Annotated in this window: 106 protein-coding genes, 5 tRNA genes and 1 riboswitch (2 of these 112 only partly in view); of the genes, 67 read left to right on the top strand and 44 right to left on the bottom strand. The window is 68.9% G+C overall.

What is annotated here, in order from left to right:
- On the bottom strand, window positions 1–2,060 hold the 5' portion of the coding sequence (locus tag WD026_RS03820) for an Orn/Lys/Arg decarboxylase N-terminal domain-containing protein (protein WP_425722319.1). Its footprint begins 238 nt before the window's first position; only the first 2,060 of its 2,298 coding nucleotides appear in the window; the start codon lies at window positions 2,058–2,060; the stop codon falls past the left edge of the window.
- Window positions 2,061–2,259: 199 nt separating this feature from the next.
- Here WD026_RS03820 and WD026_RS03815 point away from each other — a divergent pair, with 199 nt between their 5' ends.
- The 5 genes from WD026_RS03815 to WD026_RS03795 all read left to right on the top strand — a co-directional run bounded on the left by WD026_RS03815 (window position 2,260) and on the right by WD026_RS03795 (window position 4,820).
- Entirely contained in the window at window positions 2,260–2,685 is a 426-nt protein-coding gene (locus tag WD026_RS03815) for an NfeD family protein (protein WP_425722318.1), read from the top strand.
- Between the two features lie 33 nt (window positions 2,686–2,718).
- Entirely contained in the window at window positions 2,719–3,639 is a 921-nt protein-coding gene (locus tag WD026_RS03810; RefSeq protein WP_425722317.1) for an SPFH domain-containing protein, read from the top strand.
- A gap of 6 nt (window positions 3,640–3,645) precedes the next feature.
- Complete coding sequence (locus tag WD026_RS03805; RefSeq protein WP_425722316.1) at window positions 3,646–4,041, top strand: DUF2237 family protein; 396 nt, start codon at window positions 3,646–3,648, stop codon at window positions 4,039–4,041.
- Window positions 4,042–4,097: 56 nt separating this feature from the next.
- Window positions 4,098–4,187: transfer RNA gene (locus tag WD026_RS03800), tRNA-Ser, on the top strand.
- Between the two features lie 318 nt (window positions 4,188–4,505).
- A complete protein-coding gene (locus tag WD026_RS03795) occupies window positions 4,506–4,820 on the top strand; it encodes an RNA recognition motif domain-containing protein (RefSeq protein WP_425722315.1) in 315 nt (104 codons plus the stop codon).
- 91 nt (window positions 4,821–4,911) lie between these two features.
- Here WD026_RS03795 and WD026_RS03790 read toward each other — a convergent pair whose 3' ends face one another.
- From WD026_RS03790 to WD026_RS03780, 3 genes are all read right to left on the bottom strand, one after another.
- The gene (locus WD026_RS03790; protein WP_425722314.1) at window positions 4,912–6,099 is read right to left on the bottom strand and encodes a branched-chain amino acid ABC transporter substrate-binding protein; all 1,188 of its coding nucleotides are present in this window, start codon (window positions 6,097–6,099) and stop codon (window positions 4,912–4,914) included.
- A gap of 185 nt (window positions 6,100–6,284) precedes the next feature.
- Complete coding sequence (locus WD026_RS03785; RefSeq protein ID WP_425722313.1) at window positions 6,285–6,719, bottom strand: DNA polymerase III subunit chi; 435 nt, start codon at window positions 6,717–6,719, stop codon at window positions 6,285–6,287.
- A gap of 4 nt (window positions 6,720–6,723) precedes the next feature.
- Window positions 6,724–8,214, bottom strand: coding sequence for a leucyl aminopeptidase (locus WD026_RS03780; protein ID WP_425722312.1), 1,491 nt, complete (start codon window positions 8,212–8,214; stop codon window positions 6,724–6,726).
- 24 nt (window positions 8,215–8,238) lie between these two features.
- Between WD026_RS03780 and lptF the strand changes: the two genes are divergently transcribed.
- Genes lptF through WD026_RS03755 form a run of 5 tightly spaced genes read left to right on the top strand, consistent with a single transcriptional unit; the run spans window position 8,239 to window position 12,954 of the window.
- Window positions 8,239–9,339: an LPS export ABC transporter permease LptF gene (gene lptF / locus WD026_RS03775; protein WP_425722311.1), complete on the top strand. Its 1,101-nt coding sequence runs from the start codon at window positions 8,239–8,241 to the stop codon at window positions 9,337–9,339.
- Entirely contained in the window at window positions 9,336–10,454 is a 1,119-nt protein-coding gene (gene lptG / locus WD026_RS03770) for an LPS export ABC transporter permease LptG (RefSeq protein ID WP_425722310.1), read from the top strand. The genes lptF and lptG overlap by 4 nt, the downstream gene beginning before the upstream one ends.
- Window positions 10,455–10,458: 4 nt before the next feature.
- Complete coding sequence (locus WD026_RS03765) at window positions 10,459–10,824, top strand: sirohydrochlorin chelatase (protein ID WP_425722309.1); 366 nt, start codon at window positions 10,459–10,461, stop codon at window positions 10,822–10,824.
- Entirely contained in the window at window positions 10,821–11,765 is a 945-nt protein-coding gene (locus tag WD026_RS03760; protein ID WP_425722308.1) for a CysB family HTH-type transcriptional regulator, read from the top strand. Before WD026_RS03765 ends, WD026_RS03760 begins: the two co-directional genes overlap by 4 nt.
- Window position 11,766: 1 nt before the next feature.
- The gene (locus tag WD026_RS03755; protein ID WP_425722307.1) at window positions 11,767–12,954 is read left to right on the top strand and encodes a pyridoxal phosphate-dependent aminotransferase; all 1,188 of its coding nucleotides are present in this window, start codon (window positions 11,767–11,769) and stop codon (window positions 12,952–12,954) included.
- Here WD026_RS03755 and WD026_RS03750 read toward each other — a convergent pair whose 3' ends face one another.
- Complete coding sequence (locus WD026_RS03750; protein WP_425722306.1) at window positions 12,955–13,671, bottom strand: (2Fe-2S)-binding protein; 717 nt, start codon at window positions 13,669–13,671, stop codon at window positions 12,955–12,957.
- Window positions 13,672–13,910: 239 nt separating this feature from the next.
- Between WD026_RS03750 and WD026_RS03745 the strand changes: the two genes are divergently transcribed.
- Window positions 13,911–14,846, top strand: a complete 936-nt coding sequence (locus WD026_RS03745; protein ID WP_425722305.1) for a FecR domain-containing protein — start codon at window positions 13,911–13,913, stop codon at window positions 14,844–14,846.
- Here the strand turns inward: WD026_RS03745 and hrpA are convergent, their stop codons facing one another.
- Entirely contained in the window at window positions 14,847–18,728 is a 3,882-nt protein-coding gene (gene hrpA, locus WD026_RS03740) for an ATP-dependent RNA helicase HrpA (RefSeq protein ID WP_425722304.1), read from the bottom strand.
- A 58-nt stretch (window positions 18,729–18,786) separates the two neighbouring features.
- Here hrpA and argA point away from each other — a divergent pair, with 58 nt between their 5' ends.
- Window positions 18,787–20,127, top strand: coding sequence for an amino-acid N-acetyltransferase (argA, locus tag WD026_RS03735; RefSeq protein ID WP_425722303.1), 1,341 nt, complete (start codon window positions 18,787–18,789; stop codon window positions 20,125–20,127).
- Between the two features lie 17 nt (window positions 20,128–20,144).
- Here argA and WD026_RS03730 read toward each other — a convergent pair whose 3' ends face one another.
- On the bottom strand, window positions 20,145–20,654 hold the full coding sequence (locus WD026_RS03730; RefSeq protein ID WP_425722302.1) for a disulfide bond formation protein B: 510 nt from the start codon (window positions 20,652–20,654) through the stop codon (window positions 20,145–20,147).
- Window positions 20,654–21,424 (bottom strand): ferredoxin--NADP reductase, encoded by a 771-nt coding sequence (locus WD026_RS03725; RefSeq protein ID WP_425722301.1) that lies wholly within the window; start codon window positions 21,422–21,424, stop codon window positions 20,654–20,656. The genes WD026_RS03730 and WD026_RS03725 overlap by 1 nt, the downstream gene beginning before the upstream one ends.
- Window positions 21,425–21,626: 202 nt before the next feature.
- Between WD026_RS03725 and WD026_RS03720 the strand changes: the two genes are divergently transcribed.
- The 12 genes from WD026_RS03720 (at window position 21,627) to WD026_RS03665 (ending at window position 33,149) form a co-directional block, all read left to right on the top strand.
- Window positions 21,627–21,902 (top strand): oxidative damage protection protein, encoded by a 276-nt coding sequence (locus WD026_RS03720; RefSeq protein ID WP_425722300.1) that lies wholly within the window; start codon window positions 21,627–21,629, stop codon window positions 21,900–21,902.
- 10 nt (window positions 21,903–21,912) lie between these two features.
- Complete coding sequence (locus WD026_RS03715) at window positions 21,913–23,073, top strand: FAD-dependent oxidoreductase (protein ID WP_425722299.1); 1,161 nt, start codon at window positions 21,913–21,915, stop codon at window positions 23,071–23,073.
- A 78-nt stretch (window positions 23,074–23,151) separates the two neighbouring features.
- Window positions 23,152–23,943, top strand: a complete 792-nt coding sequence (locus WD026_RS03710) for a sulfite exporter TauE/SafE family protein (protein ID WP_425722298.1) — start codon at window positions 23,152–23,154, stop codon at window positions 23,941–23,943.
- 27 nt (window positions 23,944–23,970) lie between these two features.
- Window positions 23,971–25,758 (top strand): nitrite/sulfite reductase, encoded by a 1,788-nt coding sequence (locus WD026_RS03705; RefSeq protein WP_425722297.1) that lies wholly within the window; start codon window positions 23,971–23,973, stop codon window positions 25,756–25,758.
- A gap of 20 nt (window positions 25,759–25,778) precedes the next feature.
- Window positions 25,779–26,174 carry a DUF934 domain-containing protein gene (locus WD026_RS03700; protein ID WP_425722296.1) on the top strand — a complete coding sequence of 132 codons (396 nt, stop codon included), beginning with the start codon at window positions 25,779–25,781 and terminating at the stop codon, window positions 26,172–26,174.
- Window positions 26,175–26,186: 12 nt separating this feature from the next.
- Window positions 26,187–26,951, top strand: a complete 765-nt coding sequence (locus tag WD026_RS03695) for a phosphoadenylyl-sulfate reductase (protein WP_425722295.1) — start codon at window positions 26,187–26,189, stop codon at window positions 26,949–26,951.
- Window positions 26,948–27,904 (top strand): sulfate adenylyltransferase subunit CysD, encoded by a 957-nt coding sequence (gene cysD, locus WD026_RS03690; protein WP_425722294.1) that lies wholly within the window; start codon window positions 26,948–26,950, stop codon window positions 27,902–27,904. The genes WD026_RS03695 and cysD overlap by 4 nt, the downstream gene beginning before the upstream one ends.
- Entirely contained in the window at window positions 27,904–29,208 is a 1,305-nt protein-coding gene (locus tag WD026_RS03685; protein WP_425722293.1) for a sulfate adenylyltransferase subunit 1, read from the top strand. Before cysD ends, WD026_RS03685 begins: the two co-directional genes overlap by 1 nt.
- A 54-nt stretch (window positions 29,209–29,262) precedes the next feature.
- Window positions 29,263–29,592, top strand: coding sequence for a ferredoxin FdxA (fdxA, locus tag WD026_RS03680; RefSeq protein WP_086120956.1), 330 nt, complete (start codon window positions 29,263–29,265; stop codon window positions 29,590–29,592).
- Between the two features lie 5 nt (window positions 29,593–29,597).
- Window positions 29,598–30,641 carry an NAD(P)/FAD-dependent oxidoreductase gene (locus tag WD026_RS03675; RefSeq protein WP_425722292.1) on the top strand — a complete coding sequence of 348 codons (1,044 nt, stop codon included), beginning with the start codon at window positions 29,598–29,600 and terminating at the stop codon, window positions 30,639–30,641.
- Between the two features lie 32 nt (window positions 30,642–30,673).
- Window positions 30,674–30,774: riboswitch (TPP riboswitch) on the top strand.
- A gap of 75 nt (window positions 30,775–30,849) precedes the next feature.
- A complete protein-coding gene (locus WD026_RS03670) occupies window positions 30,850–33,018 on the top strand; it encodes a TonB-dependent siderophore receptor (protein ID WP_425722291.1) in 2,169 nt (722 codons plus the stop codon).
- A 55-nt stretch (window positions 33,019–33,073) separates the two neighbouring features.
- Window positions 33,074–33,149, top strand: a tRNA-Asn gene (locus WD026_RS03665).
- 70 nt (window positions 33,150–33,219) lie between these two features.
- Here WD026_RS03665 and WD026_RS03660 read toward each other — a convergent pair.
- From WD026_RS03660 to tolB, 7 genes are all read right to left on the bottom strand, one after another.
- A complete protein-coding gene (locus WD026_RS03660) occupies window positions 33,220–35,400 on the bottom strand; it encodes an ATP-binding protein (RefSeq protein WP_425722290.1) in 2,181 nt (726 codons plus the stop codon).
- 191 nt (window positions 35,401–35,591) lie between these two features.
- A tRNA-Lys gene (locus WD026_RS03655) sits at window positions 35,592–35,667 on the bottom strand.
- 84 nt (window positions 35,668–35,751) lie between these two features.
- Complete coding sequence (locus tag WD026_RS03650; RefSeq protein WP_425722289.1) at window positions 35,752–36,585, bottom strand: tRNA threonylcarbamoyladenosine dehydratase; 834 nt, start codon at window positions 36,583–36,585, stop codon at window positions 35,752–35,754.
- Window positions 36,582–37,694 carry a YeeE/YedE family protein gene (locus tag WD026_RS03645; protein WP_425722288.1) on the bottom strand — a complete coding sequence of 371 codons (1,113 nt, stop codon included), beginning with the start codon at window positions 37,692–37,694 and terminating at the stop codon, window positions 36,582–36,584. The genes WD026_RS03650 and WD026_RS03645 overlap by 4 nt, the downstream gene beginning before the upstream one ends.
- 50 nt (window positions 37,695–37,744) lie before the next feature.
- A complete protein-coding gene (ybgF, locus tag WD026_RS03640; protein WP_425722287.1) occupies window positions 37,745–38,524 on the bottom strand; it encodes a tol-pal system protein YbgF in 780 nt (259 codons plus the stop codon).
- A 1-nt stretch (window position 38,525) separates the two neighbouring features.
- Entirely contained in the window at window positions 38,526–39,086 is a 561-nt protein-coding gene (gene pal / locus WD026_RS03635) for a peptidoglycan-associated lipoprotein Pal (RefSeq protein ID WP_425722286.1), read from the bottom strand.
- 70 nt (window positions 39,087–39,156) lie between these two features.
- A complete protein-coding gene (tolB, locus tag WD026_RS03630) occupies window positions 39,157–40,437 on the bottom strand; it encodes a Tol-Pal system beta propeller repeat protein TolB (RefSeq protein ID WP_425722285.1) in 1,281 nt (426 codons plus the stop codon).
- A 222-nt stretch (window positions 40,438–40,659) separates the two neighbouring features.
- Between tolB and msbA the strand changes: the two genes are divergently transcribed.
- Entirely contained in the window at window positions 40,660–42,486 is a 1,827-nt protein-coding gene (msbA, locus tag WD026_RS03625) for a lipid A export permease/ATP-binding protein MsbA (protein ID WP_425722284.1), read from the top strand.
- A 9-nt stretch (window positions 42,487–42,495) separates the two neighbouring features.
- On the opposite strand, the gene rng is transcribed toward msbA, so the two are convergent.
- Genes rng through WD026_RS03580 form a run of 9 tightly spaced genes read right to left on the bottom strand, consistent with a single transcriptional unit; the run spans window position 42,496 to window position 50,126 of the window.
- On the bottom strand, window positions 42,496–44,022 hold the full coding sequence (rng, locus tag WD026_RS03620) for a ribonuclease G (RefSeq protein ID WP_425722283.1): 1,527 nt from the start codon (window positions 44,020–44,022) through the stop codon (window positions 42,496–42,498).
- A gap of 25 nt (window positions 44,023–44,047) precedes the next feature.
- Entirely contained in the window at window positions 44,048–44,674 is a 627-nt protein-coding gene (locus WD026_RS03615) for a Maf family protein (RefSeq protein ID WP_425722282.1), read from the bottom strand.
- Window positions 44,671–45,138 (bottom strand): 23S rRNA (pseudouridine(1915)-N(3))-methyltransferase RlmH, encoded by a 468-nt coding sequence (gene rlmH / locus WD026_RS03610; protein WP_425722281.1) that lies wholly within the window; start codon window positions 45,136–45,138, stop codon window positions 44,671–44,673. Before rlmH ends, WD026_RS03615 begins: the two co-directional genes overlap by 4 nt.
- Entirely contained in the window at window positions 45,135–45,902 is a 768-nt protein-coding gene (gene rsfS / locus WD026_RS03605) for a ribosome silencing factor (RefSeq protein ID WP_425722280.1), read from the bottom strand. The genes rlmH and rsfS overlap by 4 nt, the downstream gene beginning before the upstream one ends.
- Window positions 45,899–46,549: a nicotinate (nicotinamide) nucleotide adenylyltransferase gene (gene nadD, locus WD026_RS03600; RefSeq protein ID WP_425722279.1), complete on the bottom strand. Its 651-nt coding sequence runs from the start codon at window positions 46,547–46,549 to the stop codon at window positions 45,899–45,901. The genes rsfS and nadD overlap by 4 nt, the downstream gene beginning before the upstream one ends.
- Complete coding sequence (gene hemF, locus WD026_RS03595) at window positions 46,549–47,493, bottom strand: oxygen-dependent coproporphyrinogen oxidase (RefSeq protein WP_425722278.1); 945 nt, start codon at window positions 47,491–47,493, stop codon at window positions 46,549–46,551. The genes nadD and hemF overlap by 1 nt, the downstream gene beginning before the upstream one ends.
- A gap of 11 nt (window positions 47,494–47,504) precedes the next feature.
- The gene (locus WD026_RS03590; protein ID WP_425722277.1) at window positions 47,505–48,140 is read right to left on the bottom strand and encodes a 1-acyl-sn-glycerol-3-phosphate acyltransferase; all 636 of its coding nucleotides are present in this window, start codon (window positions 48,138–48,140) and stop codon (window positions 47,505–47,507) included.
- Window positions 48,130–49,404, bottom strand: a complete 1,275-nt coding sequence (gene purD, locus WD026_RS03585) for a phosphoribosylamine--glycine ligase (protein ID WP_425722276.1) — start codon at window positions 49,402–49,404, stop codon at window positions 48,130–48,132. Before purD ends, WD026_RS03590 begins: the two co-directional genes overlap by 11 nt.
- The gene (locus WD026_RS03580; RefSeq protein ID WP_425722275.1) at window positions 49,401–50,126 is read right to left on the bottom strand and encodes a YebC/PmpR family DNA-binding transcriptional regulator; all 726 of its coding nucleotides are present in this window, start codon (window positions 50,124–50,126) and stop codon (window positions 49,401–49,403) included. Before WD026_RS03580 ends, purD begins: the two co-directional genes overlap by 4 nt.
- 84 nt (window positions 50,127–50,210) lie before the next feature.
- On the opposite strand from WD026_RS03580, the gene WD026_RS03575 reads away from it, so the two are divergent.
- Window positions 50,211–51,746 carry a helicase HerA-like domain-containing protein gene (locus tag WD026_RS03575; protein ID WP_425722274.1) on the top strand — a complete coding sequence of 512 codons (1,536 nt, stop codon included), beginning with the start codon at window positions 50,211–50,213 and terminating at the stop codon, window positions 51,744–51,746.
- Window positions 51,743–52,228 (top strand): DUF1499 domain-containing protein, encoded by a 486-nt coding sequence (locus tag WD026_RS03570; protein WP_425722273.1) that lies wholly within the window; start codon window positions 51,743–51,745, stop codon window positions 52,226–52,228. The genes WD026_RS03575 and WD026_RS03570 overlap by 4 nt, the downstream gene beginning before the upstream one ends.
- Window positions 52,229–52,270: 42 nt before the next feature.
- Here the strand turns inward: WD026_RS03570 and clpA are convergent, their stop codons facing one another.
- From clpA to icd, 3 genes are all read right to left on the bottom strand, one after another.
- Entirely contained in the window at window positions 52,271–54,607 is a 2,337-nt protein-coding gene (gene clpA, locus WD026_RS03565) for an ATP-dependent Clp protease ATP-binding subunit ClpA (protein WP_425722272.1), read from the bottom strand.
- A gap of 78 nt (window positions 54,608–54,685) precedes the next feature.
- Complete coding sequence (clpS, locus tag WD026_RS03560) at window positions 54,686–55,042, bottom strand: ATP-dependent Clp protease adapter ClpS (RefSeq protein WP_086120923.1); 357 nt, start codon at window positions 55,040–55,042, stop codon at window positions 54,686–54,688.
- A 297-nt stretch (window positions 55,043–55,339) separates the two neighbouring features.
- Window positions 55,340–56,593 carry an NADP-dependent isocitrate dehydrogenase gene (gene icd / locus WD026_RS03555; protein ID WP_425722271.1) on the bottom strand — a complete coding sequence of 418 codons (1,254 nt, stop codon included), beginning with the start codon at window positions 56,591–56,593 and terminating at the stop codon, window positions 55,340–55,342.
- 173 nt (window positions 56,594–56,766) lie between these two features.
- Here icd and WD026_RS03550 point away from each other — a divergent pair, with 173 nt between their 5' ends.
- The gene (locus WD026_RS03550) at window positions 56,767–57,258 is read left to right on the top strand and encodes a DUF192 domain-containing protein (RefSeq protein ID WP_425722270.1); all 492 of its coding nucleotides are present in this window, start codon (window positions 56,767–56,769) and stop codon (window positions 57,256–57,258) included.
- Window positions 57,259–57,327: 69 nt separating this feature from the next.
- Here WD026_RS03550 and WD026_RS03545 read toward each other — a convergent pair whose 3' ends face one another.
- Complete coding sequence (locus WD026_RS03545) at window positions 57,328–57,909, bottom strand: superoxide dismutase (RefSeq protein ID WP_425722269.1); 582 nt, start codon at window positions 57,907–57,909, stop codon at window positions 57,328–57,330.
- Between the two features lie 93 nt (window positions 57,910–58,002).
- Window positions 58,003–59,226, bottom strand: coding sequence for an exodeoxyribonuclease VII large subunit (gene xseA / locus WD026_RS03540; protein ID WP_425723196.1), 1,224 nt, complete (start codon window positions 59,224–59,226; stop codon window positions 58,003–58,005).
- A 372-nt stretch (window positions 59,227–59,598) separates the two neighbouring features.
- On the opposite strand from xseA, the gene WD026_RS03535 reads away from it, so the two are divergent.
- From WD026_RS03535 to adk, 6 genes are all read left to right on the top strand, one after another.
- Window positions 59,599–60,240, top strand: coding sequence for a MotA/TolQ/ExbB proton channel family protein (locus WD026_RS03535; protein ID WP_425722268.1), 642 nt, complete (start codon window positions 59,599–59,601; stop codon window positions 60,238–60,240).
- A 1-nt stretch (window position 60,241) separates the two neighbouring features.
- Window positions 60,242–60,679 (top strand): ExbD/TolR family protein, encoded by a 438-nt coding sequence (locus WD026_RS03530; protein ID WP_425722267.1) that lies wholly within the window; start codon window positions 60,242–60,244, stop codon window positions 60,677–60,679.
- 52 nt (window positions 60,680–60,731) lie between these two features.
- A complete protein-coding gene (lpxK, locus tag WD026_RS03525) occupies window positions 60,732–61,757 on the top strand; it encodes a tetraacyldisaccharide 4'-kinase (protein ID WP_425723195.1) in 1,026 nt (341 codons plus the stop codon).
- Window positions 61,738–61,944 (top strand): Trm112 family protein, encoded by a 207-nt coding sequence (locus tag WD026_RS03520; protein ID WP_425722266.1) that lies wholly within the window; start codon window positions 61,738–61,740, stop codon window positions 61,942–61,944. The genes lpxK and WD026_RS03520 overlap by 20 nt, the downstream gene beginning before the upstream one ends.
- A 1-nt stretch (window position 61,945) precedes the next feature.
- Entirely contained in the window at window positions 61,946–62,728 is a 783-nt protein-coding gene (gene kdsB, locus WD026_RS03515) for a 3-deoxy-manno-octulosonate cytidylyltransferase (protein ID WP_425722265.1), read from the top strand.
- Between the two features lie 113 nt (window positions 62,729–62,841).
- Window positions 62,842–63,498 (top strand): adenylate kinase, encoded by a 657-nt coding sequence (gene adk / locus WD026_RS03510; protein WP_425722264.1) that lies wholly within the window; start codon window positions 62,842–62,844, stop codon window positions 63,496–63,498.
- 27 nt (window positions 63,499–63,525) lie between these two features.
- Here adk and WD026_RS03505 read toward each other — a convergent pair whose 3' ends face one another.
- Genes WD026_RS03505 through WD026_RS03495 form a run of 3 tightly spaced genes read right to left on the bottom strand, consistent with a single transcriptional unit; the run spans window position 63,526 to window position 65,417 of the window.
- Complete coding sequence (locus WD026_RS03505) at window positions 63,526–64,002, bottom strand: DUF6152 family protein (RefSeq protein ID WP_425722263.1); 477 nt, start codon at window positions 64,000–64,002, stop codon at window positions 63,526–63,528.
- Window positions 64,003–64,020: 18 nt separating this feature from the next.
- Entirely contained in the window at window positions 64,021–64,440 is a 420-nt protein-coding gene (locus WD026_RS03500; RefSeq protein WP_425722262.1) for a hypothetical protein, read from the bottom strand.
- Window positions 64,440–65,417 carry an asparaginase gene (locus tag WD026_RS03495; RefSeq protein WP_425722261.1) on the bottom strand — a complete coding sequence of 326 codons (978 nt, stop codon included), beginning with the start codon at window positions 65,415–65,417 and terminating at the stop codon, window positions 64,440–64,442. Before WD026_RS03495 ends, WD026_RS03500 begins: the two co-directional genes overlap by 1 nt.
- A gap of 62 nt (window positions 65,418–65,479) precedes the next feature.
- On the opposite strand from WD026_RS03495, the gene lexA reads away from it, so the two are divergent.
- The 3 genes from lexA to WD026_RS03480 all read left to right on the top strand — a co-directional run bounded on the left by lexA (window position 65,480) and on the right by WD026_RS03480 (window position 67,775).
- On the top strand, window positions 65,480–66,160 hold the full coding sequence (lexA, locus tag WD026_RS03490; protein WP_425722260.1) for a transcriptional repressor LexA: 681 nt from the start codon (window positions 65,480–65,482) through the stop codon (window positions 66,158–66,160).
- A gap of 231 nt (window positions 66,161–66,391) precedes the next feature.
- A complete protein-coding gene (locus tag WD026_RS03485) occupies window positions 66,392–66,718 on the top strand; it encodes a hypothetical protein (RefSeq protein ID WP_425722259.1) in 327 nt (108 codons plus the stop codon).
- Between the two features lie 49 nt (window positions 66,719–66,767).
- Complete coding sequence (locus WD026_RS03480; RefSeq protein ID WP_425722258.1) at window positions 66,768–67,775, top strand: D-2-hydroxyacid dehydrogenase family protein; 1,008 nt, start codon at window positions 66,768–66,770, stop codon at window positions 67,773–67,775.
- An 18-nt stretch (window positions 67,776–67,793) separates the two neighbouring features.
- Here WD026_RS03480 and WD026_RS03475 read toward each other — a convergent pair whose 3' ends face one another.
- The gene (locus WD026_RS03475; RefSeq protein WP_425722257.1) at window positions 67,794–69,818 is read right to left on the bottom strand and encodes a hypothetical protein; all 2,025 of its coding nucleotides are present in this window, start codon (window positions 69,816–69,818) and stop codon (window positions 67,794–67,796) included.
- Window positions 69,819–69,985: 167 nt separating this feature from the next.
- Here WD026_RS03475 and WD026_RS03470 point away from each other — a divergent pair, with 167 nt between their 5' ends.
- From WD026_RS03470 to WD026_RS03450, 5 genes are read left to right on the top strand one after another with little or no spacing between them, the layout of a single operon-like run.
- The gene (locus WD026_RS03470; protein ID WP_425722256.1) at window positions 69,986–71,506 is read left to right on the top strand and encodes a 3-hydroxyacyl-CoA dehydrogenase; all 1,521 of its coding nucleotides are present in this window, start codon (window positions 69,986–69,988) and stop codon (window positions 71,504–71,506) included.
- An 8-nt stretch (window positions 71,507–71,514) separates the two neighbouring features.
- The gene (locus tag WD026_RS03465; protein WP_425722255.1) at window positions 71,515–72,294 is read left to right on the top strand and encodes an oxepin-CoA hydrolase, alternative type; all 780 of its coding nucleotides are present in this window, start codon (window positions 71,515–71,517) and stop codon (window positions 72,292–72,294) included.
- Window positions 72,295–72,354: 60 nt separating this feature from the next.
- Complete coding sequence (locus WD026_RS03460) at window positions 72,355–73,074, top strand: Crp/Fnr family transcriptional regulator (protein WP_425722254.1); 720 nt, start codon at window positions 72,355–72,357, stop codon at window positions 73,072–73,074.
- A gap of 43 nt (window positions 73,075–73,117) precedes the next feature.
- The gene (locus WD026_RS03455; RefSeq protein WP_425722253.1) at window positions 73,118–74,203 is read left to right on the top strand and encodes a phosphotransferase family protein; all 1,086 of its coding nucleotides are present in this window, start codon (window positions 73,118–73,120) and stop codon (window positions 74,201–74,203) included.
- A gap of 52 nt (window positions 74,204–74,255) precedes the next feature.
- Window positions 74,256–75,515: an acyl-CoA dehydrogenase family protein gene (locus tag WD026_RS03450; protein WP_425722252.1), complete on the top strand. Its 1,260-nt coding sequence runs from the start codon at window positions 74,256–74,258 to the stop codon at window positions 75,513–75,515.
- Between the two features lies 1 nt (window position 75,516).
- Here WD026_RS03450 and WD026_RS03445 read toward each other — a convergent pair whose 3' ends face one another.
- Window positions 75,517–76,176 (bottom strand): hypothetical protein, encoded by a 660-nt coding sequence (locus WD026_RS03445; RefSeq protein ID WP_425722251.1) that lies wholly within the window; start codon window positions 76,174–76,176, stop codon window positions 75,517–75,519.
- Window positions 76,177–76,241: 65 nt separating this feature from the next.
- Between WD026_RS03445 and WD026_RS03440 the strand changes: the two genes are divergently transcribed.
- The 4 genes from WD026_RS03440 (at window position 76,242) to yjjJ (ending at window position 78,640) form a co-directional block, all read left to right on the top strand.
- A complete protein-coding gene (locus tag WD026_RS03440) occupies window positions 76,242–76,946 on the top strand; it encodes a glutathione binding-like protein (protein WP_425722250.1) in 705 nt (234 codons plus the stop codon).
- 48 nt (window positions 76,947–76,994) lie between these two features.
- Window positions 76,995–77,071: transfer RNA gene (locus tag WD026_RS03435), tRNA-Pro, on the top strand.
- A gap of 71 nt (window positions 77,072–77,142) precedes the next feature.
- A tRNA-Arg gene (locus WD026_RS03430) sits at window positions 77,143–77,219 on the top strand.
- An 80-nt stretch (window positions 77,220–77,299) separates the two neighbouring features.
- A complete protein-coding gene (yjjJ, locus tag WD026_RS03425) occupies window positions 77,300–78,640 on the top strand; it encodes a type II toxin-antitoxin system HipA family toxin YjjJ (protein ID WP_425722249.1) in 1,341 nt (446 codons plus the stop codon).
- A gap of 6 nt (window positions 78,641–78,646) precedes the next feature.
- On the opposite strand, the gene WD026_RS03420 is transcribed toward yjjJ, so the two are convergent.
- The 3 genes from WD026_RS03420 to WD026_RS03410 form a co-directional block, all read right to left on the bottom strand.
- Complete coding sequence (locus WD026_RS03420; protein ID WP_425722248.1) at window positions 78,647–79,660, bottom strand: catalase family peroxidase; 1,014 nt, start codon at window positions 79,658–79,660, stop codon at window positions 78,647–78,649.
- An 85-nt stretch (window positions 79,661–79,745) separates the two neighbouring features.
- The gene (locus tag WD026_RS03415) at window positions 79,746–80,198 is read right to left on the bottom strand and encodes a MarR family winged helix-turn-helix transcriptional regulator (RefSeq protein WP_425722247.1); all 453 of its coding nucleotides are present in this window, start codon (window positions 80,196–80,198) and stop codon (window positions 79,746–79,748) included.
- A gap of 73 nt (window positions 80,199–80,271) precedes the next feature.
- Window positions 80,272–81,441 carry a branched-chain amino acid ABC transporter substrate-binding protein gene (locus WD026_RS03410; RefSeq protein WP_425722246.1) on the bottom strand — a complete coding sequence of 390 codons (1,170 nt, stop codon included), beginning with the start codon at window positions 81,439–81,441 and terminating at the stop codon, window positions 80,272–80,274.
- 147 nt (window positions 81,442–81,588) lie between these two features.
- Between WD026_RS03410 and WD026_RS03405 the strand changes: the two genes are divergently transcribed.
- The 6 genes from WD026_RS03405 to WD026_RS03380 all read left to right on the top strand — a co-directional run bounded on the left by WD026_RS03405 (window position 81,589) and on the right by WD026_RS03380 (window position 86,769).
- Window positions 81,589–82,065 (top strand): flavodoxin domain-containing protein, encoded by a 477-nt coding sequence (locus WD026_RS03405; protein ID WP_425722245.1) that lies wholly within the window; start codon window positions 81,589–81,591, stop codon window positions 82,063–82,065.
- Between the two features lie 107 nt (window positions 82,066–82,172).
- The gene (locus tag WD026_RS03400; RefSeq protein WP_425722244.1) at window positions 82,173–83,360 is read left to right on the top strand and encodes an ABC transporter substrate-binding protein; all 1,188 of its coding nucleotides are present in this window, start codon (window positions 82,173–82,175) and stop codon (window positions 83,358–83,360) included.
- A gap of 76 nt (window positions 83,361–83,436) precedes the next feature.
- Window positions 83,437–84,300 carry a branched-chain amino acid ABC transporter permease gene (locus WD026_RS03395; RefSeq protein WP_425722243.1) on the top strand — a complete coding sequence of 288 codons (864 nt, stop codon included), beginning with the start codon at window positions 83,437–83,439 and terminating at the stop codon, window positions 84,298–84,300.
- Entirely contained in the window at window positions 84,297–85,277 is a 981-nt protein-coding gene (locus WD026_RS03390) for a branched-chain amino acid ABC transporter permease (RefSeq protein WP_425722242.1), read from the top strand. The genes WD026_RS03395 and WD026_RS03390 overlap by 4 nt, the downstream gene beginning before the upstream one ends.
- Window positions 85,274–86,062, top strand: coding sequence for an ABC transporter ATP-binding protein (locus tag WD026_RS03385; protein ID WP_425722241.1), 789 nt, complete (start codon window positions 85,274–85,276; stop codon window positions 86,060–86,062). Before WD026_RS03390 ends, WD026_RS03385 begins: the two co-directional genes overlap by 4 nt.
- Window positions 86,059–86,769, top strand: coding sequence for an ABC transporter ATP-binding protein (locus tag WD026_RS03380; protein WP_425722240.1), 711 nt, complete (start codon window positions 86,059–86,061; stop codon window positions 86,767–86,769). Before WD026_RS03385 ends, WD026_RS03380 begins: the two co-directional genes overlap by 4 nt.
- A 3-nt stretch (window positions 86,770–86,772) precedes the next feature.
- Here WD026_RS03380 and WD026_RS03375 read toward each other — a convergent pair whose 3' ends face one another.
- The gene (locus tag WD026_RS03375; protein WP_425722239.1) at window positions 86,773–87,561 is read right to left on the bottom strand and encodes an IclR family transcriptional regulator domain-containing protein; all 789 of its coding nucleotides are present in this window, start codon (window positions 87,559–87,561) and stop codon (window positions 86,773–86,775) included.
- Between the two features lie 135 nt (window positions 87,562–87,696).
- Here WD026_RS03375 and pobA point away from each other — a divergent pair, with 135 nt between their 5' ends.
- From pobA to WD026_RS03360, 3 genes are read left to right on the top strand one after another with little or no spacing between them, the layout of a single operon-like run.
- The gene (gene pobA, locus WD026_RS03370) at window positions 87,697–88,890 is read left to right on the top strand and encodes a 4-hydroxybenzoate 3-monooxygenase (protein ID WP_425722238.1); all 1,194 of its coding nucleotides are present in this window, start codon (window positions 87,697–87,699) and stop codon (window positions 88,888–88,890) included.
- A gap of 56 nt (window positions 88,891–88,946) precedes the next feature.
- Complete coding sequence (locus WD026_RS03365; protein WP_425722237.1) at window positions 88,947–89,831, top strand: CoA transferase; 885 nt, start codon at window positions 88,947–88,949, stop codon at window positions 89,829–89,831.
- An 18-nt stretch (window positions 89,832–89,849) separates the two neighbouring features.
- Window positions 89,850–90,527: a DUF1294 domain-containing protein gene (locus WD026_RS03360; RefSeq protein ID WP_425722236.1), complete on the top strand. Its 678-nt coding sequence runs from the start codon at window positions 89,850–89,852 to the stop codon at window positions 90,525–90,527.
- Between the two features lie 27 nt (window positions 90,528–90,554).
- Here the strand turns inward: WD026_RS03360 and WD026_RS03355 are convergent, their stop codons facing one another.
- The gene (locus tag WD026_RS03355) at window positions 90,555–92,900 is read right to left on the bottom strand and encodes a YgiQ family radical SAM protein (protein ID WP_425722235.1); all 2,346 of its coding nucleotides are present in this window, start codon (window positions 92,898–92,900) and stop codon (window positions 90,555–90,557) included.
- 193 nt (window positions 92,901–93,093) lie between these two features.
- Between WD026_RS03355 and WD026_RS03350 the strand changes: the two genes are divergently transcribed.
- From WD026_RS03350 to WD026_RS03330, 5 genes are all read left to right on the top strand, one after another.
- Window positions 93,094–93,669, top strand: coding sequence for a bactofilin family protein (locus WD026_RS03350; RefSeq protein WP_425722234.1), 576 nt, complete (start codon window positions 93,094–93,096; stop codon window positions 93,667–93,669).
- Window positions 93,670–93,732: 63 nt separating this feature from the next.
- The gene (locus WD026_RS03345; RefSeq protein WP_425722233.1) at window positions 93,733–95,436 is read left to right on the top strand and encodes an ExeA family protein; all 1,704 of its coding nucleotides are present in this window, start codon (window positions 93,733–93,735) and stop codon (window positions 95,434–95,436) included.
- A gap of 6 nt (window positions 95,437–95,442) precedes the next feature.
- Window positions 95,443–96,180: a general secretion pathway protein GspB gene (locus WD026_RS03340; protein ID WP_425722232.1), complete on the top strand. Its 738-nt coding sequence runs from the start codon at window positions 95,443–95,445 to the stop codon at window positions 96,178–96,180.
- A gap of 16 nt (window positions 96,181–96,196) precedes the next feature.
- Window positions 96,197–96,760: an ABC transporter ATP-binding protein gene (locus tag WD026_RS03335; protein ID WP_425722231.1), complete on the top strand. Its 564-nt coding sequence runs from the start codon at window positions 96,197–96,199 to the stop codon at window positions 96,758–96,760.
- Between the two features lie 113 nt (window positions 96,761–96,873).
- Complete coding sequence (locus WD026_RS03330; RefSeq protein ID WP_425722230.1) at window positions 96,874–97,884, top strand: catalase family peroxidase; 1,011 nt, start codon at window positions 96,874–96,876, stop codon at window positions 97,882–97,884.
- 21 nt (window positions 97,885–97,905) lie between these two features.
- Here WD026_RS03330 and WD026_RS03325 read toward each other — a convergent pair whose 3' ends face one another.
- Entirely contained in the window at window positions 97,906–99,069 is a 1,164-nt protein-coding gene (locus WD026_RS03325; protein WP_425722229.1) for an acyl-CoA dehydrogenase family protein, read from the bottom strand.
- Window positions 99,070–99,180: 111 nt separating this feature from the next.
- On the opposite strand from WD026_RS03325, the gene WD026_RS03320 reads away from it, so the two are divergent.
- The 7 genes from WD026_RS03320 to WD026_RS03290 all read left to right on the top strand — a co-directional run bounded on the left by WD026_RS03320 (window position 99,181) and on the right by WD026_RS03290 (window position 106,634).
- Window positions 99,181–100,386: an acetyl-CoA C-acetyltransferase gene (locus WD026_RS03320; protein WP_425722228.1), complete on the top strand. Its 1,206-nt coding sequence runs from the start codon at window positions 99,181–99,183 to the stop codon at window positions 100,384–100,386.
- A 10-nt stretch (window positions 100,387–100,396) separates the two neighbouring features.
- Window positions 100,397–102,538: a 3-hydroxyacyl-CoA dehydrogenase NAD-binding domain-containing protein gene (locus WD026_RS03315; RefSeq protein WP_425722227.1), complete on the top strand. Its 2,142-nt coding sequence runs from the start codon at window positions 100,397–100,399 to the stop codon at window positions 102,536–102,538.
- Between the two features lie 28 nt (window positions 102,539–102,566).
- Complete coding sequence (gene fabG / locus WD026_RS03310) at window positions 102,567–103,310, top strand: 3-oxoacyl-ACP reductase FabG (protein WP_425722226.1); 744 nt, start codon at window positions 102,567–102,569, stop codon at window positions 103,308–103,310.
- A 135-nt stretch (window positions 103,311–103,445) separates the two neighbouring features.
- A complete protein-coding gene (locus tag WD026_RS03305; protein WP_425722225.1) occupies window positions 103,446–105,071 on the top strand; it encodes a sensor histidine kinase in 1,626 nt (541 codons plus the stop codon).
- Window positions 105,068–105,460 (top strand): response regulator, encoded by a 393-nt coding sequence (locus WD026_RS03300; protein ID WP_425722224.1) that lies wholly within the window; start codon window positions 105,068–105,070, stop codon window positions 105,458–105,460. Before WD026_RS03305 ends, WD026_RS03300 begins: the two co-directional genes overlap by 4 nt.
- 38 nt (window positions 105,461–105,498) lie before the next feature.
- On the top strand, window positions 105,499–106,038 hold the full coding sequence (locus WD026_RS03295; protein ID WP_425722223.1) for a chromate transporter: 540 nt from the start codon (window positions 105,499–105,501) through the stop codon (window positions 106,036–106,038).
- Window positions 106,035–106,634 (top strand): chromate transporter, encoded by a 600-nt coding sequence (locus WD026_RS03290; RefSeq protein WP_425722222.1) that lies wholly within the window; start codon window positions 106,035–106,037, stop codon window positions 106,632–106,634. The genes WD026_RS03295 and WD026_RS03290 overlap by 4 nt, the downstream gene beginning before the upstream one ends.
- A 22-nt stretch (window positions 106,635–106,656) precedes the next feature.
- On the opposite strand, the gene WD026_RS03285 is transcribed toward WD026_RS03290, so the two are convergent.
- The 4 genes in view from WD026_RS03285 to WD026_RS03270 are tightly spaced (at most 20 nt apart) and all read right to left on the bottom strand, a layout consistent with a single transcriptional unit that may run on beyond the window.
- Window positions 106,657–106,995: a hypothetical protein gene (locus WD026_RS03285; RefSeq protein ID WP_425722221.1), complete on the bottom strand. Its 339-nt coding sequence runs from the start codon at window positions 106,993–106,995 to the stop codon at window positions 106,657–106,659.
- A 20-nt stretch (window positions 106,996–107,015) separates the two neighbouring features.
- Complete coding sequence (locus tag WD026_RS03280) at window positions 107,016–107,453, bottom strand: type IV pilin protein (protein WP_425722220.1); 438 nt, start codon at window positions 107,451–107,453, stop codon at window positions 107,016–107,018.
- A gap of 10 nt (window positions 107,454–107,463) precedes the next feature.
- Window positions 107,464–111,030 carry a pilus assembly protein gene (locus WD026_RS03275; protein ID WP_425722219.1) on the bottom strand — a complete coding sequence of 1,189 codons (3,567 nt, stop codon included), beginning with the start codon at window positions 111,028–111,030 and terminating at the stop codon, window positions 107,464–107,466.
- A gap of 15 nt (window positions 111,031–111,045) precedes the next feature.
- On the bottom strand, window positions 111,046–111,507 hold the 3' portion of the coding sequence (locus tag WD026_RS03270; RefSeq protein ID WP_425722218.1) for a pilus assembly PilX family protein. 27 nt of this gene lie beyond the right edge of the window; 462 of the gene's 489 nt are visible here — the last part of the coding sequence; its start codon lies beyond the right edge, outside the window; the stop codon is at window positions 111,046–111,048.

Below are 111,507 nucleotides of genomic sequence, written 5' to 3'. Positions count from 1 at the left end.
TCGATCGGCACCCGCTCGGTGGTGCGCTGGGCGATGTGGGCAAAGGCGTCCGACGGCTTCATGGCCGGCGTGAGGTCGCTCAGGTACATCTCGGTGGTCAGGCGGGCGATGTCGTAGCGGGCGTACATCTCGTGCACGTGCTGGCACAGGTCGCGCAGGCCCATCTGCTCGTAGCGCGGGTGCTTCTGGCAGAACTCCGGCAGGATGCGCCACATGGGCTGGTTCTTGGCGTAGTCGTCCTTGAACTGCTGCAGCGCCGTCAGCAGCGTGTTCCAGCGGCCCTTGGTGATGCCGATGGTGAACATGATGAAGAAGCTGTAGAGGCCGGTCTTCTCGACCACCACGCCGTGCTCGGCCAGGAACTTGGTGACGATGGAGGCCGGGATGCCGGTCTCGCCGAAGCTGCCGTCCAGCTTGAGGCCGGGGGTGACGATGGTGGCCTTGATGGGGTCGAGCATGTTGAAGCCCGGCGCCATGTCGCCAAAGCCATGCCAGTCCTTCTCGGTGTCGTGGCCGTCGTCGCTCTTCTGGCGGTTGAGCACCCAGTCGCGCGCTTCACCCACGCCCTCTTCGGCCAGGTGCTCGGGGCCCCAGACCTGGAACCACCAGTCGTCGGCACCGAACTCGTCCTCGATCTTGCGCATGGCGCGGCGGAAATCGAGCGCCTCCAGGATGCTTTCTTCCACCAGCGCACGGCCACCGGGCGGCTCCATCATGGCGGCGGCCACGTCGCAGCTGGCGATGATGGCGTACTGCGGGCTGGTGCTGGTGTGCATCAGGTACGCCTCGTTGAAGAGGTGGCGGTCCAGCTTGACGTTCTGCGAGTCCTGCACCAGCACATGGCTGGCCTGGCTGATGCCGGCCAGCAGCTTGTGGATGGACTGGGTGGAATACACCACCGACTCCTTCGGCCGCGCCCGCTTCTTGCCCATGGCGTGGAAGTTGCCGTAGAACGGGTGGAAGGCGGCGTGCGGCAGCCAGGCCTCGTCGAAGTGCAGGTTGGCCACATAGCCGTCGAGCATCTGCTTGATGGCTTCGGTGTTGTAGAGCACGCCGTCGTAGGTCGACTGGGTCAGCGTGAGCACCCGGGGCTTGACCGATGCCGCGTCCACGCCGGCGAGCAGCGGGTTGGCGCGGATCTTGGCCTGGATGGACTCGATCTCGAACTCGGCCTGGGGAATCGGGCCGATGATGCCGTAGTGGTTGCGCGTGGGCTTGAGAAAGACCGGAATCGCGCCGGTCATGATGATGGAGTGCAGGATGCTCTTGTGGCAGTTGCGGTCCACCACCACCACGTCGCCCGGCGCGACCGTGTGGTGCCACACCATCTTGTTGCTGGTGCTGGTGCCGTTGGTGACGAAGAAGCAGTGGTCGGCATTGAAGATGCGCGCGGCATTGCGCTCCGATGCCCCGATGGCACCGTTGTGGTCCAGCAGCTGGCCCAGTTCTTCCACCGCGTTGCACACGTCGGCGCGCAGCATGTTCTCGCCGAAGAACTGGTGGAACATCTGGCCCACCGGCGTCTTCAGGAAGGCCACGCCGCCCGAATGGCCCGGGCAGTGCCACGAATAGGAGCCGTCCTCGGCGTAGTCGAGCAGCGCCTTGAAGAACGGCGGCTGGATGCCTTCCAGGTAGCTCTTGGCCTCGCGGATGATGTGGCGGGCCACGAACTCCGGCGTGTCCTCGAACATGTGGATGAAGCCGTGCAGCTCGCGCAGGATGTCGTTGGGCAGGTGCCGGCTGGTCTTGGTCTCGCCGTAGATGTAGATCGGCACCTCGGCGTTCTTGCGCCGCACCTCGTCGATGAAGTTGCGCAGGTTCAGCACCGCCGGATCCAGCTCGGGGCCGGGGGTGAATTCCTCGTCGTCGATGGACAGGATGAAGGCGCTGGCCCGGCTCTGCTGCTGGGCGAACTGGCTCAGGTCGCCGTAGCTGGTCACACCCACCACCTCGAAGCCTTCGCTCTCGATGGCCTGGGCCAGCGCGCGGATGCCCAGACCCGAGCTGTTCTCGGAACGGAAGTCCTCGTCGATGATGACGATGGGGAAACGGAATTTCATCTCAAGCTCCAGCCAGTGGCGGCCACACCGCCCGACATGCAGACCCGAAGGCCGCAAAGAAAAGGCCCGACGACCTCACGCCGTCGGGCAAGGGCCGAAGTGTACGGAAATCGCGTGTCGCTCCGGCGGCGGATGCCGGCTTTTGTCGCAGAATCGACCACAGACCGGCCACAAGCTGCCGGCATGAAAGGCCTTGTTCATGGCGATGTCGACGATCTGGTGGCTGCTGGCCGGCGGTGCGGTGGCGCTGGAACTGTTCACCGGCACCTTCTACCTGCTCATGGTGGCCCTGGGCCTGGCGGCCGGCGCGCTGGCGGCGCACGGCGGGCTGAGCCTGACCGCGCAGCTGGTGGCCTCGGCCGTGGTGGGTGCGGGCGCCGTGGCCGTCTGGACTGCCGTGCGCCGCCGCAACGCCTCCAGCCTTCCGGCCAGTGCACAGCGCGATGTCAATCTGGACATCGGCGAAGTGGTGCAGGTGCAGGCCTGGGAAGCCGACGGCACGGCCCATGTGCAGTACCGGGGCGCCCGCTGGACCGCCGTTCCCCGCGCCGGGCTCACCCCCGAACCGGGGCCGCACCGCGTGACCGAACTGATCGGCAACCGGCTGGTGCTGGACAAGGCCTGACCTCCCTCTTCTTCATCCACACGGAAATCCCTCATGGAAATCGCGATCGCCCTCATCGTCATAGCGGCCATCTTCATCAAGAGCTCGATCAAGGTCGTGCCCCAGCAGAACGCCTGGGTGGTGGAGCGGCTGGGCAAGTACCACACCGCGCTGGCGCCGGGCCTGAACTTCATCGTGCCCTTCATCGACAAGGTGGCCTACCAGCACAGCCTCAAGGAGATCCCGCTGGATGTGCCGAGCCAGATCTGCATCACGCGCGACAACACCCAGCTGCAGGTGGACGGCATCCTGTACTTCCAGGTGACCGACCCCATGCGCGCCAGCTACGGCTCGTCCAACTACATCGTGGCGGTCACCCAGCTGGCCCAGACCTCGCTGCGTTCGGTCATCGGCAAGCTCGAACTCGACAAGACCTTCGAGGAGCGCGACATCATCAACGCCCAGGTGGTCCAGGCCATCGACGAAGCCGCGCTCAACTGGGGCGTGAAGGTGCTGCGCTACGAGATCAAGGACCTGACCCCGCCCAAGGAAATCCTGCATGCCATGCAGCAGCAGATCACGGCCGAGCGTGAGAAACGCGCCCTGATCGCCGCCTCCGAGGGCCGTCGCCAGGAACAGATCAACATCGCCACCGGCGAGCGCGAGGCCTTCATCGCGCGCTCCGAAGGCGAGAAGCAGGCCGCCATCAACAACGCACTGGGTGAGGCCGCCTCCATCACCGCCGTGGCCGACGCCACCGCGCAGGCCATCGAGCGCGTGGCCGCCGCCATCCGACAGCCTGGCGGTCAGGAAGCGGTGCAGCTCAAGGTGGCCGAGCGCGCCGTGGACGCCTATGCCAAGGTGGCCGCGGACGCCAACACCACACTCATCGTGCCCGGCAACATGACCGAGGTGTCCTCCCTCATCACATCGGCCATGAAGATGGTCAACGCCACCCAGGCCCCCTCTCGCTGACACACCATGGACCACGACGCGCTCAATGTGCTGGGCGACCCCCTGCAGGCCTGCTCCTTCGACCCGGTCACCGGCTTCTACCGCGATGGCTGCTGCCACACCGGGCCCGACGATGTGGGCACGCATGTGGTGTGCGCCCGCGTGACGGCGGAGTTCCTGGCCTTCTCGAAGGCGGTCGGCAACGACCTCAGCACACCGCGTCCCGAATGGCGCTTCCCGGGGCTCCAGCCGGGAGACCGCTGGTGCCTGTGCGTGCGGCGCTGGAAAGAGGCATTGACCGCCGGCGTGGCGCCTCCGGTCATCCTGGAAGCCACACACGCATCCACCCTGCAGTTCGTGGACCTGCCGACGCTGCAGCAACACGCCTGGCGAAAATCCACCGACGGCAGCGCGGCCACCTGAATCGCTGCGACGCCGGGAAAACCGGGCTTGCGCCCTGCTACAATCGCAGGCTTCGCGGAGAGGTGGATGAGCGGTTTAAGTCGCACGCCTGGAAAGCGTGTGTGGGCTAATCCCCACCGCGGGTTCGAATCCCGCCCTCTCCGCCACCCCACAACAGCCCCTGCCGTCGTGCGACCGCAGGGGCTTTTTGTTGGGCCGGTCCGGGCGAACCGGCGCTCGACGGTTGTGCCGGGCCTCAAACACTGTCACACTCCACCCCCTGTTGCGAACGCTTTCCTCAGCAACAGACAAGTTTGATCCGGGCAGCGGTTCCCCCAACACCGCACACCTCCACCGCACTGATCCGTTCAGGGTCCCCGCCGGTGGTCTGACTTCCTCCCCAGGCGAGCTTCTTTCGGCCATTCCACATGGCCGTCCACGGCACGCGCTACCCATTTCGCAGCGCACACTCTGAAAGGCTCAACATGAGCAGCAAACTTTACGTCGGCAACCTGTCCTACTCGGTTCGCGACGACGATCTCCAGCAGCAGTTCTCTTCCTTCGGCCAGGTGCAGTCCGCCAAGGTCATGATGGAGCGCGACACCGGTCGCTCCAAGGGTTTCGGCTTTGTCGAGATGTCCAGCCCGGCCGAAGCCGAAGCCGCCATCCAGGGCATGCACGGCAAGAACATGGGCGGCCGTGACCTGACGGTCAACATCGCTCGCCCGATGGAGCCCCGCGCCCCGCGCAGCGGCGGCTTCGGCGGTGGTTACGACGGCAACCGTCGCAACAGCTACTGAGCCACGGCGCTCCGGGGTCTTTCACACTCCAGCGCCCAAGAAAAAAGCCGCCCCTCGGGGCGGCTTTTTTGCGTGAGGACCGATCGGTTGATCAGCGGATCACGGCGATGGTGGTGCGGTTGCCGCCCTTGTAGGTCATCAGGGTCAGGGCGCCGTTCTTGATGTCGCCCTTCTCGTCAAACTCGATGTTGCCGGTCACGCCCTTGTAGTTCGTGGCCTTCAGAGCAGGCAGGTACACCTTGGGGTCGGCCGAGCCGGCGGTGACCATGGCGTTGGCCATGACCTTGACGGCGTCGTACACGTACGGGGCGTACACCTGGACATCGGCGTTGAACTTGGCCTTGAAGTCGGCGCGGAACTTGTCCATGCCGGCCTTCTGTTCGCCTTCGACACCACCGGCTTCGGCGCAGTAGACCTGCTCGTCGGCCATGCCGTCACCCGACAGCTTGGGCAGCTCGGAAGTGCAGATGCCGTCGCCGCCCATGAACTTGGCGTTGATGCCCAGCTGCTTCATCTGCTTGAGCATGGGGCCGGCCACGGCGTCCATGCCGCCGAAGAACACCACGTCGGGCTTCTTGGCCTTCAGGGTGGTCAGGATGGCGTTGAAGTCGGTGGCCTTGTCGTTGGTGAATTCACGACCCACGACCTTGCCGCCAGCGGCGATCACGCCCTTCTCGAACTCGTCGGCCACGCCTTGACCGTAAGCGGTGCGGTCGTCGATGACGGCCACGTTGGCTGCCTTGAGGGTCTGCACGGCGTACTTGCCCAGGGTGCCACCCAGGTGCACGTCGTCAGCCACGACGCGGAAGGCGCCCTGGTAGCCCTGGCGGGTGTACTTGGGGTTGGTGGCGGACGGGGATATCTGGGGGATGCCGGCGTCGTTGTAGATCTGCGAGGCCGGGATGGTGGTGCCGGAGTTCAGGTGACCGATCACGCCGGCGACCTTGGCGTCCACCAGCTTGGTGGCAGCGGCGGTGCCCTGCTTGGGATCGGCAGCGTCGTCTTCAGCCAGCAGCTCGAACTTGACCGGCTTGCCACCCAGGGTCAGGCCGGCGGCGTTCAGCTCTTCGATGGCCATGCGGGCGCCGTTCTCGTTGTCCTTGCCCAGGTGGGCGATGGCGCCACTGGTGGGACCAACGTGACCGATCTTGACGACCTGGGCTTCAGCTGCGGGGGCAGCAGCGGGAGCGGCGGCGGGCGCAGCGGCCTCTTCCTTCTTGCCACAAGCCGCAAGCGCCACAGCCGCGGCGATGACGGCCAGTTTGATGTTCAGTTGCATGGGGATTCCTCGAAAGGGATGAAGTTGAAACGCGGAGGGAACTTTTTTCTCCACCGCATAAAGATACCCCAAAAATCCCGCAGATTTCACGCTGCGAAGGCGCTGCGCGGCAGCCAAGGGTTTTCCTCATGCGTAATCGCAACACCGAATGCCGCATTAGCGGAACCGATGCTGCGGAGGAACCATCATGGGGCGGCGGATGCCAGATCGTGGCGCACCGGCTCGATGCCCTGCACCCGGTAGGTGCGCCAGCGTTCGCGCGCCGGCAACCGGTCCTCGTCGGCCTGGGTCACCACCTCGATCACCCGCTCGAACCGCTCCCAGCCCTCGGCCATGTCGGCGCACAGATTGACCAGCACCTGCCGGCCTTGCGGGTCGGGGGCACCGGTGGCCAGGTGGATGGGCGAGTGGCGCACGACGTCGGGCGCATCGCCCTCGCGGCTGTGGGGCAGAAAGTCGCCCGCCTGGCTGACCCACAGGGCCTGGTCGAGCGGGCCGAGGTCGTCTGCCGCCACCCGCACCCACAGGCGCGCGCCCTTGAGGTAGGCCTTGCGCAGCAGCCGGCAGGCATAGCCCACCCGGTCGGGCGCATTGAAATGAAAGGCAACCTCGGCCGGCATGGGATCAGGCGCGGGTCTTGCGCCGGGCCGGCTTGACGGCTGCCGGGGTCGCTGCCTGGTCCAGGATGAACTGCAGCAGCAGCGGCACCGGGCGACCGGTGGCCCCCTTGGCTGCCCCGCTCTTCCAGGCGGTGCCGGCAATGTCGAGGTGGGCCCAGGGCATGTCGCCCACGAACTTCTGCAGGAACTTGGCGGCGGTCACGGCGCCTGCCGCACGACCCGCCACGTTGCCCATGTCGGCGAAGCTGGACTTGAGGCCCTCGGCGTACTCGTCGTCCAGCGGCATGCGCCACGCCAGGTCGCCACAGACGTCGCCCGCCTTCTGCAGCGCGTCGGCCAGTTCGTCGCTGGCGCTGAACAGCCCGGTGCGCACGGCACCCAGCGCGATCACGCAGGCACCGGTGAGCGTGGCGATGTCGATCACCGCCCGGGGCTTGAAGCGGGCCGCGTACGTCAGGGCGTCGCACAGGATCAGGCGGCCTTCGGCATCGGTGTTGAGGATCTCGATGGTCTGGCCGCTCATGCTGCGCACCACGTCGCCGGGCTTGACCGCCAGGCCGTCGGGCATGTTCTCGCAGCTGGGGATGAGACCCACCACATTGATCGCCGGCTTGAGCTCGGCCAGCGCCGCAAAGGTGCCCAGCACGCTGGCGGCGCCACCCATGTCGAACTTCATCTCGTCCATCTCGGGCGCGGGCTTGATGGAGATGCCGCCGGTGTCGAAAGTGATGCCCTTGCCCACCAGCACCACGGGTGCGTCGCCCTTGGCGCCGCCGTTGTACTGCATGACGATGAAGCGCAACGGCTGTGCCGAACCCTGGGCCACGGCCATGAAGGCGCCCATGCCCAGCGCGGCCACCTGCTTGGGCCCGAGCACTTCGGTCTTGATGCCGCCCTGACGCCCCAGCGCCCTGGCCGCATCGGCCAGGTGGGTGGGCGTGGCATGGTTGCCGGGGCGGTTGGCCCATTCCTTGGCGAACTCCACACCGCTGACCAGGGCCTTGCCCACTTCGAAGCCGGCGCGCACGGCAGCGGCATCGGCCACCGCCACGGTCACCCGCTTGAGGGCACGGGGCTTGGCCGAGGGCTTGGTGGTGGTGTAGGTGTAGCTGGCATCGGCGCTGGCCTGCACCGCCATCCGCACCGCCATGGCGTCGTCGGGCAGACAGCTCAGCACCAGGGCCAGCTTCTCGACGCCCGCCTGCCGCAGGGCGGCCGTGCCGGCAGCCACCGCCTTGCGCACCGCGGCCGCCGACGCATCGCCCGCACGGACCAGCACCACACGGGCGGCCTTGACCCCCTCGACCTTGTAGCCCGCCACCATCTGGCCGACGCCGGACTCCATGTCGCCCAGGGCCAGGACGGCCAGGCGGGTCAGCGCATCGGGGCTCGCGGCCAGCGCCTTGGGCAGGTGGTCGGGCAGGAGCACCAGCAGCGCATCGACCGGCAGCTGCGCTGCCTGGGCCAGGGTGAGGGATTTGAGTTCGAAGTTCATAATCGTGTTTTCCTTGTCCGATCGATGTTATTTCATTCTTCCATCCGCAAAGAGCTGGCCCGCAGCTTCGGCGCGACCCTGGTGGTGCTCTTCACCATCGTGCTGACCATGCTGCTCATCCGCACGCTGGGTGCGGCCTCGCAGGGCAGCGTCAATCCGGAAGAGGTGATGCTGGTGCTGGGCTACACCGTCATCGGGCGCACCCCCACCATCCTCACGCTCGCGCTGTTCATTGCGGTGGTGTTCACGCTCTCGCGCATGTACCGCGACAGCGAGATGATCATCTGGTTCAGCAGCGGCCGCTCGCTCGGGGGATTTCTGGGGCCGGTCATGCGCTTTGCCTGGCCGGTGCTGCTGACCATCACGGTCATGGTGTTCTTCGTGTGGCCCTGGGCCAACCAGCAGACCGACGAGCTTCGCGCACGGTTCGAGCAGCGCGGCGACCTGGAGCGCATCGCTCCCGGCCAGTTCCAGGAATCGTCCAACGGCCGTCGGGTGTTCTTCATCGACAAGGACACGGCCGCCGGCACCGAGGGCCGCAACGTCTTCATCGCCAGCACCGAAAGCGACGGCAGCGAGTCCGTCACGTCGGCGCGCTCCGGCCGGATCGAGACCCTCCAGGACCGTCAGTACCTGGTGCTCAACAACGGGCAGCGGCTCGAGACCTCGCCCCAGGCCGCGCTCAAGGTCAGCGAGTTCGAGGAGTACGGCACCCAGGTGGGCAACGCCGCTCCGGGCCAGCGCGCGGTGCAGCCGCTCAAGGCCCGCAGCACCTGGCGGCTGATCACCGAGCCCGACCGGCTGAACCTGTCGGAGCTGGGCTGGCGCATCGGCATGGCGCTGACCGCCCTCAACTTCGTGCTGATTGCACTGGCCACCACGGCGGGCAACCCCCGGGCCGGCCGGGGCGGCAACCTGTTCTTCACCCTGTTCACCTTCGTGTTCTATTACAACCTGCTCAACATCGGCCAGAGCTGGGTGGCACAGGGGCTGGTGGGGCTGATTCCGTTCATGGTGCTGCTGCACGGCGGCGTGATGGCCCTGGCACTGGCCTGGCTGTACAAGCGCCACCACAACCTGAGCCTGCGTGGCTGGCTGGGTGGCCTGCGGAGGACCCCGGCATGAAGACCTTGCGGCGACTGATCTATGGCGAGGTGCTGCGGGCCGTGGCCTTCGTGCTGATCGCCTTCCTGGCGCTGTTCTCCTTCTTCGACCTGGTGGACGAGCTGCCCGCCATCGGGCGCGCCTCGCCCCTGGATGCGTCGCTGGTGTATGGCCTGCCGCACGCGCTGGGGTATGTGGGCCTGCTCATGCCCAGCCGCATCTACGAGCTCATGCCCATGGCGGTGCTCATCGGCACGGTGTTCGTGCTGGCCCGCATGGCGCAGCACTCCGAATACACCATCCTGCGCACCAGCGGCCTGGGACCCTGGAAGGCGCTGCGCACGCTGCTGGGCCTGGGGGTGGCGTTCGTGGCCTTCACCTTCGTCATGGGGGACTATGTGGCGCCCGTGGCCGACCGTGCCGGCCAGCTGCTCAAGGCCCGCTACCAGGGCAACATCAGCGTGGGCCAGACCGGCGCATGGCTCAAGGAACGCCAGCCCTACAGCAACTTCTCGGTCAACGTGGGTTCGATGTCGGCGCAAGGCGAGCTGCGCAACATCCGCATCTTCGAGTTCAACAACCAGGGCTTCCTGGTGTCCACGGTGCACGCCCGATCCGGCCAGATCGAAGGCGACGAGAGCTGGACGCTGCGCGAGGTGGAGCGGCGCGAGTTCGACGCGGCCGGGCTGGCATCGTCCCGCGTGACGCGCAGCGCGCTGGAGAGCTTCCGCTGGCCCAGCAGCCTGAACACCGAGATGGTGTCGGTGGCCCTGCTCAAGCCCGAGCGCATGCGCACGGCCGACCTGTTCGCCTACATCCGGCACCTGGAAGCCAACGGGCAGACCGCCCAGCGCTACGAGATCGAGTTCTGGCGCAAGGTGTTCTACCCCATGTCCTGCCTGGTGATGGTGGTGCTGGCGCTGCCGTTCGCCTACCTGCATTTCCGCTCCGGCAGCATCACGGCCTATGTGTTCGGCGGCGTGATGATCGGCATCAGCTTCTTCCTGCTCAACAACGTGTTCGGCTACATCGGCAACCTCAACCAGTGGCGACCCTGGCTGGCAGCCCTGTCGCCGGCCCTGATCTATTCGCTGGTCTCGCTGGGTGCGTTCGGCTGGCTGGTCCTTCGGAGGTAGTGCCATGCTCGGTGTGATCGTTTTCGCCCACGGTTCACGCGATCCGCTGTGGCGCCGGCCGGTGGAGTCGGTGGCGCAGCAGATCGCGCAGCGTGATGCGTCCGCTGCGGTGGCCTGCGCCTACCTGGAGCTGTGCGAACCCGACCTGCCCACCGCCGCCGCCGCGCTGGTGGCCCGGGGTGCGACCGACATCCGGGTGCTGCCGCTGTTCTTCGGCATGGGCAAGCACGCGAGGGAAGACCTGCCGGTGCTCATGACGGCGTTGCAGCAGGCCCATCCCGGCGTGTCCTTCCGGCAGCTGCCCACGGCGGGTGAAGACCCCCGACTGACCGCCCTGCTGGCCCAGCTGGCGCTGGAGACCACGGCATGAACCTGCACCAGTTCCGTTTCGTGCAGGAGGCGGTGCGCCGCAACCTCAACCTGACCGAGGCGGCCAAGGCGCTGCACACCTCGCAGCCCGGCGTGTCCAAGGCCATCATCGAGCTGGAAGACGAGCTGGGCATCGAGATCTTTGCCCGCCACGGCAAGCGCATCAAGCGCGTCACCGAGCCCGGCACCCAGGTGCTCAAGAGCATCGACATCATCCTGCGCGAGGTGAACAACCTCAAGCGCATCGGCGAGCAGTACTCGGCCCAGGACAGCGGCACGCTGTCGATCGCCACCACCCACACCCAGGCCCGTTATGTGCTGCCCGGGCCGGTGGCGGCGCTGCGCCAGTCGTACCCCAAGGTCGGCATCAGCCTGCACCAGGGCTCGCCCGACCAGGTGGCCCGCATGCTGATCGAGGAAGTGGCCGAGATCGGCATGGCCACCGAGTCGCTGGTGAACTACCCCGAACTGGTCACCCTGCCCTGCTACGAATGGCAGCACGTGCTGGTGCTGCCGTTCGACCACCCGCTGGTGGACCGCGAACGCATCAGCCTCGAAGATCTGGCCGCCCTGCCCCTGATCACCTACCACCCCAGCTTCACCGGCCGCACCCGCATCGACCAGGCCTTTGCGCTGCGCCACCTCAAGCCCAACGTGGTGCTCGAAGCCATCGACTCCGACGTGATCAAGACCTACGTCAAGCTCGGCATGGGCGTGGGCATCGTGGCCGAGATGGCCATGCAGGGCGAGAACCTCACGCCCGGCCTGGTGGCCCGCCCCGCCGGCCAGCTGTTCGGGCACAACCTGGCCCGGGTGGCCTTCAAGCGCGGCACCTACCTGCGGCACTTCGTGCTGCGCTTTGCCGAGCTGCTGAGCGACCGCCTGAGCCGCGACACCATCATGCGGGCCATGAACGGCACGCCGGACGACTACGAACTCTGACATGACCACGCTCGCCGTCACACCGCCGGTCACGCCGACTCTGCAGTCCCGCCTGCCCCAGGTGGGCACCACCATCTTCACCGTCATGTCGGCGCTCGCCGCGAAGCACGGCGCCGTCAACCTGGGACAGGGCTTCCCCGATTTCGACTGCGACCCGGCCCTGCCGGCCGCCGTGGCCACCGCCATGGCCCAGGGCCACAACCAGTACCCGCCCATGGCCGGGGTGCCGGCGCTGCGGCAGGCCCTGGCGGCCAAGATGCAGGCGCTCTACGGTCTGGCGGTGAATGCCGACACCGAGATCACCGTCACCGCCGGCGCCACCCAGGCCATCCTCACGGCCATCCTGGCGGTGGTGCACCCGGGCGACGAGGTCATCGTGCTGGAACCCTGTTACGACAGCTATGTGCCCAACATCGAGCTGGCCGGCGGCACGGTGGTGCGGGTGCCGCTGACCCCCGGCAGCTTCCGGCCCGACTTTGCGGCCATCGCTGCCGCCATCACGCCGCGCACCCGCGCCCTGCTGATCAACAGCCCGCACAACCCCAGCGGCATGTGCTGGACCGCGGCCGAGATGCAGCAGCTCGAGGCCCTGCTGGCCCCCACCGATGTGCTGCTCATCAGCGACGAGGTGTACGAACACATGGTGTTCGACGGCCAGCGGCACGAGAGCGCCGCCCGCTACCCCGGTCTGGCGGCGCGGGCCTTCATCGTCAGCAGCTTCGGCAAGACCTACCACGTGACCGGCTGGAAGGTGGGCACCGTGGTGGCCCCGGCGCCGCTCACGGCGGAGTTCCGCAAGGTGCACCAGTTCAATGTGTTCACCGTGAACACGCCGGTGCAGCACGCCCTGGCCGCCTACATGGCCGACCCCGCACCCTACCTGAACCTGCCGGCCTTCTACGGCGCCAAGCGCGACCGCTTCCGTGCCGGCCTGGCGCACACGCGGTTTCGCATGCTGCCCGGCGAAGGCACCTACTTCCAGTGCGTCGGCATCGAGGATCTGGCGGTGCCCGAACGCGACCTGCCCGATGGCGCGTTCTGCGAATGGCTCACCACCGAGGTGGGTGTCGCGGCCATCCCGCTGTCGGCCTTTTATGGCAACGGCTTTGACCAGCGCGTCATCCGCTTCTGCTTTGCCAAGCGCGACGACACGCTGGACGAAGCGCTCAAGCGCCTGGCGCGCCTCTGATCAGCAGCGCACCGGGTTGCGGCAGAACTGCTCCAGCTCGCGCACCATGGAGCGGTCGGCCACGGTGCGGCGCACGCCCGAGCCCATCTCCATGCTGAGCTTCATCTCGTACTTGCGGAAGAAGTCGTCGAACAGCTCGCCACCCAGCGTGCCGGTGGCGGTGAGCTGATCGGTCTTGGGGTCGTGCTCCAGCAGCACGGCGCACAGCGGCTGTTCGGCCGGGCCGGCCAGCACCTGGGCGCCGCGCGCCGGGTCGTACTGGCTGTGGTCGGCGCAGCAGTGGATCAGGTCGTTGCCCTTGCTCGGCGTCTGCGGGTTGGACACCCCGCCCTTGCGGAAGCTGATGAAACTCAGCTCCCGGGTCGGATAGACCAGCTTGTGCGCGCAGATGGCCGAAAACGCCACCAGGCTGCGCCGGGGGCCCACGCCGCCGGGCCAGTCGTAGGTCTGCTTGTCGCGGGTGGTCAGCTGCACCGGCTGGGCCGGCTTGCCCAGGTCCAGCAGGAAGACGGGCGTGGCCTCGAAAGGGTAATGGAACACGTAATTGACCTGCGCCTTGAGCGACGAGGCCTTGATGGGCCGGCCGGTGTCGTCGGTCAGCAGCACCCGGCCATACGAGCGGGCCCTGGCCTGAGCGGCCCAGGCACCGGTGGCCAGCGTGGCGGCCAAGGCGCCGGCCCCGATGGCACAACTCTCCACAAAATCCCTGCGATCCATTCCTGTGTCTCCTGTCTGCAGGCGCGCAGTTCACTCGATGGCTTGCCCGCTGTCAAACGGGCGGGAGTATGTCCCAGCAGGGCAACAGGGCAAGCCCCTCATGGGACATGCATCACGCATCGGGCCGCTGCGACGAGCGGCTGCATCTGCCACGCGCCCTACGGCGTAGAGAATTTGTGCCGATACAGCACCTGGCCCTGCACGACGGGGCCAGCCCTCCTCCCTGCACGACCGAGACGATGAAGACTTCCCGCTCCCTGCCCCTCCTGCCCTCCCGCCGCCAAGCGCTGGCCGCTGCCCTGCTGCTGGGTGCTGCTGCCGGGATGCCGACCACCGGCCGTGCCGCCACGCCGGTGGCCGCCGACACCGTGGTCGAGGCCGTTCAACTGCCCGCCTGGGTGGAGCGCAACGGCGACCGCCGCGCCGCCGAGCCGGGGCAACGCCTGCGGGCCGGGGACGTGGCCGTCACGGCCGCCGGCTCGCGCGCCGTGTTGCGCTTGTCCGACAACAGCCTGGTCAAGATGGGCGAAGCCACCGAACTGGCCTTGCAGAACCTGGAAGCCGGCCGCAAGGACGGTCAGGCCCAGATGGCGGGCAAGTTCCGGCTGGTCACCGGCGTGTTCCGCTACGCCACCGACTACCGCAGCAAGGCCCTGGGCGTGAACCGTGACGTGAGCCTGCAGACCGCCACGGCCACCGTGGGCGTGCGCGGCACCGACTTCTGGGCCATGAGCGACGCCGAGCACGACGCGGTCTGCGTGTTCGAAGGTGCCGTGGCGGTCATGCGCGACGGCCGCGACACCATCGCCCTGAACCAGCCCGGCGCGTTCTGGGTGGTGTTCACCGGCCAGCCCGAGAAGCCCGCCGGCCAGGCCACCCCGGCCCAGCTGAGCAAGTTCATTGCCCAGGGCGATCTGCAACCCGGCAGCGGTGTGCTGGTGCAGGGCGGATCGTGGCGCACCGTGGTGGCCACCTTCCCCCGACTGGCCGAAGCCGAGGCCCTGCGCATGCGCCTGCAGAAGGCGGGTTACCCGGCCTCGGTGGCCAACACCGTGCGCGGCCATGAAGTGCGGGTGCAGCAGGTGGCCACCCGCCAGGACGCCGAAGCCCTGCTGCGCAAGCTGCAGGCCGACCCCGCCCTGGGCGCTGCACAGGGCCGGGTGGAAGGCGCCTGATCAGGCGTTGAGCTGGGCCCAGGCCTTGTCGATGCGCTTGAGGCTCACCGGCTGAGGCGTGCGCAGCTCCTGCGCGAAAAAGCTCACCCGCAGCTCCTCCAGCAGCCAGCGCAGCTCCTGCAGCCGGGTGTCCTGCACACCCTTGCGCTCGGCCACCAGCCGCCAGAAGCGCTGTTCCTGCGGCCGAAGTTCGGCCAGGCGGGCGGCGTCGCGGGCCGGATCGGCCCGCAGCTTCTCCAGCCGCAGCTGCACCGCCTTGAGGTAACGCGGCAGGTGCTGCAGCTGGCCTGGGGGCGTCTGGATCAGGAAATTCCGCGGCATCAGCCGGGCGAGCTGCCGCTGGATGTCGACCGCCACGTCGGCCGGCGGCTTGCTGTCCTTGAGCTTGCGCTGGGCCGCCGCGAACTCGGTCAGGATGGCGCCTGCGCTGCGGGCCAGCTCGGCCGCGATCAGGTTCAGGCGCCCCCGGCCTTCGTCCACCCGGCGCTGGAAGCTGGCTTCGTCCACCGGCAGCGGGTCGGCCAGAAAGGCCCGGTCCAGTGCCAGCTCGATCAGCTGGGTGCGCAGCTCCTCCAGCGTGCCGCCACCACTGTCCTTGCCCACCTGCATGTAGGCCGCCGCCATGGCCTGCAGGCCGGGGATGTTCTTTTCCAGGTACTTCAGCGCGTCGCGGATCTGCAGGGCAAACAGGCGCCGCAGCCCGGCCCGGTGCCTGGCCTGGGCCACATCGGGCTCGTCGAACACCTCGATGCGCACCGCATCAACGTCGTCCACCAGTGCGGGGAATCCCACCAGCGTCTGCTGGCCCTGGCGGATTTCCATCAGCTCGGGCAGTTCGCCAAAGTCCCAGCGGGTGTGGCGCTGGCTGGCATCGGCCTTGGGGGTGGCCGGGGCGGGTGCCGGCACGCGGCGCGCCGATGCGGCGGTCGATTCCGCTTCGGGGGTGGGCGCGGGAACAGCCGCTGCCGGCCGCGCCACCTTGAGCGCCGCCAGGGCCTGGAAGGCACCCCGGGCCTGCGCGCCGAGTTCGGCCTTCAGCGCGGCCAGGCTGCGGCCCTGGCCCAGCTGGCGGCCATGTTCGTCCACCACCCGCAGGTGCATGAAGTGGTGCGGCGGCAGCATGTCGGCCTTGATGTCGGCGCGCTGGATGTCGAGCTGGGTGGCGGCCCGCACCTTCTTCAGCAGCGCGTCCATCAGGCTGCCGCTGCCGAACACCTCGGGCTCGCACAGCTCGGCCGCAAAACGTTCGGCCGTGGCCGGCAGCGGCACCAGGCGGGAGCGCGGCCGCTGGTGCAGGGTCTTGAGCAGCGCCAGCACCTTGTCCTTGAGCATGCCGGGCACCAGCCAGTCGCAGCGGTCCTCGCTGGCCTGGTTCAGGGCGAACAGGGGCAGCGCCACCGACAGGCCGTCGCGGGCGTCGCCCGGTTCGTGCAGGTAGCTGCAGGCGCAGTCCACGCCACCCAGGCGGATGGTGCGCGGAAAGGCCTGGGCCGTGATGCCGGCGGCCTCGTGCCGCATCAGCGCCTCGCGCGTGAGGTACAGCAGCTTGGGGTTCTCGCGCACCGCCTGGCCGTACCAGCGCTCCAGGCTGGCGCCGTTGCACACGTCGGCCGGGATCTGGGCGTCGTACCAGGCGAACACCACCTCGTCGTCCACCAGCACGTCCTGCCGGCGTGACTTGTGTTCCAGCTCGGCCACCTGCCGCACCAGCTTCTGGTTGGCGGCCAGGAAGGCCAGACGCGTGTCCCAGTCGCCCTGCACCAGGGCCTCGCGGATGAAGATCTCGCGCGCCCCGGCCGGATCGACCCGGCTGTAGTCCACCCGCCGCTGGCTGTAGACCACCAGGCCGTACAGCGTGGCCCGCTCCAGCGCCGAGACGCGCGCGGCCTTCTTCTCCCAGTGCGGGTCGAGCATCTGCTTCTTCAGCAGGTGCGCCCCCACCTGTTCCAGCCATTGCGGCTCGATGGCCGCGATGCCGCGGCCGAACAGGCGCGTGGTCTCCACCAGTTCGGCGCACACGATCCAGCGGCCCGGCTTCTTGCTCAGGTTGGCGCCGGGGTGGCGGTGGAACTTGATGCCGCGCGCGCCCAGGTACCAGTCCTCGGTGTCGTTCTTGCAGCCGATGTTGCCCAGCAGGCCCGAGAGCATGGACAGGTGCAGCGCCTCGTAGCCGGCCGGCGTGCTGTTGATGGGCCAGCGCTGCTCGGTCACCACCGTGAGCAGCTGGCTGTGGATGTCGCGCCACTCGCGCACCCGGCGCGGGTTGATGAAGTGTTCGCGCAGCAGGTTCTCGTACTGGCGGTGGCTGAGCTTGTGGTCGGTGCCATGGCCGCCCTTGCTGTCTTCCAGCCACTTCCACAGCCGCAGCGTGCCGCTGAACTCGCTTTTTTCGTCGTCGAAGCGGGCATGGGCCTGGTCGGCCTGGGCCTGCTTGTCCAGGGGGCGGTCGCGCACGTCCTGCACGCTCACGGCGGCGGCAATCACCAGCACCTCGGCCAGGGCGCCCCGGTCGCGCGCTTCCAGGATCATGCGGCCCACCCGCGGGTCCAGCGGCAGGCGGGCCAGGGCCTGCCCGGTGGCGGTGAGCTCGTTGGACTCGTCCACCGCGCCCAGCTCGGCCAGCAGCTGGTAACCGTCGGCAATGGCGCGGCGCTGCGGCGCGTCCACGAAGGCGAAGTCTTCCACCGCACCCAGGTGCAGCGACTTCATGCGCAGGATCACACCCGCCAGCGAGCTGCGCAGGATCTCGGGGTCGGTGAAGCGCGGGCGGCCATTGAAGTCGGCCTCGTCGTACAGGCGGATGCAGATGCCGTCGGCCACCCGGCCGCAGCGGCCCGCCCGCTGGTTGGCCGCCGCCTGGCTGATGGGCTCCACCAGCAGCTGCTCCACCTTCTGCCGGAAGCTGTAGCGCTTGACCCTTGCCGTGCCGGCATCGATCACATAGCGGATGCCCGGCACGGTGAGCGAGGTTTCGGCCACGTTGGTGGCCAGCACGATGCGGCGCTGCCCGTGCGGCTGGAAGATGCGGTCCTGCTCGGCCTGCGACAGCCGCGCGAACAGCGGCAGCACCTCGGCGTTGCGCAGCGCGGGCTGGTGCGCCAGGTGCTTGCGCAGGTGGTCGGCGGCCTCGCGGATCTCGCGCTCGCCGGGCAAAAAGACCAGGATGTCCCCGCCCACGCCGCCGCGCCAGAGTTCATCCACGCCGTCGGCGATGGCGGCGTTCAGGTCGTATTCGCGGCTTTCCTCGAACGGACGCCAGCGCACCTCCACCGGGTAGGTGCGGCCCGACACCATCAGCACCGGCGCCTTGCCGCGCGCCGAGGCAAAGTACTCGGCAAAACGGTCGGCGTCGATGGTGGCCGAGGTGACGATGACCTTCAGGTCGGGCCGGCGCGGCAGCAGCTGGCGCAGGTAGCCGAGCAGAAAGTCGATGTTGAGGCTGCGTTCGTGCGCCTCGTCGATGATCAGCGTGTCGTAGGCGCGCAGGTCGGGATCGGTCTGGGTCTCGGCCAGCAGGATGCCGTCGGTCATGAGCTTGACCGAGGCGTCCTTGGACAACCGGTCCTGGAAGCGCACCTTGTAGCCCACCACCTCGCCCAGCGGGGTCTTGAGCTCTTCGGCAATGCGCTTGGCCACGCTGGACGCCGCAATGCGGCGCGGCTGGGTGTGGCCGATGAGCTGACCGCGCTGGCCCGGCTTCGCATTCAGGCGCCCGCGCCCCATGGCCAGGGCGATCTTGGGCAGCTGGGTCGTCTTGCCCGAGCCGGTCTCGCCACACACGATGACCACCTGGTGGTCGCGGATGGCGGCCTCGATCTCGTGCCGGCGTGCGGACACGGGCAGGGCTTCGGGGAACTCGAGGTGCAGGGCGGGGGCGGTCAAGCGGGAACTTCGGTCAAAATCGGGCAACCCGACATTATCCCGCCGCCCTCCCCCGCCGATGTCCAACGTCTTCAATTTCACCTTCGTGCCGTGGTTCCGCTCGGTGGCGCCCTACATCCACAAGCACCGCAGCAACACGCTGGTGGTCGGCATCGCGGGTGAAGCCATCGCGGCGGGCAAGCTGCAGAACATCGCGCAGGACCTGGCCCTGATCCAGAGCATGGGCGTGAAGATCGTGCTGGTGCACGGTTTCCGCCCGCAGGTGAACGAACAGCTGCGCCTCAAGGGCCATGAGGCACGTTACTCGCACGGCATGCGCATCACCGACTCGGTGGCGCTGGACTGCGCCCAGGAAGCCGCCGGCCAGCTGCGCTACGAGATCGAGGCCGCCTTCAGCCAGGGCCTGCCCAACACCCCCATGGCCGGCGCCACGGTGCGGGTCATCTCGGGCAACTTCATCACGGCGCGCCCGGTGGGCCTGATCGACGGGGTGGACTTCATGCATTCCGGTCTGGTGCGCAAGGTGGACACCGACGGCATCCAGCGCACGCTGGACATGGGCGCCCTGGTGCTGCTCTCGCCCTTCGGTTTTTCCCCGACCGGCGAGGCCTTCAACCTGACCATGGAAGACGTGGCCACCTCGGTGGCCGTGGCCCTGCAGGCCGACAAGCTGATGTTCCTGACCGAGGTGCCCGGCGTGCGCGTGGACGCCAGCGACCCCGAGAGCGACATCGACACCGAACTGCCGCTGGCCGACGCCCGCCGCATGCTGGACGGCCTGCCCAAGGCCGAGCGCCCCACCGACACCGCCTTCTACCTGCAGCACTGCATCCGCGCCTGCGAAGGCGGCGTGGACCGCAGCCACATCCTGCCCTTTGCGGTGGACGGCGCGCTGCTGCTGGAGATCTACACCCACGACGGCATCGGCACCATGGTGGTGGACGAAAAGCTGGAGAGCGTGCGCGAGGCCACCATCGACGATGTCAGCGGCATCGTGGCCCTGATCGAGCCTTACGAAAACGACGGCACGCTGGTCAAGCGCGACCGCACCGAGATCGAACGCGACGCGGCCAACTACACCATCATCGAACACGACGGCGTGATCTTCGGCTGCGCCGCGCTCTACCCCTACCCGGAAGAGCGCACCGGCGAGATGGCGGCCCTCACGGTGTCGACCCAGGCCCAGAGCCAGGGGGATGGTGAACGGCTGCTCAAGCGCATCGAGGCGCGGGCCAAGGCCCAGGGGCTGCAGAGCATCTTCGTGCTCACCACCCGCACCATGCACTGGTTCCTCAAGCGGGGGTTCGTTCAGGTCAACGCCGACTGGCTGCCCGAGGCCCGCAAGCGCAAGTACAACTGGGACCGGCGCAGCCAGGTGCTGGTGAAGAAGCTGGGCTGATCAGGCCCGGGCGGGCATCAGCCGCGCGGGCGGCGCACCCAGAGCAGGGCTGCGGTGATGGTGAAGCCCACGAACACCAGGAACGACCAGTTGGCGATCGACAGGCCCAGGAAGGTCCAGTCGATGACCGAACAGTCGCCGCTGCCGCGGAAGATCATGGGCACGGCCCGCTTGAGCGGAAACGACTCGATCATTCCGTAGAAGTCGCGACCGCAGGTCAGCACCTCGGGCGGAAACCACTGCAGCCAGCTCTGGCGGGCGGCGGTGAAGGCGCCGAACACCGCAAAAGCGCCCGCGCCCAGCACCAGACCGTTGCGCAGGCCCGGACGGGCCACGAAGGCGCCGATGCCGGCCAGCACCGCCACCAGGATCATGGCGTAGCGCTGCACGATGCACATGGGGCACGGCTCCAGCCCTACCCCGTGCTGCAGGTACAGGCCGAAAGCCAGCATGGCCACGCAGGCCAGCGCCACCAGACCCAGCACCTTGCGGGGCTGTGCCTCGACGAAGTGCAGCAGCGCGCCCATCAGCTGACGAAGGCGCGTTCGATGACGAAGTCGCCCGGCGTGGTGGTGTTGCCTTCCTTGAAGCCGGACTTCTCGCACAGGGCCTTGAGGTCGCGCAGCATCTCGGGGCTGCCGCAGATCATCACGCGGTCTTCGGCCGGGTTGAGCAGGGGGATGCCCAGGTCCTTGGCGATCACGCCGTCGGCCAGCAGCTGCGGGATGCGGCCCTGGTGCATGAAGGGCTCGCGGGTGACGGTCGGGTAGTACAGCAGCTTCTGCTGGACCATCTCGCCCAGGAACTCGTCCTTGGGCAGCTCGGTGCTAAGCAGGTCGCGGTAGGCCAGCTCGTTCACCTGGCGCACGCCGTGCACCACGATGACCTGTTCGAAACGCTCGTAGGTTTCGGGGTCGCGCACGATGCTCAGGAACGGGGCCAGGCCGGTGCCGGTGCCCAGCAGGTACAGGCGCTTGCCGGGCAGCAGGTAGTCGATGAGCAGGGTGCCGGTGGGTTTGCGGCCCACGATGATGGTGTCGCCCACCTGGATGTGCTGCAGGCGCGAGGTCAGCGGGCCGTCCTGCACCTTGATGCTCAGGAACTCCAGGTGCTCGGCCCAGTTGGGGCTGACGATGCTGTAGGCCCGCAGCAGCGGCTTGCCGTCCACCTTCAGGCCGATCATGGTGAAGTGGCCGTTGGAGAAACGCAGCGAGGTGTCGCGGGTGGTGGTGAAGCTGAAGAGCCGGTCGGTCCAGTGGTGAACGCTCAGCACGCGCTCTTCCAGAAATGCACTCATGGGAAATCCTGTGGAGGGAAGCTCGTATTGTAAAAAGTCGGCCCGCGCCGGGCGGCGGGCGGCCCTGACGGCCTTGCGGACAGCAGGACCTTGCTACAGTGGCGGCCCGGCATCATGCCGCGTCCCGTGTCGCACGGGAACGACGCAATTCTTCTGACCGATATAACTCCGGCTTCTAACGCCGCCCCACCTGAGACCCCACATGGCACGCACCGTTCAATGCATCAAGCTCGGCAAGGAAGCCGAAGGCCTCGACTTCCCGCCCTACCCCGGCGAGCTGGGCAAGAAGATCTTCGAGAACGTCAGCAAGGAAGCCTGGGCCGCCTGGCTCAAGCACCAGACCATGCTGCTCAACGAGAACCGCCTGAACATGGCCGACGCCCGCGCCCGCCAGTACCTGGCGCGTCAGATGGAAAAGCACTTTTTCGGCGAAGGCGCCGACGCTGCGGCCGGCTACGTGCCGCCGCCGGCCGCCTGATCCCCCTGCCGTGACCGATCCGCAGCGCCACGCCGCCGTGGTGGGCGCCGGTCTGGCCGGAGCCGCCCTGGCGCAGGCGCTGGTGGCCCGGGGCTGGCGGGTCGAACTGATCGATGCCGCCCCCGGCCCGGCCCGGGGTGCCAGCGCCCTGCCGGTGGGCATGCTCAGCCCGCACGTCACCCGGGCACCCACCCCCCTCTCCCGCCTGACCGCCCTGGGCGTGCCCACCACCCGCGCCGAACTGGCAGCCCGGGTGCCGCAGGGTGCCGGCTGGCAGGCCTGCGAGGTGCACAACCACGGACACGACCGGGGCGTGTGGCCGGCCGCCCTGGTGCGACCGGGCGCCCTGGTGCAGGCCTGGATCACCGAGGCCGAGGCCTCCGGCCGGCTGACCACCCGATGGAACAGCCCGGTTGCCCGAATCTGTCCCGGCACATCGGCCCACAGCGGCTGGGCGCTGCAGGATGCCGCAGGCCAGACCCTGGCCCAGGCGTCCGTGGTAGCGGTCACCGGCGCCATCGGCAGCCTGTCCCTGCTGGCGTCGGTCGGCCTGCCGCCCGACTGGCTGCCGCTGCGGCCGGTGCAGGGCCAGATGAGCCTGGCCGCCCTCGACGGACCGGCCCTGGCCGACGGGCCGCAACGCGACAACGGCGTGTTCGTGCCCTCGTACCAGGACAGCGGGCTGGGCCCGCAGTGGCCAGCCTCCATCTGGTCCATGGGCTCCACCTACGAGCGCGGCGCCACCCACACCGATGTGCGAGACACCGCCCACCAGCGCAATCTGGACAGCCTGCGGGCCCTGCACCCGGCCGGGGCCGACGCGTTTGAACACACCTGGCGGGCCGGACGGCTGCTGGGCTGGGCCCAGGTGCGCTGCGCCTCGCTGGACCGGCTGCCGCTGTGCGGCGCCCTGCCCGATGCCGCCGCGCTGCAGGCCGAGCGGGCCCGCCCGGAACGCCGCCGCTGGCGCCCCGGCCCCACCGACACGCCGCGCCTGCCCGGCCTGTTCACCCTGTGCGCGCTGGGTTCCCGTGGGCTGACCCTGGCCGCCTGGTGCGCCCAGCGCCTGGCGGAACAGATGGACGGTGCCGAGGTGCAGGCCGATGCCGATCTGTGGGCGGCCATCGACCCGGCCCGCTTCGGCTGGCGCCAGAGCCGCCGCGCTGGCTGATTCCTTATTCTCGTGCGGCATACCCGCATGAATAAAAAATCGTTTGGCATATAAAGACCGGCGCCTACAGTGCCGGGCATGCCCGAATACGCCATTGTCCTTGCCGGTTTTGCCGTCGGCCTCATCGTCGGCCTGACCGGGGTGGGCGGCGGCTCGCTCATGACGCCGATCCTGATCTTCTTCTTCGGCGTCAAACCCTACCTGGCCATCGGCACCGACCTGCTGTTTGCCGCCTTCACCAAGCTCGGCGGCACCCTCAGCCTGGCCCGGCAGCGCCTGGTCCCCTGGCGGGTGGTGGGCCAGCTCTGCCTGGGCAGCATTCCGGCGGCGCTGGCCACGCTGTACGCCCTGCACCGCCTGGGCCCGGCCTCGCCCCAGGCCCAGTCGCTCATGACCAGCACCCTGGGCGTGGCCCTGCTGCTGACTGCGGCGGCCATGCTCTACAAGGCCGCGCGCGGCCGCCAGGTGCCCCGCACCGTGAACGAGGCCGACCTGGACCGCGCCACCCGCGCCCGCCACCCGGCGCTGCCGGTGCTGTTCGGCGCCGTCATCGGCTGCCTGGTCACGCTCACCTCGGTGGGGGCCGGGGCCATCGGCGTGTCGGTGCTGCTGATCCTGTTCCCGCTGCTGCCGCTGCCCCGCATCGTGGCCGCCGACATTGCCTACGCCGTGCCGCTCACGCTGCTGGCCGGCCTGGGCCATGCCACCCTGGGCTCGGTGAACTGGTCGCTGCTGGGCCTGCTGCTCACCGGTTCGCTGCCCGGCATCTGGCTGGGCACGCGCCTGATGCGCCACACCCCGGAGCGCCTGGTGCGCTCGCTGCTGTCGCTGCTGCTGGCCTATGCCGGCGTCAAGCTCATCGCTTTCTGACCGTTTTCGTTCTTCGCCTCTGCTGCCATGTACCAATACAACGACTTCGACCGGGCCTTCCTGAAAAGCCGTGCCGACCAGTTCCGCGACCAGCTCCAGCGCTGGCAGGCCGGCACCCTGTCCGACGACGCCTTCAAGCCGCTGCGGCTGCAGAACGGCTGGTATGTGCAGCGCTTCGCCCCCATGCTGCGCGTGGCCGTGCCCTACGGCGAGATCAACAGCACCCAGCTGCGCGTGCTGGCCCGGGTGGCCCGCGAGTACGACCACAAGGAAGAGCACGACACCTCCCAGGCCAACGCCGGCCTGAGCGAGGTGCCCACCCTGCCCGACCGCACCGCCCACTTCACCACGCGGCAGAACGTGCAGTTCAACTGGATTCCGCTGGCCCGCGCCGCCGACGTGATGGACCTGCTGGCCAGCGCGAACCTGCACGGCATCCAGACCAGCGGCAACTGCATCCGCAACATCACCACCGACGCCCTGGCCGGCGTGGCGGTGGACGAGGTGGCCGACCCGCGCCCGTTCGCCGAGATCCTGCGCCAGTGGAGCACCCTGCACCCCGAATTCGCCTTCCTGCCGCGCAAGTTCAAGGTGGCCATCACCGGCGCCCGTGAAGACCGCGCCGCCACGCCCTGGCACGACGTGGGCCTGCGCCTGCTGCACAACGTGGACGGCGAGCTGGGCTTCCAGGTGCGCGTGGGTGGCGGCATGGGCCGCACGCCCATCATCGGCACCGTGGTGCGCGAGTTCCTGCCCTGGCACCAGATCCTCAACTACCTCGAAGCCGTGGTGCGGGCCTACAACCGCTTCGGCCGCCGCGACAACGCCTACAAGGCCCGCATCAAGATCCTGGTGAAGGCCGAAGGCCAGGCCTTCGTGGACCAGGTGGAAGCCGAGTACCGCGACATCGTCGAGATCGACGGTGCGCCGCACACCATCACCCAGGCCGAACTCGACCGCGTCAGCGCCTGCTTCGTGCCGCCCGACCTGGCCTGCGACCGCAAGACCGCCGACGCCAAGATCGCCCACATCCTCAAGGCCGCGGCCGAAGACGACATCGAGTTCAGCCGCTGGCTCACCCGCAACGTGCAGCCGCACCGCAACCCGGACCTGCGCGCGGTCACGCTGTCGTTCAAGCGCATCGGCCAGGCCCCGGGCGACGCCACGGCGGAGCAGCTGGAGCGGGCCGCCGAACTGGCCGACCGCTTCTCGGCCGGCGAGGCCCGCGTCACCCACGAACAGAACCTGCTGCTGCCCTGGGTGCGCTGCGACGCCCTGCCCGAACTGTGGCGCGAAGCCCGCCGCCTGGGCCTGGCGCGCCCCAACATCGGCCTGCTGACCGACATGATCAGCTGCCCCGGCGGCGACTTCTGCGACCTGGCCAACGCCCGCTCGCTCCCGCTGGCCCAGGCCCTGCTGGAGCGCTACCGCGACCTCGACGAGCTGCACGACCTGGGCGAGATCGACCTGCACATCAGCGGCTGCATCAACAGCTGCGGCCACCACCACAGCGGCCACATCGGCATCCTGGGCGTCGACAAGGACGGCCAGGAGTGGTACCAGATCACCCTGGGTGGCTCCGACGGCTCGAAGCTCTCGGGCGCCGCACAGCCCGGCAAGGTGATCGGCCCGTCGTTCGCCGCCAGCGAGGTGCCCGATGTGATCGAGGCCCTGCTCGACACCTACCGCCAGCAACGCGCCGAGGGCGAGACCTTCCTCGCCACGCTGCGCCGCACCGGCCCGGACGCCTTCAAGGCCGCCGCGCATGCCGTGCGCACCGCCACCGCCCGCACCGACACCGCCGACGCGGCCTGAACCCGACACCGGAACGCCCCATGAGCATCGAACTCTTCAGCGCCGCCCAGTTCGCGGCCCCCGAACCCGACACCCGCCGCCTGGTGCTGGCCAACGACGCCGACCCGCGCGAGGCCGACCTGAGCGGCATCGACGTGGTGGAACTGCAGTTCCCCAAGTTCGTGGACGGCCGCGCCTTCAGCCAGGCCTTCCTGCTGCGCCGCCGCCTGGGCTTTGCCGGCCAGATCCGCGCCACCGGCGAGGTGCTGATCGACCAGCTGGTGCAGATGGCCCGCAGCGGCTTCACCCAGGCCGTGCTGCGCGCCGACCAGGACCTGGCCCACGGCCAGCGCCTGCTGACCCACTACGCGGCCTTCTACCAGGGCGACGCCGTGGAAACCGCCCCCCGCTTCGTGCGCGAAGCCACCTCCGCCTGAAGCGAGCACGCCATGAGTGCCATCGACCTCTACAACCGCCCCTCGCCCCAGTACGCCGAGCGTGTGCAGCGCGCCATCGCGCTGCTGCGCGAGGCGGCCGCCACCCACCCCCGCCTGACCCAGGCCTCCAGCCTGGGCGTGGAGGACGTGGTGGTGACCCACCTGATCCACCTGGCCGGCATCGACAGCCGCGTGTTCGTGCTCGACACCGGTCGTCTGCACGCCGAGACGCTGGCCCTTATCCCGCAGATCGAGCAACGCTACGGCCTGTCGATCGACCGGTTCCAGCCGGTGCAGGAAGCCGTGGTGCACTTCGTGCAGCAGAACGGCGACGACGCCATGTTCCGCAGCGTCGGCCTGCGCAAGGCCTGCTGCGACATCCGCAAGATGGAGCCGCTCTCTCGCGCCCTCACCGGCATGGACGGCTGGATCACCGGCCTGCGCCGCGAACAGTCGAATGCCCGGGCCGAAGCGGCCGAGATCATCCAGGAGCCGGGCCGCGTGAAGGTGAGCCCCCTGGTGGACTGGACCTGGGGCGATGTCTGGCACTTCGTGGCCGAACACGCCCTGGCCTACAACCCGCTGCACGACCAGTTCTTCCCCAGCATCGGCTGCGAGCCCTGCACCCGCGCCATCAGCGTCGGCGAGGACTTCCGCGCCGGCCGCTGGTGGTGGGAACAGGACAACGCCAAGGAATGCGGCCTGCACGTGCAGCCCGTGGCCAGCGACACCGTCTCGGCCCAGCCGATCTCCCGCACCGACCGGACCCCCGCATGAACGCCCGTACCGAACCCTCCGTGATCCAGACCGCCCTGCAGGCCGACGGCCACCAGCTCAGCAACGCCCACCTGGACGCACTGGAAGAAGAGACCATCTTCATCCTGCGCGAAGTGGCCGGCGCCTTCGAACGCCCGGCCCTGCTGTTCTCCGGCGGCAAGGATTCGCTGGTCATGCTCAAGTGCGCCGAAAAGGCCTTCGGCGCCGGCCGCATCCCGTACCCGCTGCTGATGATCGACACCGGCCACAACTTCCCCGAGGTGACCGACTTCCGCGACCAGCGCGCCCGCGAACTGGGTGCCGAACTCATCGTGCGCAGCGTCGAGGATTCGATGAAGCGCGGCACGGTGCGCCTGGCCCACCCGGGCGAGAGCCGCAACGTGCACCAGTCGGTGACGCTGCTGGAGGCCATCGAGGAATTCCGCTTCGATGCCCTCATCGGCGGTGCCCGGCGCGACGAGGAAAAGGCCCGCGCCAAGGAGCGCATCTTCAGCCACCGCGACAGCTTCGGCCAATGGCAGCCCAAGGCCCAGCGGCCCGAACTCTGGACCCTGTTCAACACCCGCCTGCACATGGGCGAGCACTTCCGGGTGTTCCCCATCAGCAACTGGACCGAACTGGACGTGTGGCAGTACATCGCCCGCGAGAACATCGCCCTGCCCTCCATCTACTACACCCACCGCCGCCAGGTGGTGGACCGCCGCGGCCTGCTGGTGCCGGTGACCGAGCTCACCCCGCCGCGCGACGGCGAGACGGTGGAGGTGCGCGACGTGCGCTTCCGCACCGTGGGCGACATCACCTGCACCTGCCCGGTGGAGAGCACCGCCGCCACGCCGGCCGACATCGTGATCGAGACCCTGGCCGCCGAGGTCAGCGAACGGGGCGCCACCCGCATGGACGACAAGACCAGCGACGCCTCGATGGAAAAACGCAAGAAAGACGGGTACTTCTGATGAGCACGACCGCCACCCCCACGGCCACCCCCGTGGACACCTCCGCCGCCCTGCGCCTGATCACCTGCGGCAGCGTGGACGACGGCAAGAGCACCCTCATCGGCCGCCTGCTGGTCGACAGCAAGGCCGTGCTGCAGGACCACCTGGCCGGCGTGCAGCGCCAGGGCCAGACCGACCTGGCCCTGCTCACCGACGGCCTGTCGGCCGAGCGCGAGCAGGGCATCACCATCGACGTGGCCTACCGCTACTTCAGCACCGAGGCGCGCAAGTTCATCATCGGCGACGCCCCGGGCCACGAGCAGTACACCCGCAACATGGTCACCGCCGCCTCCAGCGCCGATGCCGCCGTGGTGCTGGTGGATGCCACCAAGCTGGACTGGCGCAACCCGCAGCTCGCGCTGCTGCCGCAGACCCGCCGCCACAGCCTGCTGCTGCAGCTGCTGCGCGTGCCGTCGGTGGTGTTCGCCATCAACAAGCTCGACGCGGTGGACGACAGCACCACTGCCTTTGCCCACATCGGCGCTGCGCTGGCGGCCTTCGCCGACCAGGCCGGCATCACCGTGACCGCCACGGTGCCGGTGTCGGCGCTCAAGGGCTGGAACGTGGTCGATGCCGCCGAAACCGCTGGCTGGTGCGGTTACGACGGTCCGACGCTGCTGGAGATCCTGGAGCGCCTGCCGGTCACGGCGGCCGACACCGGCCTGCCCCTGGCCTTTCCGGTGCAGTGGGTCGAGAAGTTCAGCAGCTCGGCCGACACCTCGCAGGGGCGCCGCATCTTCTGGGGCCGCGTGGCCGCTGGTGCCGTGGTGCCGGGCCAGCGCGTGCGCATCGCCCCCAACGGACAGACCGCCACCGTGGCCCAGGTGCTGGACCATGTGCGCCGCCCGGCCGACGTGTCCGCCGGGCACAGCGCCGGCATCGTGCTGGACCGCGAGGTGGACGTGTCCCGTGGTGACTGGCTGATCGATGCCGACGGGCACGATGGCTTCCTGCACAGCCGCGAGATCGCCGCCACCGTGGCCTGGCTGGACGACGAGTCCCTGGTGCCCGGCCGCGTGTACTGGGCGCTGCACGGCCACCGTTGGGTCAAGGCCAAGGTCAAGCGCATCGTGCACCGCCTGGACATCCACACCCTGGCCGAGCAGGACGCCACCGAGCTGGAGCCCAATGCCATCGGCCACATCGAGCTGGCCCTGCAGGAGCCGCTGGCCACCCTGCCCTTTGCCCGCTCGCGCCAGCTCGGTTCGCTGGTGCTGGTGGACACCGCCAGCCACCGCACTGCGGGCGCTGTGCTGGTGCGCTGAAGACCGGCGCCGAACCCCCTAAAATCCGGTTTTCCCCCGAATTCCGCCCACACCATGACCCACGTTGTCACCGAAGCCTGCATCCGCTGCAAATACACCGACTGCGTCGATGTCTGCCCCGTGGACTGCTTCCGCGAAGGCCCGAACTTCCTCACCATCGACCCGGACGAGTGCATCGACTGCGCGGTCTGCATCCCCGAGTGCCCGGTGAGCGCCATCTACGCCGAGGAAGACCTGCCCAAGGACCAGGTGCACATGACGGCCATCAACGCCGAACTGGCCCGCCTGCCCGGCTGGAAGAGCATCACCAAGCGCAAGGCGCCCCTGCCGGACGCCGACGACTGGAAAGACAAGACCGGCAAGCTGGACCAGCTGATCCGCTGAAGGCCATGACCGGCGCACCCATCGAGACCGATGCGCTGGTCATCGGCGCAGGTCCGGTGGGCCTGTGGCAGGTGTTCCAGCTGGGGCTGCAGGACATCCGCTGCCATGTGATCGACGCGCTGCCCCGGGGCGGCGGTCAGCCCGCCGAGCTCTACCCCGGCAAACCCATCTACGACATCCCCGGCCTGCCGGTGTGCAGCGGCCAGGAACTGATGGACCGGCTGCAGCAGCAGGTGCGGCCCTTCGCCCCCAGCCTGCACCTGGGCCAGACCGTGGCCGCGCTCTCGGCGCGCGACGACGGCCGCTTCGACGTGCACACCTCCGCCGGCACCGCCTTTCTGGCGCGCAGTGTGTTCATCGCCGCTGGCGTGGGCGCCTTCCAGGCCCGCCCGCTCAAGCTCGACGGCATCGAGGCTTTCGAGGGCCGCCAGGTGTTCCACCGTCCGCACGACGCAGAGGCCTTCGCCGGCCAGAACGTGGTGGTGCATGGCGGCGACGAGCACGCGGTGGACTGGGCCCTGCGCCTGGCCGATGCCGCCACGCCGCCCGCCTCCATCACCCTGCTGCACCGCCGCGACGTGTTCCAGGCCGACGAGCCCAGCCTGGCCCTGCTGCAGACCCTGAGCGAACAAGGTCGCATCCGGCGCTGCATCGGCCAGCCGCTGGGCCTGCAGGTGCAGGACGGCCGGCTCACCGGCATCGAACTCGTCACCCCCGACGACCGCACCGTGGTGCAGCCGCTGGACACGCTGCTGGTCTGCCTGGGCCTGTCGCCGCGCCTGGGGCCGATCGCCGACTGGGGCCTGGCCATGGAGCGCAAGCAGCTGGTGGTGGACACCGCCGGCTTCGAGACCAGCGTGCCCGGCATCCATGCCGTGGGCGACATCAACACCTACCCGGGCAAGAAGAAGCTCATCCTCTGCGGCTTCCACGAGGCCACGCTGGCCGCCTTCGCCGCCGCTGCCCGGCTGTTCCCCGAGCAGCGCACGCTGCTGCAGTACACCACCACCAGCCCCAAACTCCACCGGCTGCTGGGGGTGAGCGGCTGAACTAGAATCACGCCCGCACTTCAAGAGTGGGGTGCATCCGCTAGGGGTGTTGCGGCCGACAGGCCGCGACTGAGAAAGTCCCTTTGAACCTGATTGAGGTAATCCTCGCGCAGGGAAGCAAAAGTCAGCACCGCATGCCGGCGTCCGCCCGTGCCCTGTGGTGCCGGCCCAGCCCACCTGCCATGACCCGTCCTCCCGGACACACGATATGGCACAACCCGACCACCACTCCCCCCGCCCGCGGCAACCCGCGGCGCTGTCCTTCATCAGCCTGGCCTGTCTGGCCGCACTGCATGCCCCGGCCCATGCCCAGAGCGCCGAGGTGACGCTGCCCGCGGTCACCATCCGCAGCGCCCCCAGCACCGCCCCGGCCGACGTGACCGGCTTCGGCGACCAGCCGGCCGCCAGCGTGCCCATCAGCACCACCGTGATCGACAGCCGCACCATCAGTGACGTCGGCGCGCGGCGCATCAGCGACCTCTACCAGCTCGACGCCTCGGTGAGCGACGCCTACAACGCCGTGGGCTACTACGACTACGCCAGCGTGCGCGGCTTCGTCATCGACAACACCTACAACTTCCGCCGCGAAGGCCTGCCCATCAGCGCCGAGACCAGCCTGCCCCTGGACCACCTGCAGCGGGTGGAACTGCTCAAGGGCACCAGCGGCATCCAGGCCGGCACCAGCGCACCGGGCGGCCTGATCAACCTGGTGGTCAAGCGGCCCACGGCCCAGCCGCAACGCAGCTTGCGCACCGAAGTGAACGAAGACGGCAACGCCCTGGTCCACCTGGACATGAGCGGACGCGCCGCCGACGGCGACCTGGGCTGGCGCCTGAACATCGCCGGTGAACGCCTGAACACCGAAGCCCAGGGCACCGAAGGCAAACGGGGCCTGCTGGCCCTGGCCATGGACGCCCGCCTCTCGCGCGACAGCCTGCTCGAAGGCGAGTTCGAGATCAGCCGCCGCCGCCAGGCCACCGTGCCCGGCCTGAGCCTGCTGGGCACCGCCCTGCCCCCGGCCGATCCGCGCATCAACATCAACAGCCAGCCGTGGTCGCAGCCGACCGACTTCCGCAACTTCAGCGGCAGCCTGCGCTTCACCCAGGCCATCAACAGCCAGTGGAACTGGCAGGCGCAGCTGGGCACACAGCGGCTCAAGACCGACGACTACCTGGCCTACCCCTACGGCTGCAGCGCCGAAGGCAACTTCGACCGCTACTGCAGCAACGGCGACTTCGACCTCTACGACTACCGCAGCGAGAACGAGCGGCGCACCACGAACGCCGCGCAGTGGCGCATCAACGGCGACGTCGAGGCCGGCGGCCTGCGCCACAAGGTGAGCGCCGGCGTGCTGGTCAGCCGCTTCACCCTGCGCGGCCAGACCCGCGCCAACGACTCGGGCTTCATCGCCGGCGGCAACCTGTTCACCCTGCCCGCCCTGGCACCGAACCCGCAGATCGTCGACCCCTTCACCAACCGCACCGAGCGCAGCACCGAGTGGTTTGCCACCGACCACATCGAGTGGTCACCCGCCCTGCACACCTGGCTGGGCCTGCGCCACACCCGGCTGGAGCGCGACAGCGCCCGCACCGGCAACGATCCTCGCGCCACCAGCTACCAGGACCACTTCACCACCCCGTGGCTGGCCGCCACCTTCAAGCTCGACGAGCAGCGTACGGCGTATGCCAGCTGGGGCCAGGGTGTGGAATCCGAAGTGGCGCCGGGCCGGGCCCGCTACACCAACCAGGGCCAGGCCCTGCCGCCGCTCAAGAGCCGGCAGTGGGAGATGGGCCTGCGCTCGGCCAGCGACAGCGCCCGCTGGAACCTGACCTACTTCCGCATCGACCGCCCCCTGAGCGGCGACCAGCCCGCCTGCAGCGGCACGCCCAACAGCTGCACCCGCGTGATCGACGGATCGGCCCGCCACCAGGGCCTGGAACTCGGCGGCGGCCGCACCGCCGGCCTGTGGGACTACAACGCCAGCCTCACCTGGATCGACGCCGAGCGCCTGGGCAGCACCATCAACCCCACGCTCAACGGCCTGCGCCCCACCAACGTGCCGCGCTGGGTGCTGCGCAGCAACGTGAGCCGCGCCATCGAATCGGTCCCCGGCCTGAAGGCCAGCGCCCATCTCAGCCACGAAGGCCGGCGCGCCATCACGCCGGACAACCAGCTCGAACTCGGTTCGTGGACCCGGGTCGATGCCGCACTGCGCTACGACACCCGCGTGCAGGGCCGCCCCGCCAGCTGGGTGCTGGCCGTGGACAACGTGTTCAACCGCCGCTACTTCCAGGAAGCGCCGTTCCAGTACGAACACATCTACCTGTTCCCGGCCGCGTCCCGCACGCTGCGCGTGGCCTTCGAGACACAATTTTGAGAAAGTTGAACGTCGCTTAGAAAACCGAAAAAATGACGCTATAATTTGAGGCTGTTCCCTGATAGCTCAGTCGGTAGAGCGACGGACTGTTAATCCGCAGGTCCCTGGTTCGAGTCCAGGTCGGGGAGCCAGAAATTCAAAAGCCCTTGCAGCGATGCAAGGGCTTTTTTCTTGCCCGCTGTGCCAGCAGCCAGCGCAGGCTCAGAGCGCCCGCAGCTTTTCCACCAGGTTGGCCATGCGGATGGGCTTGCTCACGAAGTCGTCCATGCCGGCGGCCAGGCAGGTGTGGCGGTCTTCTTCGCGGGCGTTGGCGGTCATGGCAATGATGGTCACGCGCGGGCGCTGCTGCTCGGCCTCTTCGGCGCGGATGCGCCGCGTGGCTTCCAGGCCGTCAAGCACCGGCATCTGCATGTCCATCAGGATCAGATCGAAGCCGCCACGCCGCGCTGCCTCGACGGCCTGCCCACCATCGGCCGCCACCTCCACCGTGTGGCCGCTCTTGGTCAGCATGATCTGGGCCACCTTCTGGTTCACCGGGTGATCCTCGGCCAGCAGGATGCGCAGCGAGCTGCCGGCCGAGTCGGGTGTGGCAGCGGCGCGGGGGGTGGCAGGCACGGTGGCGGGAACATGGGGCGGGATGCTCATGGCGGGTGCTTCCTGGACAGCGGTCGGCCCTGAGGATAGCGGCACTGCCACCACGGGCAGACGCACCCGGAAGGTGGTCCCTTGTCCCACGGTGCTGTCCAGGCCGATGGTGCCGCCCAGCAGCGTGCACAGGCGGTGGCAGATGGACAGGCCCAGACCGGTGCCGCCGAACTGGCGCGTGATGCTGCCGTCGGCCTGGCTGAAGGGTTCGAAGATCAGCGCCTGCTTCTCCGGTGCGATGCCGATGCCGGTGTCGACGATGTCGAGTGCCAGCGTGAGCGCATCGGGCGACGGACCTTTGACGGGATGGATGCGCAGCGTCACCCCGCCCTGCGCGGTGAACTTGATGGCATTGCCCACCAGGTTGTTGATGATCTGCCGGACCCGCAGCGCGTCGGTGCGCAGCACCGGCGGCAGGTCGGGCGCCAGATCCACCTGCAGGTTCAGGCCTTTCTCGCAGGCGCGCATCTGCAGGGGCCGGACGATCTCGTCCAGCCATGAACGCACCTCCACGTCCGACATCTCGGTGTGCATGTGGCCGGCCTCGATCTTGGAGAAGTCCAGGATCTCGTTGATGACGCCCATCAAGCCGTCGGCCGAACTCCGCACCAGCGACAGGTATTCGCGCTGGGCCGGGTCGGTGGCGAGCTCCAGCGCCAGCCCGGTCATGCCCAGCACACCGTTCATGGGCGTGCGGATCTCGTGGCTCATGTTGGCCAGGAAGTCGCTCTTGGCGCGGCTGGCGGCCACGGCCGCATCGCGCGCCTGCTGCAGGGTTTCTTCCACCCGCTTCTGGTCGGTGATGTCGACATTGGCCCCCACCAGGGTGGTCGGTCGCCCATCCGGATCCCGCAGCCCGATGGCACGCCCCAGGATGTGGCGCATCTCCCCGCCCGGAAACTCCACCCGGAACTCCACCGAAATGGGCGGCTCGTGGGCGGCTGCGGCGGCCAGCGCTGTCTGCACCGCCTCCCGGTCGTCCGGGTGGATGCGATCCAGCACCGCAGAAAGCCGGTTCTCTTCGGCGTTGGGGGGCAGCGCCATCATGTCGGTCAGACGCCGGTCGGCCGTGAAGGTGCGTGACTTCAGGTCGAGTTCCCAGATGCCCAGGGCCCCCACATCGGCGGCCAGCTCCAGCCGGTGGAGGTAGTGTTGGGCCGAGGCTTCGGCCGCCTCGCGGTTGAGCAGGACCGAAGCAAACAGCTGCCCCAGATCGTCGAAGTAACGGCCCAGGACATTGAAATAATCCGGCGCATCGGCGTACACCACCAGAATCCCGGAGCGGGACGGCGATTCACCCCGCAGCGGAATGCAGCGCACCGAACGGACCTGGTGATCCTGAGCCAGACGGCGCCAAGGACCCCAGACCGCAAAGCGCGAAATCGCCACCGTCTCGCTCTGGCCGTTCTCCACAGTGCGCAACGCAGGCCCGCGACGGGTCAGCCAGTTGCGCTCGATCCGCATGTGCCGCGCCCAATCCGCAGCTCGACCGGCGCTGACCATGGGTCGGATCACAGGGGAGTTGGCAGGGCCGAACCAGCACCAGGCCAGGGACAGATGGGTGGACGCCTGCACCACCGCTTCGCAATAACGCTGCACCACATGCATGGGCGGCGCATCGCCGGACAACACCTCAGCGGCCACGCGCACGCCGGCACTGGACAGCCGCATGGCCTCGTCCATGGCATCGAAGGGGGGCGCGTCGGCATCGCGCGTGAACAGGCGGGTAAAGGGCATATCTGCTGCATCGGCAGTATCCGCCCCAACTTGGGGCCTATCCGCCCAAGACCCCGCATCGCCCTCGGAACTGGCCCGGCTTGCGTGATGCAATCCACGTCGCGTGTGCAGGGCCTGCGCACACATCGGCACCGGACGCCCCACGCCAAAAGAAAAGGGGCCTGACCTTGCGGTCAGACCCCTTCGATCTCTGGTAGGACGTGGCAGGCTCGAACTGCCGACCAACGGATTAAAAGTCCGCTGCTCTACCAACTGAGCTAACGTCCCACACTGCCTTGGCGGTGCTTTTGCAAGCGGCCTTGGCTCCTTCACCGAGCTTGCTGAACATCGTTCAGTGCACCCTGCGAAGCCTCAAATTATAGCGTCATTTTTGGGTGTTTTTGAAGAGGGCTTCACTTTTCGCAAATTTCCTGCGGCGAGTGTGTTCATCACCCATCCGGCTGCGGCCAGGCCGGCGCTGGCGGTCACGCTCACCACCGAGCCGAAGCCATGGCAGTTCAGGCTGCCGTCGCCCGCATCGAGCCCGCACGAGGGATCGGGCGGGGCCACGGTCTCGCGGCTGAACACACAGGCCACGTTCATGGGTCCCTGGCGGGCACCGCCGTGCACCTTGCGGAGCCGGTAGCGCAGCTGCGCCAGCAACGGGTCGTGGGTGACGCTGGCCAGATCGCCGATCTCGATGCGCTCGGCCTGGCGTTTGCCACCGGCCGCCCCCACCGCCACCAGCGGCACGCCGGTGTGCCACGACCAGGCCGCCATGGCGGTCTTGGCCTTGACCTGATCGCAGGCGTCGATGACGGCATCGGGCGTCTCGGCACCCAGCAGGCCGGGCCAGTTGTCCGGCGAGACGAAGTCGTCGATGCACTGCACGCTGCAGTCCGGGTGGTAGCTGTGGATGCGGTCGCGCAGCGCTTCGATCTTGGCCTGCCCCAGCGTGCCCAGCTGTGCGTGGATCTGCCGGTTGATGTTGGACTCGGCCACATGGTCCATGTCGATCAGCGTGAGGCGGCGCACGCCGCTGCGGGCCAGCGCTTCGGCGCTCCAGGAGCCCACGCCGCCCAGTCCGACGACGACGACGTGGGCATCGAAGACGCGCTGCGCACCCTGCACGCCGTAGAGACGGCGCAAACCACCGAAGCGGCGCTCGAACAGCTCGGCCTCGGCGGGCTCGATGGCTCCGGTCACCCGCGCTCCAGCAACCAGATCTGAAGACGGAAGCCCAGCACGGCGCCGACCATGATGCCGGCCACGGCGATCGCGCTGGTCAGGCTCAGCGTCGACAGGCCCGACAGGCCTTGCCCCACGGTGCAGCCCAGCGCGGTGACGCCGCCCACACCCATGCAGATGGCGCCGACGATGTGCAGCGCGGTGTCCTGGGTGCTGGCAAAGCCTTCCCAGCGGAAGCTGCCTTCGATCAGCGCACAGGCCAGCGCACCCAGCACCACGCCGGCCACGGTGACCACGCCGAAGGTGAGCACCTTGCTGGCATCGCTGTAGAAGATGAGCCAGTCCTGCACATAGGCCATGGGGGCGGTGAAGGTCAGCGCGTCCATGCGGCCGGTGTTGCTGCCCAGGAAGACCGGATCCAGCGTTTCAGGGTGCTCGGGCACGAAGCCCAGATGCCCGCTGACCCACCACATGGCCACCACCACCGCGCCGATGCCCAGGCCGGCCAGCAGGTTGTTGCCGGTGCGGAAGTCCCGACCCAGCAGCGCCCACAGCACCAGGGCGCCACCCAGCACCAGGGCGCAGATGAGGCCGGCCAGGCCGGCGTCCAGTCCGGTGGCACCGGCCACCCAGGCCGGCACGGCGCTGCCCTGCGGCAGTTCGAAGAAGACCTGATCGACCGTGGCGTTGCGCCACACGGCAAACACGCCGCGCAGGGTCATGAAGGCGGCCAGACCCATCACGAAGAACACCACCAGCGACTTGAGGCTGCCGCCGCCGATGCGCACCAGCGTCTTGCTGCCGCAGCCCGAGGCCAGCACCATGCCGAAGCCGAACAGCGCGCCGCCCGTGAGCGCGGAGAGCCAGACCACACGGGCACCGGTGTAGATGGACTGGGTGGTGTCGATGAGCCCCAGCCAGCCCAGCGCATGAAAACCGATGGCCGCCACACCCACCGCCATGCCCCACATGCGCATGCGGGTCCAGTCGCCCATGTTGACGATGTCGCTGACGGCGCCCATGGTGCAGAAATGGGTGCGCTGGGCGATGAAGCCGAAGGCGGCTGCCACGGCAAAGGCCGCCCACAGCGTGGTGATGCGGAGCTGGTTGAATTCGGCGAGTTCCATAACCGCCATTGTAGGAGGCCACCCGGCGCGGGCCGGGCGGCTCCGGCCCATCAGCGCAGGCGCGCCAGGCGTTCCTTGGCGGCAGCGGCCGCCTCGGACTGCGGGTACTTCTTGGCCAGGTCTTCCAGCGTGCGGCGCGCCGCCTTGGCGTCCTTCAGCTCCACCTGGCTGTTGGCCATGGCCAGCATGGCCTCCGGGGTGCGGGGGTGGTTCGGAAACTCGCTCACCAGACGGCGGTGGCTCTCGGCCGAATCCTTGTAGGCACGGGCGGCGTATTGCGCATTGCCCAGCCAGTACAGGGCCGAGGGCGTGTAGCCGCTGGAGGGGTACTGGCGCAGGAATGCCGTGTAGGCCGCCGATGCCGCCGCAAACTCGGAGCGGCGCAGGGTGTCCATGGCCGCGTCGAACTGGGTCTTCTCGGCGGGCTGGGCCGTGAAGCTCTGACCGTCCAGTTCGACCTTCAGCGGCTCGACCTGGCGCAGACGGGCGTCGACGCCGGCCTGCACATCCTTCTGGGCGCGCTGCAGCTCGGCCACTTCGCGGGCCAGCTGCTCGTTCTGACCACGCAGACGGGCCAGCTCACCACGCAGCTGCTCGATCTGGTTGGAGAGTTCGAGCAGGCTGCGGCGGGTGGCGGCGTCGCCTTCGCTGCGGGCCGCCTCGCTCGCGGCCTGGTTGGCATCGACCTTGCGCCGCAGTTCCAGGATGGCCTGGCGGGCTTCGTCGTCGCCGAACAGGGCGTGGGCCTGCGTGGGCCAGAGCACGGCAGCACACAGGGCCGCAGCGCACAGGCCGGACAGGCCGCTCAGACGTTGACGGGCGGCCTGCATGTCAGCGGTAGTTGATTTCGACGCGGCGGTTCTTCGAGAAGGCAGCCTCGTCGGCACCGGTCTGGGCCGGCTTCTCTTCACCGAAGCTCACGGCTTCCATCTGGTTGTCGGCCACGCCCAGCAGCGACAGCGCACGGCGCACGGCCTCGGCGCGCTTCTGGCCCAGGGCCAGGTTGTACTCACGGCCACCGCGCTCGTCGGTGTGGCCTTCCAGGCCCACGCGGGCGGTGCGGTTGGCGTTGAGGTACTTGGCGTTGGCTTCCAGGGCGGAGGCGAACTCGGGCTTGACCTCGAAGCTGTCGTAGTCGAAGTACACGATGCGCTGCAGCTGCTGCGGCTGGGCGCCACCGGCACCCTGCACCTGCACGCCGGTCACACCGCGCGGATCGACACCGCTGCCCTGGCCGCCGGCGCCGGCACCGGTGGCGGTGCCCGAACGGTCGGACACCGGCACTTCGTCCAGCTTGACGTTGGAGCCGCAGGCAGCCAGCAGCATGGCAGCCGACAGGCCGAGGGCCAGGCCGGCGCGACGGAACAGGGGACGGGACAGGTTCTGGTTCATGTGAGGACCTTTTGATGGATGAGAAAGAACGAGAGGAACAACAGGAAAACAGGGTTCGCCGGGCAGGCCGTCACTTCAGGAACGGGCCCCACTCGGGTTCGCGGATGTCGCCTTGCGAGCCGGCCAGGCGGGTCTTGATGCGGCCGTCCACCGTGGTGGTCATGAGCGCTTCCTGACCCTTGTCGCGGGTGGCATAGATGATGAGCCGGCTGTTGGGCGAGAAGCTCGGGCTTTCGTCGGCCGAGCCGTCGGTCACGGCGGTGACCTGTCCGCTGGCCAGGTCCATCACGTGCAGGCGGAAAGCGCCACCGACCCGCGAGATGTAGGCCAGCCAGCGACCGTCGGCACTGGGCGCGGGCGAGATGTTGTAGTTGCCGCTGAAGGTCAGGCGCTGGGCATTGCCGCCGCCGGCATCCATGCGGTAGATCTGCGGCGAGCCGCCGCGGTCGCTGACGAAGAAGATGGACTTGCCGTCGGCGCTGAACACCGGCTCGGTGTCGATGCTGCTGCTGCTGGACAGGCGCCGGGGCTCGCCGCCGTTGGCGTCCATACCGTAGATCTGGGCATTGCCCGAGATCGACAGGGTAGCCACCACCTGGCGGCCGTCGGGCGACCAGGCCGGTGCGCTGTTGGAGCCGCGGAAGCTCGCCAGCAGGCGGCGCTTGCCGGTGGCCACGTCGTGCACATAGATCACCGGCTTGCGCGACTCGAACGACACATAAGCCAGCTGCGAGCCGCCGGGCGCCCAGCTGGGCGAGATGATGGGTTCGGGGCTGGTGAGCGCAGGCCGGGCATTGAAGCCGTCGGCATCGGCCACCCACAGGTTGTAGCGCTGCGGTGCCTTGGTCACGTAGGCGATGCGGGTGGAGAACACGCCCTTGTCGCCAGTGAGCTTTTCGTAGATGTAGTCGGCAATGCGGTGGGCCGCCAGACGCAGGTCGGCCGCCACGACGGGGTAGCTCAGGCCGCCCAGGTCCTGGGCGCGCACCACGTCCCACAGCCGGAAACGCACGTCGAAACGGCCATCGGCCAGCCGCGTGACGCTGCCGGTGACCAGCGAGTCGGTGCCGCGCTGGCGCCAGGGGGCCAGGTCGGGACGGGAGGTTTCGTCGAGCACGCCGGGCGCCGGCTCCACGAAACGGAACTGGCCGCTGCGTTCCAGGTCGGCGCGGATGATGGCAGCCATGTTCTCGCTGGCCACATCGTTGCCGCGGAAGTTCACGGCCGAGAAGGGGTACTGGGTCAGGCCGACGCCGGCGATCTCGACGCGGAACTGGGCATGGGCCGGCGAGAGCGGCAGGGCCAGCAACGGGAGAGAGGAAACGAGACCCAGCGCGCGACGGCGCGGCATGGGGGCGAACGAGGCGGTTCGGATCGGATCGGGCATCTTGGTGGGGTCTCGGGACGTGTTGCGCGGGCGGTGGACGCGGTCCGGGTGAGAGCGGCCGATAATACCGGAGGCTTCCGCCCCCCTCCCGTGACAAGATGTGAGAGGTGGTCCGCCACCGCGCAAGCGGCCATGTGATCACTTTGCGCTCCACAGGTTCCGCACCCGTCCATCGACCGTCCGCCCTTGACCGATCCCAACGCCCCGCCCGCCACGAGTCCGGCCCACGGCTCCCCTCCTCCACCCGCAGGAACGCTGGGGCAGCGCCTGCGCCGGGTGTGGCCCTACTTCCGGGGCGCCAAGGCCGGCATCGCGCTGGCAGCCCTGGCCACGCTGGTGGGTGCACTGACCGAACCGGCCATCCCGGCCCTGCTGCAGATGTTGCTCGACAAGGGCTTTGCAGCCGGTCAGGTGCCGCTGTGGGCGGTGCCGCTGGCCCTGATGGGCCTGTTCGGCCTGCGCGGCATGGCCACCTTCGTGGCGCAGTACGCCCTGTCCTACACCGCCAGCCTGGGCATGCTGAACCTGCGACGGGCCATGTTCGCCCGGCTCAATGAGGCCCGGATGGCGCTGTTTGCACGGCAGAGCGCCAGCAAGCTGTCCAACACGCTGGTGTACGAGGTGCAGACCGGCTCGCAGATGCTGGTGTCGGCCTTCCTCACGCTGGCCAAGGACTCGCTCACGGTACTGGCCCTCATGGGCTATCTGGTCTACCTCAACTGGAAGCTCACGCTCATCGTGCTGGCCGTGTTCCCCGGGCTGATCCTCATCATGCGGGTGCTCACCCGGCGGCTGTACCAGCTCACCAAGGACAGCCAGAAGGCCACCGACGAGCTGGCCTATGTGGTGGAAGAGAACGCCCTGGCCTACCGCATGATCCGCCTGCATGGCGCGCAGGACCGGCAGGCCGACCGCTTCGACACGCTCAGCGTGCGGCTGCGCAAGCTGGCCCTCAAGTCCACCATCGCCATGGCCGCCATGACGCCCCTGACCCAGCTGCTGGCCTCCGGCGCGCTGTCGGCCGTGATCGCGGTGGCGCTGTGGCAGAGCAGCAGCAGCGGCGTGAGCGTGGGCAACTTCGTGGCCTTCGTCACCGCCATGCTGATGCTCATCACGCCCATCCGCCACCTGGCCGAGATCACCGCGCCCATCACCCGCGGGCTGGCCGCGCTGGAGCGGGGTCTGGAGCTGATCGAGGAGACGCCGGTGCAGACCGGTGGCACGCACACCGCAGACCGGGTCCGCGGCGCCATCGAGCTGCGCGACGTGACGGTGCGTTACCCCGAGCGCGAGGGCGAAGCCGGGCACGGCGGCCATGTGGCGCTGCGCGGCGTGTCGCTGCAGGTGCAGCCCGGCGAGGTGCTGGCCTTCGTCGGCCCGTCGGGCTCGGGCAAGACCACGCTGGTCAACCTGCTGCCGCGCTTCGTGGAGGTGGACGAGGGCCAGGTGACGCTGGACGGCATCCCCCTGCCCGACTGGGACCTGCAGAGCCTGCGCCGGCAGTTCGCCATGGTCTCGCAGGACGTGGTCATGCTCAACGACAGCCTGGCCGCCAACGTGGCGCTGGGCGCCGAGCCTTCGACCATCGACGAGGCGCGGGTGCTGGCGGCGCTGCAGTCGGCCAACCTGGGCGAACTGGTGGCGCGGCTGCCGCAAGGCATCCACACCGCCGTGGGCCACAACGCGGCCGAACTCTCGGGCGGGCAGCGCCAGCGGCTGGCCATCGCGCGGGCCATCTACAAGGACGCGCCGGTGCTCATCCTGGACGAGGCCACCTCGGCGCTGGACAACGAAAGCGAACGGCTGGTGCAGGACGCCCTGTCCCGGCTGATGCAGGGCCGCACCACGCTGGTCATTGCGCACCGGCTCTCCACCATCGAGCACGCCGACCGGGTGGTCGTGCTGACCGAGGGCCGGGTGGCCGAGCAAGGCAGCCATGCCGAACTGATGGCCGCCGACGGGCTGTACGCCCGGCTGCACTCGCAGGGCCTGGGCCAGGGCGCTGCGGTCTGACCCGGCCGGTCAGAGCAGCACGATGTCGTACTGCTCCTGGTTCATGGAGCTCTCGGCCTGCAGCGAGATCGGCTTGCCGATGAAGTCCGACAGACCGGCCAGGTGGGCCCGTTCTTCATCGAGGAACAGCTCCACCACCTTGGGCGAGGCCACCACCCGGAACTCGCGGGGATTGAAGGCCCGGGCCTCGCGCAGGATCTCGCGCAGGATGTCGTAACACACGCTGCGGGCGGTCTTCACCTCGCCCTTGCCGCCGCAGGCCTCGCAGGGCTCGCTCAGCATGTGGGCCAGCGACTCGCGGGTGCGCTTGCGGGTCATCTCCACCAGGCCCAGCTGCGAGAAGCCGCCGATCATGGTCTTGACCCGGTCGCGCGCGAGCTGCTTGCGGAACTCGGTCAGCACCGCCTCGCGGTGGTCTTCGCGGGTCATGTCGATGAAGTCGACGATGACGATGCCGCCCAGGTTGCGCAGCCGCAGCTGTCGGGCAATCGCCTGCGCCGCCTCCAGGTTGGTGCGGAACACCGTGTCGTCGAAATTGCGGGCACCCACGAAGCCGCCGGTGTTCACGTCCACCGTGGTCAGGGCCTCGGTCTGGTCGATGACCAGGTAGCCGCCCGACTTCAGGTCCACCCGACGGCTCAAGGCACGGGCGATGTCGTCGTCGATGTGGAACAGGTCGAAGATGGGCCGCTCGCCGCTGTAGTGCTGCAGCTTGGCCACGGTGTCGGGCATGAACTCCTGGGCAAATCCGGTCAGCAGGCCGTGCTGCTCGCGCGAGTCGATGCGGATGGACTGGGTCTGCGCGCCCACCAGATCGCGCAGCACCCGCTGCATGAGGTTGAGGTCTTCGTGCAGCAGGGTGGCCGGCGGCTGGCGCGTGGCCGCTTCCTTGATGCGCAGCCAGGTCTTGCGCAGGTAGGCGATGTCGTCGCGCAGCTCCTCGTCGCTGGCGTCTTCGGCGTTGGTGCGCAGGATGAAGCCGCCCGAAGGGCTGCCGTCGGGCAGGGCCGCGAGCTGGGTGACGCGCTGGCGCAGGGCCTCGCGCTGGGCCGGCGGAATCTTCTGCGACACGCCCACATGGTTGTCCTGCGGCAGGAACACCAGCAGCCGCCCGGCGATGCTGATCTGCGCCGTCAGCCGCGCCCCCTTGGTGCCGATGGGGTCCTTGAGCACCTGCACCATCAGCGCCTGGCCCTCGAAGATCTGCCGCTCGATCGGCAGCACCGGATTGGGCGTGAGCACCTTGGGCGCCGAGGCACCGCCGGCCTCCGGCTCGGTCGGGCGCGCCGGCGCGTGCTTGGCCTGGATGTTGGGCATGAGGTCGGCCACGTGCAGGAAGGCCGCGCGGTCCAGACCGATGTCGATGAAGGCCGACTGCATGCCCGGCAGCACCCGGGACACCTTGCCCAGGTAGATGTTGCCGACCAGGCCGCGCTCCAGGGTGCGCTCCAGGTGCACCTCCTGCACCGCGCCCTGCTCCACCACCGCCACCCGGGTTTCCTGCGGCGACCAGTTGATCAGGATGTCTTGGCTCATGAAAGGCTCGGTAGATGGAAAGGAATCAGTACAGCGCCATGCCCGCTTCGCGCAGCACCTGCGCGGTCTCGAAGGCCGGCAGACCCACGATGCCCGAGTGGCTGCCGGTCATGCGGCTCACCCACAGGGCCGCCTGGCCCTGCAAGGCATAGGCACCGGCCTTGCCCATGGGCTCACCAGAAGCCACATAGCGGTCGATCTGGCTGCGCGACAGCGGCGCGAAGGTGACCGTGGATACCGACAGGGCCTGGGCGATCCGGGGCGCAGCACCCGAGCGGCGCGCGGGCACGCCCACGGCCACCGCGGTGAGCACCCGGTGGGTGTGGCCCGCCAGATCGCGCAGCATGGCACGGGCCTGTGCCGCATCGGCCGGCTTGCCCAGAATGCGCCGCCCCAGGGCCACGGTGGTGTCGGCGCACAGCACCGGCGCCAGCGGCAGACCCCTGCGCTGCAGACGCTCCAGCGAGGCCTGCAGCTTGAGCGCCGTGACCCGCTGCACGTAGGTGGCCGGCGCCTCGGCGCCACGGATCACCTCGAGCGACTCGACATCCTCGTCGGCATCGGGCAGCAGCAGCTCCGGGTTCACGCCCCACTGCTCCAGCAACTGCTTGCGACGCGGGCTTTGCGAAGCGAGATACAGCAAGGGCTTCATTCGCGGTGGTACGGGTGGTTGGCGTTGATCGACCAGGCGCGGTAGAGCTGCTCGATCAGCAGCACCCGCACCATGGCGTGCGGCAGGGTCAGGTCGGACAGGCGGATGCGCTGGTGGGCGGCGTCGCGGAAGGCCGGCTCCAGCCCGTCCGGGCCGCCGATGATGAGCGCCACATCGTCACCCCCCAGCTGCCACTGGGTGAGCTGGCGGGCCAGCGCCTGGGTGGTGAGCGCGGTGCCGCGCTCGTCCAGCACCACCACGCGGCAGCCGCGCGGCAGCACGGCCTGGATGCGCTCGCGCTCGGCCGCCACGAGGGTCTCGGTGGTGCGCGAGCCGCGCGGCTCGGTCTTGACGGTGCGCAGCTCCACCTTGAGCTCCGGCGGGAAGCGCTTGGCGTAATCGTCGTATGCGGTCTGGGCCCAGTCGGGAACCCGCTGGCCCACCGCGACGATCAGCAGCTTCATGCCTTGTTGGTGGCGGTCTTGCGGGTGGCAGGCTTGACGGTCTTGCGGGCCGGGGCCTTGGCGGCGGGCTTCGCTGCAGGCTTCGCAGCCGCCTTGGCCGCCGGCTTGGTGGTCTTGCCGACCACCAACTTGGGCAGGGCCTTCTTGACCGCCGGCTTGGCGGCCGTCTTTGCTGCAGCCTTGGGGGCCGCCTTGGCGGCAGGCTTGGCCGTGGTGGTCTTCTTCGCCGGCGCCGCCTTCTTCGCCGGTGCGGCCTTGGCAGCAGCCGCCTGGGCCGCGGCCTGCTTGCGCACCACTGCCTTGCCCGACACCGGCGCCGGCTCGGTCTGCGCGGACTTGGTGGTCTTGCGCGCAGCCGTCTTCCTGGCGGGAGCTGCGGCGGCAGGCGCCTTTTCGGCCCCGTGCTTCAGACGGACCGGCTTGGCGCCCCAGATTTCTTCAAGGCGGTAGTACTGGCGGATCACCGGCTGCATCACGTGGGCCACGGCCTGGCCGCAGTCCACGATGATCCATTCGCCGTTCTCTTCACCCTCGATGCGCGGCTTGTCGAAGCCGGCTTCCCGCACCGCGTCGCGCACGCTGGCGGCCAGGGCCTTGGTCTGGCGGTTGGAGGTGCCGCTGGCGATGATGACGCGCTCGAACAGCGGCGAGAGCGTCTCGGTGTTGAACACCACGATGTCCTGTCCCTTCACATCCTCCAGCCCATCGACGATGGCGCGTTGCAGTTTCTGGATGTCTTTCTTGACGGTGGTTTCGCTGGTCATGTAGGGGTCTGGTAGAGGTGGTTCTGTGAAATATAGCTTGCGACCGGGGCCGGCACCAGCAGATCCAGGGCGGCTGCATCCGGGCCGACCGCGGCCAGCCGGGCCCGCACGGCGGTGGCACTCACCGGGTTGAGCGGCATGGTCAGCGGCACAAAGGGCAGATCGACGCCGGACAGGTCGGCCTCCTCGGCGGGCTGGTCCAGCGCCTGCGCGCCGATGGACCGGGCACGCGCCGCCACGGCCAGCCGGGCCAGCGACATCACGTCCTGCCAGCGCACCCAGGAGCGGAAGGCCAGCAGCTGATCGGCGCCCAGCACCAGATACAGCTCGGCCAGCGGGTATTCCCGGCGCAGTTCGGCCAGGGTGTCGGCGGTGTAGCTCGGGCCCTGGCGGTGGATCTCGCGGTCGTCGATGCGCGCACGCGGCAGGTCTCCGAAGGCCAGCTGGCACATGGCCACGCGGTGGCTGGCGTCGGTCAGGGGGCGGGCCTTGTGCCAGGCCTGCCCGGTGGGCAGCACATGCAGCACATCCAGACCCAGCTGTTCGATGGCCACTTCGGCCAGTGAACGGTGCGCGCCATGGGGCGGATCGAACGCGCCGCCGAACATGCCCACGCGGCGGATGACGCCGTCGCCGGAATCGCTCATCAGGCCCAGTCCCGGGGCACCAGGAACTCGCTGTACAGCCGGTGCTCGGCGCTGCCGGGCTCGGGCTGGTGGTTGTACGACCAGCTCACCAGCGGCGGCATGGACAGCAGGATGGATTCGCTGCGACCGCCCGACTGCAGGCCGAAGTGCGTGCCCCGGTCCCAGACCAGGTTGAACTCCACATAACGGCCGCGCCGGTAGAGCTGGAACGCGCGCTCGCGCTCGCCATACGGCAGGTGGCGGCGGCGCTCGGCAATGGGCATGTAGGCATCCACGAAGGCGTCACCCACGGCCGACATCATGGCAAAGCTGTTGTCGAAACCCAGCTCGGAGAAGTCGTCGAAGAAGACGCCGCCCACACCACGCGGCTCGTTGCGGTGCTTGAGGAAGAAGTACTGGTCGCACCACTGCTTGAAGCGCGGGTACTTGTCGTCACCGAAGGGCGCCAGCGCGGCCCGGCAGGTGCGGTGGAAGTGCACCGCGTCTTCCTCGAAGCCGTAGTAGGGCGTGAGGTCCATGCCGCCGCCGAACCAGCACACCGGTTCGCCGCCGGCCGGGGTGGCGGCCAGCATGCGCACGTTCATGTGCACCGTGGGCACGTAGGGGTTGCGCGGGTGGAACACCAGCGACACGCCCATGGCCTCGAAGGGCGCCCCCGCCAGTTCAGGCCGGTGCTGCGTGGCCGAGGGCGGCAGCTGCGGACCGGTGACGTGCGAGAAACCGCAGCCGGCGCGCTCGAACACCGGGCCACCTTCCAGGATCTGGGTGATGCCGTTGCCCTGCAGCTTTTCACCGGCCGGTTTGGTCCAGTGGTCCACCAGGAACGGCGTGCCGTCCATGGCGGTGACCGCCGCAGTGATGCGGCTCTGAAGGCCGGTGAGGTACTGGCGCACCGTGTGGATGGCGCCGGAGGGCGCCTGCACGCTGGCGGAGGGGGATGCCATGGAGTTCATGCTCATACCGTATCGGGGGTTGGCCGCTTGGGCAAGGGGGCGATCGGGCTGGCCTGATCCGGCCGCTGGCCACGCACGCCGTGGTAGGCCTCGGCCATGCGGGCGTAGTCGGCGTCCACGTCGCCGCTGAGGTGGATGAAATCGGTGATGCGCACCTCGCGCTGGCCGTAGTCCAGCCGGATCAGCGCCACCGGCACCCGGGCACCCAGGGCCACCTGGTAGAAGCCGCTGCGCCAGCCCGGCGTGTGGCTGCGGGTGCCTTCGGGGGACAGGCCCAGCCACAGCAGCTCGTCGGACGCCTTGGCATCCTCGAACACCGCCACCATCTCGCCCACCACGCCCCGGGCGGAACGGCGGTCCAGCGGGATGCCGCCGAGCCAGCGCATCCAGCGGCCCAGCACCGGCACACGGAACAGGCTGTCCTTGCCCCACCAGCGGGCGGGAATGCCGATGGTCCACTTGGCCAGCACCATGACCACGAAGTCCCAGTTGCTGGTGTGCGGATAGACGATGGCCACGCCCTGTCGGGTCGGGAAACCGTTGTACGTGACCCGCCAGCCCGCCAGGCGCAGCAGCGCCCGGGCCACACGGGATTCAGGGAAGCGCACCGGCAACGCGGCGCCGGGGTCAGAGTGCACGGAAGCCGATGTCGCGGCGGCACTGCATGCCGTCGAACTGCACCTGGTCGACCACCTCGTAGGCGCGCCGCTGGGCCGCAGCCACCGTGTCGGCCAGCGCGGTGACGCACAGCACGCGGCCACCGCTGACCTCGATACGCTCGCCGTTGGCCGTGGTGCCGGCATGGAACACCATGCGGTCGGCCTCGTCGGCCGGCAGGCCGGTGATGGCGTCGCCCTTGCGCGGGTTCATGGGGTAGCCGTGGGCGGCCATGACCACACCGAGCGCCACGCGCGGGTCCCAGTCCAGGCTGACACGGTCCAGCTCGCCTCGGGTGGCGGCCAGCAGCACGTCGGCCAGCGGGCTGCGCAGCCGCATCATGATGGGCTGGGTCTCGGGGTCGCCCATGCGGCAGTTGAACTCCAGCGTCTTGACCCGGCCGTCCGGGGTGATCATGAGGCCGGCGTACAGGAAGCCGGTATAGGGAATGCCGTCGGCCTTCATGCCGCGCAGCGTGGGCAGGATGACCTCGTCCATGGCGCGCTGGTGCACGGCGGGCGTGACCACCGGAGCCGGCGAATAGGCGCCCATGCCGCCGGTGTTGGGGCCCTGGTCGGCGTCCTTCAGGCGCTTGTGGTCCTGGCTGGTGGCCAGGGCCAGGGCGTGCTCACCGTCGCACAGCACGATGAAGCTGGCTTCCTCGCCTTCGAGGAACTCCTCGATCACCACGCGGGCGCCGCCCTCGTTGTGGGCCACACCCAGGGTGTTGTCCACCAGCATGAAGTCGATGGCCTCGTGCGCCTCGGCCAGGGTCATGGCCACCACCACACCCTTGCCGGCGGCCAGGCCGTCGGCCTTGACGACGATGGGCGCACCCTTGGCCTCCACGTAGGCGTGGGCCTGGGTCGGGTCGGTGAAGGTCTGGTACTCGGCCGTGGGTATGCCGTGGCGCTGCATGAAGGCCTTGCTGAAGGCCTTGGAGCTTTCCAGCTGGGCCGCCTTCTGCGTGGGCCCGAAGATGGGCAGGCCGTGGGCGCGGAACTCGTCCACCACGCCGGCGGCCAGCGGCGCCTCGGGCCCGACCACGGTCAGGCCGATGGCGTTGTCCTGCGCCCAGGCCCGCAGCGCGGCCTTGTCGGTGATGGGCAGGTTGATGAGATCGGCGTCGCGGGCGGTGCCGGCGTTGCCGGGGGCCACGTACACCTGGGTCACGCCGGTGGACTGCTTCAGGCGCCAGGCCAGGGCATGTTCGCGGCCGCCGCCGCCAATCACGAGGACTTTCATTCGCTGATCTCGGCGTTGTGGAACACGGCCTGCACGTCGTCGAGGTCTTCGATGATGTCCAGCAGCTTCTGCATGCGGGCGGCGTCTTCGCCGGTCAGCTCGATGGTGTTCTCGGCCCGCATGGTCACCTCGGCCAGCTCGGGCTTGAGGCCGGCGGCTTCGAGCGCGTTCTTGACGGCCTCGAACTCGGTCGGCGAGGTGATGACCTCGATCGCGCCTTCGTCGTCGGTGATGACGTCATCCGCCCCGGCTTCCAGCGCCACTTCCATCACCTTGTCTTCGGAGGTGCCGGGGGCAAACACCAGCTGCCCGCAGTGCTTGAACTGGAACGACACCGACCCTTCGGTGCCCAGGTTGCCGCCGTACTTGCTGAAGGCGTGCCGGACCTCGGCCACGGTGCGCACCCGGTTGTCGGTCATGGTGTCGACGATGACGGCCGCGCCGCCGATGCCGTAGCCCTCGTAGCGGATCTCTTCCAGCGTGAGGCCTTCCAGCGTGCCGGAGGCCTTGTCCACGTTGTACTTGATGCGGTCGGCCGGCATGTTGGCGGCCTTGGCCTTTTCAATCGCCAGCCGCAGGCGGGGGTTCATGGCCGGGTCGCCGCCGCCCTGGCGGGCCGCCACGGTGATCTCGCGGATCACGCGGGTCCAGATCTTGCCGCGCTTCTCGTCCTGCCGCCCCTTGCGGTGCTGGATGTTTGCCCATTTGCTGTGTCCGGCCACGAAAACGTCCTTTTGCCCCACGGGCTTTGATCTAATAAGCCCGCGATTTTACTTTCCGCCCACCATTCCCCTTGAGGACGCCCCATGGCCGAACCGATGCAGATCGCCCAGAACGCCCAGACCACCTGCCAGCTGCTGCCCGCGCTGGCCAACCGCCACGGCCTCATCACCGGCGCCACCGGCACCGGCAAGACGGTGACTCTGCAGACGCTGGCCGAGCAGTTCTCGCGCATCGGCGTGCCGGTGTTCATGGCCGACGTCAAGGGCGACCTCACCGGCATCAGCCAGACCGGGCGCATCGGCGAGAAGCTGGCCGGCGTGCTGAAAGACCGGGGCATCGCCCTGCCCGACCCCCTGTCCTGCCCCACCACGCTGTGGGACGTGTTCGGCGAGCAAGGCCACCCGGTGCGCGCCACCGTCTCCGACATGGGGCCGCTGCTGCTGGCCCGCATGCTCAACCTCAACGACACCCAGACCGGGGTGCTCAACCTGATCTTCAAGATCGCCGACGACAACGGCCTGCTGCTGCTCGACATGAAGGACCTGCGGGCCATGCTGCAGCACGTGGGTGACAACGCCAAGCAGTTCACCACCGAGTACGGCAACATCAGCTCGGCCAGCATCGGCGCCATCCAGCGCGGCCTGATGCAGATCGAGCAGCAGGGTGGCGACCGCTTCTTCGGCGAACCCATGCTCGACATCGCCGACTTCATGCAGACGGTGGACGGCAAGGGCGTGATCAACATCCTGGCCGCCGACAAGCTGCTCAACTCGCCCCGGCTGTATGCCACCTTCCTGCTGTGGATGCTGTCCGAGCTGTTCGAGACCCTGCCCGAGATCGGCGACCCGGAGAAGCCGAAGCTGGTGTTCTTCTTCGATGAAGCCCACCTGCTGTTCAACGAAGCTCCCAAGGTGCTGGTGGAGCGCATCGAGCTGGTCGTGCGGCTGGTGCGGTCCAAGGGCGTGGGCGTGTATTTCGTGACCCAGAATCCGCTGGACATCCCCGACAGCGTGCTGGGCCAGCTGGGCAATCGGGTGCAGCATGCGCTGCGCGCCTTCACCCCGCGCGACCAGAAGGCGGTGAAGGCCACCGCCCAGACCATGCGGCCCAAGGCCGGGCTGGACATCGAGGCTGCCATCACCGAACTGGCGGTGGGCGAGGCCCTGGTCAGCCTGCTGGACGCGAAGGGACGCCCCACCGAGACCGAGCGGGTGTTCGTGGTGCCCCCGGGCAGCCAGATCGGCCCCATCACGCCGGAGCAGCGGCAGGCGCTGCTGCGCGAATCGCTGGTGGCCGGCACCTACGAGAAGGTGGTGGACCGCGAAAGCGCCTACGAGATGTTCCGCAGCCATGCCGGCCAGCGCGGCGAGGCCGAAGCGCCCGCTGCCGGCGCCGCCAAGACCCCGCGCATCCCCGGCGCAGCCAGCCCGGACACTGCCGGCGCCGAAGAAAAGAGCATGCTCAACGAGGTGCTGTTCGGCCGCACCGGTCCGCGCGGCGGCCAGTACGACGGCCTGGTGCAGACCATGGCCAAGACGGCTGCCCGCACCGTGGCCAGCGGCCTGGGCCGGCAGATCCTGCGCGGGGTGCTGGGCGGCCTGCTCGGCGGCAAGCGTTGAAGCGCAGCGCCATGTGGACCGTGGGCGTGCTGGTGCTGGCCCTGGGTGCGGCCCAGCTGGGCGCGCTGGAAGGCCAGCCCCCTGCCGACCTGGGCCTGAACAACGGCCTGCTCAAGCCGCCCTCGGTCACCCGCAACAGCGTCTCCAGCCAGACCGACCGCCACCCCGGCCATCCCCAGGCCGACTACGCCCGCATCGACCCCCTGCCCTTGAAGCCCGGCGGTGCCGACGCATCGCTGGACGCGCTGACCGCGGCCCTGCAGCAACTGGGCGGCGTGCGCAACCTCACGCGCCAGGCCGGCTATCTGCGCGCCGAGGCCCGCACGCCCTGGCTGGGTTTTGTGGACGACCTGGAGTTCGCGGTGGACGCGCAGCGCGGCGTGATCGACCTGCGCAGCGCCAGCCGCCTGGGCTCGGAAGACTTCGGCACCAACCGAAAACGCATCGAGGCGCTGAGGGCGCTGTACCTGCAGCAGCCATGAAAAAACCCGGCCTTGGCCGGGTTTTTTCATGCTGCCTGACGGTCAGTCGGCGGTCGCCTCTTCGGGCTTGGCCTTGCCTTCCTTCTTGGGCGTGGGCTGGATGTCCAGATCGACTTCCTGGGTCTCCTTGCCGTCTTCGCCGGTCTTGGTGACCAGGTCCACGGTCAGGCGACCCCCGTCGGTGAGGCGACCGAACAGCAGCTCGTCGGCCAGGGCACGGCGGATGGTGTCCTGGATCAGGCGCTGCATGGGGCGGGCGCCCATGAGCGGGTCGAAACCCTTCTTGGCCAGGTGCTTGCGCAGCACGTCGGTGAAGGTGACCTCCACCTTCTTCTCGGCCAGCTGGGTCTCCAGCTGAAGCAGGAACTTGTCCACCACCCGCAGGATGATGTTCTCGTCCAGGGCCTTGAAGCTGACGATGGCGTCCAGACGGTTGCGGAACTCCGGCGTGAACAGGCGCTTGATGTCGGCCATCTCGTCACCGGCTTCACGCGGGTTGGTGAAGCCGATGGTGGCCTTGTTCATGGTCTCGGCACCCGCGTTGGTGGTCATGATGATGATCACGTTGCGGAAATCGGCCTTGCGCCCGTTGTTGTCGGTCAGCGTGCCGTGGTCCATGACCTGCAGCAGCACGTTGAAGATGTCCGGGTGCGCCTTCTCGATCTCGTCGAGCAGCAGCACCGCGTGCGGCTTCTTGGTGATGGCCTCGGTCAGCAGACCGCCCTGGTCGAAGCCCACGTAGCCCGGAGGCGCACCGATCAGGCGGCTCACGGCGTGGCGCTCCATGTACTCCGACATGTCGAAGCGGATCAGGTCGATGCCCATGATGTAGGCCAGCTGCTTGGCGGCTTCGGTCTTGCCCACGCCGGTGGGGCCGCTGAACAGGAAGGCGCCGATGGGCTTGTCGGCCTTGCCCAGACCGGAGCGGGCCATCTTGACGCTGGACGCCAGCACCTCCAGGGCCTTGTCCTGGCCGAACACCACGCTCTTGAGGTCGCGCTCCAGCGTCTGCAGCTTGCTGCGGTCGTCGTTGGACACGTTGGCGGGCGGGATGCGGGCGATCTTGGCCACGATCTCTTCCACCTCGGCCTTGCCGATGGTCTTCTTGCGCTTGCTGGCCGAGAGGATGCGCTGGGCCGCACCGGCCTCGTCGATCACGTCGATGGCCTTGTCGGGCAGGTGGCGGTCGTTGATGTACTTGGCGCTCAGTTCGGCAGCGGCCTGCAGGGCGGCCACGGCGTACTTGACGTTGTGGTGCTCCTCGAAGCGGCTCTTGAGGCCCTTGAGAATGTCCACCGTCTGCTCCACCGTGGGCTCGACCACGTCCACCTTCTGGAAGCGGCGGGACAGGGCAGCGTCCTTCTCGAAGATGCCGCGGTACTCGGTGAAGGTGGTGGCGCCGATGCACTTGAGCTGGCCGCTGGAGAGCGCCGGCTTGAGCAGGTTGGACGCGTCCAGCGTGCCGCCCGAAGCCGCGCCGGCCCCGATCAGGGTGTGGATCTCGTCGATGAACAGGATGGCGTTGGGCTTGTCCTTGAGCGACTTGAGCACGCCTTTGAGGCGCTGCTCGAAGTCACCGCGGTACTTGGTGCCGGCCAGCAGCGCGCCCATGTCGAGCGAGTACACGGCGCTTTCGGCCAGGATCTCGGGCACGTCGCCCTGGGTGATGCGCCAGGCCAGGCCCTCGGCAATGGCCGTCTTGCCCACGCCGGCCTCGCCCACGAGCAGCGGGTTGTTCTTGCGGCGGCGGCACAGGATCTGGATGACGCGCTCCACCTCGTACTCGCGGCCGATCAGGGGATCGATCTTGCCGTCCTTGGCCATCTGGTTGAGGTTCTGGGTGAACTGCTCCAGCGGCGACTGCTTCTCGTTGCCCTTGGTCTCGGTGGCTTCCTCGTTCTCGGCCGCGCTCTCGCCGGACTTGGTCGGCTCCGGCGGGTCGCTCTTGCGGATGCCGTGGGCGATGAAGTTCACCACGTCCAGGCGGGTCACGCCCTGCTGGTGCAGGTAGTACACGGCGTGGGAGTCCTTCTCGCCGAAGATGGCCACCAGCACGTTGGCGCCGGTGACTTCCTTCTTGCCGTTGCCGGTGCTCTGCACATGCATGATGGCGCGCTGGATCACGCGCTGGAAGCCCAGGGTGGGCTGGGTGTCGACCTCGTCGGTGCCGGCCACCTGCGGGGTGTTGTCCTTGATGAAGTTCGTCAGGGACTTGCGCAGGTCTTCGATGTTGGCGGAGCAGGCGCGCAGCACCTCGGCCGCGCTGGGGTTGTCCAGCAGGGCCAGCAGCAGGTGCTCGACGGTGATGAATTCGTGCCGTTGCTGCCGGGCCTCGACAAAGGCCATATGCAGGCTGACTTCAAGTTCTTGGGCAATCATGGGCACGTCCTTTGGGCTGGGGGTCGGAAATCGGAGGCTGGTGAGACAGTTTGGGTTCCAGATGGGGTGCCAGGCGGCTTATTCAACCGGTTCACTCAGGCATTGCAAGGGATGGCCGGCCGCACGGGCGGCCTGCAGCACCTGATCCACCTTGGTGCCGGCCACATCGCGGGTATACACCCCGCAGATGCCTTTGCCCTCCAGGTGGATCTTCAACATGATCTGGGTGGCGGTTTCCCGGTCCTTGCTGAAGAACTCCTGGATGACGTGCACCACGAACTCCATGGGCGTGAAGTCGTCGTTGAGCAACACCACCTGGTACATCTGGGGCGGCTGGATGCGCTGGGCACGGCGCTCCAGCACCACCGCGTCGTCGCTGCCCACCGACGGCGGCGCGGCGGGGTTTTCGGGTTTCTTGGGGGTCTCGGAAGCCATGGAATGATTCTAGCGAGAGCCCCGGCCTTGTCGGGTCGGGACGAATTGGCCCCACAGCGCCTGAGGGCGCCGGAGTCCAGGGCATCGGACGGGGAGCAGGCCAGCGATCCATGGGCACATTCTGGACCCGCCTCAGTCCCGGCATTCGTCAGGACTGGCCGGTAAATCCCGGGCAGTTTCGGGTGGCCGACCGGCGGCACTGCTGCGGATTCACCCCCCGGAATGGACAAGGGCCCCGGGGTGCCGATGCACCCCGGGGCCCTTGGCATGCAGCGGGCAGCCCGGCTGCCCGACCCATCACATGTGGTCGATCATCACCTGACCGAAGCCGGAGCAGCTGACCTGGGTGGCGCCGTCCATGAGGCGGGCGAAGTCGTAGGTGACCTTCTTGGACAGGATGGCCTTCTCCAGCGAGGAGATCACCAGGTCGGCGGCTTCCTTCCAGCCCATGTGGCGCAGCATCATCTCGGCCGACAGGATTTCGGAACCGGGGTTCACATAGTCCTTGCCGGCGTACTTGGGCGCGGTGCCGTGGGTGGCTTCGAAGCAGGCCACGCTGTCGGACAGGTTGGCGCCCGGGGCAATGCCGATGCCACCCACCTGCGCGGCCAGCGCGTCGGAGATGTAGTCGCCGTTCAGGTTCAGGGTGGCGACCACCGAGTACTCGGCCGGGCGCAGCAGGATCTGCTGCAGGAAGGCGTCGGCGATCGAGTCCTTGACGATGATGTCCTTGCCGGTCTTCGGGTTCTTGAACTTGCACCACGGGCCGCCGTCGATGAGCTCGGCACCGAACTCGCGCTGGGCCAGGGCGTAGGCCCAGTCACGGAAGCCACCTTCGGTGTACTTCATGATGTTGCCCTTGTGCACGATGGTCACGCTGGGCTTGTCGTTGTCGATGGCGTACTGGATGGCCTTGCGCACCAGGCGCTCGGTGCCCTCGATGGACACCGGCTTGATGCCGATGCCCGAGGTCTCGGGGAAGCGGATCTTGGTGACACCCATCTCGTCCTGCAGGAACTTGATGAGCTTCTGGGCCTTGGGCGTCTTGGCTTCGTATTCGATGCCGGCGTAGATGTCTTCCGAGTTCTCGCGGAAGATGACCATGTTGGTCTTCTCGGGCTCTTTCAGGGGGCTGGGCACGCCCTTGAAGTACTGCACCGGGCGCAGGCAGACGTAGAGGTCAAGCTCCTGGCGCAGGGCCACGTTGAGCGAACGGATGCCGCCGCCCACCGGGGTGGTCAGCGGGCCCTTGATGGACACCACGTACTCGCGCAGGGCGTGCAGGGTTTCTTCGGGCAGCCACACGTCCGGGCCGTAGACGCGGGTCGACTTCTCGCCGGCGTACACCTCCATCCAGTGGATCTTGCGCTGGCCGCCGTAGGCCTTGGCCACGGCCGCGTCCACCACCTTGAGCATCACCGGGGTGATGTCGAAGCCGGTACCGTCGCCTTCGATGTAGGGCACGATGGGCTGGTCAGGCACGTTGAGCGACATGTCGGCATTGACAGTGATCTTCTGGCCTTGGGCGGGCACTTTGATGTGCTGGTACATGGAATCGGGTCTCCGGATGGTGCGGTGTGAGGTCGGCTCCTGGCGCGGGGTTCGTGCCAGGTCCGCGAAACATCATTTCACATGATGCGCGGCGAATGATTTTAGCCCCACAGACTGTATCGGCCCTGACAGCAGGTGTCACCCGAACCGGTGGCGGCGCTACCATGCCCGCCATGCCGATCACCACCCGACTCACCTCCCGCCTTCGAGTCCTTTGCATCGCCGCCCTGGCCGGGCTGATGCTCGCTGCACCACCCTCTGCCCGCGCCCAGAACGACGGGCAGCCTCAGCTCAACCTGCCCCGCGTGGCGCTGTCGGCCGGAATGCACCGCATCGACGCCCAGGTGGCCGCCACCCCGGTGCAGCGCCAGATCGGCCTGATGCACCGGCGCGAGATGCCGGTGCACGAGGGCATGCTGTTCGTGTTCGAACAACCGGCCACCCAGTGCTTCTGGATGCGCAACACGCTCATTCCGCTGACCGCCGCCTTCGTGGCGGACGACGGCCGCATCGTCAACCTGGCCGACATGCAGCCGCTGTCCGAAGCCAGCCACTGCTCCACCGAGCCGGTGCGCTACGTGCTGGAAATGAACCAGGGCTGGTTTGCCAAGCGGCGCATCGCTGCCGGCTTCCGGCTCACCGGCACGCCGTTCGCGGCCCGCTGACCCCGGATCCCGACCACAAAAAAAGCGGCCCGGGGGCCGCTTTTTTCATGCGTGAACCGTTGCCGGTGATCAGGCGAAGTTCTTCTCGGCGAACGACCAGTTGACCAGCTGGTCCAGGAAGGTCTCGACGAACTTCGGACGCATGTTGCGGTAGTCGATGTAGTAGGCGTGCTCCCACACGTCCACGGTCAGCAGGGCCTTGTCGGCGGTGGTCAGCGGGGTGCCGGCCGCACCGGTGTTGACGATGTCCACCGAGCCGTCGGCCTTCTTCACCAGCCAGGTCCAGCCGGAGCCGAAGTTGCCCACGGCGCTCTTGACGAAGGCTTCGCGGAAGGCGGCGTAGCTGCCCCACTTGGCGTTGATGGCCGCGGCCAGGGCGCCGGTGGGCTCGCCGCCGCCGTTGGGCTTCATGCAGTTCCAGAAGAAGGTGTGGTTCCAGATCTGGGCCGCGTTGTTGTAGATGCCGCCGCTGGACTTCTTGATGATGGACTCCAGGTCCATGCTCTCGAACTCGGTGCCCTTCTGCAGGTTGTTCAGGTTGACCACGTAGGCGTTGTGGTGCTTGCCGTGGTGGAACTCCAGGGTCTCGCGGCTGTAGTGCGGGGCCAGATCGTCCAGACCGTAGGGCAGTGCGGGCAGGGTGTGTTCCATGGGGATGTCCTCTTGATTGGGGTTGGCGGGATGAGCGCGCATTGTAGGCAGCGCGTGTGACGCTGCCGGCAGCAGGGTTGTTGGGGCGCGGCGTCAGCGCGCGACCAGGTCGACCGATCCGTCGGCCAGGGTGGCGCGCACCGCCTGCCCCGGCCCGATGTCGGCCGCGCGGGTGATGGCCTGGCCGTCCGGGTCGGTCAGCCAGGCATAGCCGCGCTCCAGCACCAGGGCGGGATCGAGCAGGCCCAGTGCCATCCCGCTGCGCTGCAGGCGTTGCTGGCGCAACTGCATGTCGTGCTGCAGCGCCGCCGGCAAGCGTTGCGCCAGCAGCTCGATGCGCTGGCGCGACCGGGCGGTACTGCGCGCCAGCCCCTGCTGCAGCCGGGCCTGCAGGCGGTCGAGCTGCTGCGCGGCCTGGTGCAGCCGGACCGAGGGGCGCCCCAGCCGCTGCGCCAGCCAGTCCAGCCGCTGCCCGCGCTGGTCGATGGCCTGGTGCACCGCGTCGGTCAGGCGCTCCTGCGCATAGGCCAGTTCACCCAGGCGCTGCTCCAGCGAAGGCGCACACAGCTCGGCAGCGGCCGTGGGGGTGGGCGCGCGCAGGTCGGCCACGAAGTCGGCCAGGGTGAAATCGGTCTCGTGACCCACGCCGCACACCACCGGCATGGGTGCACGGGCCAGCATGCGGACCACGGCCGGGTCGTTGAAGGACCACAGGTCTTCCAGCGAGCCGCCGCCACGCACCACCAGCAGCACGTCACAGGCCAGGGGACCGCCCTGCAGCGCATAGGCGCGGTCGAGTGCGGCCACCAGCTCGGCCGGGGCCTGCGCGCCCTGCACCGAGGCCGGGAACAGCAGCACCGGAATGTGGGGCACCCGCCGGCGCAGCGCCGTGGCCACATCGCGCAGCGCGGCGGCGCCCAGCGAGGTCACCACGCCGATGCGGTGCGGCTGGGCCGGCAACGGCCGCTTGCGGGCGGCGTCGAACAGGCCCTCGGCCTCCAGCTGGGCCTTCAGGCGCAGGAACTGCTCGAACAGCGCGCCCTGCCCGGCGGCCTGCAGGCTGTCCACGATGAGCTGAAGGTCGCCCCGGGGACCGTACACGTCGAGCTTGCCCCGGGCCACCACGCGCTGGCCGTCGCGCGGCGCAAAGCCCAGCTGGTCGGCGGCGCGGCGGAACATGGCGCAGCGCACCTGGCCGGTGTCGTCCTTGAGCGAGAAGTAGCAATGACCGCTGGCCGCGCGCGAGAAGCCGGAAATCTCGCCCTGCACCGCCACCGGGTTGAAACGGGCCGCCAGCGCATCCGCAATGGCGCGCATCAGCGGGCCGACGGCCCACACGCGCCCGCCGGCATCGGGGGCTGAGAGGTCGAGACCGGCATCTGCCGGGGTTCTGGAGGAATATCTGTCCACAAGCCGCGCTCCGTCTGGGTTTTGCCGGCCAGGCCTCGAAAGGCCGCCGTCTTCGCGCCACACTGTTGATTTGTGAGCACTTTCGGGTGCCCGTTCGGTGAGCAGATCATGCCATCGTGAGGATTCACCACGGGTGGACGGGCGGGGGCCTGCCGTTCTCCACAAAGTTATCCACAGAATCGGTGGGCAGGTCGGTGGCCTGACGATCGGCCGGAGGCTGCGCCATAATCCGCGCGTCGCCCGTCCGCCGCCCCTGCGGCCAACGCCTGGAGCCCCGTTTTGCTGTCCATCATCCAAGCCGCCGGCTGGCCGATCTGGCCACTGATTGCGTGTTCCGTCATCGGCCTGGCGCTCATCGTGGAGCGCTTCCTCAGCCTCAAGACCGCCAAGGTCATCCCGCCCAAGCTGCTGGATGAGGCCATCATGGTCTCTCGCAACGGTGTGCCCGGCTCCGACGTGGTGGCCCAGCTGGAGGCCAATTCGGCCCTGGGTGCGGTGCTGGCCAGCGGTTTTCGCGCCATGCACGCCAACCCCCGCGTCAGCGAGGACGACCTGCGGGCCAGCCTGGAAAGCACCGGCCGCCTGGTGGCGGCCCGGCTGCAGAAGTACCTGGGCGCCCTGGCCACCATCGCGTCGGCCGCGCCGCTGCTGGGCCTGCTGGGCACGGTCATCGGCATGATCGAGATCTTCGGCTCGCAGGCGGGCGACGGCCTGGGCGTGGTGCCCGGTGGCGGCAACCCGGGCCAGCTGGCGCACGGCATCTCGATCGCGCTCTACAACACGGCCTTCGGCCTGATCGTGGCCATCCCGGCGCTGATCTTCTGGCGTTACTTCCGCTCCCGGGTGGACGACTACCTGCTGGCCATGGAAGTGTCGGCCGACCGCTTTGCCCGCCACCTGCTGACCCTGCGCAAGGCCTGACATGAACTTCCGCCCCGGCACCCGCGACGAGCCCGAGATCAACCTGATCCCGTTCATCGACATCCTGCTGGTCGTCCTGATCTTCCTGGTGCTCACCACCACCTACAGCAAGTACACCGAGCTCCAGGTCAACCTGCCCACGGCGGACGCCGAGAAGCCGCAGTCCAACCCGCGCGAGGTGGTGGTGTCGGTGGGTGCCGACGGGCGTTTTGCGGTCAACCGGCTGGTGCTGGACGCCGGCTCGGTCGACTCCCTGGTGGCGGCCATCGGCGAGGCGGCACGGGACGATCGCGAAGCCATGGTGATCATCAGCGCCGACGCGGCCGCCAGCCACCAGTCGGTCATCCATGTGATGGACGCAGCACGGCGTGCGGGCCTCTCGCGCATCACCTTTGCCACCCAGCAGGGTGGCGCCGGCCGGGCCCGTGCAAGGCCCTGACAGCGGCGCAGCGGCAGCGCGCAAGGCCCTGCGCGAACAGCGCTGGCGCCGCATGGCCGCCAGCAGGGCCTGGCCCGCTCCCCTCTTCCTTCCGTTGGCCTGGCTGTACGGCCTGAGCGTGGCCCTGCGCCACCAGCTGTACCGGCTGGGCTGGCTGCGCAGCGAGCGCCTGCCGGTGCCGGTGCTGGTGATCGGCAATCTGGTGGCCGGCGGTGCCGGCAAGACGCCCGCCACCCTGGCGGTCGTGCAGCACCTGCAGCGCCAGGGCTGGACGCCGGGCGTGATCTCGCGCGGATACGGGCGCGCGTCGGGTTCGGCGATGCCGGTCGGTGCAGGCTCCTCGGCCGCCGACGTGGGTGACGAACCGCTGCTGATCGCACGCCGCACCGGTGCGCCGGTGTTCGTGGCATCGCGGCGGGCCGAGGCAGGCCGGGCCCTGATCCAGGCCCATCCGGCGGTGAACGTGCTGGTCTGCGACGACGGCCTGCAGCACCGCCCGCTGCAGGCCACGGTGCGGCTGGCCGTGTTCGACGACCGGGGTGTGGGCAACGGCTGGCTGCTGCCAGCCGGTCTGCTGCGCGAACCATGGCCCCCACGCGGCGCACAGCCGGTGCCCGATCTGGTGTGGCAGCAGACCCCCGGACCGCACGCAGCCCGGCTTCATGCCCCGGGCATCCCGGTCTGGCCGGTGGTCAGGCGCCTGGCCGCACAGGCGGTATCGGTCGACGGGCAGACCCTCCCGTTGCAACAGCTGGGCCGTGCCCCGGTGCGGGCACTGGCCGGCATCGCCCGGCCCGAGGCGTTCTTCGGCATGCTGCGGGAGGCGGGCGTGGAGCCGGCGCGCTGCATCGCCCTGCCCGACCATGCCGACGCCGACGCCATCCGCGCCGCGCTGGCCGATGACCCGCACACGACCGTGGTCTGCACCGAGAAGGATCTGGTCAAGCTGGCCGGGCTGGGGCTGAGCTGTCCGGTGTGGGCGGTGCCGCTGGCGCTGGAGGTGCCGGCCGAAGCCCTGCAGGCGCTCGATGCGGCACTGTCGGCCTATCATCCCGCCCATGGACACCAAACTGCTTGAATTGCTGGTCTGCCCGGTCACCAAGGGGCCGCTGAGCTTCGACCGTGAACGCCAGGAACTGATCTCGCGCCCGGCGCGCCTGGCCTACCCGGTGCGCGACGGCATTCCCATCCTGCTCGAGCACGAAGCCCGGCCCCTGACCGACGACGAGCTGGCCCGCCCCAGCGCCCCGGCACCGCTGGGCTGACATGGCGCACGCCGATTTCACCGTGCTGATCCCGGCACGGATGCGCTCGACCCGCCTGCCCGACAAGCCCCTGGCCGACATCGCCGGCCTGCCCATGGTGGTGCGGGTGGCGCAGCGGGCCGCACAGAGCCAGGCCGCCCGCTGCGTGGTGGCGGCCGACGATGCCCGCATCGTGGACGCCTGCACCCGGCACGGCGTGGCAGCAATCCTGACCCGCGACGACCATCCCAGCGGCAGCGACCGCCTGGCCGAAGCCTGCACCCTGCTGCATCTGCCGGACGAGGCCATCGTGGTGAACGTGCAGGGCGACGAACCCCTGATCGATCCGGCCCTGATCGACGCGGTGGCGGCCGAACTGCAGCGCCGGTCCGACTGCGTGATGAGCACCGCCGCCCATGCCATCGACCGGCACGAGGACTGGGTGAATCCCAACGTGGTGAAGGTGGTGACCGACATCGAGGGCACCGCCCTGTACTTCAGCCGGGCGCCGCTGCCATGGTGGCGCGATGCGCCCGCCACCCCCACCCTGCCCTCGCCGGCACCGCTGCGGCATGTGGGCATCTATGGTTACCGGGCCGGATTCCTGCGCCGCTTTCCGGCGCTGGCACCGTCGCCGCAGGAGCAGCTGGAATCGCTGGAGCAGCTGCGGGTGCTGTGGCACGGCGGGCGGATTGCGGTGCACGTCACGCCGCATGCGCCGGGCCCTGGCGTGGACACGCCACAGGACCTGGAACGCGTGCGACGCGCCCTGGAAAACCCGGGCCGGATACCCCCCGGCCTGTAAGCCGGCACCATGGCGGGGCATGCTATCCTCGCCGCGCTGTCCCGGTGCCCACGCCCGGGTGGGTTGCGCGCCATGCGCAACCACGCCACCGAATACTCTGCAAAAGGAAAACGATGAGACTCATCCTGTTGGGCGCACCGGGTGCCGGCAAAGGAACGCAAGCGACCTTCATCTGCCAGAAATACGGCATTCCCCAGATCTCCACCGGCGACATGCTGCGCGCCGCCGTCAAGGCCGGCACCCCGCTGGGCCTGCAGGCCAAGGCCGTGATGGAGTCCGGTGGTCTGGTCAGCGACGACCTGATCATCAACCTGGTGAAGGAACGCATCGCCCAGCCCGACTGCGCCAACGGTTTCCTGTTCGACGGCTTCCCGCGCACCATCCCCCAGGCCGACGCCATGAAGGCGGCCGGCGTCAAGCTGGACTACGTGCTGGAGATCGATGTGCCGTTCGACGCCATCATCGAACGCATGAGCGGGCGTCGCTCGCACCCGGCCTCGGGCCGCACCTACCACGTCAAGTTCAACCCGCCCAAGGTGGCCGGCGTGGACGACGTGACCGGCGAGCCCCTGATCCAGCGCGAGGACGACAAGGAAGAGACCGTCAAGAAGCGCCTGGACGTGTACAGCGCCCAGACCCGCCCGCTGGTGGACTACTACAGCAGCTGGGCCAAGGCCGACCCGGCCGCCGCACCGAAGTACCGCGCCATCAGCGGCATGGGTTCGGTCGACGAGATCACCAGCCGCGCCATGCAGGCCCTCTCGGCCTGACGCGTCCGGCGCGGTCCTGCCCCCGGCTCAGGCCGGGCCGGACCGCAAGCCCACGACACGGCCGTCGTGGAACACATACTCGGCGCGCAGCAAGGGCGCACCTTTTTCTTCGGCGAAGGTGAAACCCACCACCGCCACAGGATCGCCCTGCACGATCTCCTTCATCTGCCACTGCTGCAGCCGGAACAGGGGCGCCAGCTCCACCTCCCAGCGGCGTTCGGCGCGGCGCGGCAAGGTGGTGCGGGCCAGCAGGGCCGGGCCGTCCACCCCGGCCTGCTGGGCAGGCAGGCTGCGGCGCGGCAGATCGGCCGGCAGCACCAGCTTCTCGGGCAGTTCCAGCAGCAGCTCGGCGTGGGGGTTGCGCCAGCGCACCTCGGCCACGCGGCCTTCCAGGTAGAGGGGGCGGTTCTGGTCGAAGCTGCTCCAGCCGTGGTGGGCCCAGGCGGGCACGGCGGCTCCAGCGGCCAGGGTGGTCAGCAGCAGATCACGTCGGTGCAGGTTCATGCAGGTTCCTCTTGAAGATCACCAGTAACCGATCCAGCGGCCGCAGGTGATGACCAGCAGCCACAGGACGGTCGACAACAGCAGGGATGCGCGGGCGGCGAAGTCCTGCCTTTCCAGCGAGCGCCGGGCGTGGAACCAGCCCGCATTGCAGGCGGCCAGCATCATCAGCGCCACCTTGATTGTGAACATGCGGTTGGCCAGCAGTTCCATGGGCTGGGTGGCGAACATGAGCAGCCCGCTCAGGGCCGCCAGCCCGAAGCCACCCAGGGCCAGCCCCAGGGACAGGCGGGCCAGCGGGGCCACCGGCACCTCGGCGGCCAGGCCCCACACCCGCACCTCCAGCAGCACCAGGTTGCCCAGCAGCAGGGCGATGCCCACGATGTGCACCACCTCCAGCATGGGATAAGCCCAGGGATGGGCCCCCAGCGCCGCGCCCATCAGACCCCCGCCAGCTGCAGCGACAACGCCAGCCGGGCCTTGGCCGGCGACAGCCCGTCCAGATCGGGGAAAGGCTGCGCGGACCAGCCCACCACCGAGCCTTCGGTGCAGCGCGTGGCCAGCACCACACGCATGCCGGCGTCGCGGGCGCGGTGCAGGGCCGCCTGCAGGCGCTCGTGCAGCGAACCGTTGCCGGTGCCTGCCACCACGATGCCCCGGCAGGCCTGATCGGGCGAATGGGCGGCCTGCATCACCAGGGCGTCCACCAGCCCGCCATCGGCATCGGCATGGCTGGTCACCCAGGCCACACGGGGCAGCGCGCGCAGGGCCGCAAACCGGTCTGCGGCCGCCTGGTCCAGGCCTTCAGGCGCGGCGGCAGGCCAGTCGCGAAAGCGCCGCAGCCGCCCCTCCTCCACCACGCCCAGCGGGCCGGCCTCGCCCGAGGAAAACGGCTGCACCCGGTACGGATGCACCTTGGCCACATCCTTGGCCAGGTGCGCCTGACCGCCGCACACCACGCTCACGCCGCAGGCCCCGGGCGCCTGCACCACGGCCAGGGCGTCGGACAGGTTCTGCGGGCCATCGGGCGACACCGCGGTGGCCGGCCGCATGGCGCAGGTCAGCACCACCGGCCTGGCCGGGCGCAACAGGCGCTGCAGCAGCCACGCGGTTTCCTCGATCGTGTCGGTGCCGTGCGTGATCACCACACCGGCCACCTCGGGCCGCTGCAGGTGCGCCACCAGCCGGGCCACCAGCGCCTGCCACACCGGCAGCGTCATGTCCTTGCTGTTGATCTGGGCCACCTGCTCCACATCCACCGCCTGATCAGCCCAGGCCGGCAACCCGGCCAGCAGCTCCTGCACCGGCACCTGGCCGGCCTTGTAGCCCACGTTGTCGCCGGCCACGGTGGCACGCCCGGCAATGGTGCCGCCGGTGCCCAGAATGACGATGCGACGCGGCTGTGCTGAATCCGACACTTGTCAAACCCTTCCCAACTGGTTAAAAATACAGGCACTGTACAAACACACAGGACCACACCATGTTCGACAGCAGTGCTCCCAAGCTGACGGCCCGCCAGCAACAGATCCTGGAACTCATCCAGTCGGCCATTGCCCGCACCGGGGCACCGCCGACCCGGGCCGAGATCGCCAGCGAACTGGGCTTCAAGTCGGCCAACGCCGCCGAAGAACACCTGCAGGCGCTGGCCCGCAAGGGCGTCATCGAACTGGTCAGCGGCACTTCACGCGGCATCCGGCTGCGCAGTGTCGATCTGCAGAGTATCAACCAGAGCCGCAGCCGCCAGCTCAACCTGCCGCTGCCGGGCCTGTCGCAGCTGTCCCTGCCCCTGATTGGCCGCGTGGCGGCCGGTTCGCCCATCCTGGCGCAGGAGCATGTGGACCAGACCTACCAGGTCGAAAGCAGCCTGTTCCAGCGCACGCCCGACTACCTGCTGCGGGTGCGCGGCATGTCCATGCGCGACGTCGGCATCATGGACGGCGACCTGCTGGCGGTGCAGTCCACCCGCGAAGCCAAGAACGGCCAGATCGTGGTGGCGCGTCTGGGCGAGGACGTGACCGTCAAGCGCTTCATGAAGCAGGCCGGGCACATCGAGCTGCGGGCCGAAAACCCCGACTACCCCACCATCGTGGTGGAGCCGGGCGAACCCTTCGAGATCGAAGGTCTGGCCGTCGGCCTCATCCGCAACAGCTTCCAGATCTGACCGCCGTCGGCGGACTGTCGTCCTCGCAGGTGGCGGGCGCTGGTGGCTGTTGCCGCCGGCCCTGCGAGGCCCGACACACCGATCAATCCTGCCTGTGTTCAACCTCCAACGGAGATTCACATGGGACTTTTCTTCTCTGCACGCAGCTGGCGCGCACCGCTGCAACTGATCGACTGCTGGCTGCCGGAACCTGGTGCCGCCAGCCTCGCACGGCAACACGCGCAAGGCAGCATGCCGATACGCCCTGCCACCGGGCAGACCTCGGCCACGGTGCAGCGGTTCGCCCGGGCGGGCTGGCTGGGACGGCCGGCGGCCAACGCCCCGCGGCTGGACGACCCGACCGACCCGCATGGTGGCCCGGCCTCGGCCAGCCAGCCCGGCGGTGCCGTACAAACAAGCCAGCAGAGGGGCCAGCAGAAGGGCCAGCACACAGCCCAGCGCACGGCGGCTCGCCGCGGCGCCGGCGCCCGCTTGGTGCTCTCAGGGCGCATGGACCAGGTGTGTGCCGAACTGGAGCGTCTGGCCGCCCAGGAAGAGGCGCTGCAACGCGCCGCCTGAAGGCCCGCACAGCCCGGTCCGGTTCCGACCGGCGGGCACAATACGGGTCATGAACATCGTGATCCTCGACGACTACCAGGACGCCGTGCGCAAGCTGGCCTGCGCAGACAAGCTGGAACCCTACCCGGCCAAGGTATTCACCAACACGGTCAAGGGCGTCGGTCAGTTGTCCATCCGCCTGCGGGATGCCGACATCCTGGTGCTCATCCGCGAGCGCACCCAGATCACGCGGCAGCTGATCGAAAAGCTGCCGCGCCTCAAGCTGATCGCCCAGACCGGCAAGGTCGGCGCCCATGTGGACGTGGCCGCCTGCACCGAGCGCGGCATTGCCGTGGCCGAGGGCGTGGGCTCGCCGGTGTCCACCGCCGAGCTCACCTGGGCGTTGATCATGGCGTCCATGCGGCGGATTCCGCAGTACGTGTCCAACCTCAAGCATGGGGCCTGGCAGCAGTCGGGGCTCAAGTCGTCGGCCATGCCGGCCAACTTCGGCATCGGCATGGTGCTGCGGGGCAAGACCCTGGGCATCTGGAGCTTCGGGCGCATCGGCGAAATCGTGGCGGGCTATGGCCGCGCCTTCGGCATGCGGGTCATCGTCTGGGGCAGCGAGGACGCACGCGCCCGCGCGGCAGCCCAGGGCTACGAGATTGCCGCGGGCCGCGATGCGCTGTTCGAGCAGTCCGACGTGCTGTCGCTGCACCTGCGGCTGGCCCCCGGCAACCACGGCTGCGTGACGCTGGACGACCTGAGCCGCATGAAACCCACGGCCCTGCTGGTGAACACCTCGCGGGCCGAACTGATCGAGCCGGAAGCGCTGCTGACCGCGCTCAACCGGGGACGGCCGGGGCTGGCCGCCGTGGACGTGTTCGAGTCCGAGCCCATCCTGCAGGGCCACGCCCTGCTGCGGCTGGAGAACTGCATCTGCACGCCCCACATCGGCTATGTGGAGCAGGACAGCTACGAGCTGTATTTCGGCTCCGCGTTCGACAACGTGGTGAACTTCATCAAGGGCACCCCGACCAACATCGTCAATCCGGGCGCCCTGCAGGTCCGGCGCTGAGCCGGCACGACCACCCCGTCAGGGGCGTGCGGGTGGCTGGGTAGGCCGGCCTTCGCCGTCGTCACCGTCCGGGTGGCTGCCAGGCGCCGGCACGGCGCGCGAGGCGCTGATCGGCGCGCTGCCGGTACCGGCCTTGTCGAAGTCGAACACCTCGAAATCGATCAGGCCGTCGTTGGCCTTGTCGGCCGCCGGGGCAGCGGGCCCGTCGGCCAGCGGCACGTCGGGCAGCGAGGCCTCGAAAGCCTGCACCGCCAGTTCGTCCAGGTTGACGTCCAGACCCAGGCGGGGCGACGCCGGCGGCGTCTGGTCGGCCATGGGCATGGTGATGCGGCCTTCGCGCAGCTCGGCATTGCGGCTGACGGCCTTCAGGGGCTCCATGGCGGTGTGCTGGAAGCTGGTCCTGGGCGACACCTCCGGCGCCTGCTTCTCGATCATGTCCTTGGCCATCGCGTGCAGCAGCAGCAGCTCGCGGTAGGCCTCCAGATCGAACACCTCGGTCTCTTCGTCCTGCAGGTCGCGGAAGATGGAGCGCTCGATCAGGTCGAGCACGCGCGGCTGGGGCCACAGGGCCTGGATGCGCGCAAACGCGGTGTCGTAAGCCTCCAGACCCTTGCCCTGGGCGGTGTAGCGGTCGAAGGCGGGAGCGTCGGCGTTGAACAGGTGGTTGAACTCGTCGCGCAGGGACTCGTAGTCCTTCTGGCGGCCCAGGCGGTGGTAGATGCGGAACAGGTCGAGGTAGGCCAGCGGGCTGGGCTCGTGGCTCTCGGCCAGGTGGTTGCGCAGCACCTGGATGGCCTGCTCGTCCTCGCCCAGCGACACGAAGAAGTCGGCCTGCTGCTGCACGTCGAACAGTTCCTCGGTGGCCACGGCGCGGTTGGTGCCCATGGCACTGGGCGCAAACTCGCGCTGGTCGGCGGCCGACACCGGCGGCACCACCAGCGGACGCACCGGCTCGCGGGGCGTGGGCATCACCTTGGAGCGCACCGGCGGCGAGCCGGCGTCCAGGTCGATCTGCACATCGATGTCGCCGTGGTCGGTCAGCGGCATCAGGTCGCTGCTGCCGGTGGGCACGCGGCGCGTCGCAGCAGACGGCTCGGCAGCCGGCGCGTCCGCGCCCTGACCGCTCCACCAGGCCTTCTCGTCCGGCGCGCCGGCCTTGCGGCGGTTGAGGCGGCTCATGCGGGCCAGCGCCCCCAGGCACAAGAGCAGCAGACCGGCCAGCGCCCAGACCACCGGGTTGTTGAAGCGCTCGCTGCGCGCCTGCTCCAGCTGCTGGGTGAGCACGGCCAGGCGTTCCTGCTGCTCTTTCTGGGCGGCCAGCACGCGGGCCAGATCGGCCTGCACCTGGGCCAGGGCTTCGTTGCCGCGGGCGGCATCCTGGGCACCACCATTGAGCTCGTCCCAGCGGCGGGCCGCGTCAGCCCGCTCGGTCTCGCTGCTCGACGGGCCGGCGCCCAGTGCCGAGGACAGCTTGAGATCGGGTTCGGCCGCCGCCACCGGGTCCACCGGATCGAGCTTGAGCCGGGGCTTGGCCGGCTCGGCCGGCGCAGCGGCCTTGGGACGCGCAGCCTGGGTACCGGCGTCACGGGGTTTGGTGGGGGGACGGGTCACCGGGCGCGGCGTCGGTGCCACGGCCGGGCGGCTGGCGGCCGGCGCTGCCGCCGGTGCGGTCACGGGGGCAGGCTGGGCAGGCGCAGCGGCGCCTGCAGCGGCCGCCGCTGCAGCGGCAACCGGTGCCGGTGCCGACGGAGCCGGCGCCACCGGCTCGGACAGCGGATCGGCCAGCAGCGTGTAGCGGCGGCTGAACGCGTTGTCGCATCCCGCCCGCATGTACAGGCTGACGAAGGCTTCGTTGATGGCAGGCGCTGCCTGCACCCGCACCGAGCTCTCGGCCCCGTTCGTGCCGCGCGTGACCGTCACGGTCACCAGACCCGAGGGCACCTGAGAGTCGCCGTAGAACACGTCGGCGGCAATGCACTGGCTCAGGGGGTCTTCGTCGGGAGACGCGATCACCTGCAGTCGCACGTCCAGCGGGCGACCCACGATGGCTTGTCCGGAATGGCGGCCAAGCGTCACTGCGGAACTGCTCAGAGCCGTTGATAGCAAAATACAACCTGTCCAGAACTGGCGCACGTTCTTGTCCTTGGGTTCACACGTTGAAACATTCTGGCATACCCGGTAGGGTGCCCACCCCAAATAAAACACACTTTATGCAACCTATTTTCGGAAATGTGGCAGTAGTTGGCACTGGCGCCATGGGCCGGGGCATCGCCCAGATGGCCGCACAGGCCGGCGCCACGGTCTGGCTGCTCGATACCCAACCCGGTGCCGCAGAGGCCGCGCGCACCGCGCTGGAGGGCACCTGGACCGCCCTGGTGGCCAAGCAGCGCATGGCCGCCGACGCCGCGACCGACTGCACCGCGCGGCTTCGCATTGCCTCTGGCATGGCCGATCTGGCGGTGTGTGATCTGGTGGTGGAGGCCATCGTCGAGCGGCTGGATGTGAAGCAGAAGGTGTTTGCCGAACTGGAAGCCATCGTCGGACCCGATGCGGTGCTGGCGACCAACACCTCGTCGCTGTCGGTCACGGCGATTGCGGCCGCGCTCAAGCGCCCGCAGCGTTTTGCCGGCTGGCACTTCTTCAACCCGGTGCCGCTGATGAAGGTGGTGGAAGTGATCGCCGGTCTCAAGACCGATGCTGCCGTGTGCCAGCGCCTGGACGCCTTCGCCCGCGCCTTCGGCCACACGCCGGTGATGGCCCAGGACACGCCGGGCTTCATCGTCAACCACGCCGGCCGGGGCTACGGCACCGAAGCGCTGCGCATCGTCGGCGAGAGCGTGTCGGACTTCGCCACCATCGACCGCATCCTCAAGGACCAGCTGGGCTTTCGCCTGGGCCCGTTCGAGCTGATGGACCTGACGGCACTGGATGTGTCGCACCCGGTCATGGAATCGATCTACCACCAGTACTACGAGGAGCCGCGTTACCGCCCCAGCGTGATCACCGCGCAGCGCCTGGCCGGCGGCGTGGTGGGCAAGAAGGTGGGCGAAGGCTTCTACCGCTACCAGGACGGCAAGGCCCAGGTACCGGCCGAGCCGGCAGTGCCGGCCGATGCCACCCGGCCGCCGGTGTGGGTGTCGCCCAAGGCGGCCCGCCGCGCCGAGCTGTACCAGCTGCTCAAGGACCTGGGCGCGGTCATCGAGACCGGTGCTGCGCCGTCGGCGCAGGCCCTCATCCTGGTGGCACCCCTGGGCATGGACGTGACCACGCTGGCCGCCGTGGAGCGCCTGGACGCCACCCGCACACTGGGCATCGACATGATGCTGGAGGACGCCGCCGTCAAGCGCCGCGTGCTGGCCACCAACCCGGCCACCCGGCCCGACATGCGCGACGCCGCCCACGCCCTGTTCGCCCGCGACGGCAAGCCGGTGAGCGTGATCCGCGACAGCGGCGGCTTCGTGTCGCAGCGGGTGGCCGCCACCATCGTCAACATCGCCGCCGACATCTGCCAGCAGGGCATCTGCACGCCGGCCGATCTGGAACTGGCCGTGACGCTGGGCCTGGGCTACCCCATGGGCCCGCTGGCCCTGGGCGACCGCATCGGCCCGACCAATGTGCTGGAGATCCTGTTCAACCTGCAGACGGTCTACGGCGACACGCGTTACCGCCCCTCCCCGTGGCTGCGCCGCCGTGGCGCCCTGGGCCTGAGCCTGAAGCACGAAGAAGCCTGAGGCCCGCCATGACCGCCAGCCTCAAGAGCCATTCGGTGGGCAGCTCCCTGGTGCTGACCATCAGCAACCCCGAACACCGCAACGCCCTCGGGCCGGAGCTGTACGCCGCCGGCGTGGAGGCGCTGTCGGTGGCCGAGGGCAACCCGGACGTGCGCAGCATCGTCATCACCGGCGAAGGCAGCCATTTCTGCGCCGGGGGCAACCTGCAGCGCCTGCTGGCCAACCGCCAGAAGCCGCCGCAGGTGCAGGCCGAGAGCATCGAGGGTCTGCACAACTGGATCGAGACCATCCGCGCCTGCCCCAAGCCGGTGATCGCCGCCGTCGAAGGCTCGTGCGCCGGTGCCGGCTTCTCGCTGGCCCTGGCCTGCGACTTCGTGGTGGCCGCGGCCAACGCGGTGTTCGTCATGGCCTACAGCAATGTGGGCCTGTCGCCCGACGGCGGCGCCACCTGGAGCCTGGTGCGCGCCCTGCCCCGCGCCACCGCGCTCCAGCTGCTCATGGGCGGTGAACGCATCACGCCCGAGCGGCTGCAGCAGCTCGGCGTCATCAACACCGTGTGCGGCAACGGCGAGGCGCTGGACCAGGCCCTGACGCTGGCCGAGCGCCTGAACGCCCGTGCGCCCAACGCCCTGGCCAGCATCAAGGACCTGGTCAACGACGCGGCATCGGTCAGCCTGCACACCCAGCTGGCGGCCGAGCGCGACCACTTCGTGCGCAACCTGCACCACGCCAACGCGGGTGAAGGCATTGCGGCCTTCATGGAAAAACGGCCGGCCAGCTACCGCTGAAGCCCCGTTGGTCCCAGGGGCGACAGCCCCTGCCCTCCCCAGTCACTCACAAGACATGCCATGGACGAACCGATTCTGACAATGGAAGAACGCGAGGCGATCAACAACGGTCGCTGGTTCTCCAACCTCTCCCCCTCCCTGCGGCACGACATTCTTCGATGCGCCTACGTCAAACGGTTCAAGGACGGCGACCTGATCGTGGCCCGGGGCGATCCACCCTCGGAGTGGACCGCCGTGGCCAAGGGCGCGGTGCGGGTGAGCTCGACCTCGCTCTCGGGCAAGCAGATCACGCTGACCTATGTGGAGCCGGGCGTGTGGTTCGGGGATGTGGCCATGTTCGACGGCGACCAGCGCACCCACGATGCCTATGCCCACGGGCCGACCACCCTGCTCTGCGTGGCCCGCAACGATTTCCAGAAGATCCTGGCCACCCATGTGGAGCTGTACGAGGCGCTCATGCGCCTGCAGGCGCGGCGCATCCGCACGCTCTTCGGCCTGGTGGAAGACCTCAACACCCTGCCGCTGCGCGCCCGGCTGGCCAAGCAGCTGCTGCACCTGGTGCGCAGCTACGGCGTGCCCTGCCTGAGCGACGGCAACGAGATGCGCATCGGCCTGCAGCTGGCACAGGAAGAACTGGCGCAGCTGCTGGGCGCCTCGCGCCAGCGCGTGAACCAGGAACTCAAGTCGATGGAGCGCGAGGACGCCATCCGCATCGAACAGGGCGGCCTGGTGGTGCGCAACCGCTCGATGCTCATGCGCATCGCCGAATCCGACGCCTGACCGGACTGCCGAGCAGCCGGTCCCAACCCACCGAGCTGACGGCATGACCGATTCCCAGAACTTCACCGGCACCCGCCCGGTTTCCAGCCAGCACGCCTTCGACACCGACACCCTGAGCGCCTGGCTGCAGCTGCACCTGCCCGGCTTTGAAGGGCCCATGACGGTGGAGATGTTCAAGGGCGGGCAGTCCAACCCGACCTACAAGCTCATCACCCCGCAGCGCGCCTACGTGATGCGCGCCAAGCCGGGCCCGGTGGCCAAGCTGCTGCCCTCGGCCCACGCCATCGAGCGCGAGTTCCGCGTGATGAGCGCCCTGCGCGGCACCGGCGTGCCGGTGGCACAGATGCATGTGCTGTGCGAGGACGAGTCGGTGATCGGCCGCGCCTTCTATGTGATGGAGTGCGTGAATGGCCGCGTGCTGTGGGACCAGTCGCTGCCCGACATGGACCGGGCCGGCCGCGCCGCGCTGTACGACGAGATGAACCGGGTGCTGGCCGCGCTGCACAGCGTCAAGCCGGACGAGGTGGGGCTGGACGGTTACGGCAAGCCGGGCAACTACTTCGAGCGCCAGATCGGCCGCTGGAGCAAGCAGTACGTGGCGTCCATCACCCAGCCCATCCCCGAGATGGACCGCCTGATGGAGTGGCTGCCGCAGAACATCCCCGCCATGGCCCGCGACGAGAACCTGGTGTCGGTGGTGCATGGCGACTACCGGCTGGACAACCTGATGTTCCACCCGAGCGAGCCCCGCGTGCTGGCCGTGCTCGACTGGGAACTCTCCACCCTGGGCCACCCGCTGGCCGACTTCAGCTACCACTGCATGTCGTGGCACATACCGCCCGGCCTGTTCCGCGGCATCGGCGGGCTGGACCTGGCGTCGCTCGGCATCCCGAGCGAGGCCGAGTACATCGAGCGTTACTGCGAGCGCACCGGCTTCGCCACGCCGCAGCAACTCCAGGCCGACTGGAACTTCTACCTGGCCTACAACATGTTCCGCCTGGCGGCCATCCTGCAGGGGATCGGCAAGCGGGTGGAGGCCGGCACTGCATCAAGCGAACAGGCCGTGCGCTCGGCCGCCGGCGCCCGACCCATGGCCGAGATGGCCTGGCGCTTTGCCCAGGGTGGCTGAACGCCGACGCTCCCCTCATTTCAAATAACCCACGATCCCACCAGGAGCCACCATGAACTTCGATTACACCGACAAGGTCAAGGCCATGCGCGAGCGTCTGCTCGCCTTCATGGACGAACACATCTACCCCAACGAGGCCCGCTTCTTTGCCGAGATCGCCGCCAACCGCGCGGCCGGCAACGCCTGGATCCCCACGAAGATCATCGAAGAGCTCAAGCCCAAGGCCCGCGCCGCCGGCCTGTGGAACCTGTTCCTGCCGCGCAGCCCGCGCGCACCGGAGGGCCTGTCCAACCTGGAATACGCACCGCTGTGCGAGATCATGGGCCGGGTGCCGTTTGCGGCCGAGGTCTTCAACTGCTCGGCGCCCGACACCGGCAACATGGAGACCTTCGAGCGCTATGCCAGCGAGGAACTCAAGGACCAGTGGCTGGAGCCGCTGCTGCGCGGCGAGATCCGCTCGGCCTTCCTGATGACCGAACCCGAGGTGGCCTCGAGCGATGCCACCAACATCCAGTGCCGCATCGAGCGCGATGGCGACGAGTACGTCATCAACGGCCGCAAGTGGTGGTCGTCGGGCGCCGGTGACCCGCGCTGCGCCGTGTACATCGTCATGGGCAAGAGCAACCCGGACGCGCCCCGCCATTCGCAGCAGTCCATGATCATCGTGCCGGCCAACAGCAAGGGCATCAAGGTGGTGCGCCCGCTCAGCGTGTTCGGCTACGACGACGCGCCGCACGGCCACATGGAGGTGGTGCTGGAGAACGTGCGCGTGCCGGCGGGCAATCTGCTGCTGGGCGAAGGCCGTGGCTTCGAGATCGCCCAGGGCCGCCTCGGCCCCGGCCGCATCCACCACTGCATGCGCTCCATCGGCGCCGCCGAACGCGCCCTCGAACTGATGTGCCAGCGCCTGAACAGCCGCGTGGCCTTCGGCAAGCCGGTGTCGGCCCAGTCGGTCTGGCACGAGCGCATCGCCGATGCGCGCTGCCGCATCGAGATGGCCCGCCTGCTCACGCTCAAGGCCGCCTACATGATGGACACGGTGGGCAACAAGGTGGCCAAGGCCGAGATCGCCATGATCAAGGTGGTGGCGCCCAACATGGCCTGCGACATCATCGACATGGCCATCCAGGCCCATGGCGGCGGTGGCGTGAGCGACGATTTCCCGCTGGCCTACAGCTATGCCAACCAGCGCACCCTGCGCCTGGCCGACGGTCCGGACGAGGTGCACCGCCAGTCCATCGCCAAGCTGGAGCTGGCCCGTCACATGGCGATCAAGACCGAGGTCGAGATGCCCATCACCCGCGGCAGCTGATTCAGGTGGCCTGACCGGCCAGGTGGCGCAGCAGGTCCAGCGCATGGACCGCCGTGTCGGGATCGGCCGGCGGGTCCATCTGCAGGCGCAGCTGCAGGCGCCCGCGCTGGCGGGTGATGAGCATGGGGGTCTGCGCCGTCACGCCGCCGGGCGGCCAGGCCAGCAGGCGGTCCACCGCCTCGTCGTCCAGCCAGCGGCGGGCGGCCGAGGGATCGTCGGTGAAGACGGCGTGGCGCGTCCAGAAATCGGCCGGCGGACCTTGCCAGCCGGTGTCGCGCAGGCTGGAGATCCAGCGCACTTCCTCGGGCACCTCCTGTGCCATGGTCTGCAGATCGTCGGTGGCGCGGGCGAACAGGGTGTGGGCCACGGCCTCGATGTCGTGGCGCAGCGGGCGGTTCATCAGCACGATGAGGGCACCGTCGTCGCGCCCCAGGTGCACACGGGCCAGCAGCTCGTGGCCACGGATGTAGCCGCGGGTGGACGGCCCGCACGCTGCGCGCCAGATGCGGGCGCCCTCGGCGCCATTGACGGCGAACGCCATCGGCCCCTGCTGGCTGAAGCTCAGTCCGTGCTGGCGGCACCACTGGGTGAGCGGGGCACCCGAAGGCGCATCGGGTGCGCCCACAAGGCGCTGCAGGGCATGGCGTGCACGGTCGAACATGCGCCGCATTTTCCCGTAAAGTGCCCGCGCTGACACCCCTTGCGCAGCGCACCACGGAGACCCCCATGATCGATGTCTATTCCTGGCCCACGCCCAACGGACACAAGGTCCACATCATGCTGGAGGAGTGCGGGCTCAGGCTCGGCCGCGACTGGCAGGTGCACCCGATCGACATCGCCAAGGGCGACCAGTTCGAGCCGGCCTTCCTGAAGATCAGCCCCAACAACAAGATCCCGGCCATGGTCGACCCGCACGGGCCGGACGGCAAGCCCATCAGCCTGTTCGAGTCGGGCGCCATCCTGCTGTACCTGGCCAGCAAGACCGGCAAGTTCCTGCCCCGCTCCGACCGCGACCGCTTCAAGGTGCTGGAGTGGCTCATGTTCCAGATGGGGGGCGTGGGGCCGATGCTGGGCCAGGCTCACCACTTCCGCATCTATGCGCCCGAGAAGATCGAGTACGCCGTCAACCGGTACACCAACGAAGCGAAACGCCTGTACGGCGTGATGGACCGGCAGCTGGCGCACCACCCGTTCATGGCCGGGCGCCAGTACACCGTGGCCGACATCGCCATCTTTCCGTGGCTGCGCAGCTGGCAGAACCAGGGCATCGACTGGGCCGACTACCCGCGTCTGAAGGACTGGTTCGACCGCATCGCTGCACGCCCGGCCGTGCAGCGCGGCGTCGCGGTGCTGGCCGATGCCCGCAAGCCGCTGACCGACGACAAGGCCCGCCAGACCCTGTTCGGTGCCGTTCAGTACCAGAAGCGCTGACGGCGGCCGGACGGGGGGCTGCGCGCAGGTACAATCCGCCGCTTCAGTCGGAGCGTAGCGCAGCCTGGTAGCGCATCTGCTTTGGGAGCAGAGGGTCGCGAGTTCGAATCCCGCCGCTCCGACCACCACAACGAAAAGGCCCACAGCGTGGGCCTTTTCTCCATCCGGCCCCGCCACCGCACACCCGGTGGTCACACTGCCCGTAGCTCAACTGGATAGAGCAGCTGCCTTCTAAGCAGCAGGTCGGGGGTTCGAGTCCCTCCGGGCAGGCCAATACCGATGGATTCACCGTTTCCGGATTCTCTTTTCCTGACAACGGCTTAGAATGAAAAAATTCATTCAAGAATCCATTCATGCCCAGCACCTCCCATGATCTGCTGACCGCCCTGCGGCAACGGGGCGGCACCGCCACCAGCCCGGAGCTGCAGGTGCACCTGGGCATCAGCCAGCCCACGGCGTCGCGCCTGCTCGCGCCACTGGTGGCCAACGGACAACTGGTGGCGGCGGGTTCGGCCCGCGCGCGGCGCTACCTGCTGCCCCGCGACGTGCCGGGCGTGGGCCGCCAGGTGCCGGTGCATGCGGTGCAGCCCGACGGCTCGGTGCGGTTCTTCGGCACCCTCCACCCGTTGGCCCCGGAAGGCTTCTGGATGGACGAGGCCGACCGCGAACACGGCCAGAGCGCCCGGCACGAGAGCCTGCCCTGGTTCCTGTACGACATGCGGCCCCAGGGCTTTCTGGGGCGTGGCTTTGTCGGCCGCCATACGGCCCTGCAGCTGCCCGCCAACCTGGCCCACTGGAACGACGACCACATCCTCAAAGCCCTGGTGAACGCCGGCGAAGACCTGCCGGGCAACCTGCTGGTGGGCGCGGCGGCCTTCGACCGGTTCATGGCCCTGCCCTCGCCCCTGCGGGTGGCGGCACCGGTGGCGAGCGATCCCGCCATCGATTACCCGGCCATGGCCACCCAGGCGCTGGACCTGGGCACGCCGGGGTCGAGCGCCGGCGGCGAACAGCCCAAGTTCGGCGCGGTGCGCGACGGTCACGCGGTGCTGGTGAAGTTCTCGCCGGCCGACGACAGTGCGGCCAGCCAGCGCTGGCGCGATCTGCTGGTCTGCGAAGGCCTGGCCTTGCAGACGCTGGCAGAGGCCGGCGTGCCGGCGGCCCACAGCCGCATCGAGATGGCTGGCGGCCGGGTATTCCTGGAAAGCCGCCGGTTCGACCGCACCGCATCGGGCGGCCGGATCGGCATGGTGTCGCTGGAGGTCTATGACCGCCAGTACATCGGCGCCGGCCACAACTGGGTGGACACCGCCCACCGCTCCGACGTCGCCGGCCCGGAGCGGCTGCACCCCGATGATGTGCACACCATCGGCCTGCTCGATGCCTTCGGTGCGCTGATCGCCAACACCGACCGCCACCACGGCAACCTGTCGCTGCTGCTGCACGAGCACCGCTGGCGGCTGGCACCGGCCTACGACATGCTGCCCATGCTGTACGCGCCGGTGGCCGGCGAAGTGGTGCCGCGCGACTTCCTCGCCCAGCCGCCACGGCCGACGGTGCACACCCTGGCGGTGTGGCCCCGGGCGCTGGCGCTGGCCCTGGGTTTCTGGCGCTCGGCCGCTGCCGACCCGCGCATCAGCCCGGCATTCCGGGCCATCGCGCAGGCCAACGCCGACGGCCTGGCCCGCGCCTGAGTCGCCTTACTGCTTGGCGCCCTCGCCCAGCCGGCGACCGAGCGACACGGCGTACGGCGCCGCGCGGCCGGCCAGCATGGGATCGTCGGTGGGCACCACGCCCTTGGGCAGGATCATGGGGTTGTAGGTGATGCCCACGCACGGGCCGGTGGCGTCGGCCGACACCGCGGTGATCCTGAGCACGCCCAGGTTCACCTTCTGACGACCCTCGGGCAGCGGCACGGTGGCCTTGTTGATCGTGTCGCTGGGCTGGGCCAGCTCCAGCATGAAGTTGAAGGCCACGCCGCCGGCCTTGACGCGCTGGCGCAGGTCGTCGAACAGGAACTGCGGTCCCTTGGCCTTGGCTTCCTCGTCGGTGAGGCCCTGCACGCCGCCCACCGGCTCGAAGATCCACTTGCCGTACTGGGTCTGGCCCTTGTCGTTGGTGAAGCCGAAGCCGTGCACGCCCCAGTAGTTGACGCTGGCATAACTGGCCGGCACCGGCTGCGAGGCGAAGTATTTGCCCTGCATCAGCACCTCGGGATTGGCATCGGCGAACGCCTTCACCTTGGCCGGGTCGGCCGCCCTGGTGGCCGGATCGGGGCGCAGCGACTCCACCCGGCCCAGCAGCTGCTCCGGCGTGGCGGCGCCGAAGATGGGGGCGTTGATGTTGCCCATCTGCCAGACCTCGCCCCCCGGCAGATCGAACTGCAGCGCCAGGTTGCGCTGGCCCTTGCCGTTGTCGGGCGCGTTCGGGTTGGCGCCGCCGACCGAGAAACGCACGATCACCGGCACCGGCTTGCCCGAGAAGGCGGATGCCACCGACAGCGCCCGGCCCTGGGCCGAACCGGTGAATTCGCCCGTGGCACAGATGCCCTTGGCACCAGAGCGACGGAAGCCCTCGAACTTGCCGTTGGTGGCCTCGAAGGCATCAACCATGCGGGTGGGGTCGACCGCCCAAGCGGCGGGGACGGCCAGGATGCCGGCCACCAGCGACACAGCAGCGGCCACAGCAGACAGGGACAGGACAGATCGGGACATGAGGCACCTCGGAGGGTTGGGGAAGCCCGATTATTGGCCCACCAAACAATTGCACATCAGGGATTCTCCCTGCATCCAGCGCCGATCAGGCGGCGTCGAGGTCGGCGGCCAGGCGGTGCAGCTGCAGGCGCAGCTGCTCGAAAGTGGGGCCGTCGAGCCGGGTGGCGCAGGCCACGCGCTGCTGGATGGCCGCGGTGGGCGCCTCCAGGGCCTGGCCCGCGTCGGTCAGGCGCACGCGCACCGAACGCTGATTGGCAGGGTCACGCTGGCGTTGCACCAGCCCGGCGGTCTCCATACGGCGCAGCAGGGGCGTGAGCGTGCTGGCGTCCAGGGCCAGCCGCTGGGCCAGGCCGCCCACGGTCTGCTCGCCGTCTTCCCACAACACCAGCATCACCAGGTACTGCGGGTAGGTCAGGCCCAGCGCCGCCAGCGGCGCACGGTAGGTGTGCGTGATGGCGTTGGTGGCCCGGTACAGCGCAAAACAGAGCTGCTGGTCGAGCCGGTTGGCGGGCAGGTCGATCGGTGGGGTGCGGGCCATGACGGGGTGGGAAGCTGCGACAGACCACGATTGTGTCCCCAGCCCGCCCCCCGTCACTCTGGCCACAGGTCGCTCAGCGGATCACCGCGAGCTTCTGGCGCTGACCGCCCTTGAAGGTGTAGAGCGTCAGTGCGGCATTGACACGGTCGCCCTTCTCGTCGAACCGCACCTTGCCCGAGGCACCCTGGTACTGGATGGACTTGAGCGAAGGCAGGTACTTCTGCGCATCCACCGAGCCGGCGGCCTGCATGGCCGCGGCCAGCAGCTTGACGCCGTCGTAGGCATAGCCGGCGTAGGCCTGCACATCGGTGCCGTACTGGGCCTTGTAGGCGGCACGGAACTGCTCGTTGGCAGCGACCTCGTCACCGTCCACGCCACCGGCCTCCACGCAGAAAACACGCTCGTCGCCCAGGGCGGTGTCGGAGAGGGTGATCATCTCGGCGGTGCACAGGCCGTCGCCGCCCACCAGCAGCGATTGCAGGCCCAGCGAGCGCATCTGGCGCAGCATGGGGCCGCCCACCGAGTCCATGCCGCCGAAGAAGATGACGTCCGGCGACCTGGCCTTGAGCGAGGTCAGCACCGCATTGAAGTCGGTCGCCTTGTCGTTGGTGTACTCGCGGCCCACCACCTGGGCTCCGGCGGCCACGGCGGCCTTCTCGAATTCGTCGGCCAGGCCCTGGCCATAGGCCGTGCGGTCGTCGATGACGGCCACGGTCTTTGCCTTGAGCGACTCCACCGAGTAACGCCCCAGGGCGCCGCCCTGCTGGGTGTCGTCCGCCACCAGGCGGAAGGCACCGGCAAAGCCCTGGCGGGTGAACTTGGGGTTGGTCGACGACGGCGTGATCTGGGGAATGCCGGCATCGTTGTAGATCTGCGAGGCCGGCAGCGTGGCGCCGGAGGTCAGGTGACCCACCACGCCGTGCACGTTCACGTCGACCAGCTTCTGGGCAGCGGCCGTGGCCTGCTTGGGGTCGGCGGCATCGTCTTCGGCCAGCAGCTCGAAACGGGCGGCACGGTCGCCGATGCGCACACCGGCGGCGTTGAGCTCTTCGATGGCCAGGCGCGCGCCGTTCTCGTTGTCCTTGCCCAGGTGGGCCACGGCGCCGCTGGTGGCGCCCACATGGCCGATCTTCACCACGAGCGTGTCGTCGCCGGCGGGGGCGGCGGCGGTATCGTCCTTCTTGCCGCAAGCGGCCAGCGCCACGGCGACGGCCACGACGGTCCATTTGAGTTCTGCGCGCATCAGATGCTTTCCTTGATCCGGGTGTTGTATGGGCACACAAAATATCAGTGTGCTGTTTATTTTAGGGCCGATCGGACCCCGGGAATCGCAGAAACAAGGGGTAAACCCGCAGACATTCACCGAACAACATGAACTAAAGTGCAGCTTATGCCCACTCCTTCCAAGCTCCTCATCCTGGTCGGCACCATGACCAGCACGGCCGAGTACGTCGCTCAGGCGATCGAGCTGGACTGCGCCGACCTGGTCGGGTCGATCGAAGTCCGGATGATGAACGGCCTGGACACCTCGGTCTTTGACGAAGATGCACTTTACGTCATATGCACCTCCACCTACGGCTCGGGTGACGTGCCGGACAACGCGCAGGCCCTGTACGCCTCGCTGGACAGCCAGCCCCGCTTCCTGGGCCATGTGCGTTACGGCCTGATCGCCCTGGGCGACAGCGCCCAGTACCCCAACACCTTCGCCAACGGCGGGCGCCGCTTCGACGAGCGCCTGAAGGACCTGGGCGCCGTGCGCCTGGGCGAGCCCCTGGTGCTGGACGCCTTCACCGTGGACGACCCCGAGGCGGCCGGCATCGCCTGGTGCCGCGAATGGTTGCCGCAGGCCCTGGCAGCCATGGCCTGATTTCAGACATGAATAGTTGAGACTTGAAGTAGGGTAAGTCAGGATCGTCACCCGCAGACCCGCCCCCTACAGTGAGCCGCGTTCCAACCCGACTACAGGAGACACCCATGACCACCCGCCGACTTGTCCTGACCCGCAGTGCCGCCGTGATCGGCGCCGCTTCCACCGGCCTGCTGCTGCCGCAGATCGTGCGCGCCCAGTCCGACAAGGTGCGCGTGGGCTTCATGCTGCCCTACACCGGCACCTTCGCGCAGCTGGGCGTGGCCATCGAGAACGGCTTCCGCATGGCCCTGGACGAGCAAGGCGGCAAGCTCGGCGGCCGCGAGGTCGAGTTCTTCAAGGTGGACGACGAATCCAACCCGGCCAAGGGCATCGAGAACGCCACCCGCCTGGTGCAGCGCGACAAGGTCGACGTGCTGGTGGGCACCGTGCACTCCGGCGTGCAGATGGGCATCCACAAGGTGGCCCGCGACACCGGCGTGCTCAGCCTGATCCCCAATGCCGGCGTGCACGTGGCCACCCGCGCCCAGTGCGCCCCCAACGTGTTCCGCACCTCGTTCACCAACAGCCAGCCCACGCTGGCCCTGGGCAAGGCCATGGTGGACCGTGGTCACAAGAAGGCCGTGTGGATCACCTGGAACTACGCCGCCGGTGACGAGGCCTACGAGGGCTTCGAGCAGAGCTACACCGCCGCTGGCGGCACCATCGTCAAGAAGCTCGGCCTGCCCTTCCCCAACGTGGAGTTCCAGGCCCTGCTGACCGAAATCGCCGCCCTCAAGCCCGACGCCGTGGCCTGCTTCTTCGCCGGTGGCGGCGCCGCCAAGTTCCTGCGCGACTACGCGGCCGCCGGCCTGAACAAGAACATCCAGCTCTATGGCTCGGGCTTCCTGACCGAGGGTGTGCTGGAAGCCGCCGGCCCGGCCGCCGACGGCGTGCTGACCACCATGCACTACAGCGACTCGCTGGACACGCCGCGCAACAAGACCTTCCGCCTGAACTACGCCAAGACCTTCAAGCTGCAGCCCGATGTGTACGCCGTGCAGGGCTACGACACCGGCCTGCTGCTGATCAAGGGCGCCAACGCGGTCAAGGGCGACCTGAACAACAAGAAGGCGCTGTACGCCGCCATGGAAGGCGCCACCATCGACAGCCCGCGCGGCCAGTGGACCATGAGCAAGGCCCACAACCCGATCCAGGACATGTACCTGCGCAAGGTCGAGAACAAGGAAAACAAGGTGATCGGCATTGCCCAGAAGGCCGTGGCCGACCCCGCAACGGGTTGCCGGATGGGCTGACCCCGGTTCCTTCCCTCCCCTGCAGCCGGCGCCCGCGTGGCGCCGGTTTGCTGTCGGCCTCTCCCCAAGACCCCCCATGGACTTCGCCAACTTCCTCATCCAGCTGCTCAACAGCCTGCAGTACGGGCTGCTGCTGTTCATGCTGGCCGCCGGCCTGACGCTGATCTTCGGCATCATGGGCGTGGTCAATCTGGCGCATGGCAGCTTCTACATGCTGGGCGCCTACCTCGCGTGGTTCATCTCCAGCCAGACCGGCAGCCTGGCGCTGGCCGTTGTGCTGGGTGCCGCGCTGGCCGTGGTGTTCGGCTGGGCGCTGGAGTGGCTGCTGTTCCGCCACTTCTACCACCGGGACCACCTCGACCAGGTGCTGCTGACCTTCGGCCTGATCTACATCTTCGAGGAGCTGCGCTCCATCCTGTGGGGCGACGATGTGCACGCAGTCCAGGTGCCCGAGCTGCTGAACTGGTCCATCCCGCTGACCGAGAACCTGTCGTACCCGGTGTACCGGCTGGTGATGTCGGGCATCTGCATCGTGCTGGCGCTGGGCCTGTACCTGCTGATCAGCAGGACCCGCCTGGGCATGAAGATCCGCGCCGGTGCCTTCAACCGCGAGATGACCGAATCGCTGGGCGTGAACATCCGCCTCATCCACGGCGTGGTGTTTGCCCTGGGCGTGGCGCTGGCCGCCATTGCCGGCATGATCGCCTCGCCCATTGCCAGCGTGTACCCCGGCATGGGCAGCTCGGTGCTGATCATGTGCTTCGTGGTGGTGGTGATCGGCGGCATCGGCTCGGTGCGCGGCGCGCTGGTGTCGGCGCTGCTGGTCGGTCTGGTCGACACCTTCGGCAAGGTGCTGGTGCCGCAGATCGCCGGCATGGCGGTCTACATGCTGATGGCCCTGGTGCTGCTCTACAAGCCCGAAGGGCTGTTCAAGCAATGAGTTCCCCCAAAGCCCAACTCGAGCGCCTGCCGCGCAGCATCCAGTTCATCCTCGGACTGGGTTTCATCGCCCTGGCGGCCTTTCCGCTGATGCCCTTCACCGGCGCCGACTTCTACCTCGGCATGCTGTCGCAGATGATGATCCTGGCCATCTTCGCCATGAGCCTGGACCTGCTGCAGGGCGTGACCGGCCTGGTGTCGCTGGGCCATGCGGCCTACTTCGGTCTGGCCGGCTACGCGCTGGCCTTCCTCACGCCGCAGGACGCGCCGATCGCGCTGTGGTGGTCGCTGCCGCTGGCCGCCGCCGGTGCCGGCCTGGCCGCGCTCGTCATCGGCTTCTTCGTGGTGCGCACCCACGGCATCTACTTCATCATGGTCACCATGGCCTTTGCGCAGATGGTGTTCTTCCTGTTCTTCGACAACAAGGGCCTGGGCGGATCGGACGGCATCTACGTCACCTTCCGGCCCGACGCCACGGCACTCGGCCTGGACCTGGAGAACAAGACCACCTTCTATTACTTCACGCTGGCGGTGCTGGTGCTGGTGTACGCCTTCCTGCGCCGGCTGCTGTTCTCGCCCTTCGGCCGGGTGCTGGCCGGCATCCGCGTCAACGAGCACCGCATGCGGGCCGTGGGTTACGGCACCTTCGGCTACAAGCTCACCGCCTTCACCCTGGCTGGCACGCTGGCCGGCGTGGCGGGCTACCTGTGGGCGGCGCAGACCGGCTTCGTCAACCCGGAGCTGATGGGTTTCCACATGAGCGCGCACGCCATCATGATGGTCATCCTGGGCGGCATGGGGAACTTTGCGGGTGCCATCGTCGGTGCGTTCGCCTTCGAGTACGTCATGCACTTCTTCAAGGACCTCACCAAGCACTGGCAGCTGCTCATGGGCGGCTTCATCGTGCTGGTGGTGATCGTGGCGCCGCGCGGCCTGCTGGGTCTGGTCGAGCGCTTCACCCGCAAGGATGCCGCATGAGCTCCACCCACCCGATCCCCGCCAGCCAGCCGGTGCTCAGCGCGCGGCAGCTCACCAAGCGCTTCGGTGGCCTGGCCGCCGTGAACGAGGTGTCGGTCGACCTGCACCGCGACCGCATCCACGCGGTCATCGGACCCAACGGCGCCGGCAAGTCCACGCTGACCAACCTGCTCTCCGGCGACCTGCCGCCCACCTCCGGCACCATCACCCTGGGCGGCCATGGGATTGCCGGGCACAAGCCCGAGGCCATCTCCCGCCTGGGCCTGGGCCGCAGCTACCAGAAGACCAACATCTTCCTGCCCTTCACCGTGTGGGACAACGTGCGGCTGGCCGCCCAGTCGCGCGAACGGCACGCCGCCTTCAACCCGCTGCACTGGTTCAGCTCTGCCCGGAGCATGGCCGACGTCAACCGCCGCTGCGAACGGGCGCTGGAACTGGCCGGCCTGACCGCACGCGCCAAGGCCGTGGCCGGCACCACCAGCCATGGCGAGCAGCGCCAGCTCGAAGTGGCCATGACCCTGGCCACCGAACCCACGGTGCTGCTGCTGGACGAACCCCTGGCCGGCATGGGCACGGCCGAGGCCGAGCGCATGGTGGACCTGCTGCAGCGCCTCAAGAAGGACCACGCCATGATGCTGGTCGAACACGACATGGACGCCGTCTTCAGCCTGGCCGACGTGCTGACCGTCATGGTCAACGGCCAGGTGATCGCCAGCGGCACCCCGGCCGAGATCCGGGCCGATGCCGGCGTGCAGGCCGCCTACCTCGGGGAGGAACACGCATGACCGCCCTGCTCCAGGCCCGAGGCCTGCACACCCATTACGGCCAGAGCCACATCCTGCGCGGCATCGACTTCACGGTGCAGCCGGGCCAGACCATCGGCCTGATGGGCCGCAACGGCATGGGCAAGAGCACCCTGCTCAAGTCGGTCATGGGCATCGTCAAGCCCAGCGGCGGCACGGTGGAGATCAAGGGCCGTGCCATGACCGGCGCCTCGCCCTACGAGGTGGCGCGCCTGGGCATCGCCTACGTGCCCGAGGGGCGCGGCATCTTCGGCAACCTGAGCGTGCGCGAGAACCTGGTCATGGCGGCCCGTGCCGGCACCCGGGGCCAGCGCGAATGGACCTACGAGCGCGTGCTGGAGACCTTTCCCCGCCTGGCCGAACGCCTGAACCACGGCGGGCAGCAGCTCAGCGGCGGCGAGCAGCAGATGCTGACCATCGGCCGTGCGCTCATGACCAACCCCGACCTGCTCATCCTGGACGAGGCCACCGAAGGCCTGGCCCCGCTGATCGCACGCGAGATCTGGCGCATCTGCGGCCTGATCCGCGAGAGTGGCATCAGCAGCGTCATCGTCGACAAGAACTGGAAGCACGTGACCCAGATCACCGACCGCAACGTCATCCTGGTCAAGGGCGAGGTGGTGTTCGAAGGCACGTCGGCCGAGCTGCTGGCCCAGCCCGGCCTGCTGGAACAGCACCTGGGCGTCTGAGGTTCAGAGCAGCGGCCGCAGCTCCAGCGCGGCGGCCTGCAGCTGGGGCAGCAGGTCCTGCCGCAGCACCGACTCCTGCAGCCGCTCCGGCGAGGCCACCACATTGAGCGCGGCCACCACCCGGCCCTGCATGTCGCGCAGCGGCACGGCGGCGGCAAACACACCCAGCTCGTGCTCCTCGCGCGCCACCGCGAAATCGTCCGTCCGCACCTGGGTCAGCACGGCCCGCAGGGCCTTGGCATCCACCGTGGTATGGGGGGTGAGCCGGGGCAGCTCGCGCCCGCGCAGCCAGGCAGTGAGTTCGGTGCGCGGCAAGGCCGCCAGCAGCACCCGGCCGGTGGAGGTGGCATGCGCCGGCAGCCGGGCGCCCAGATGCAGGCCATAGGCCATGAGCCGCTGCACATGGGCCGACACGCTGCGCGCCACGATGACCACCTCGTCCCCATCGAGCACCACGGCCGAGAACGATTCGCGGGTGGACGCGGCCAGCCGGTTGAGTGTGGGCTGCAGCACCCGGGGCAGCCGCGCCGAGGCCAGGTAGCTGCCCGAGAACCGCAGCACCTTGGGCGAGAGCCAGTAGTGGCTGCCGTCGGTCTCCAGATAACCCAGGTGGGCCAGGGTGAGCAGGTGGCGGCGCGCCGCGGCCCGGGTGATGCCGGCCCGCTCGGCCGCCTGCGTGGCATTGAGCCGCTGGCGGGTGGTGTCGAAGCTCTCCAGCACCGCCATGCCCTTGGCCATGCCCTCGATGAAGTCGGCCCGGGCGATGGTCGGGGTGGCGGCGGAAGGCGGCATGGAAGGGTTCCCGTCAGGTCGGTGTTTTGCGCGATCATCGCACATGGTGTCCGATGATCGCGCAACAGCGCTGTGGCGGCGTTGTGATCGGCGGGTGTGCTGCCCACAATCCGGGCACCCACAGGAGACACCCCCATGCGTACCCAGGTTGCCATCATCGGCGCCGGCCCCTCGGGCCTGCTGCTCGGCCAGTTGCTGCACAAGGCCGGCATAGCCAACATCATCATCGAGCGCCAGAGCGCCGACTATGTGCTGGGCCGCATCCGCGCCGGCATCCTGGAACAGATCACGGTGGACCTGCTGAAGGAGGCCGGCGTGGGCGCCCGGGTGGCGGCCGAGGGCACGGTGCACCACAGCATCGAGCTGGTCTACCGCAACACCCGCCACCCCATCGACGTGACCGGGCTCACCGGCGGCAAGGTGGTCACGGCCTACGGCCAGACCGAAGTCACCAAGGACCTCATGGATGCCCGCGCGGCGGCCGGCCTCACCACCCTCTACAGCGCCGCCGATGTGAGCATCCATGACTTCGACGGCAGCAGCCCGGTGGTGCGCTTCCGCCAGGACGGCGAACTGAAGGAACTGGCCTGCGACTTCATCGCCGGCTGCGACGGCTTCCACGGCGTGTGCCGGGCCAGCGTGCCCGAAGGCGCCATCACCGAGTACGAGAAGGTCTATCCCTTCGGCTGGCTGGGCGTGCTGGCCGACGTGCCGCCGGTGTCCACCCACGCCATCGTCTATGCCAACAGCGAACGCGGTTTCGGCCTGTGCTCCATGCGCAGCCTCACCCGCAGCCGCTACTACGTGCAGTGCCCCATCGAGGACAAGGTGGAGCAGTGGAGCGACGACCGCTTCTGGGACGAGCTGCGCCGCCGCCTCGACCCCGAGATGGCCGAACGCATGGTCACCGGGCCCAGCATCGAGAAAAGCATTGCGCCGCTGCGCAGCTTCGTGGCCGAACCCATGCGCTTCGGCCGGCTGTTCCTGGCAGGTGATGCGGCCCACATCGTGCCGCCCACCGGCGCCAAGGGCCTGAACCTGGCGGCCAGCGACGTGAAGTACCTCTCCAACGCCCTGGTGGAGTACTACCACGAGCGCACCAGCGCCGGCATCGACGACTACTCGCGCAAGGCCCTGGCCCGCGTCTGGCGCGCCGAGCGCTTCAGCTGGTGGCTCACCTCGCTCATGCACCGCTTCCCCGACACCCAGGGCTTCGGCCAGAAGGTGCAGGAGGCCGAACTGGAATACCTGGTGAATTCGGAGGCGGCATCGCGCTCGCTGGCCGAGAACTACGTGGGATTGCCGCTGGATTTCGCGCAAATCCGGTGATTGCGCCAGGGCGGGCGCGGGTACATTCGGAGGGTATTTTTCCGAGTCCTCCGTTCATGCCGTCTTCCGCCCTCAAGCCGCTGCGCGGTGTTCGTGTTCTGAGCCTGGCGCTCAACCTGCCCGGTCCCGCCGCCCTGATGCGGCTGCAGCAGATGGGAGCCCGCTGCACCAAGATCGAACCGCCCGGTCCCGCCGGACGCAGCGGCGATCCCATGGGCCAGTACAACCCCGAGGCCTATGCCACGCTGCACGCCGGCATCAAGGTCTCGGTGCTCGACCTCAAGCAGGATGCCGGACGCGCCCGTCTGCAGCGCATGCTGGCCACGACCGACGTGCTGCTCACCTCGTTCCGCCCCTCGGCCCTGCGCAAGCTCGGCCTGGAATGGAAGGCGCTGCACAAGGCTCACCCCCGGCTCTCCATGGTGAGCATCGTGGGAGCGCCCGGTGCACGGGCCGAGGAACCCGGACACGACCTCACCTACCTGGCCGACGCCGGCCTGGTCCCCGGGCTGGACCTGCCGGCCACGCTGTTTGCCGACATGGGCGGCTCGCTCATGGCCTCCGAGGCCGTGCTGGCTGCCGTGACCGTGGCCCGCCAGACCGAAAGCGGCCAGCACCAGTCGGTGGCGCTGTCGGACGCTGCGGCCTGGCTGGCCCTGCCCCGCCTGTGGGGCCTGACCCGCCCGGACGGCGCCGTGGGCGGCGCGCACGCCGGCTACCGGGTGTACGCCTGCCGCGACGGCCGTGTGGCCGTGGCCGCGCTGGAGCCGCACTTTGCAGCGTCGTTGTGCGCCGTGGCCGGCGTGGCGCTGCAGGGGCCGCAGACGCTGTTCCTGCCCGCCACCCGGGACGCACTGGCCGCCTGGTTCGCCCAGCGCAGCCGCGCCGAGCTGGATCGCCTGGCCGCCGAGCACGACATCCCGCTGCACACCCTGGTCTGACCCCGCCGAGCATCCCCCATGCGCAAACAAGGTTCCGTGGTCCAATGGAATGCCGACGAAGGCCTGGGCCTGATCCGCAGCCCGCAGACCGCCGCCTTCATCCGCTTCCACCTGCGCGACTACAAGGGTCCGCTGCCGATCCAGATCGGGCAGCCGGTGGAGTTCGAGGAGATCGTGGTGGGCGGCCGCGGCCCGCAGGCCCTGCAGGTGAAGGACCGGCCGGCCGACATCTATTTCAAGTCCGACGTGAAGGTGGCCAGCACCATGGACGAGCTGCTGCCGGCCGGCCGGCCCAGTGCACGGCGGCCACGGCCGCCATCCCTGCTGGAGCGCTGGCACCCCTGGCCCGAGCTCGGCCTGGTGGCCGTGTGGCTGCTGATGTGGCTGGTGGGCATCGCCCTGGGCCGCTTCCCCTGGGTGGTGCTGGTGGGCCTGGCCCTGCTGAACGTGGTGGCCCTGTTCGCCTACTGGCGCGACAAGCACGCCGCCCGCAACGGCGACTGGCGGGTGCAGGAAAGCGTGCTGCACGGCTTCGCCCTGATGGGGGGCTGGCCGGGTGCCTGGTTTGCCCAGAGCGTGCTGCGCCACAAGACCCGCAAGCCCTCGTTCCAGCTGGCCTTCAAGGCCACCATCGCGCTGCACTGCCTGGCCCTGCTGGCCTGGCTGATCTGGCCGCCCTTCTCCCGCCTGCCCTGAACGGGCCGCAGGCCCTGCCGCCGGTGTTCAGCGCGGCTTGCGGCGCGCGGCCGGGCCCTTGCCGGGACCAGCCCCCTGCACCCGGGGCGGCAGACCGGTGTGCTGCGTCAGCAGCGTGCCCGGCCTGGGCTGACCCGCTGCTGCGGTGCGGGGCTTGCCCGGCGGCGTGCTGTTCTTGCGGCGCGCACTCTGGTAGCCGCCATCGGTGAGCGGCTGGAAGGTCGGGATGAGGTGGTGCTTGCCGTTGCCGATCAGGTCGGCCCGGCCCATGGCCTTGAGCGCCTCGCGCAGCAGCGGCCAGTTGTTGGGATCGTGGTAGCGCAGGAAGGCCTTGTGCAGGCGGCGGCGGCGCTCGCCGCGCACGATGTCGACCTTCTCGCTGCGGTCGTCGCGGTGGATGCCCTTGAGCGTGTTCAGACTCGTGTGGTACATGGCCGTGGCGGTGGCCATGGGGCTGGGGTAGAAGGTCTGCACCTGGTCGGCACGGAAGCCGTTGCGCTTGAGCCAGAGCGCGAGGTTCATCATGTCCTCGTCGCTGGTGCCGGGGTGGGCCGCAATGAAGTACGGGATGAGGTACTGCTTCTTGCCGGCCTCCTCGCTGTACTTCTCGAACATCTGCTTGAAGCGGTCGTAGCTGCCGATGCCGGGCTTCATCATCTTCGAGAGCGGACCGCCCTCGGTGTGCTCGGGCGCGATCTTCAGGTAGCCGCCCACGTGGTGCTGCACCAGCTCCTTGACGTACTCGGGCGACTTGATGGCCAGGTCGTAGCGCAGGCCGGAGCCGATCAGCACCTTCTTGATGCCACGCAGCTCGCGGGCGCGGCGGTAGATCTTGATCAGCGGACCGTGGTCGGTGGTCAGGTTCTGGCAGATGCCCGGGTACACGCAGCTGGGCTTGCGGCAGGCGGCCTCGATCTCGGGCGTGCGGCAGCCCAGGCGGTACATGTTGGCGGTGGGTCCGCCCAGGTCGGAGATGACGCCGGTGAAGCCCTCGACCTTGTCGCGGATGTCCTCCACCTCGCGGATGATCGACTCTTCCGATCGGCTCTGGATGATGCGGCCCTCGTGCTCGGTGATGGAGCAGAAGGTGCAGCCGCCGAAGCAGCCGCGCATGATGTTCACGCTGAAGCGGATCATCTCCCAGGCCGGGATCTTGGTCGGGCCGTCGTGGCGGCCGTTCTCGTCGGCGTAGGCGGGGTGCGGGCTGCGGGCGTACGGCAGGTCGAACACATGGTCCATCTCGGCCGTGGTCAGCGGAATGGGCGGCGGGTTGATCCACACATCGCGGGCGAGTGCACCCTCGCCGTGGGCCTGCACCAGCGCACGGGCGTTGCCCGGGTTGGCCTCCACGTGCAGCACGCGGTTGGCGTGGGCGTAGAGCACCGGGTCGGACCGGACCTGCTCGTAGCTGGGCAGGCGGATGACGGTGCGGTCGCGTGGCGGGCGGCCGCCCTTGCCCTTGAGCGAGGGGTTGGGCACGAACTGGATGGTCTGGACGGCCTGGCCCTGGCTGGCGGCAGCCGGGGCTGCGGCATCGTCCTTGGCGCAGCTCTCGCCCTGCGCCTGGGCCTGCTCGCTGGTGGTGAGGTAGGGGTTGATGTGCGACTCGACCGGGCCGGGCGTGTCGACCTCGGTGGAGTCGATCTCGAACCAGCCCTCGGCCGACGGATCGCCCGGGCGGCGGATGAAGGCGGTGCCGCGCACGTCGGTGATGGTCTCCACCGGCTCGCGGGCGGCCAGGCGGTGGGCCACTTCCACCAGGGCGCGCTCGGCGTTGCCGTAGAGCAGGATGTCGCACTTGCTGTCCACCACGATGGAGCGGCGCACCTTGTCGCTCCAGTAGTCGTAATGCGCGATGCGGCGCAGGCTGCCCTCGATGCCGCCGAGCACGATGGGCACGTCCTTGTACGCCTCGCGGCAGCGCTGGCTGTAGACGATGGCAGCGCGGTCGGGCCGCTTGCCGCCCACATCGCCGGGGGTGTAGGCGTCGTCGCTGCGGATCTTCCGGTCGGCGGTGTACCGGTTGATCATGGAATCCATGTTGCCGGCGGTCACGCCCCAGAACAGGTTGGGCTTGCCCAGCACCTTGAACGGGTCGGCGCTCTGCCAGTCGGGCTGGGCGATGATGCCCACGCGAAATCCCTGCGCCTCCAGCACGCGGCCCACCACGGCCATGCCGAAGCTGGGGTGGTCCACATAGGCGTCACCGGTCACCAGGATGATGTCGCAGCTATCCCAGCCGAGCAGGTCCATCTCGGCGCGGCTCATGGGCAGGAAGGGCGCCGTGCCGAAGCGTTTGGCCCAGTAGGGCCGGTAGCTGGTGATGGGCTTGGCGGCGCGCGCGAAGAAGGAGACGTCGAGGGGGGCGTTCATGGGCGGGGCACCCGTGGCGCGGGCGGTGGACAACCTGCGATTTTACGGCCCGCCCCGGTTTCACGGGGGCTTGGGCCCATGCACCGCAGGTGCTTCAACTCGTCACACCTCTTACGGGACCGGCCCGAATGTAAGCCGCATGGCGCCTAGCATGAGCGCTCCTGTTTTCATTCTTCGATCAAGGAGTTCACCCATGGCACTGCACTTCGGCAAACGCGAATCCGACCTCAACAAACCCCTGGGCGGCCAGATGGCCACGCCGCGCTACGGGCAGGGCGGCCCGGTCGGTGCGGCCACGGCGGCCGCCTCGACCCCGGCAGCGACCACCCCCGAACCCGCCGCACAGGCCGCAACGGCAGCCGACAGCAGCCCCGCCGTCCCCGAGAGCGGCAGCAAGCTCACCGTGGGCCCCAACATCAAGCTCAAGGGCGTGGAGATCACCGACTGCGACACCCTGGTGGTCGAAGGTCTGGTCGAGGCCACCATGGATTCGCGCGTGATCCAGATCGCCGAACAAGGCGCCTTCAAGGGATCGGCCGAGATCGACATCGCCGAGATCCGGGGCGTGTTCGACGGCAACCTCACGGTGCGCCAGAAGCTGGTGATCCATGCCACCGGCAAGGTGACCGGCCGCATCAAGTACGGCCGCGTGGTCATCGAGGACGGCGGCCAGCTCTCGGGCGACATCGAATGCGGCGCCAGCGCGGCACGTCCGGCCAGCGCAACCGGTTCGCAGACGACCAAGCAGCCCATGGCCCTGGCGGCCTGAAGCCCGCCGGCCGCAGGATGACCCGGATGGCCCGGGTCATTCGCGGCCGCTATGCTCGGGCCGATGTACGCCGGGTATTTCGGACTCCAGCTCGACCCCTTCTCGCTCTCGCCGGACCCGCGCTTCCTCTACATGAGCGAGCGCCACCGCGAGGCGCTGGCGCATCTGCTGTACGGCGTGCAGGGCGGTGGCGGCTTCGTGGTGCTCAGCGGCGACATCGGCGCCGGCAAGACCACCATCTGCCGCTGCTTCCTGCAGCAGGTGCCGCCCCGGTGCCGGGTGGCCTACATCTTTCACCCGCCGGCCACCGCGCTGGACCTGCTGCAGTCCATCTGCGCCGAGTTCGGCCTGGCATGGACGGCGCATCCCGGCAACCCCGGCTCTCTTCAGCCGTGCATTGCCGCGCTCAACGAACACCTGCTGCGCAGCCATGCGGCGGGCGAGCGCAACCTGCTGATCATCGACGAGGCGCAGGCACTGCCGGCGCCGGTGCTGGAGCAGCTGCGCCTGTTGACCAACCTGGAAACCAGCGAGGCCAAGCTGCTGCAGATCGTGCTGATCGGCCAGCCCGAGCTGCGCCAGCGGCTGGCCGAGCCGGGGCTGGAGCAGCTGGCACAGCGGGTGGTGGCACGCTTTCACCTCGACACGCTGGGCCCCGAAGAGGTCCGCCCCTATGTGGCCCACCGCCTGCAGGTGGCCGGCCTGGGCGGGCCGCTGCCCTTCACCGACGAGGCCATCGACCGCATCCACGCCCTGACCGGCGGCGTGCCCCGGCGCATCAACCTGCTGTGCGACCGCGCACTGCTGGGCGCCTATGCGGGTGCACGGGCGCAGGTGGACCGGGGCCTGCTGGAGCAGGCGGCCGCCGAGGTGTTCGACACCGTGCCGCCAGCATCCCCCGCCCCGGCCCGCAGCGGCCCCCCTGAGCCGGCGAGTCCCCACGTGCCCTGGTCGCGCCCGGTGCTGGCCCTGGCCGGGCTGGCCGTGGTGGCGGTGCTCGCCGCCGTGCTGCACGGCCTGACCCGACCCGCCGGTGCGGGCCCGGGCGCGGGCCCAGTGGCCGGCGGGGTCGCCACGGCAGGAGCGACGGCCCACAACGCCGCGCCAGCCACCGCACCGACAGCCACCCCGGAGGCCAGCGCCACCGAATCCGCCCCGGCATGGCCCGCCAACCCGCCCTGGCCCGAGCTCACGCCCGATGCCGGCCTGGTGCAGCTGGGCCGGCTCTGGGCCACCGACCTGCCGGCGCGCAACGCCTGCACCGCCGCCCGTGCGCTGGGACTGCAGTGCTACCGCACCGACCGCCTCACCCTGGCCGGGCTGCGGCAGCTCGACCGTCCCGGGCTGATCACGCTGGGGCAGCCGGGCGCCAGCGCCACCGTGCTGGTCACCGCGCTGGACGAGCAGACGGCCACCGTGTCGGTGGACGAACGCCGCTGGCAGCTGCCGCTGCAGCGGCTTCAGACGCTGTGGCGCGGCGACTTCACCACCCTGTGGCGCCTGCCCCCCGGCCAGCGCAGCCGGCTGGAGGACGGTCGTTTCGGTCCGGCCGCGCCCTGGCTGACCGCGCGGATGAACGACCTGCAGGCCCAGGGGCAACTGCCGGGCCTCGGCACCGGTGCCAGCCTGACCGAACAGATCAGGGCCTTTCAGCGCAGCCAGGGCATCGACCCGGTCGGTGCCGCCGGCCCGCTGACCTTCATGCAGCTCAACCGCGCCAGCCAGGTGGACGAACCCCGGCTGGCCACCGCCCTGCCCCGCCCCTGAACGGCCATGTCCTACATCCTCGAAGCCCTGCGCCGTGCCGAAGCGCAACGTCAGCAACAGGCTGCAACGCCCCCCGGGCTGGGCAGCCCTTCTCTGCCGGTGGTGCCGGTGGTCCCGACGGGCGCACCGGCCGCCAGCGCCGCCGCCCCCGGCGTGCCTGTCCGGGTGGCACCCGACACACCGGTGGCGCCAGCGCCGGCACCTCGCGGCACGGGCTGGATGCTCGGCATCGCGGGGGCTGCGGTGGTGGCCACGGTGGCGGTCATGGCGGTCGTGGTGGGCCCGCGCACCCCCGAAGCGCCCGCCACCACCGCCGCCACCATGGCGCCGTCCGTGCCACCAGCCGCACCGCAGGCCCCGGCCATGGTGTCGCCCCCGCCCACCCTGGCCGACACGGCGCCGGCGCCCATCCTGCAGCCCGCGCCCGAACCCCCGCCAGCCCCGGCACGACCGACCGCCGCGCCGACCGAATCACCGGCACCGAAGCCCGCCACCGACGCAAGACCCGCCGCCGCTGCCGTGCCGCGCTACGCCGACCTGCCGGAGTCGGTGCGTGCGGCCCTGCCCGCCATCAGCGTGCAGGGCGTGACCTGGTCCGAGAACCCGGCGTGGCGCCACCTCATCGTCAATGGCCGCGTGCTGCAGGAAGGCCAGTCCATCGGGCCGGGCCATGTGCTGGAACAGATCGGCCGCGATGGCTCGGTGCTCAACCACCGGGGCCAGCGCTACCGGATCGGCCACTGAACGACGGCCCCGAACGATGACGAACAACACCCCCCTGGTCCGCATCCGCCAGCTGCGCCATGGCTGGCCCGGCCTGCCGCTGTTTGACGGGCTGGACATTCACATCCCGCCCGGCATCACGCTGATCACCGGCGACGAGGGCTGCGGCAAGTCCACCCTGCTGCGGCTGATCGCCGGCCGGGAGCCACCGGTGGCCGGACACATCGAGCGCAGCGGCACCGCGTTCCTGAACGACATCCTGAGCCCCGCGCACGACAACACCCCGGTGCAGGCGCTGCTGGCCGGCGTGCCCGAGGATCTGGTGCAAGGCTTCGGCCTGGTGGAGCACCGGGCCAAGCCGCTGTACATGCTCTCGGCCGGCAGCCGGCGCAAGGTGGGTCTGTGCCAGACCCTGGCCAGCGGGGCGCGGGTGCTGCTGCTCGATCAGCCGGTGGCCGCGCTCGACTCGCCCTCGATCCGCTTTCTGGCCGCGTGCGTGGACGCGGTGGTCCGTGAGCCCGACCGGGCGGTGGTGCTGGCCGACTACGAAGCCCCGCCCGGCATGCCGCCGGACCACACGGTGGTGCTGCCGGACCGCTGAGATTTTTTGCAGCGGCCTGTAAGAAGCCGCGCACAGGGCCGACCACCGATCAGGCGGGACGGACCGATGTGGACCGGGACCTGCCCAACACGTCCCACCACAGAAAGGTTCCCATGAAACGCACCCTGCTGGCCACCAGCCTGGCCGCCCTGCTCGCCCCCGCCCTGTTCCCGATCGCCGCTGCCCAGGCCCAGACCAGCCAGGCCGAAGCCCAGGTCAATGCCCTGGAAGGCCTGGCCGGCCCTCAGCCCGGCGCGCGCCGCTCCGGGGCCAAGGGCATCTGCGCCAGCGGCCACTTTGTCGGCAACGCCGTGGGCCGTTCACTGACCAGCGCATCGGCCTTCAGCGGCGCCCAGGTGCCGGTGGTGGCCCGCTTCTCGGTCGGTGGCGGCAACCCCAAGGCCAGCGACAAGGGCAAGTCGGTGCGTGGCCTGGCCCTGGCCTTCCAGCTGCCGGGCAACGAGGTCTGGCAGATGGCCAACATCTCGGCGCCGGTGTTCTTCGTGGCCCGGCCGGACCAGTTCGCGCCCTTCGTGCAGGCCCGCACCGCCGACCCGGCCACCGGCAAGCCGGACCCGGAAAAACTCAAGGCCTTCAACGCCGCCAACCCCGAAACGCTGCGCCAGGCCGCCTACCTGGCGCAGGCGCCGGTGCCGGCCAGCTACGGCACGGTGAACTACTGGGGGGTGAACGCCTTCGAGTTCGTCAATGCCAAGGGCGAGAGCCGTTTTGCCCGCTGGCAGTTCGTGCCCGAGGCCGGCACGCAAGGCCTGAGCGACGAGCAGCTCAAGGCCATGCCGGACGACTTTCTGGCCGGCGAGCTGCGCCAGCGCGTGGCCGCCAAGCCGGTGGTGTTCGACATGAAGCTGCAGCTGGCCGAGGCCGGCGACAACCTGACCGACCCGACCGTGGCCTGGCCCGACACCCGCGCGCTGGTGCCCGTGGGCCAGCTGGTGATCACCCAGGTGGAAGCCGGCATGGGCGGCGCCTGCGACGGCATGACCTTCAACCCGGTGGCGCTGCCGGCCGGCATCAAGCCCTCGGCCGACCCGGTGCTCAATGCACGCGCCGCGCCCTACGCCATCTCGCTGGGCCGCCGCCTGGGCGAAGCCGCCCGCCGCTAAGCCGGCAGGCCGGGCGGGTGTTCAGCGCCCGCCCAGGCCCATGCCGCGCGAGATCACTTCCTTCATGATCTCGTTGGTGCCGCCGTAGATGCGCTGCACCCGGGCGTCGGCATAGGCGCGGGTGATGGGGTATTCCCACATGAAGCCGTAGCCGCCGTGCAGCTGCACGCACTCGTCCATGACCTTGCACTGCAGGTCGCTGCACCAGTACTTGGCCATGCTGGCGGTGGCCGTGTCCAGCCGGTCCTGCACCACCAGCTCGCAGCAACGGTCCACGAACACGCGGGCCACCTGCACCTCGGTCTGCAGCTCGGCCAGGGTGTAGCGGGTGTTCTGGTAGGCGGCCACGGGCTGGCCGAACACCTTGCGGTCCTTCACATAGGCCACGGTCCAGTCGATGGCGGCCTGCGCGGCTGCCACGGCGCCGATGGCGATCTGCAGCCGCTCCCACGGCAGCTGCTCCATCAGGCAGATGAAGCCCCGGCCTTCCATGGCGGTGCCGCCCAGCAGCTGCTCGGGGCCCACGCGCACATTGTTGAAGAACAGCTCGGAGGTGTCCTGCGCCTTCAGGCCCAGCTTCTTCAGGCGCTGGCCTTTCTCGAAGCCGGACATGCCGCGCTCGATGAGGAACAGGCTGGTGCCCTTGGCGCCGGCGGCCGGGTCGGTCTTGGCCACCAGGATCACCAGGTCGGCGTGCCAGCCGTTGGTGATGAAGGTCTTGCTGCCGTTGATGAGGTAGCTGCCGTCGGCCTGTTTCAGCGCCGTGGTGCGCACGCCCTGCAGGTCGCTGCCGGCGGCGGGCTCGCTCATGGCGATCGCCCCCACCATCTCGCCGCTGGCCAGCTTCGGCAGGTAGCGGGCCTTCTGCTCCTCGGTGCCGTAATGGGCGATGTAGGGCGCCACGATCTCGCTGTGCAGCCCGTAGCCGATGCCCGAGAACCCGCCCCGGGCCAGCTCCTCCATCTGCACCACCGAGTACAGGCGGTCGACACCGGCGCCACCATGGGCCTCGGGCAGGGTCATGCACAGGAAGCCGTTCTCGCCGGCCTTGCGCCACACCTCGCGGTCCACATAGCCCTGCTCCTCCCACCCGGCATGGAAGGGCGCGATCTCCTTCTCCATGAAGCGGCGGAAGCTGTCGCGGAAGGCTTCGTGGTCGGCGTTGAACAGGGTGCGTTCGATCATGGGGTCTCCTGGGGGACGGTGTCGGCGGATTTTTACAAAGCAACTGCTTGCTGAAATCACTATACTGCCACCGGCACCGCATCGCCCTCCGGGCTTCCACGAGGAGACACCATGACTTCCGCATTCATTTTTGATGCCGTGCGCACGCCGCGCGGCAAGGGCAAGAAGGACGGCAGCCTGCACGAGGTGAAACCGGTCGACCTGCTCGCCGGCGTGCTGACCGCGCTGCAGCAGCGCCACGGCTTCGACACCGCGGCGGTGGACGATGTGGTCATGGGCGTGGTCTCGCCCATTGGCGAACAGGGCTCGGTGATCGCCAAGGTGGCCGCGCTGAAAGCCGGCTGGGACTGGCGCTGCTCGGGCGTGCAGATCAACCGCTTCTGCGCCTCGGGCCTGGAAGCCGTGAACATGGCCGCCATGAAGGTGGCCAGCGGCTGGGAAGACCTGGTGGTGGCCGGCGGGGTGGAGAGCATGAGCCGGGTGCCCATCGGCTCGGACGGCGGCGCCTGGGCCCAGGACCCGGCCACCAACTCGGCCACGCTGTTCGTGCCGCAGGGCATCGGGGCCGACCTGATCGCCACGCTGGAAGGTTTCAGCCGCGACGACGTGGACGCCTACGCGCTCGAATCGCAGCGCCGCGCGGCGGCGGCCCGGGCCGAGGGCCGCTTCAAGGCGTCTGTGGTGCCGGTCACCGACTTCCTGGGCCAGACCCTGCTGGCCGAGGACGAATTCATCAAGCCCCACACCACGATGGAGGGGCTGGCCAGCCTCAAGCCGGCGTTTGAACAGCTGGGTGCCATGGGCTTTGATGCCGTGGCCCTGCAGCGCTACCCGCAGGTCGAGCGCATCCTCCATGTGCACCATGCCGGCAATTCGTCGGGCATCGTGGATGGCGCCACCGCCGTGCTGGTGGGCAGCGAGGCCGCCGGGCGCACCCATGGCCTCACCCCCCGCGCCCGTGTGGTGTCGGTGGCGCTCTCGGGCGCCGACCCGACCATCATGCTCACCGGCCCCATGCCGGCGGCCCGCAAGGCGCTGGCCAAGGCCGGCATGAGCATCGACCAGATCGACCTGTTCGAGGTGAACGAGGCCTTTGCGGCCGTGCCCATGAAGTTCATGAAGGAACTCGGCGTGCCGCACGAGAAGGTGAACGTGAACGGCGGCGCCATTGCGCTGGGCCATCCGCTGGGCGCCACCGGCGCCATGATCCTGGGCACCCTGATCGACGAGCTGCACCGCCGCGGCCTGCGCTACGGCCTGGCCACGCTGTGCGTGGGCGGCGGCATGGGCATTGCCACCATCGTCGAGCGGATCTGAAGGACACCCCATGAAAACCATCCGCTACGAACTCGCCGACGGCATCGCCACCCTCACCTTCGACGAGCCCGGCTCGCCGGTCAACACCATGTGCGCCGACTGGCAGCACGACCTCACCGAGGCCACCGCGCAGGTGGTGCGCGACCAGGCCGCCATCAAGGGCATCGTGCTGGCCTCGGCCAAGAGCACCTTCTTTGCCGGTGCCGACCTCAAGGGCACCATGCGCCTGCAGCCCTCGGACGCGGCCGCCGTGTTTGCCGAGATCGAGCAGACCAAGAAGAACTTCCGCACCCTGGAGACGCTGGGCGTGCCGGTGGTGAGCTGCATCAACGGCGCGGCCCTGGGCGGCGGCTGGGAAGTGGCGCTGGTGGGGCATCACCGCATCGCCGTGGACAACCCCAGGATCCAGCTCGGCCTGCCCGAGATCACCCTGGGCCTGATCCCCGGTGCCACCGGCATCACCAAGATGGTCCGGCTGCTGGGCCTGATGGGCGCGCAGCCCTACATCCTGGAGAGCCAGCTCTTCAACCCGCGCCAGGCGCTCGATCTGGGGCTGGTGCACGAGCTGGTGGCGTCCGATGCCGACCTGCGTCCGGCCGCCCTGGCCTGGATCGCGGCGCACCCCACGTCGCGCCAGCCCTGGGACGAGAAGGACTACCGCCTGCCCGGCGGCTCGCCCTCCAGCCCCAAGCTGGCCGGCATGCTGAGCGTGGCACCGGCCGTGCTCAAGCAGAAGACGCGTGGCCTGTACCCCGCCCCCGAAGCTGCGCTGGCCGCCATGGTGGAAGGCGCGCTGGTGGATTACGACACTGCCACCCGCATCGAGAGCCGCTACCTGGCCAGCCTGATCGTGAGCCCGGTGGCCAAGGCCATGATCAACACCTTCTTCTTCCACATGAACGCGGTCAAGGGCGGGCACTCCCGGCCGAAGGACGTGCCGCGCTTCAAGCCGGCCAAGGTGGGCATCCTGGGCGCCGGCATGATGGGTGCCGGCATCGCCTACGCCCAGGCCAGCAAGGGCATCGCCACCGTGCTCAAGGACGTGAACCGCGAGCAGGCCGAGAAAGGCAAGGCCTACAGCGCCAGGATCACCCAGCCCCGGGTCGACAAGGGCCGCATGAGCCCGCACGACCAGCAGGCCCTGCTGGGCCGCATCACCGCCACCGACAGCGCGGCCGACCTGGCCGGCTGCGAACTGATCATCGAGGCGGTGTTCGAGAACCGCGAGCTCAAGGCCCGCGTCACGCAGGAGGCCGAGCCGCAACTGGCCCCAGGCGGCTTCTTTGCCAGCAACACCTCCACCCTGCCCATCAGCGGCCTGGCGCAGGCCAGCCGCGACCCGGCCCGGTTCATCGGCATCCACTTCTTCAGCCCGGTGGACAAGATGAAGCTGGTGGAGATCATCCGCGGCCGCCAGACCAGCGACGAGACCGTGGCCCGTGCCTACGACTATGTGCAGGCGCTGGGCAAGCTGCCCATCGTGGTGAACGACTCGCGCGGCTTCTACACCAGCCGCACCTTCGGCACCTATGTGATGGAAGGCGCGGCCATGCTGGGCGAAGGCATACCGGCACCCGTCATCGAGAACGCTGCCGTGCAGGCCGGCATGCCGGTGGGCCCGCTGGCGGTGCTGGACGAGACCGCGCTGTCGCTCTCGGTGCATGTGCTGGACCAGACCCGGGCCGACTTTGCGGCCGAGGGCCGCAGCTACACCGCCACCCCCGGCGAGCTGCTGGTCGAACGCATGGTCAAGGAACTGCAACGCTCCGGCCGCGCGGGCGGCGGCGGTTTCTACGACTACCCGCAGGGCGGCAGGAAGCACCTGTGGCCCGAGCTCAAGGCCCTGTTCGAACAGCCCGGCACCGCCTGGGACCTGCAGACCGTGAAAGACCGGCTGCTTTACCGGCAGGCGGTGGAGACCGCGCGTTGCCTGGCCGAAGGCGTGCTGACCACGGTGCACGACGGCAACATCGGCTCCATCTTCGGCATCGGCTTCCCGGCCTGGACCGGGGGCGCGCTGCAGTTCATCTACGGCATGGGCATCGACCGCTTCCAGGCCCGCTGTGCCGACCTCGCGGCCCGCCACGGCCCCGGCTTTGCGCTGGACGCCGCCACCCTCGACGCCCTGCGCCGGCACCAGCCGACGTGGTGAATCCCGCTTCCTCTTTCTGATCGATTCCATGACCCGACTGCTCGACAAAGTCAGCCTCATCACCGGTGCCGCCCAAGGCATCGGTCTGGCCACCGCCCTGCGTTTTGCCCGTGAGGGCGCTGTTCCCATCGTCTGCGACGTGAAGGCTGCCGCCGTGGAAGATGCGGTGCGCCAGTGCCGGGCCCTGGGCGCCCGCGCCGAAGGCCATGTGCTGGACGTGACCGACCGCGCCCGCGTGGACGCGGTGGTGGCCGATGTGCTGGCCCGCCACGGCCGCATCGACGTGCTGGTGAACAACGCCGGCATCACCCAGGACGCGCGGCTGCAGAAGATGACGCTGGAGCAGTTCGACCGCGTCATCGACGTCAACCTGCGCGGCGTCTTTCACTGCGCCCAGGTGGTGGCGGACGCCATGGTGCAGCAAGGTTCGGGCGTGATCCTCAATGCCTCGTCGGTGGTGGGCATCTATGGCAACTACGGCCAGACCAACTACGCGGCCAGCAAGTTCGGCGTGATCGGCTTCACCAAGACCTGGAGCCGCGAGCTCGGCCCCAAGGGCATCCGCGTCAATGCGGTGGCGCCGGGCTTCATCGCCACCCCCATCCTGAGCACCATCCCCGAAAAGGTGATTGCCGAGATGGAGCACCGCGTGCCGCTGCGCCGTCTGGGCCAGCCCGAAGAAATTGCCAGCGTGTACGCCTTCCTGGCCAGCGACGACGCCAGCTACATCAACGGTGCGGTGATCGAGGTCTCAGGCGGCATGTCGGTGTGATGCACGCCACGGTGGCGTGATCACCGTCACGTCGGGGGGCGGGCGCCAGGGGGCAAAACCGGCAGCGCAGGGACAGGGAACTGCATTTGTAACAAAATGCGGTCAAAGTGCCGTTCATCGACACTACCCCTTCCCATGCAGATCGCTCCACTTCCCCACAACGAAACCGACCGCCTGGCGCGGCTGCGGGGCCTGGGCATCCTGGATACCTTGCCCCAGCAGGCCTACGACGACATCTCGGCACTGGCCATGGCCATCTGCAAGACGCCGATGGCCTACATCGGCTTCATCGATGCCGACCGCGAATGGCTCAAGTCCCGCAAGGGTCTGGACGTGGTCGAGGCCCCGCGCGACATCACCCTGTGTGCACACGCCATCCTGCAGCCCGATCGGGTGATGGTGGTGGAGGACACGCTGCAGGACCCCCGTTTCGCGGACAACCCGCTGGTCACCGGCGACATGGGGCTGCGCTTCTACGCCGGCGCCCCCATCGTCACCTCCGACGGCCTGGCGGTCGGCACGGTCTGTGTCATCGACCGCACCCGGCGCCAGCTCGACCCGCTGCAGATCGATGCCCTCAAGCGCCTCTCGGGCCTGGTGAGCACACTGCTGGAGCATGAGCGCATACGCCACGACGAGGCCCATGCCCAGGCGGTCTCGGCCCACCAGCGCAACGAACAGCTGGTGGCGATGATCACCGCCGGCCTGGACGCCCAGGCCTACATCGACCGGGACCTGGTGTACCGGCACGCCAACCAGAACTACCTGGACTACCACGGCGCCACGCGGGACCAGGTGATCGGCTGCAGCGTGGGCCAGCTGCTGCAGCACGACAGAGGGGTGGGCATGGTGCTGGAGAACCTGCAGCAGGCGCTGAGCGGCAAGCCGGTGTACTACCAGCGCCTGGGCCATTACCGCGGCAAGGGCGACCGCCACGTGGAAGTGGCCATGCTGCCGGTGTTCGACGACGCGGGCGCGGTGGCCGGTGTGGTCAAGCGGGTCCACGACATCGAGAACCTCAAGCGCAACGAGGCCCAGCTCAAGGACACCATCAGCCTGCTGGAGCGCAAGACCATGGAGCAGCAGCGCTTCATCCAGGTGATCTCGCACGACCTGCGCGAGCCCATCAACTCGATCAACAACTTCACCTCGCTGCTGGCCAGCGACCATGCCCCTGGCTGGCCGGCCGATGCGCAGCGCTACCTCGATTTCGTGCAGCAGGGCGGCAAGCGCATCAGCCAGATGCTCGACGACCTGCTGCGCTATGTGCGGCTGGACAAGCACCGGGTCGATTTCATCGGCGTGGACATGGGCGCGCTGGCCCGGCAGGTGCGCGATGACCTGACCGCAGCCCTGCAACGCACCGGGGGCCGGATCGACATCGACGCGCTGCCCACGGTGCGGGGTGACACCACCCTGCTGCGCCTGCTGCTGCAGAACCTGGTGGAGAACGGCCTGAAGTTCACCCGCCCCGGTCAGAAGCCGCAGGTGCGGCTGCACCACGAAGCCACCGCAGAGCACTGGCTCATCCATGTGGAAGACAACGGCATCGGCATACCGGCCGAGCACCAGGCCGCCGTGTTCGACATGTTCAAGCGGCTGCACAACCGCAAGGTCTACGCCGGCTCCGGCCTGGGCCTGTCCATCTGCCGCCGCATCGCCGACATGCACGGCGGCCGGCTGCTGCTGGACTCCTCCCCCGAAACCGGCAGCCGCTTCACGCTGCAGCTGCAACGCCAGCCCGACCCGGTGACCCCATGACCCGACTGCCCCGCCCCGAACGTTTCATCCTCATCGACGACAACGAGGCCGACAACGTCTTCCACGAGATCATGATCCGCCGCGCCGGCTTCACCGGCGAGGTGCTGATCTTCGACAACGGACTGGACGCGCTGGACTTCATGCGCCAGGACCAGCTGCGCCTGCCGACCTGCATCTTCCTGGACATCAACATGCCCATGCTGGATGGCTTCGAGGTGGCGATCCAGGCCGCGCCGCTGCTCGAAGGCCGCGACACCACGGTGCTGGTGATGCTCACCTCCTCCGGTTCGCCCCAGGACCGCGAACGCGCCGCGCAGATCCCGGTGATCAGCGGCTACGTGACCAAGCCGCTGGCCGCAGCGCTGGTGCGCGACATGCTCACGGCGTGAACGCGCCGCGCCAGCCCGGGTCGTGCCGGGAGCTGTTCATGGCCTTCACCTGGCTGGCCCTGCAGGGCTTTGGTGGCGTGCTGGCCGTGGTTCAGCGGGAGCTGGTGGACCGCCGCCAGTGGCTCACCCGCGAGCAGTTCGTCGAGGACTGGGCCCTGGCCCAGCTCATGCCGGGGCCCAACGTGGTCAACCTCTCCATGATGATCGGCGACCGCTACTTCGGTCCGCGCGGCGCACTGGCGGCGCTGGCGGGCATGCTGGCGGCCCCCCTGGCCGTGGTGCTGCTGGTGGCCGTGCTGTGGTCGCAGATCGCGACCCATCCCGTGGCCCAGAACGCCCTGCGGGGCATGGGCGCGGTATCGGCCGGCCTGGTGATGGGGGCCGGCCTGCGGCTGATGGGCGCACTCAAGTCCAATCCCATGGGGCCGGCGGCCTGCGGTCTTTTCGCGCTTGTGAGCTTCGTGCTGGTGGCCTGGCTGCGCTGGCCGCTGACCGCAGTGTTGCCCCTGCTCGGGCTGCTGGCCTGCGGCTGGGCTTGGTGGCAGCTGGGCGCCGGTGCAGAGGAGCCGTCGGCATGAACGCCATGGACCCGTCGCTGGCCAACTGGCTGGGACTCTTCCTGCAGTTCCTCACGCTGTCGCTGCTGGCCATCGGTGGCGCCATCACCGTGGCGCCCGACATGCACCGCTACCTGGTGGTGCAGCAGGGCTGGATGACCGATGCGGAGTTCACCACCGCCATTGCCCTGTCGCAGGCGGCGCCAGGGCCCAACGTGCTGTTCGTGGCCCTGCTGGGCTGGCAGGTGGGCCTGCAGTCGGGCGGAGGGGCGGCCGGCGGATGGACCGCCTGGGCGCTGGGCCTGCTGGGCGTGGCCGTGACCATGACCGCCATCCTGCTGCCCTCCTCGCTGCTGAGCTACCACGCCGCCCGGTGGGCACACCGCCACCGCGAGCAGCGGGTCGCCAAAGCCTTCAGGGCAGGTCTGGCCCCGGTGGTGATATCGCTGCTGGTGGCCACCGGCTGGCTGCTGGTGGCCAGCCACGACCAGCCGTCGCGTGACTGGCCCCTGTGGCTGCTGACCGCCGCCAGCGCCGTGCTGGTGTGGCGCACCCGCGTGCACCTGCTGTGGATGATCGGTGCGGGTGCTGTGCTGGGGATGCTGGGCTGGGTGTGACGCCCGAGGGCGGCTCCCCGGTTCAGCGGGGCGTGTTGGCCAGCAGCTCGGCCGCCTTGGGGTCGATGAACTTTTCCTTGGCCAGATCGATGCATTCCTGCACGCTGCGCACGGGTGTGCGCTTGCCGGTGGTGTCGATCGGCCGGGACCGCTCGGCCAGCCGCCGGCCGGCCTGCTTGTCAGGCGCTTCCACAAAGACGATCCTTTGTGTGGATGACGGCATCGTCACGGCACAGGCATAGCTGACCAGGCCCTGCGGCGCCATGCGGGAGGGCGCCGGGCCGGTGACCTGGGCGCTGGCGGCAACCGCCACGAGGCTGGCAGCCACCAGTACGGGAATCTGAAGGATCGGGCGACGCATGGGATTTCTCCGAAGTTGGATCACCAGCAGGTGGCGGCGCTGGTGCCGGTGGCTGTCTTGACGCCTGACGAAGCCAGCGAAAAGCTGGTGCATGCGGCATCACCGGTCTGAGAACCGACCGGGGTGGCGGTGAGCACATAGCAGCGGGTCAGCGCCACACCGCCAGCGCACTGGGCTGCGTCGACGGTGTAGAAGCCGTCGGGCGAGCGGGCGGGATCGGTGGCGTAACCCAGGTCCTGCATGTTGAGCGTGAAGGTGGAGCGGTTCAGGATGAACTGCTGCTGGCGGTTGGCGGCCTCCATCAGCGCGGCGCGTGCATCGCTGCGACGGCTCTTCTGCACATAGCTGTTGTAGCTGGGCAGCGCGATCGCCGTGAGGATGCCGATGAGCGCCACGACGATCATGACCTCCACCAGCGTGAAGCCACGCTGGCCCAGGCGGGTCGGAATGCGGGACATGCGCATGGGATCAATACTCCTGTTCATAGCGGAAGGTCGGCACCACAGGGCGCAAGCCACGCGGACCGCACAGCATGCCCGCTCCGCAACGGTTGCCGCCCGCACCCTGGGTGCCTGCAGCAGGACCACCGCCGGCCGGGAACAGCAGGCGGATCTGCTGGTCACGGGCGAAATACAGCGACGGCGAATCCGGCACGGTCGAGCCCAGCAGCACCGATCGGTCGGCGGTCACCAGCGTGCCGTTGCCATTGAAGTCGATGGTGGCGGAGCCATCCTGCAGGTTCAGCGCATACAGCCGGCCCGTGCCAGCCGACGGCTCGCAGATGTTGGCATTGGCGGTGGCCGAGTTGGGCGCGAACGTGGTGAAGAACGTGATGCCGCGCAGCGTGGTGGAGCCCGACAGCGACTTCTCGCCGGCACTGGCATTGAGGTTGATGTACCAGCCCATCGACTGGGACAGACCCGTCTTGGCGGTGGCCTGCTGCTCGGCCGTGCCGACCTGGATCAGGTTGGCCGAAGCGTCGTACAGGCTGGACTCGGTGATCGGAAGCCGGCATCGGTTGTCCGTGCTCGGGTTGACGGTGGCCGTGCACTGCGCGGTGGTGGGCGCATCGGTCGAGTAGGCCGCCACCTGGTAATCGCGCAGCATGTAGAACCGGTCGTTGTTGTCGACCGCCTTCGGGTTGGTGCGGTCGCCGCTGCCCAGCTGGACAGCGTCGAATGCCTTGCCGCCAAAGGTGGTGCGCACGACATCGACCTCGCTGAGGAAACGGCGGTCACCGGCCTGGCGGGCAGGGTTGAGGAGGCTGACTGCGGCCAGGCTGGCCAGCTTGGTCACCCGCCAGCGGTTCTGCTCGGTCGCGGCCGTGGGACGGGTGTTGCCCGGCAGGTCGATGCGCCAGACATTGCCACCCACATCGGGCAGATAGATGCGGTCGGTGATGCCGTCGCCGTTGCTGTCGATCACCGCGGGCGGTGCGGCCATCGAGTGCGTGAAGCCCGCCTCGCGCTTGTTGGTGGCACTGTCGGCGGCCTGGCTGACGCTCCAGACCAGCGCGCCGGTGGCCGCATCGACGATGAACAGCGCTTTGCCCACCGGAGCGGGTGACAGGGCCGCCACCTCGGAAGCCGTGGTGGAGATCGAGTCGTAAGTGCTGTCGTAACCGCCGCCGAAAATCAGCACCGGACGGCGCACGCCGCTGGTGGCGTAACCCGGGATGGTGGTAACGATGGGCACCGACCAGGTCTGACCCATTTCGGCGAAGCCCGCCGTGGCATTGCTGATGCGCCACAGGAAGGTCGGATTGGTCGGATCGGTCACGTCCATGGCGTACATGGCACGACCACCCCGGCGCAGGCCGAAGAAGATGTACATCTTGTCGCCATCGGTGGCCTTGATGGAGCCGTCCTGGTTGGCGTCGAAGCGGTAGGACACCACCGGCGCGTCCACGCCCCAGACCTTGTTGCCACCCAGAAGGTCGTCCTTGCGGGCCTTGAAGACCTTGGTCAGTTCCTTGGGGAAGAACGCCCAGTCCTCTGCACCGTCCGCGGTGTTGAACATGTGCAGGAAACCGGCGTTGGTACCCACCACCACGCGCAGGTCGGGGTTGGAAGCCGAGTAGTCGCTCGTGCGTGCGCCGTAGTTCAGCACCAGGGGACGACTGTGCACGATGTCGCCCAGGATCCAGTCACGCCGGGACGTCTTGGCCGAATCGGTCCAGCCCCGCGCCCAGGCGATCAGGTTGGAGAAATCGGTGGCGCTGGTGACGTCGAACAGGTTGTAGACGTCGCTGGCGCTGCCCACACTGTAGGCCGTGGCGTTCAGATTCGTGGTGTTGAAGTCCTGCAGCGCGCCGTTGGTGCCGGTGTTGGTCTTGATGACCCGGGTGTCGGGGTCGCGGGCGGCGAGCTTGGCCCCCACCCCGCCCTGCCCCACGGCCGGTCCATCGGCGGCACTGCCCCAGAACGTCACCGCCGAATCCTTGATGAAGCCGGTCTGCGCGTCGATGGCCTCGGCCCCCACGCTGTCGACCAGGGCGGCAGAGCCGTCCGAAGCCACGCGGACCTTGAGCTTCTTGATGTTGCCCGGCCAGTTGGTGCCGGTGGTGGGCCGGAACATGGCGTAGAAGACGTCGTCGCGGCTTTCGGTGCGGGTGAACGAGTCCACGGCCACCGCCGGCGAGGTGAAGGCTGCGTTGGTCGACAGGATGGAGGTGATGGCGCCCTGGAAGGCAGTCGTCAGTTCCTCGGTGTTGTCGGCGGTGTAGTACTGACCACCGCCCCGCACCGCCGTGTCGCTCAGCAGCGTCTGCGCGGTGGTGAAGCCGATGGTGTAGGTCACCGCACGCTGGATGCCGTTGGAAGCCACGCCATCCAGGTCCTGGTTGTACATGTACTCCGCGAGCGTCGGCATGCAGTTCTTGGTGCCGTTGTAGCTACCGCAGGTCTTGCCTGTCAGGGTCTCGATCAAGGTGTTGGCCTGATCGTCCGAGGTCGGTTCACCGTCGGTCATGAGGATCACGTACACGTACTGGCAGTCACCCACCGGCGAGATGTAGGTGCCGGTCAGCCGCTCGGCCAGCAGGTCGCGGGCCGGACCGTCCCGGTTCTGGCTGTCCTTCTCGGTGGCGAAGTAAAGGCGTCCACCCGACAGGTAGCGGTAGGCCTCGTACATGCTCTCGCACAGCGGCGTGTTGCCGCCCGGTGACAGCTGGTTGACCAGGTCGATCACGTTCTGGCGTTGCAGCGCGGTCGAGTTCTCGATGATGCGGCGGATGATGCGCCCGCCGTCGGTGCTGGTGCTGGTGTTGTAGTTGTAGGTGGCCAGACCGAAGTCGATGTCCGGGTTGCTGTCGATGATCTCGGAAATCACGCCCTGCGCCACCTCCATGCGGGTGCGGTCCACCAGGGTGGTGCTGTACCACCAGTTCATGTAGTTGGCGGTGTACAGGCGGGCTGTGGTCCAGTTGTCGTCGATGCCGGTGTCGCGGGTCGTGCCGTAGCCGTTGTAGTTGCTGATGCGGTTGCCGCCCGTACCCTGGTTGCGGGGGTAGCCGGCGGCTTGCCCCGAACCGTTTCCGGAATCGGAGTTGCTGATGTCGGCCAGACAGTCGATGTGCACCAGGCTCCGGGTGGTGGCTCCCAGGGCACTCCAGGTGTCTCCACCGGTGTACATGCCGAACCGCGTGCTGCTGTACAGGCCGTTGGTGTCCAGGGAGTTGAACGACCGGTTGCAGCGGTTGATGGAAGCCGGGAACCAGTTGCCGGTGTTGACCGGCGGCGGCCCGCCGTTGGTGCCGGTGGCCCAGTACAGGCGGCTGGCGTCGATCCCGGGGACCGTGGGATAGGTGATGGTGCGGTCGTAGGCCGGCTTGCGCTGGGCCACCGAGTCCATCGAGCCGGAGTTGTCGAAGATGATCAACACCTTGGGCCGGGCGTTGCCGTTCTCGTTGTCCGAGCGGAACACCTCGGTCTCGTCGGCGTGGGCCGTTGGCAGGTGCACCAGCGCCAGGCCGGTCATGGCCATGACCAGCACACGCGACATCACGCGCCAGGCAGAAACAGATTTCTCGAACATGCTTGATCTCCCGGATCAGGGCGAGTTGCGCCCGATGACCTCTGCAAAAACACCTTCATCCACCTTCGTCCGGGCAAAGTCGGAGGTGTGCTCCGACTCGATCCGGTAATGGTCACAAACGATCACGCGGGCACTCGATCCGGCCGCGCTTCGCGGACAGCTGCCCTCGCGCACCGTGTTGACCACATTGAGATCGATGGCATCGTCGCCGCGGTTGGTGACGCTGGCCAGGGGGTTGGGATTCACGCCGGCCAGAGGATCGGCATTGCTGGTGCCGTTGAGCAGGCCCGGTGTCTCGAAGATGGCCTTGATCAGGGCCGAAGTCCCTGCCTCGGCAGAGTTGAGCGAGCGGACCGACTCCTGCAGGTTGCGGACCATGCGCAGGTCGGTGTTGACGTTGGCGGCCGCGTACGCCGCCAGCAGCGCAATCACCACCAGCAGCACCATGGTGATGGCCAGGACGGCACCCCGTTGCCG

The sequence above is a fragment of the Hydrogenophaga sp. R2 genome, assembly GCF_049843595.1.
Lineage (GTDB): Bacteria > Pseudomonadota > Gammaproteobacteria > Burkholderiales > Burkholderiaceae_C > Hydrogenophaga.
The sequence above is the reverse complement of the archived record's forward strand: the minus strand, read 5'-3'. Positions and strand labels throughout refer to the sequence as shown.

Excerpts from the sequence above, each read along its gene's own strand:
- WD026_RS03315 (WP_425722227.1), top strand. The coding sequence starts at position 100,397 with ATGAAAACCATCCGCTACGAACTCGCCGACGGCATCGCCACCCTCACC.
- lpxK (WP_425723195.1), top strand. The coding sequence starts at position 60,732 with ATGGCCGCCAGCAGGGCCTGGCCCGCTCCCCTCTTCCTTCCGTTGGCC.
- lptG (WP_425722310.1), top strand. The coding sequence starts at position 9,336 with ATGAAGACCTTGCGGCGACTGATCTATGGCGAGGTGCTGCGGGCCGTG.
- argA (WP_425722303.1), top strand. The coding sequence starts at position 18,787 with ATGTCCAACGTCTTCAATTTCACCTTCGTGCCGTGGTTCCGCTCGGTG.
- WD026_RS03330 (WP_425722230.1), top strand. The coding sequence starts at position 96,874 with ATGAAACGCACCCTGCTGGCCACCAGCCTGGCCGCCCTGCTCGCCCCC.
- ybgF (WP_425722287.1), bottom strand. The coding sequence starts at position 38,524 with ATGCAGGCCGCCCGTCAACGTCTGAGCGGCCTGTCCGGCCTGTGCGCT.
- WD026_RS03720 (WP_425722300.1), top strand. The coding sequence starts at position 21,627 with ATGGCACGCACCGTTCAATGCATCAAGCTCGGCAAGGAAGCCGAAGGC.
- WD026_RS03700 (WP_425722296.1), top strand. The coding sequence starts at position 25,779 with ATGAGCATCGAACTCTTCAGCGCCGCCCAGTTCGCGGCCCCCGAACCC.
- WD026_RS03280 (WP_425722220.1), bottom strand. The coding sequence starts at position 107,453 with ATGTCCCGCATTCCGACCCGCCTGGGCCAGCGTGGCTTCACGCTGGTG.
- kdsB (WP_425722265.1), top strand. The coding sequence starts at position 61,946 with ATGGCGCACGCCGATTTCACCGTGCTGATCCCGGCACGGATGCGCTCG.
- WD026_RS03790 (WP_425722314.1), bottom strand. The coding sequence starts at position 6,099 with ATGCAACTGAACATCAAACTGGCCGTCATCGCCGCGGCTGTGGCGCTT.
- WD026_RS03350 (WP_425722234.1), top strand. The coding sequence starts at position 93,094 with ATGGCACTGCACTTCGGCAAACGCGAATCCGACCTCAACAAACCCCTG.
- pobA (WP_425722238.1), top strand. The coding sequence starts at position 87,697 with ATGCGTACCCAGGTTGCCATCATCGGCGCCGGCCCCTCGGGCCTGCTG.
- WD026_RS03505 (WP_425722263.1), bottom strand. The coding sequence starts at position 64,002 with ATGAACCTGCACCGACGTGATCTGCTGCTGACCACCCTGGCCGCTGGA.
- WD026_RS03400 (WP_425722244.1), top strand. The coding sequence starts at position 82,173 with ATGACCACCCGCCGACTTGTCCTGACCCGCAGTGCCGCCGTGATCGGC.
- WD026_RS03795 (WP_425722315.1), top strand. The coding sequence starts at position 4,506 with ATGAGCAGCAAACTTTACGTCGGCAACCTGTCCTACTCGGTTCGCGAC.
- WD026_RS03360 (WP_425722236.1), top strand. The coding sequence starts at position 89,850 with ATGCGCAAACAAGGTTCCGTGGTCCAATGGAATGCCGACGAAGGCCTG.
- WD026_RS03785 (WP_425722313.1), bottom strand. The coding sequence starts at position 6,719 with ATGCCGGCCGAGGTTGCCTTTCATTTCAATGCGCCCGACCGGGTGGGC.
- WD026_RS03810 (WP_425722317.1), top strand. The coding sequence starts at position 2,719 with ATGGAAATCGCGATCGCCCTCATCGTCATAGCGGCCATCTTCATCAAG.
- clpA (WP_425722272.1), bottom strand. The coding sequence starts at position 54,607 with ATGATTGCCCAAGAACTTGAAGTCAGCCTGCATATGGCCTTTGTCGAG.
- WD026_RS03405 (WP_425722245.1), top strand. The coding sequence starts at position 81,589 with ATGCCCACTCCTTCCAAGCTCCTCATCCTGGTCGGCACCATGACCAGC.
- cysD (WP_425722294.1), top strand. The coding sequence starts at position 26,948 with ATGAACGCCCGTACCGAACCCTCCGTGATCCAGACCGCCCTGCAGGCC.
- WD026_RS03710 (WP_425722298.1), top strand. The coding sequence starts at position 23,152 with ATGCCCGAATACGCCATTGTCCTTGCCGGTTTTGCCGTCGGCCTCATC.
- WD026_RS03670 (WP_425722291.1), top strand. The coding sequence starts at position 30,850 with ATGGCACAACCCGACCACCACTCCCCCCGCCCGCGGCAACCCGCGGCG.
- WD026_RS03285 (WP_425722221.1), bottom strand. The coding sequence starts at position 106,995 with ATGCGTCGCCCGATCCTTCAGATTCCCGTACTGGTGGCTGCCAGCCTC.
- WD026_RS03460 (WP_425722254.1), top strand. The coding sequence starts at position 72,355 with ATGGACGAACCGATTCTGACAATGGAAGAACGCGAGGCGATCAACAAC.
- icd (WP_425722271.1), bottom strand. The coding sequence starts at position 56,593 with ATGTACCAGCACATCAAAGTGCCCGCCCAAGGCCAGAAGATCACTGTC.
- WD026_RS03300 (WP_425722224.1), top strand. The coding sequence starts at position 105,068 with ATGACCCGACTGCCCCGCCCCGAACGTTTCATCCTCATCGACGACAAC.
- nadD (WP_425722279.1), bottom strand. The coding sequence starts at position 46,549 with ATGAGCGATTCCGGCGACGGCGTCATCCGCCGCGTGGGCATGTTCGGC.
- WD026_RS03390 (WP_425722242.1), top strand. The coding sequence starts at position 84,297 with ATGAGTTCCCCCAAAGCCCAACTCGAGCGCCTGCCGCGCAGCATCCAG.
- WD026_RS03805 (WP_425722316.1), top strand. The coding sequence starts at position 3,646 with ATGGACCACGACGCGCTCAATGTGCTGGGCGACCCCCTGCAGGCCTGC.
- WD026_RS03745 (WP_425722305.1), top strand. The coding sequence starts at position 13,911 with ATGAAGACTTCCCGCTCCCTGCCCCTCCTGCCCTCCCGCCGCCAAGCG.
- WD026_RS03305 (WP_425722225.1), top strand. The coding sequence starts at position 103,446 with ATGCAGATCGCTCCACTTCCCCACAACGAAACCGACCGCCTGGCGCGG.
- WD026_RS03480 (WP_425722258.1), top strand. The coding sequence starts at position 66,768 with ATGAACATCGTGATCCTCGACGACTACCAGGACGCCGTGCGCAAGCTG.
- WD026_RS03420 (WP_425722248.1), bottom strand. The coding sequence starts at position 79,660 with ATGTCCCGATCTGTCCTGTCCCTGTCTGCTGTGGCCGCTGCTGTGTCG.
- WD026_RS03380 (WP_425722240.1), top strand. The coding sequence starts at position 86,059 with ATGACCGCCCTGCTCCAGGCCCGAGGCCTGCACACCCATTACGGCCAG.
- WD026_RS03465 (WP_425722255.1), top strand. The coding sequence starts at position 71,515 with ATGACCGCCAGCCTCAAGAGCCATTCGGTGGGCAGCTCCCTGGTGCTG.
- lexA (WP_425722260.1), top strand. The coding sequence starts at position 65,480 with ATGTTCGACAGCAGTGCTCCCAAGCTGACGGCCCGCCAGCAACAGATC.
- WD026_RS03450 (WP_425722252.1), top strand. The coding sequence starts at position 74,256 with ATGAACTTCGATTACACCGACAAGGTCAAGGCCATGCGCGAGCGTCTG.
- fdxA (WP_086120956.1), top strand. The coding sequence starts at position 29,263 with ATGACCCACGTTGTCACCGAAGCCTGCATCCGCTGCAAATACACCGAC.
- WD026_RS03445 (WP_425722251.1), bottom strand. The coding sequence starts at position 76,176 with ATGTTCGACCGTGCACGCCATGCCCTGCAGCGCCTTGTGGGCGCACCC.
- WD026_RS03365 (WP_425722237.1), top strand. The coding sequence starts at position 88,947 with ATGCCGTCTTCCGCCCTCAAGCCGCTGCGCGGTGTTCGTGTTCTGAGC.
- purD (WP_425722276.1), bottom strand. The coding sequence starts at position 49,404 with ATGAAAGTCCTCGTGATTGGCGGCGGCGGCCGCGAACATGCCCTGGCC.
- xseA (WP_425723196.1), bottom strand. The coding sequence starts at position 59,226 with ATGCGCGCCATTGCGGATGCGCTGGCGGCCCGTTTCAACCCGGTGGCG.
- WD026_RS03410 (WP_425722246.1), bottom strand. The coding sequence starts at position 81,441 with ATGCGCGCAGAACTCAAATGGACCGTCGTGGCCGTCGCCGTGGCGCTG.
- WD026_RS03530 (WP_425722267.1), top strand. The coding sequence starts at position 60,242 with ATGAACTTCCGCCCCGGCACCCGCGACGAGCCCGAGATCAACCTGATC.
- WD026_RS03290 (WP_425722222.1), top strand. The coding sequence starts at position 106,035 with ATGAACGCCATGGACCCGTCGCTGGCCAACTGGCTGGGACTCTTCCTG.
- WD026_RS03755 (WP_425722307.1), top strand. The coding sequence starts at position 11,767 with ATGACCACGCTCGCCGTCACACCGCCGGTCACGCCGACTCTGCAGTCC.
- WD026_RS03520 (WP_425722266.1), top strand. The coding sequence starts at position 61,738 with ATGGACACCAAACTGCTTGAATTGCTGGTCTGCCCGGTCACCAAGGGG.
- WD026_RS03485 (WP_425722259.1), top strand. The coding sequence starts at position 66,392 with ATGCCGATACGCCCTGCCACCGGGCAGACCTCGGCCACGGTGCAGCGG.
- WD026_RS03275 (WP_425722219.1), bottom strand. The coding sequence starts at position 111,030 with ATGTTCGAGAAATCTGTTTCTGCCTGGCGCGTGATGTCGCGTGTGCTG.
- adk (WP_425722264.1), top strand. The coding sequence starts at position 62,842 with ATGAGACTCATCCTGTTGGGCGCACCGGGTGCCGGCAAAGGAACGCAA.
- WD026_RS03695 (WP_425722295.1), top strand. The coding sequence starts at position 26,187 with ATGAGTGCCATCGACCTCTACAACCGCCCCTCGCCCCAGTACGCCGAG.
- rlmH (WP_425722281.1), bottom strand. The coding sequence starts at position 45,138 with ATGAAGCTGCTGATCGTCGCGGTGGGCCAGCGGGTTCCCGACTGGGCC.
- WD026_RS03675 (WP_425722292.1), top strand. The coding sequence starts at position 29,598 with ATGACCGGCGCACCCATCGAGACCGATGCGCTGGTCATCGGCGCAGGT.
- tolB (WP_425722285.1), bottom strand. The coding sequence starts at position 40,437 with ATGCCGCGCCGTCGCGCGCTGGGTCTCGTTTCCTCTCTCCCGTTGCTG.
- yjjJ (WP_425722249.1), top strand. The coding sequence starts at position 77,300 with ATGCCCAGCACCTCCCATGATCTGCTGACCGCCCTGCGGCAACGGGGC.
- hemF (WP_425722278.1), bottom strand. The coding sequence starts at position 47,493 with ATGGCATCCCCCTCCGCCAGCGTGCAGGCGCCCTCCGGCGCCATCCAC.
- WD026_RS03335 (WP_425722231.1), top strand. The coding sequence starts at position 96,197 with ATGACGAACAACACCCCCCTGGTCCGCATCCGCCAGCTGCGCCATGGC.
- WD026_RS03455 (WP_425722253.1), top strand. The coding sequence starts at position 73,118 with ATGACCGATTCCCAGAACTTCACCGGCACCCGCCCGGTTTCCAGCCAG.
- WD026_RS03575 (WP_425722274.1), top strand. The coding sequence starts at position 50,211 with ATGGCCGAACCGATGCAGATCGCCCAGAACGCCCAGACCACCTGCCAG.
- WD026_RS03500 (WP_425722262.1), bottom strand. The coding sequence starts at position 64,440 with ATGGGCGCGGCGCTGGGGGCCCATCCCTGGGCTTATCCCATGCTGGAG.
- WD026_RS03470 (WP_425722256.1), top strand. The coding sequence starts at position 69,986 with ATGCAACCTATTTTCGGAAATGTGGCAGTAGTTGGCACTGGCGCCATG.
- WD026_RS03545 (WP_425722269.1), bottom strand. The coding sequence starts at position 57,909 with ATGGAACACACCCTGCCCGCACTGCCCTACGGTCTGGACGATCTGGCC.
- WD026_RS03340 (WP_425722232.1), top strand. The coding sequence starts at position 95,443 with ATGTCCTACATCCTCGAAGCCCTGCGCCGTGCCGAAGCGCAACGTCAG.
- WD026_RS03660 (WP_425722290.1), bottom strand. The coding sequence starts at position 35,400 with ATGCCCTTTACCCGCCTGTTCACGCGCGATGCCGACGCGCCCCCCTTC.
- pal (WP_425722286.1), bottom strand. The coding sequence starts at position 39,086 with ATGAACCAGAACCTGTCCCGTCCCCTGTTCCGTCGCGCCGGCCTGGCC.
- WD026_RS03705 (WP_425722297.1), top strand. The coding sequence starts at position 23,971 with ATGTACCAATACAACGACTTCGACCGGGCCTTCCTGAAAAGCCGTGCC.
- WD026_RS03355 (WP_425722235.1), bottom strand. The coding sequence starts at position 92,900 with ATGAACGCCCCCCTCGACGTCTCCTTCTTCGCGCGCGCCGCCAAGCCC.
- lptF (WP_425722311.1), top strand. The coding sequence starts at position 8,239 with ATGTTATTTCATTCTTCCATCCGCAAAGAGCTGGCCCGCAGCTTCGGC.
- WD026_RS03440 (WP_425722250.1), top strand. The coding sequence starts at position 76,242 with ATGATCGATGTCTATTCCTGGCCCACGCCCAACGGACACAAGGTCCAC.
- WD026_RS03780 (WP_425722312.1), bottom strand. The coding sequence starts at position 8,214 with ATGAACTTCGAACTCAAATCCCTCACCCTGGCCCAGGCAGCGCAGCTG.
- WD026_RS03415 (WP_425722247.1), bottom strand. The coding sequence starts at position 80,198 with ATGGCCCGCACCCCACCGATCGACCTGCCCGCCAACCGGCTCGACCAG.
- WD026_RS03645 (WP_425722288.1), bottom strand. The coding sequence starts at position 37,694 with ATGGAACTCGCCGAATTCAACCAGCTCCGCATCACCACGCTGTGGGCG.
- WD026_RS03760 (WP_425722308.1), top strand. The coding sequence starts at position 10,821 with ATGAACCTGCACCAGTTCCGTTTCGTGCAGGAGGCGGTGCGCCGCAAC.
- WD026_RS03375 (WP_425722239.1), bottom strand. The coding sequence starts at position 87,561 with ATGCCGCCTTCCGCCGCCACCCCGACCATCGCCCGGGCCGACTTCATC.
- WD026_RS03615 (WP_425722282.1), bottom strand. The coding sequence starts at position 44,674 with ATGAAGCCCTTGCTGTATCTCGCTTCGCAAAGCCCGCGTCGCAAGCAG.
- WD026_RS03550 (WP_425722270.1), top strand. The coding sequence starts at position 56,767 with ATGCCGATCACCACCCGACTCACCTCCCGCCTTCGAGTCCTTTGCATC.
- rsfS (WP_425722280.1), bottom strand. The coding sequence starts at position 45,902 with ATGACCAGCGAAACCACCGTCAAGAAAGACATCCAGAAACTGCAACGC.
- WD026_RS03725 (WP_425722301.1), bottom strand. The coding sequence starts at position 21,424 with ATGAGTGCATTTCTGGAAGAGCGCGTGCTGAGCGTTCACCACTGGACC.
- WD026_RS03750 (WP_425722306.1), bottom strand. The coding sequence starts at position 13,671 with ATGGATCGCAGGGATTTTGTGGAGAGTTGTGCCATCGGGGCCGGCGCC.
- WD026_RS03385 (WP_425722241.1), top strand. The coding sequence starts at position 85,274 with ATGAGCTCCACCCACCCGATCCCCGCCAGCCAGCCGGTGCTCAGCGCG.
- WD026_RS03345 (WP_425722233.1), top strand. The coding sequence starts at position 93,733 with ATGTACGCCGGGTATTTCGGACTCCAGCTCGACCCCTTCTCGCTCTCG.
- WD026_RS03765 (WP_425722309.1), top strand. The coding sequence starts at position 10,459 with ATGCTCGGTGTGATCGTTTTCGCCCACGGTTCACGCGATCCGCTGTGG.
- WD026_RS03295 (WP_425722223.1), top strand. The coding sequence starts at position 105,499 with ATGGCCTTCACCTGGCTGGCCCTGCAGGGCTTTGGTGGCGTGCTGGCC.
- clpS (WP_086120923.1), bottom strand. The coding sequence starts at position 55,042 with ATGGCTTCCGAGACCCCCAAGAAACCCGAAAACCCCGCCGCGCCGCCG.
- WD026_RS03325 (WP_425722229.1), bottom strand. The coding sequence starts at position 99,069 with ATGATCGAACGCACCCTGTTCAACGCCGACCACGAAGCCTTCCGCGAC.
- WD026_RS03395 (WP_425722243.1), top strand. The coding sequence starts at position 83,437 with ATGGACTTCGCCAACTTCCTCATCCAGCTGCTCAACAGCCTGCAGTAC.
- WD026_RS03320 (WP_425722228.1), top strand. The coding sequence starts at position 99,181 with ATGACTTCCGCATTCATTTTTGATGCCGTGCGCACGCCGCGCGGCAAG.
- WD026_RS03815 (WP_425722318.1), top strand. The coding sequence starts at position 2,260 with ATGGCGATGTCGACGATCTGGTGGCTGCTGGCCGGCGGTGCGGTGGCG.
- fabG (WP_425722226.1), top strand. The coding sequence starts at position 102,567 with ATGACCCGACTGCTCGACAAAGTCAGCCTCATCACCGGTGCCGCCCAA.
- rng (WP_425722283.1), bottom strand. The coding sequence starts at position 44,022 with ATGAGCCAAGACATCCTGATCAACTGGTCGCCGCAGGAAACCCGGGTG.
- WD026_RS03730 (WP_425722302.1), bottom strand. The coding sequence starts at position 20,654 with ATGGGCGCGCTGCTGCACTTCGTCGAGGCACAGCCCCGCAAGGTGCTG.
- WD026_RS03685 (WP_425722293.1), top strand. The coding sequence starts at position 27,904 with ATGAGCACGACCGCCACCCCCACGGCCACCCCCGTGGACACCTCCGCC.